General features: G+C 37.9%; 88 protein-coding genes (1 of these 88 running past the window's edge). 51 read left to right on the top strand and 37 right to left on the bottom strand.

Translation table 11 applies throughout. The annotated features are described in order from the left end of the window. Positions 1–852: 852 nt before the first annotated feature. Entirely contained in the window at positions 853–1,533 is a 681-nt protein-coding gene (locus LPB89_RS17985) for a DUF4294 domain-containing protein (protein ID WP_230703071.1), read from the bottom strand. Positions 1,534–1,614: 81 nt separating this feature from the next. Here LPB89_RS17985 and LPB89_RS17980 point away from each other — a divergent pair, with 81 nt between their 5' ends. From LPB89_RS17980 to LPB89_RS17955, 6 genes are all read left to right on the top strand, one after another. After that, the gene (locus tag LPB89_RS17980) at positions 1,615–2,703 is read left to right on the top strand and encodes a M42 family metallopeptidase (RefSeq protein WP_127336348.1); all 1,089 of its coding nucleotides are present in this window, start codon (positions 1,615–1,617) and stop codon (positions 2,701–2,703) included. A gap of 74 nt (positions 2,704–2,777) precedes the next feature. Then, complete coding sequence (locus LPB89_RS17975; RefSeq protein WP_230703070.1) at positions 2,778–3,458, top strand: response regulator transcription factor; 681 nt, start codon at positions 2,778–2,780, stop codon at positions 3,456–3,458. Continuing rightward, positions 3,455–4,816, top strand: coding sequence for a HAMP domain-containing sensor histidine kinase (locus tag LPB89_RS17970; protein ID WP_230703069.1), 1,362 nt, complete (start codon positions 3,455–3,457; stop codon positions 4,814–4,816). The genes LPB89_RS17975 and LPB89_RS17970 overlap by 4 nt, the downstream gene beginning before the upstream one ends. A gap of 84 nt (positions 4,817–4,900) precedes the next feature. After that, positions 4,901–6,148: a TolC family protein gene (locus tag LPB89_RS17965; protein ID WP_230703068.1), complete on the top strand. Its 1,248-nt coding sequence runs from the start codon at positions 4,901–4,903 to the stop codon at positions 6,146–6,148. Positions 6,149–6,160: 12 nt separating this feature from the next. Continuing rightward, positions 6,161–7,246 carry an efflux RND transporter periplasmic adaptor subunit gene (locus LPB89_RS17960; RefSeq protein ID WP_230703067.1) on the top strand — a complete coding sequence of 362 codons (1,086 nt, stop codon included), beginning with the start codon at positions 6,161–6,163 and terminating at the stop codon, positions 7,244–7,246. Between the two features lie 3 nt (positions 7,247–7,249). Beyond that, entirely contained in the window at positions 7,250–10,348 is a 3,099-nt protein-coding gene (locus LPB89_RS17955; protein WP_230703066.1) for an efflux RND transporter permease subunit, read from the top strand. 204 nt (positions 10,349–10,552) lie between these two features. Here LPB89_RS17955 and LPB89_RS17950 read toward each other — a convergent pair whose 3' ends face one another. From LPB89_RS17950 to LPB89_RS17910, 9 genes are all read right to left on the bottom strand, one after another. Beyond that, entirely contained in the window at positions 10,553–10,933 is a 381-nt protein-coding gene (locus tag LPB89_RS17950; protein WP_230703065.1) for an ankyrin repeat domain-containing protein, read from the bottom strand. Between the two features lie 619 nt (positions 10,934–11,552). Further along, positions 11,553–11,933, bottom strand: a complete 381-nt coding sequence (locus tag LPB89_RS17945; protein ID WP_230703064.1) for an ankyrin repeat domain-containing protein — start codon at positions 11,931–11,933, stop codon at positions 11,553–11,555. A 184-nt stretch (positions 11,934–12,117) separates the two neighbouring features. Next, positions 12,118–13,257, bottom strand: a complete 1,140-nt coding sequence (locus tag LPB89_RS17940; RefSeq protein WP_230703063.1) for a glycoside hydrolase family 26 protein — start codon at positions 13,255–13,257, stop codon at positions 12,118–12,120. A 29-nt stretch (positions 13,258–13,286) separates the two neighbouring features. Continuing rightward, complete coding sequence (locus tag LPB89_RS17935; protein ID WP_230703062.1) at positions 13,287–14,243, bottom strand: phosphoribosylaminoimidazolesuccinocarboxamide synthase; 957 nt, start codon at positions 14,241–14,243, stop codon at positions 13,287–13,289. Positions 14,244–14,382: 139 nt separating this feature from the next. Beyond that, entirely contained in the window at positions 14,383–16,728 is a 2,346-nt protein-coding gene (locus LPB89_RS17930) for a prolyl oligopeptidase family serine peptidase (RefSeq protein ID WP_230703061.1), read from the bottom strand. 251 nt (positions 16,729–16,979) lie between these two features. Then, a complete protein-coding gene (locus LPB89_RS17925) occupies positions 16,980–17,810 on the bottom strand; it encodes a Cof-type HAD-IIB family hydrolase (protein ID WP_230703060.1) in 831 nt (276 codons plus the stop codon). 277 nt (positions 17,811–18,087) lie between these two features. Beyond that, on the bottom strand, positions 18,088–18,312 hold the full coding sequence (locus tag LPB89_RS17920) for a DUF1801 domain-containing protein (RefSeq protein WP_230703059.1): 225 nt from the start codon (positions 18,310–18,312) through the stop codon (positions 18,088–18,090). 15 nt (positions 18,313–18,327) lie between these two features. After that, entirely contained in the window at positions 18,328–19,029 is a 702-nt protein-coding gene (locus LPB89_RS17915; protein ID WP_230703058.1) for a hypothetical protein, read from the bottom strand. Positions 19,030–19,186: 157 nt separating this feature from the next. Beyond that, positions 19,187–20,137: a PhoH family protein gene (locus LPB89_RS17910; protein WP_127336356.1), complete on the bottom strand. Its 951-nt coding sequence runs from the start codon at positions 20,135–20,137 to the stop codon at positions 19,187–19,189. Positions 20,138–20,321: 184 nt separating this feature from the next. Between LPB89_RS17910 and LPB89_RS17905 the strand changes: the two genes are divergently transcribed. The 6 genes from LPB89_RS17905 (at position 20,322) to LPB89_RS17880 (ending at position 26,533) form a co-directional block, all read left to right on the top strand. Further along, positions 20,322–21,149 carry an S-adenosyl-l-methionine hydroxide adenosyltransferase family protein gene (locus LPB89_RS17905; protein WP_127336815.1) on the top strand — a complete coding sequence of 276 codons (828 nt, stop codon included), beginning with the start codon at positions 20,322–20,324 and terminating at the stop codon, positions 21,147–21,149. 166 nt (positions 21,150–21,315) lie between these two features. After that, positions 21,316–21,612 carry a putative quinol monooxygenase gene (locus LPB89_RS17900; RefSeq protein ID WP_127336357.1) on the top strand — a complete coding sequence of 99 codons (297 nt, stop codon included), beginning with the start codon at positions 21,316–21,318 and terminating at the stop codon, positions 21,610–21,612. Between the two features lie 104 nt (positions 21,613–21,716). Next, positions 21,717–22,442, top strand: a complete 726-nt coding sequence (gldF, locus tag LPB89_RS17895) for a gliding motility-associated ABC transporter permease subunit GldF (RefSeq protein ID WP_230703057.1) — start codon at positions 21,717–21,719, stop codon at positions 22,440–22,442. Beyond that, positions 22,442–24,127, top strand: a complete 1,686-nt coding sequence (gene gldG / locus LPB89_RS17890; RefSeq protein WP_230703056.1) for a gliding motility-associated ABC transporter substrate-binding protein GldG — start codon at positions 22,442–22,444, stop codon at positions 24,125–24,127. The genes gldF and gldG overlap by 1 nt, the downstream gene beginning before the upstream one ends. A gap of 107 nt (positions 24,128–24,234) precedes the next feature. After that, positions 24,235–25,353, top strand: coding sequence for a DNA polymerase III subunit beta (gene dnaN / locus LPB89_RS17885; protein ID WP_230703055.1), 1,119 nt, complete (start codon positions 24,235–24,237; stop codon positions 25,351–25,353). Positions 25,354–25,903: 550 nt separating this feature from the next. Beyond that, positions 25,904–26,533 carry a DsbA family oxidoreductase gene (locus tag LPB89_RS17880; protein WP_230703054.1) on the top strand — a complete coding sequence of 210 codons (630 nt, stop codon included), beginning with the start codon at positions 25,904–25,906 and terminating at the stop codon, positions 26,531–26,533. A 184-nt stretch (positions 26,534–26,717) separates the two neighbouring features. Here LPB89_RS17880 and LPB89_RS17875 read toward each other — a convergent pair whose 3' ends face one another. Together LPB89_RS17875 and LPB89_RS17870 are read right to left on the bottom strand one after the other, a co-directional pair. Next, a complete protein-coding gene (locus LPB89_RS17875) occupies positions 26,718–28,490 on the bottom strand; it encodes a DNA mismatch repair protein (protein ID WP_230703053.1) in 1,773 nt (590 codons plus the stop codon). A 68-nt stretch (positions 28,491–28,558) separates the two neighbouring features. Next, positions 28,559–29,392 carry a universal stress protein gene (locus tag LPB89_RS17870; protein ID WP_230703052.1) on the bottom strand — a complete coding sequence of 278 codons (834 nt, stop codon included), beginning with the start codon at positions 29,390–29,392 and terminating at the stop codon, positions 28,559–28,561. 195 nt (positions 29,393–29,587) lie between these two features. Here LPB89_RS17870 and mnmE point away from each other — a divergent pair, with 195 nt between their 5' ends. After that, a complete protein-coding gene (mnmE, locus tag LPB89_RS17865; protein WP_230703051.1) occupies positions 29,588–30,988 on the top strand; it encodes a tRNA uridine-5-carboxymethylaminomethyl(34) synthesis GTPase MnmE in 1,401 nt (466 codons plus the stop codon). A gap of 229 nt (positions 30,989–31,217) precedes the next feature. Beyond that, complete coding sequence (locus LPB89_RS17860) at positions 31,218–32,087, top strand: Wzz/FepE/Etk N-terminal domain-containing protein (RefSeq protein ID WP_230703050.1); 870 nt, start codon at positions 31,218–31,220, stop codon at positions 32,085–32,087. A 26-nt stretch (positions 32,088–32,113) separates the two neighbouring features. Here LPB89_RS17860 and LPB89_RS17855 read toward each other — a convergent pair whose 3' ends face one another. From LPB89_RS17855 to LPB89_RS17825, 7 genes are all read right to left on the bottom strand, one after another. Next, entirely contained in the window at positions 32,114–32,794 is a 681-nt protein-coding gene (locus LPB89_RS17855; RefSeq protein ID WP_230703049.1) for a hypothetical protein, read from the bottom strand. After that, positions 32,791–33,780 (bottom strand): UbiA family prenyltransferase, encoded by a 990-nt coding sequence (locus tag LPB89_RS17850; RefSeq protein WP_230703048.1) that lies wholly within the window; start codon positions 33,778–33,780, stop codon positions 32,791–32,793. The genes LPB89_RS17855 and LPB89_RS17850 overlap by 4 nt, the downstream gene beginning before the upstream one ends. Beyond that, the gene (locus LPB89_RS17845; protein ID WP_230703047.1) at positions 33,780–34,745 is read right to left on the bottom strand and encodes a glycosyltransferase family 2 protein; all 966 of its coding nucleotides are present in this window, start codon (positions 34,743–34,745) and stop codon (positions 33,780–33,782) included. The genes LPB89_RS17850 and LPB89_RS17845 overlap by 1 nt, the downstream gene beginning before the upstream one ends. Positions 34,746–35,005: 260 nt before the next feature. Continuing rightward, positions 35,006–35,290, bottom strand: coding sequence for a hypothetical protein (locus LPB89_RS17840; protein WP_230703046.1), 285 nt, complete (start codon positions 35,288–35,290; stop codon positions 35,006–35,008). Between the two features lie 159 nt (positions 35,291–35,449). Further along, positions 35,450–37,639 (bottom strand): hypothetical protein, encoded by a 2,190-nt coding sequence (locus tag LPB89_RS17835; protein ID WP_230703045.1) that lies wholly within the window; start codon positions 37,637–37,639, stop codon positions 35,450–35,452. 55 nt (positions 37,640–37,694) lie between these two features. After that, a complete protein-coding gene (locus LPB89_RS17830) occupies positions 37,695–39,218 on the bottom strand; it encodes a DEAD/DEAH box helicase (RefSeq protein WP_230703044.1) in 1,524 nt (507 codons plus the stop codon). Positions 39,219–39,278: 60 nt separating this feature from the next. Then, positions 39,279–39,449, bottom strand: coding sequence for a hypothetical protein (locus tag LPB89_RS17825; protein ID WP_230703043.1), 171 nt, complete (start codon positions 39,447–39,449; stop codon positions 39,279–39,281). Positions 39,450–39,798: 349 nt separating this feature from the next. Between LPB89_RS17825 and LPB89_RS17820 the strand changes: the two genes are divergently transcribed. Beyond that, positions 39,799–40,845, top strand: coding sequence for a glycoside hydrolase family 130 protein (locus LPB89_RS17820; protein WP_230703042.1), 1,047 nt, complete (start codon positions 39,799–39,801; stop codon positions 40,843–40,845). A gap of 32 nt (positions 40,846–40,877) precedes the next feature. After that, positions 40,878–41,039 (top strand): hypothetical protein, encoded by a 162-nt coding sequence (locus LPB89_RS17815; RefSeq protein WP_230703041.1) that lies wholly within the window; start codon positions 40,878–40,880, stop codon positions 41,037–41,039. A gap of 94 nt (positions 41,040–41,133) precedes the next feature. On the opposite strand, the gene LPB89_RS17810 is transcribed toward LPB89_RS17815, so the two are convergent. Further along, on the bottom strand, positions 41,134–42,303 hold the full coding sequence (locus LPB89_RS17810) for a zinc-dependent alcohol dehydrogenase (protein WP_230703040.1): 1,170 nt from the start codon (positions 42,301–42,303) through the stop codon (positions 41,134–41,136). A gap of 203 nt (positions 42,304–42,506) precedes the next feature. Between LPB89_RS17810 and LPB89_RS17805 the strand changes: the two genes are divergently transcribed. The 3 genes from LPB89_RS17805 to LPB89_RS17795 are packed head-to-tail and all read left to right on the top strand — an operon-like array spanning position 42,507 to position 45,006. After that, on the top strand, positions 42,507–44,087 hold the full coding sequence (locus LPB89_RS17805; RefSeq protein ID WP_230703039.1) for an FAD-dependent oxidoreductase: 1,581 nt from the start codon (positions 42,507–42,509) through the stop codon (positions 44,085–44,087). Between the two features lie 59 nt (positions 44,088–44,146). Next, a complete protein-coding gene (locus LPB89_RS17800) occupies positions 44,147–44,521 on the top strand; it encodes an STAS/SEC14 domain-containing protein (protein WP_230703038.1) in 375 nt (124 codons plus the stop codon). A 38-nt stretch (positions 44,522–44,559) separates the two neighbouring features. Next, the gene (locus LPB89_RS17795; protein WP_230703037.1) at positions 44,560–45,006 is read left to right on the top strand and encodes a hypothetical protein; all 447 of its coding nucleotides are present in this window, start codon (positions 44,560–44,562) and stop codon (positions 45,004–45,006) included. A gap of 76 nt (positions 45,007–45,082) precedes the next feature. Here the strand turns inward: LPB89_RS17795 and LPB89_RS17790 are convergent, their stop codons facing one another. Continuing rightward, a complete protein-coding gene (locus LPB89_RS17790; RefSeq protein WP_230703036.1) occupies positions 45,083–48,256 on the bottom strand; it encodes a PAS domain-containing protein in 3,174 nt (1,057 codons plus the stop codon). A gap of 365 nt (positions 48,257–48,621) precedes the next feature. Between LPB89_RS17790 and LPB89_RS17785 the strand changes: the two genes are divergently transcribed. From LPB89_RS17785 to LPB89_RS17755, 7 genes are all read left to right on the top strand, one after another. Beyond that, complete coding sequence (locus LPB89_RS17785; protein ID WP_230703035.1) at positions 48,622–49,401, top strand: hypothetical protein; 780 nt, start codon at positions 48,622–48,624, stop codon at positions 49,399–49,401. 534 nt (positions 49,402–49,935) lie between these two features. Beyond that, a complete protein-coding gene (locus LPB89_RS17780; RefSeq protein ID WP_230703034.1) occupies positions 49,936–50,148 on the top strand; it encodes a hypothetical protein in 213 nt (70 codons plus the stop codon). 73 nt (positions 50,149–50,221) lie between these two features. Then, positions 50,222–52,033, top strand: coding sequence for a T9SS type A sorting domain-containing protein (locus LPB89_RS17775; RefSeq protein ID WP_230703033.1), 1,812 nt, complete (start codon positions 50,222–50,224; stop codon positions 52,031–52,033). A gap of 60 nt (positions 52,034–52,093) precedes the next feature. Continuing rightward, positions 52,094–53,614 (top strand): hypothetical protein, encoded by a 1,521-nt coding sequence (locus LPB89_RS17770; protein ID WP_230703032.1) that lies wholly within the window; start codon positions 52,094–52,096, stop codon positions 53,612–53,614. A 429-nt stretch (positions 53,615–54,043) separates the two neighbouring features. Next, positions 54,044–56,062, top strand: coding sequence for an ATP-binding protein (locus tag LPB89_RS17765; RefSeq protein ID WP_230703031.1), 2,019 nt, complete (start codon positions 54,044–54,046; stop codon positions 56,060–56,062). A 10-nt stretch (positions 56,063–56,072) separates the two neighbouring features. Then, a complete protein-coding gene (locus tag LPB89_RS17760; protein WP_230703030.1) occupies positions 56,073–56,513 on the top strand; it encodes a response regulator in 441 nt (146 codons plus the stop codon). 36 nt (positions 56,514–56,549) lie between these two features. After that, positions 56,550–57,842, top strand: coding sequence for a hybrid sensor histidine kinase/response regulator (locus tag LPB89_RS17755; protein ID WP_230703029.1), 1,293 nt, complete (start codon positions 56,550–56,552; stop codon positions 57,840–57,842). A gap of 183 nt (positions 57,843–58,025) precedes the next feature. On the opposite strand, the gene LPB89_RS17750 is transcribed toward LPB89_RS17755, so the two are convergent. Continuing rightward, positions 58,026–62,246, bottom strand: a complete 4,221-nt coding sequence (locus LPB89_RS17750) for a T9SS type A sorting domain-containing protein (protein ID WP_230703028.1) — start codon at positions 62,244–62,246, stop codon at positions 58,026–58,028. Between the two features lie 133 nt (positions 62,247–62,379). On the opposite strand from LPB89_RS17750, the gene LPB89_RS17745 reads away from it, so the two are divergent. Both LPB89_RS17745 and LPB89_RS17740 read left to right on the top strand, forming a co-directional pair. Next, entirely contained in the window at positions 62,380–64,389 is a 2,010-nt protein-coding gene (locus LPB89_RS17745; RefSeq protein ID WP_230703027.1) for a sensor histidine kinase, read from the top strand. Next, the gene (locus LPB89_RS17740; protein WP_230703026.1) at positions 64,386–65,006 is read left to right on the top strand and encodes a response regulator transcription factor; all 621 of its coding nucleotides are present in this window, start codon (positions 64,386–64,388) and stop codon (positions 65,004–65,006) included. Before LPB89_RS17745 ends, LPB89_RS17740 begins: the two co-directional genes overlap by 4 nt. A 37-nt stretch (positions 65,007–65,043) precedes the next feature. Here the strand turns inward: LPB89_RS17740 and LPB89_RS17735 are convergent, their stop codons facing one another. The 8 genes from LPB89_RS17735 to LPB89_RS17700 all read right to left on the bottom strand — a co-directional run bounded on the left by LPB89_RS17735 (position 65,044) and on the right by LPB89_RS17700 (position 73,615). After that, positions 65,044–66,477, bottom strand: coding sequence for a glycosyltransferase (locus LPB89_RS17735; protein WP_230703025.1), 1,434 nt, complete (start codon positions 66,475–66,477; stop codon positions 65,044–65,046). A 4-nt stretch (positions 66,478–66,481) separates the two neighbouring features. Beyond that, on the bottom strand, positions 66,482–67,303 hold the full coding sequence (locus LPB89_RS17730) for a hypothetical protein (protein WP_230703024.1): 822 nt from the start codon (positions 67,301–67,303) through the stop codon (positions 66,482–66,484). 1 nt (position 67,304) lies between these two features. Then, complete coding sequence (locus LPB89_RS17725; RefSeq protein ID WP_230703023.1) at positions 67,305–68,519, bottom strand: YaiO family outer membrane beta-barrel protein; 1,215 nt, start codon at positions 68,517–68,519, stop codon at positions 67,305–67,307. After that, positions 68,519–68,884, bottom strand: coding sequence for a response regulator transcription factor (locus LPB89_RS17720; RefSeq protein WP_230703022.1), 366 nt, complete (start codon positions 68,882–68,884; stop codon positions 68,519–68,521). The genes LPB89_RS17725 and LPB89_RS17720 overlap by 1 nt, the downstream gene beginning before the upstream one ends. A 79-nt stretch (positions 68,885–68,963) precedes the next feature. Next, positions 68,964–70,952, bottom strand: a complete 1,989-nt coding sequence (locus tag LPB89_RS17715; protein ID WP_230703021.1) for a GAF domain-containing hybrid sensor histidine kinase/response regulator — start codon at positions 70,950–70,952, stop codon at positions 68,964–68,966. A gap of 137 nt (positions 70,953–71,089) precedes the next feature. Further along, the gene (locus LPB89_RS17710; RefSeq protein WP_230703020.1) at positions 71,090–71,995 is read right to left on the bottom strand and encodes a cyclase family protein; all 906 of its coding nucleotides are present in this window, start codon (positions 71,993–71,995) and stop codon (positions 71,090–71,092) included. A gap of 18 nt (positions 71,996–72,013) precedes the next feature. After that, positions 72,014–72,580, bottom strand: coding sequence for a cysteine hydrolase family protein (locus LPB89_RS17705; RefSeq protein ID WP_230703019.1), 567 nt, complete (start codon positions 72,578–72,580; stop codon positions 72,014–72,016). A gap of 75 nt (positions 72,581–72,655) precedes the next feature. Then, complete coding sequence (locus LPB89_RS17700) at positions 72,656–73,615, bottom strand: GlxA family transcriptional regulator (RefSeq protein ID WP_230703018.1); 960 nt, start codon at positions 73,613–73,615, stop codon at positions 72,656–72,658. A 464-nt stretch (positions 73,616–74,079) separates the two neighbouring features. On the opposite strand from LPB89_RS17700, the gene LPB89_RS17695 reads away from it, so the two are divergent. The 15 genes from LPB89_RS17695 to LPB89_RS17625 all read left to right on the top strand — a co-directional run bounded on the left by LPB89_RS17695 (position 74,080) and on the right by LPB89_RS17625 (position 92,954). After that, a complete protein-coding gene (locus LPB89_RS17695) occupies positions 74,080–75,525 on the top strand; it encodes a hypothetical protein (RefSeq protein WP_230703017.1) in 1,446 nt (481 codons plus the stop codon). A 2-nt stretch (positions 75,526–75,527) separates the two neighbouring features. After that, on the top strand, positions 75,528–76,574 hold the full coding sequence (locus LPB89_RS17690; RefSeq protein ID WP_230703016.1) for a caspase family protein: 1,047 nt from the start codon (positions 75,528–75,530) through the stop codon (positions 76,572–76,574). Further along, on the top strand, positions 76,561–77,982 hold the full coding sequence (locus LPB89_RS17685; RefSeq protein ID WP_230703015.1) for a hypothetical protein: 1,422 nt from the start codon (positions 76,561–76,563) through the stop codon (positions 77,980–77,982). The genes LPB89_RS17690 and LPB89_RS17685 overlap by 14 nt, the downstream gene beginning before the upstream one ends. 1,015 nt (positions 77,983–78,997) lie before the next feature. Next, positions 78,998–79,759 carry a LytTR family DNA-binding domain-containing protein gene (locus LPB89_RS17680; protein ID WP_230703014.1) on the top strand — a complete coding sequence of 254 codons (762 nt, stop codon included), beginning with the start codon at positions 78,998–79,000 and terminating at the stop codon, positions 79,757–79,759. Between the two features lie 51 nt (positions 79,760–79,810). Further along, positions 79,811–82,213, top strand: a complete 2,403-nt coding sequence (locus LPB89_RS17675; RefSeq protein WP_230703013.1) for a PAS domain S-box protein — start codon at positions 79,811–79,813, stop codon at positions 82,211–82,213. Beyond that, positions 82,210–82,614, top strand: coding sequence for a response regulator (locus LPB89_RS17670; RefSeq protein ID WP_230703012.1), 405 nt, complete (start codon positions 82,210–82,212; stop codon positions 82,612–82,614). Before LPB89_RS17675 ends, LPB89_RS17670 begins: the two co-directional genes overlap by 4 nt. Before the next feature lie 756 nt (positions 82,615–83,370). Continuing rightward, the gene (locus LPB89_RS17665) at positions 83,371–85,185 is read left to right on the top strand and encodes a T9SS type A sorting domain-containing protein (protein ID WP_230703011.1); all 1,815 of its coding nucleotides are present in this window, start codon (positions 83,371–83,373) and stop codon (positions 85,183–85,185) included. 68 nt (positions 85,186–85,253) lie between these two features. Further along, positions 85,254–86,750 carry a hypothetical protein gene (locus LPB89_RS17660; protein ID WP_230703010.1) on the top strand — a complete coding sequence of 499 codons (1,497 nt, stop codon included), beginning with the start codon at positions 85,254–85,256 and terminating at the stop codon, positions 86,748–86,750. A 204-nt stretch (positions 86,751–86,954) separates the two neighbouring features. Next, positions 86,955–87,938, top strand: a complete 984-nt coding sequence (locus tag LPB89_RS17655) for an SDR family NAD(P)-dependent oxidoreductase (RefSeq protein ID WP_230703009.1) — start codon at positions 86,955–86,957, stop codon at positions 87,936–87,938. Between the two features lie 354 nt (positions 87,939–88,292). Next, positions 88,293–88,832: a hypothetical protein gene (locus LPB89_RS17650; RefSeq protein WP_230703008.1), complete on the top strand. Its 540-nt coding sequence runs from the start codon at positions 88,293–88,295 to the stop codon at positions 88,830–88,832. 461 nt (positions 88,833–89,293) lie between these two features. After that, a complete protein-coding gene (locus LPB89_RS17645) occupies positions 89,294–89,473 on the top strand; it encodes a DUF3606 domain-containing protein (RefSeq protein WP_230703007.1) in 180 nt (59 codons plus the stop codon). A 4-nt stretch (positions 89,474–89,477) separates the two neighbouring features. Next, a complete protein-coding gene (locus LPB89_RS17640) occupies positions 89,478–89,657 on the top strand; it encodes a hypothetical protein (RefSeq protein WP_230703006.1) in 180 nt (59 codons plus the stop codon). A 5-nt stretch (positions 89,658–89,662) separates the two neighbouring features. Further along, positions 89,663–89,887: a hypothetical protein gene (locus tag LPB89_RS17635; protein ID WP_230703005.1), complete on the top strand. Its 225-nt coding sequence runs from the start codon at positions 89,663–89,665 to the stop codon at positions 89,885–89,887. A gap of 78 nt (positions 89,888–89,965) precedes the next feature. Next, positions 89,966–90,214 (top strand): hypothetical protein, encoded by a 249-nt coding sequence (locus tag LPB89_RS17630; protein ID WP_230703004.1) that lies wholly within the window; start codon positions 89,966–89,968, stop codon positions 90,212–90,214. A 397-nt stretch (positions 90,215–90,611) separates the two neighbouring features. Beyond that, positions 90,612–92,954: an ATP-dependent helicase gene (locus LPB89_RS17625; protein WP_230703003.1), complete on the top strand. Its 2,343-nt coding sequence runs from the start codon at positions 90,612–90,614 to the stop codon at positions 92,952–92,954. Positions 92,955–93,119: 165 nt separating this feature from the next. Here LPB89_RS17625 and LPB89_RS17620 read toward each other — a convergent pair whose 3' ends face one another. Continuing rightward, complete coding sequence (locus tag LPB89_RS17620; RefSeq protein WP_230703002.1) at positions 93,120–93,368, bottom strand: hypothetical protein; 249 nt, start codon at positions 93,366–93,368, stop codon at positions 93,120–93,122. A gap of 202 nt (positions 93,369–93,570) precedes the next feature. Between LPB89_RS17620 and LPB89_RS17615 the strand changes: the two genes are divergently transcribed. From LPB89_RS17615 to LPB89_RS17605, 3 genes are all read left to right on the top strand, one after another. Then, a complete protein-coding gene (locus tag LPB89_RS17615; protein WP_230703001.1) occupies positions 93,571–93,723 on the top strand; it encodes a hypothetical protein in 153 nt (50 codons plus the stop codon). Between the two features lie 31 nt (positions 93,724–93,754). Continuing rightward, positions 93,755–95,809 carry a DNA ligase D gene (ligD, locus tag LPB89_RS17610; RefSeq protein ID WP_230703000.1) on the top strand — a complete coding sequence of 685 codons (2,055 nt, stop codon included), beginning with the start codon at positions 93,755–93,757 and terminating at the stop codon, positions 95,807–95,809. A gap of 149 nt (positions 95,810–95,958) precedes the next feature. Next, positions 95,959–96,183, top strand: a complete 225-nt coding sequence (locus tag LPB89_RS17605) for a hypothetical protein (protein WP_230702999.1) — start codon at positions 95,959–95,961, stop codon at positions 96,181–96,183. Between the two features lie 175 nt (positions 96,184–96,358). Here the strand turns inward: LPB89_RS17605 and LPB89_RS17600 are convergent, their stop codons facing one another. The 3 genes from LPB89_RS17600 to LPB89_RS17590 form a co-directional block, all read right to left on the bottom strand. Then, a complete protein-coding gene (locus tag LPB89_RS17600; protein ID WP_230702998.1) occupies positions 96,359–96,997 on the bottom strand; it encodes an NAD(P)H-binding protein in 639 nt (212 codons plus the stop codon). Between the two features lie 82 nt (positions 96,998–97,079). Continuing rightward, positions 97,080–98,039 (bottom strand): gluconolaconase, encoded by a 960-nt coding sequence (locus LPB89_RS17595; RefSeq protein ID WP_230702997.1) that lies wholly within the window; start codon positions 98,037–98,039, stop codon positions 97,080–97,082. Positions 98,040–98,041: 2 nt separating this feature from the next. Further along, on the bottom strand, positions 98,042–99,187 hold the full coding sequence (locus LPB89_RS17590) for a sorbosone dehydrogenase family protein (protein ID WP_230702996.1): 1,146 nt from the start codon (positions 99,185–99,187) through the stop codon (positions 98,042–98,044). Between the two features lie 728 nt (positions 99,188–99,915). Between LPB89_RS17590 and LPB89_RS17585 the strand changes: the two genes are divergently transcribed. Beyond that, positions 99,916–101,436 carry a hypothetical protein gene (locus LPB89_RS17585; protein WP_230702995.1) on the top strand — a complete coding sequence of 507 codons (1,521 nt, stop codon included), beginning with the start codon at positions 99,916–99,918 and terminating at the stop codon, positions 101,434–101,436. 169 nt (positions 101,437–101,605) lie between these two features. On the opposite strand, the gene LPB89_RS17580 is transcribed toward LPB89_RS17585, so the two are convergent. Further along, positions 101,606–102,073 carry a hypothetical protein gene (locus tag LPB89_RS17580; protein ID WP_230702994.1) on the bottom strand — a complete coding sequence of 156 codons (468 nt, stop codon included), beginning with the start codon at positions 102,071–102,073 and terminating at the stop codon, positions 101,606–101,608. 283 nt (positions 102,074–102,356) lie between these two features. Between LPB89_RS17580 and LPB89_RS17575 the strand changes: the two genes are divergently transcribed. Genes LPB89_RS17575 through LPB89_RS17565 form a run of 3 tightly spaced genes read left to right on the top strand, consistent with a single transcriptional unit; the run spans position 102,357 to position 110,150 of the window. Further along, the gene (locus tag LPB89_RS17575) at positions 102,357–102,812 is read left to right on the top strand and encodes a T9SS type A sorting domain-containing protein (protein ID WP_230702993.1); all 456 of its coding nucleotides are present in this window, start codon (positions 102,357–102,359) and stop codon (positions 102,810–102,812) included. A gap of 4 nt (positions 102,813–102,816) precedes the next feature. Further along, positions 102,817–109,470, top strand: a complete 6,654-nt coding sequence (locus LPB89_RS17570; protein ID WP_230702992.1) for an RHS repeat-associated core domain-containing protein — start codon at positions 102,817–102,819, stop codon at positions 109,468–109,470. Between the two features lie 38 nt (positions 109,471–109,508). Further along, positions 109,509–110,150, top strand: a complete 642-nt coding sequence (locus tag LPB89_RS17565) for a hypothetical protein (RefSeq protein WP_230702991.1) — start codon at positions 109,509–109,511, stop codon at positions 110,148–110,150. Between the two features lie 77 nt (positions 110,151–110,227). Here the strand turns inward: LPB89_RS17565 and LPB89_RS22045 are convergent, their stop codons facing one another. Both LPB89_RS22045 and LPB89_RS17560 read right to left on the bottom strand, forming a co-directional pair. After that, the gene (locus LPB89_RS22045) at positions 110,228–110,314 is read right to left on the bottom strand and encodes a hypothetical protein (protein WP_370635568.1); all 87 of its coding nucleotides are present in this window, start codon (positions 110,312–110,314) and stop codon (positions 110,228–110,230) included. 60 nt (positions 110,315–110,374) lie between these two features. After that, entirely contained in the window at positions 110,375–110,899 is a 525-nt protein-coding gene (locus LPB89_RS17560) for a hypothetical protein (RefSeq protein WP_230702990.1), read from the bottom strand. 336 nt (positions 110,900–111,235) lie between these two features. Between LPB89_RS17560 and hsdR the strand changes: the two genes are divergently transcribed. Beyond that, positions 111,236–113,116: the 5' portion of a type I restriction-modification system endonuclease gene (hsdR, locus tag LPB89_RS17555; RefSeq protein ID WP_255667770.1), read on the top strand. It continues 1,338 nt past the right edge of the window; the window shows 1,881 of its 3,219 coding nt (coding positions 1–1,881); it begins with the start codon at positions 111,236–111,238; its stop codon lies beyond the right edge, outside the window.

The following is a 113,116-nucleotide window of genomic DNA, read 5'->3' as shown; positions in this document are numbered from 1 at the left end:
CCTCATCTCTTTATACTTTCTTACCAATCTTTCAATGAACTTCCCATGTTTTGCGGGGTGCAAATGTAACATCCGTTTTCAAATCTCACAAGCTTTTTGGAATCTTTTTTTGAAAATAAATTTTCTCTTCGATTCGTATGCCTGTCAGTATTTCCTGGAACGTTTGTCGCTGTTGCGGGTGCAAAAGTAGGCTCTTTATTTACATTTCCAAGCCTTTTTATTATATAATTTCAACCTTTTTTAAAACTTTTTCTTAACTCTCTGATAACAGAGTTTTTACAAATTAAACAATTTTTTATTTTGTAGGAAAATTCAGGAGGCTATTGCGCTTTTCTTATTTTAAGCTTTTAACAAGGTGCCATTTTTAAGGATTTCACTAAATGATACTTTTAAATTCAGCATCTTCATTGGTTCACGCAAAGGCGCAAAGTTTTTCTTCTTACGGAATATCCTTTTTAAAAACTACCGCCCTAACCCCGATGGAAGTGGAAATCTTTTTGCTTGTGGGTGGTTTGCAGAAAAGACACCTTTAAATTCGGCACTATCATTGGTTCACGCAAAGGCGCAGAGGCGCTAAGTTTCTCTCCTTACGGAATATCTCTTTTGAAAACTACTGCCCTAGCCCCGATGGAAGTGGAAATCCTTTTGCTTTTTGCAGACAAAAAGCAAAAGATTGCAACGGACAGCGGGAAATAGCTCCTAATTAAATTCCAAATTCCAAAGGCTTCGAATTCTTTGAGACGGACACGATAATTGCTGTATACCTTATATATAATGTATAAAAAAGAACCCGACAGGTTTGGAAAACTGTCGGGTTGTAAAAATGAAATCATTCCTTATATATAGGAGATACTATTTTTTGTTTACTGCTTTGGCTTTTGATTCCCAGTAGTTCATAAGATCATCGTAGTTTACGGGATTGGCCGGTTTCTGATTCACCAGTCGGCCGGATTCGAATCCTCTTAGAAGAATTGTTTCTATGAGGTAGTCTTCGTTGGATTCATAGGGTTTGTATTCGGCTTTTAAACTGATGTCAAATAAATTGGCAGTGGTATTTGATACAAAGGCTTTGAAACCACTTTTTAATGTGCGAATGAGCTCATAGGTGGTAATACCGGTCTGTCGATGGACGAGCTTTACCAGAATTTGTCCTTGTTTTCGGGAAAGCTTCTTTAGCCTTGCTTCAAACTCATTATTAAGGTAGTCTTCTACAATCTTAAAATACTTTTTCTTTTCACGATTGGTTTTTAGTCGTGCCATTCCCTGATTTAATGCCGTCAGTCTGTCGGCAGCTAATTTCGCGTACGGATACACTTTGTAAACCCGGTTTTGAAGAATCAGAAACTGCTTTTGTGCTTCGGGATCTAATTTCTCTTTGGAAATAATAATCTCAGGCAATTCAATTGTATCGTTTAGAATTGAATCCTGTTCGGTTAGTGTATAACCCATTTCCTGATTTTGTTTAGGCGTAACTTGTGCCTGACTGGTAAACGAAATCATTATAAAGAATAAAATGCAGTAGGTAAATCTCATTGAATCATAATTTAAGTGTAAAATTATATATTTATATACAACTCTGATACCAAATTTATAAATTAGCAAAAAAATATTTTTATGAGTACAGCATCTATCTTAAAAGATACCTCAATTGCTTTCCTGGAAAGCTACCTAAATAACGCCTCCCCTACCGGCTACGAAAGCGAAGGGCAAAAACTCTGGATGAATTATTTGAAACCTTATGTAGACACTTTTATTACGGACACTTACGGAACGGCCGTGGGAGTTATCAACCCGGATGCCCCTTTTAAAGTGGTTATTGAAGGTCATGCCGATGAAATTTCATGGTATGTGAATTACATTACTGACGATGGTTTATTATATGTAATACGAAATGGTGGTTCTGATCATCAGATTGCACCATCGAAAAGGGTTCACATTCATACCAAAAAAGGGATTGTAAAAGGTGTTTTCGGCTGGCCGGCAATTCATACGCGTCTGCGTGATAAGGAAGAGTCACCGAAAATCAGCAATATTTTTATTGATTTAGGTTGTGAAACGAAAGAACAGGTGGAAGCAATGGGTGTTCACGTGGGTTGTGTGATTACATATCCGGACGAATTTATGATTCTGAACGAAAATAAATTTGTTTGTCGTGCCATTGATAACAGAATGGGTGGTTTTATGATTGCTGAAGTGGCCCGTTTACTTCATGAAAATAAGAAAAAATTACCTTTTGGTTTGTATATCGTAAATTCAGTTCAGGAAGAAATTGGTTTACGTGGTGCTGAAATGATCGCACATACCATTAAACCAAACGTTGCCATCGTAACGGATGTATGCCACGACACGACAACCCCTATGATTGATAAAAAAGTGGAAGGCGATCTTAAAATGGGGAAAGGCCCTGTTATTGCTTACGCTCCGGCAGTACAAAACAAATTGCGTGATTTAATTGTGGATACTGCCGTGGAAAATAAAATACCTTTCCAGCGTCATGCCACTTCGCGTGCAACAGGAACTGATACGGATGCTTTTGCTTACAGTAACGGTGGTGTAGCTTCGGCATTGATTTCTCTTCCGCTGCGCTATATGCATACTACTGTTGAAATGGTTCACAGAGAAGATGTGGAAAATGTGATTCAGTTGATTTATGAATCATTGCTGAAAATTGAAAACAATGAAACTTTTTCTTATTTCAAATAATAAAAAAATAAAAAACGTTACTTCGGTTATTTGATTATCGTATTGAATAACCGAATTGACCAATACAAAACGGCATGAAGATTTTATTACTCGAAGACGATTTTACCTTATCTAAAGAAATCTCAGCGTTCTTTACTTCAAAGGAATTCGAGTGTTTTCCTTTTTACGATGGTTCTTTATTATTGAAAAAATATAGTCCCCACGATTATGATTTAATAATCCTGGATATTAATGTTCCGGGAATAAACGGCATCGAGGTGTGCAAAGGTATCCGGGCAACAGATAAAAAAACTCCCATCATTATGCTGACCGCTTTTAGCGAAATTGAAGATAAATTAGCTTCTTTTGACAATGGTGCAGATGATTATCTGGTCAAGCCTTTTCATTTTGAAGAGCTGTACGCAAGAATATCCTCTTTATTAAGGCGAAAGGAAATTCCGCAACACGTTGAAAGTAAAATCATGATTCAGGATTTGGAAATTCTGGAAGAAGAGATGAAAGTGTTTCGCTCGGGAGAAGAAATCAAACTGACACCAAAAGAGTTTAAGCTGATTCTAATTCTGGCACATGCCAAAGGAAAGGTTTTATCGAAACAGTTTATTGCAGAAAAACTCTGGGATTATCACATCGAAACCAATCAGAATACGATTGAAGTTTATATTAATTTTTTGCGAAAGAAAATTGATAAAGACCATGAAACAAAACTGATCCGAACCAAAATTGGTTACGGTTATTATTTAAGCGATCAGGAATGACATTAAAAAACAGGATATCACTTTTAGTCAGTTTATTGTTTACAATCCTTTTTGGGTTGGCTTCTACCGTGATATTCATTTTATATTCCAATTACAGAAAAGAAGAATTCCGTGACCGATTGGAAATTAAGGCGCTTTCCAACATTAAGCTTTTGGTAAATGTGAAGCAGATCGACAATCAGCTTTTGAAAATCATTGATCAGAACTCTATCAATAAACTATACGATGAAAAGACGTTAGTTTTCGATTCTAACTATAAACTTATCTATAGCAGTATTGACGATGCAAAGATCAACTGGTCCGTTGCCGATCTGAAATATTTAAAGAAAAACAAAACCTTCTTTAAGCAACAGGGAGATTATGAAGTTTATGGCGTCTTTTATGATACAAATGATAAAGATTTTTATGCCCTGATCTCCGCAACAGATGATTATGGAAAAAAGAAATTACTATTTCTACGCTATACCTTAATTATATCCTATATCTTTTTCACCTGTGTATGTTGGATAGCGACTTCTTTTGCTGTCAGAAAAATAATGAATCCGCTTAATGCTTTTCATCAGAAGATAAAAAACATAAACGAAAATAATCTCGATACCCGTGTCGAAACAAAAAGCAGTAAAAATGAAATTGACCTGATTGCAAATGAATTTAATTTCATGATGGACCGCATTGAGGTTTCGTATCAGAAACAAAAAGAATTTACAGCGCATGCTTCTCACGAACTTAGGACTCCCCTGTCCCGAATTACTTCCCAAATAGAGAATGTAGCCGCAGACCGTAAAACAAGCCCTGACAGTAAATCATTCTTAAAAACTATCTTATCGGATGTCAACCAATTAACGGAACTGATTAATTCTTTACTGATTTTATCGAAAATCGACACTCAGAACCACGAAAACAATGAAGTACATCGCATGGATGAAATTCTGTTTGCTGCGATCGAAAATCTGAACAAAAGCTTTCCTGAATTCGTCATTTTATTTGAAATAGAAGAAAGTGAAAACCTCGATACTGCATTAGAAATAAAAGGCAATAAAAACTTGCTTGAAATCGCTTTGGGCAATGTTCTAAAAAATGCCTGTGTTTATTCCGATAACAAACAGGCAAAGGTGAAAATAAGCTCAGATGACAAAAACCTGATTATCTCGATTTCCAATACAGGAACTACCTTAAGTGAAGAAGAGCAAAAAAACCTTTTTCAGCCGTTTATGCGCGGCAAAAATTCAAAAGGAACGACGGGATTTGGCCTGGGTTTAAGAATTGTTCAGCGTATATTAACATTGCACAAAGCAACAATAAACTATTCTGTATCAGATATTAACACGAATTTATTTCAGTTGTTTTTTAATTTGTAAGTATTTTTAAGCTAATTTTAAGGTAGATTTTAAGCCCTCTTAAAGCTTGCCGATAGCATATTTGTACAAATTAAAAATGATACAATGAGAAAACTATGTGCATTATTACTACTTGTATTGTTCAATCAGGTAGTATTGGCTCAAAATACAGTTACACTTCAGGACTGTGAAAGCCAATTTCTAAAAAAAAATCTCTTTTTGTTAGCGTCTCAATACAATATTGATGCGTCGAAAGCACTGACCATTCAGGCGCGTATCTGGGATAATCCGACTATTACAGCAGAACTAAATGCTTATAACCCCGAAAGAAATCAATACTTTGATATTGGGAAAGAAGGTCAGAAAGCATTTGGTATCGAGCAATTGATTTATTTGGGCGGAAAAAAACGCAATGAAATAAAATTAGCACAGACCAATGAAAAACTGGCAGAATTACAATTTAATGACCTGTTACGAACACTAAAATTGCAATTGCGTAAAAGTTTTTTCACCGTTTATTACAATACGAAAAGTCTTGAAACTACCGACAGGCAGCTTGCTCACATTGAAGATTTAATTAATTCCTATTCGATTCAGGCGCAAAAAGGAAATGTTCCTTTGCGGGATGTTGTTCGTCTGCAATCCTTGTTTTTAAACTTCAAAAATGAACGTATGGAAGTCGTTAACAGCAATATCGAGGAGCAGGCAAACCTGAAACTGTTATTAAATACCACTGAAAATGTTGTTCCAAATGTTTCGGGTGATGAATTTAACAAATACACAAAAACAATTCCTTTTGATCTTCAAAGTTTTGAAGCTGACGCTATTGCCAATCGTCCTGATTATTTAGTCAAACAAAAAGATATTGAAGCAAACGAACTGAATGTGAAATGGCAAAAATCGCTCTCAATTCCTGATATAACTGTGGGAGCAACTTATGATCAGCGAAGCGGCGCTTTTAACAAAGAGGCGAATCTTACGCTCGGAATTCCATTGCCTTTATGGAACAAAAACAAAGGAAATATCAAATATGCACAAACGATTTTAGAGCAGTCAAAAATAGAAAAGCAAAATTTTGACCTGCAATTGCAGACTGAAATCACTGCTGCCTGGAACAAATGGGACGAGTCACGAAAAAATTACATTGTGATAAAACCAACGGTGAACTCTGATTTTGAAGCGGTTTACAACGGTATCCTGACCAATTTCCAAAAGCGAAACATTAGCTTACTTGAATTTACTGATTTTATGGAAAGCTATAATCAAGCCGCTGTTCAGGTAAATGAACTGAAGAAAAAAGTGGTGCTTTCCGGCGAAGAATTAAATAGTACAATCAACAAAGACTTATTCTAAAATCAAATAAAGATGAAATATAAACTAATTATAGGAATTGCTCTTGTGAGTTTATCAATCGTAAGCTGCAAAAAGGAAGTTGAAAATCCGGAAACCAGTACCACTTTTGCACTAAGTGATGCCATGCTAAAAACGACCACAACCGCCGAAGCCCAGACCCAACCGGTAAAAAATGAACTGAGTTTTTACGGAAAGATTACAGCAGACAACAATAAAATGATTGATGTTTATCCACTAGTCGGAGGTAATGTGGTAAAAGTAAATGTAGAACTTGGAGATTATGTCCGCAAAGGCCAGGTTCTCGCTACTATAAAAAGTACTGACATCGCTGATTTCGAAAAACAATCTATTGATGCGAAAAGCGATTTACTGGTAGCCAAAAATGGTTTGAAAGTCGCTCAGGAACTATTTGACGGAAAACTAAATTCTGAAAGTGATGTACTTCAGGCCAAATCGGAAGTAAATAAAGCGCAATCCCAGTTGAACAAAATTCAGGAAACCTATAAAATCTACAACATAAAAGCAGGTTCAATTTACGAAGTAACCGCGCCAATTAGTGGTTTTATTATTCAAAAAAGTATCAATCAGGATATGCTTTTGCGAAATGACCGTTCAGAAAACATTTTTGACATTGCTGAAATCAGTGAAGTGTGGGCGTTGGCCAATATTAATGAAATTGATATCAATAAAGTAAAATTAGGCATCGATGCTGATGTAACGACTTTAAGTTATCCTGATAAAATATTCAAAGGAAAAGTAGATAAGATTTTCAATGTAATTGATCCGGAAACCAAAGCCATGCAGGCCCGGATAAAACTAAAAAACACTGATTATTTACTGAAACCCGATATGAATGCAAACATAAAATTATCTTTTAGCGAAGGCACCAATATGATTGCCATTCCAAGCAAAGCGATTGTTTTTGATAAAAGTAAAAACTTCGTAATGATTTTTAAAGACCGCAACAATATCGAAACGAGACAGGTTGAAGTTTACAGACAGGTTGGTGACATTACCTATATTTCAAGTGGTTTAAAAGACAACGAAAAAGTCATCACCAACAATCAGTTATTTATTTATCGCGCTTTAAACGAATAAGACATGAACAAATTCATACGAAATATTATTGCTTTTTCGCTAAAGAATAAAGCGTTTACCTTTTTTTGGGTTGGATTACTGGCAGTGGCAGGGTTTATTTCTTTTAAGACTATGCCAATTGATGCTTTTCCGGATGTTACCAATACCCAAATTATCATTATCACACAATGGAACGGAAAAAGTGCTGAAGAAGTAGAGCGTTTTGTTACTTCTCCTATTGAAATTTCCATGAACTCGGTACAAAAAAAGACCAGCGTCCGCAGTATCACGATGTTTGGTTTATCAGTAATCAAAATCATTTTTGACGATGGTGTAGACGATACTTTTGCCCGTTTTCAGGTAAATAACTTACTTAAAAATGTCTCTCTTCCCGATGATGTTGAGCCGGATGTACAGCCTCCATACGGTCCGACGGGTGAAATATTCCGATATATTGTAAAAAGTGACAGCAGGGACAGCCGGGAATTACTGACGTATCAGAACTGGGTAATCGACAAACAGCTTCGCGCGCTTCCGGGTGTTGCCGATCTGAATGTATTTGGCGGTCAGACCAAAACGTATGAAGTGGGTGTTGATCCAATAAAACTGGCAAAATACAACATTACACCGCTGCAGGTTTACAATGCAGTCAATGCAGGAAATCTAAATGTGGGCGGTGATGTTATCGAAAAGAACGGTCAGGCGTTTGTGGTCAGAGGTGTTGGTTTGTTAAAATCAATTTCCGACATCGAAAATATTATTGTGGATGATGCTCACGGAAATCCGATCCTGGTTAAGAATTTAGCCAACGTTTACGAAAGCGCCATGCCAAGGGTGGGACAAACAGGCATAGGGAAAAATGATGATGCTGTTGAAGGTATAGTCGTAATGCGCAAGGGAGAAAATCCGCAGGAAACCCTGGCATTGATTAAAGACAAAATAAAAGACCTGAATGAAAATATCCTTCCAAAAGATATCAAAATAGAAACCTTTTACGATCGTGACAATCTGATGAATTTCACGACGGAAACGGTAATGCATAATTTATTAGAAGGTATTATTCTGGTTACCTGTATGGTTTTTCTTTTTATGGCCGACTGGAGAACCACTTTTACGGTTTCTATTGTAATTCCGTTGTCCTTATTATTTGCCTTTTTGTGCCTGAAAATGATGGGAATGAGCGCCAACCTACTGAGTTTAGGAGCAGTCGATTTCGGAATTATCATTGATGGCGCCGTGGTGATGGTGGAAGGATTGTTTGTGGTGCTGGACCACAGGGCGCATCAACTGGGGATGACGGCTTATAATAAAATTGCCAAAGGCAGCCTGATTAAAAAAACAGGAGCTGAAATGGGTAAAGCCATCTTTTTTTCAAAACTGATCATTATTACGGCTTTGCTTCCCATTTTCTCGTTTCAGAAAGTAGAAGGAAAAATGTTCTCTCCCCTCGCCTATACATTAGGATTTGCCTTAATGGGAGCGTTACTTTTCACGCTGACACTGGTGCCTGTTCTATCACACCTTCTTTTAAATAAAAATGTAAAAGAAAAGAACAATCCTTTTGTTAATTTCTGGAACAGAATTGTAGACAAAGGCTTTGCGTGGACATTCAAACACAAAGTAAAAACGCTTATCGCTTCCATCGCAATTCTGGCAACGGTCTTTTTCTCAGCTTCCTTTTTAGGAACAGAATTTTTACCTCAGTTAAATGAAGGAGCTTTATGGGTTACCGCAGAACTTCCGATGAGTACTTCCCTGCCCGAAAGTGTCGAAACTGCTGCCGTGATCCGAAAAGATCTGGAAACATTTCCGGAAGTAAAAAATGTCTTATCCCAAACAGGAAGAAGTAACGACGGAACGGATCCGAATGGCTTTGGTTTCATACAGCTTCAGGTTGATTTAAAACCCAAATCAGAATGGAAAAGAAAAATTTCTATGGATGACCTAATTAACGAAATGGATAAAAAGCTAAAAGTGCATCAGGGAATCACGTATAACTATTCACAACCAGTAATTGATAATGTTGCGGAATCCGTAGCAGGATTCAAGGCCTCCAATGCAGTGAAAATTTACGGAGATGATCTGGACAAACTTGACGAATTATCGAATGAGGTTTTAAAACAGATAAAAGATATTCCGGGGATTAAAGATGTTGGTATCCTTAGAAATGTGGGGCAGCCGGAGATAAGCGTAATTCTGGACCGGGATAAAATGGCTGCTTACGGCGTAACACTAAGTGATGCTCAGGCCGTTCTGGAACTTGCTTTTGGAGGAAAAACAGCCACTCAGAAATATGAAGATGAGAAAAAATTTGATGTAAGGGTTCGTTTTTCGAAAGAGTACCGTAAAGATGAAAATGATATCAGTGAACTTAAAGTTCCTACGATCAGCGGCATAAAAATTCCTTTGAAAGAGATCTGCGATATCAAGACGATTACCGGCCCTGCTTTTATTTACAGAGATAATACCAAACGTTTTATCGGGGTTAAATTTTCAGTTCGCGACAGGGATTTGGGAAGTACCATTGCAGAAGCACAGGCAAAAGTAGCCAAAATGAAACTCCCATCCGGATATACAGTAGGCTGGACAGGAGAATTCGAAAATCAGGTTCGTGCCAGTGCGCGTCTGGCACAGGTGGTTCCAATCAGTTTAATCGGGATTTTTGTATTGCTGTTTATCCTTTTCGGAAACATTAAAGATTCATTACTGGTTTTAGCCAATGTTCCCTTTGCAATCATCGGTGGAATTATTGCTTTGCACCTTACCCGTATGAATTTCGGAATCTCAGCCGGGGTTGGTTTTATTGCCTTACTTGGAATCTGTATCCAGAACGGGGTAATTCTGATATCGGAATTTCATCACAATCTGAAATCCAAATTAACACTTGAGGAATCAATATTTCTAGGCGTTAAGGCCAGAACAAGAGCGGTAGTGATGACGGCCCTTATGGCCTCAATAGGTTTGATGCCGGCGGCCATTTCGACAGGAATTGGTTCTGAGTCACAAAAACCATTGGCGATTGTTATTATTGGAGGTTTAATTACAGCAACGATTCTGACTCTATTGGTTTTCCCAATTATTTTCTGGGTATTCAACCGCAAAAAAGATGTCCCTATTGAATAGCGGACTTTAAAATAAATATGTTGGCTAAATTAATCTGGTTTGGTTTAAAAAGAAAAGCATCATTAGTCATAATGGTGCTTTTTTGATTTTGTGAACTCTTCATAGCTGTGTTATAGTCCAGAAACATTTTCAAACAAAAAAACGGCCTTCTGCTCAGGGAAGGCCGTTTAATTATACTAACTCAAACTCTTTTTAAACTGTTTCTTATTTTAAGTCTTTTAAAATAGCAATAGCGTCTGTAGCGTTTGATAACTGTGCATATTTCAAAGCTGTATATCCTTGCTCATTTTTATCAGAAGGACGAGCGCCACTAGCTAATAAAAGTTTAATAATCTCAACTCTATTGTAACGGGCTGCAGTCATTAAAGGAGACATATCGCCTGATTTTTCGTTTACATTAGCTCCGTATTCAATAAATTTTTTCACTACTTCAACATCTCCTTTGCTAACAGCAACATTCAACGGAGTTGAATCGTATAAAGAGATTACAACTTGTTCGTTAACAACTGCTTTTTGATTTGAAGCCATTGCAACATTTGCAAATGTTACTAAAGCTAGTCCTAAATAAATAACTGAATTTTTCATAATGGTTTTGTTTGTTAAAATTGATTGATAAAATATGATTGATGATCTTAAATACTTGTACAAATGTAAATTAAAAATCAGTATATTGTATTACAAGGTACCGTGTTTTAACTAATTCTTAACCTTTTGTTAATGATTCTTAATTAATGGTCTGTAATTTTTGACTAATTCTATGTAATAGACGCTGCAAAGGTAGAAATGTTACACATATTCGAATATTTTTAAAAAATAATCATCGAATATTTTCAAATTTGAAAAAGCAAAACATTACTTTTTTAACTTTACTTTAATTTTATGTATAAAAAAGATCTCACTTTTTAATTAAAATCATTTTTTTGGCTTATAATTCATACTAAAATCATGTAAATTAATTATTTTCAAAAAAAATTAAAAAATACGAAAATACTTAAATTTATCGTAATTAGCCTAAAAAAAGAGGTTGATAAAATTGGCAAACAATCATCTTCTAAACGCTGATGAAATCTCAAATGACCGGAAAGATTTAAAAACGGAACTTGATAGTCTCTGAACAAAAATGGGGCAATACTTTAGCTTATAAAAAAAAGCGCAATTCAGTTTAAATTGCGCTTTTGTGTTACTATGCGATGAAGGTTATATTTTATTTCAGCCCTTTCAAAATAGCGATACATTCTGTTGATTTTGAATATTCGGCATATTTTAAAGCGGTAAGTCCTTTGTCATTCTCTACAGAAGGTTTAGCGCCGTTTTCCAGCAAAATTTTAATGATTTCCGGATTATTGTAGCGTGCAGCAAGCATCAAAGGCGACATGTCCCTTACGATTTTATTTACATCTGCACCGTACTCGATACATTTTTTAACGCCTTCAATATCACCTTTGCTGATAGCAAAATGTAATGGTGAACCGTTGGAAACTCTTAATTCGATTTGACCTTCTACTGAAGATTTTTGACTGGAAGCCATTGCTACATTTGCAAATGCTAATAAAGCTACTCCTAAAATAATTACTGATTTTTTCATGACGATTGTTTGTTAAATGATTGATGATTATGATGATTTAAATATAGACCTGTAATTAAATACCGGTTACAATACAATAGACTACTAAAGAGCTAAAATGTTACAGTTAAATGAAAAAAAATACAAATAAAAAAAATGCAACTCATTTCAATCTGAATTGCATTTTCTTTTTTCATGCCATTAACTAATTAATTATAAGTCTATTATCATAAACATGCATCAGATTTTTTTCAAATAAAGTAAAAGCGTCATTATAAAAATTTATAAAATCAGGAACACTGGCCTGACCGGGAAATGGTGCATAAAAATGAGTTGGGCTGGTGGCATCATTTCTCCAAACCAAAACATAAGCCAATTGCAGGTTATTGGATTTTAAGGTTTTTAATAGCGTTTCTGTCCACCAATTTGCATTCGGAATTGATTCTAATCCCGTCTCGGTAAAAGCAGCCAGCTTATTCTTTTTGATCGCCAAATCTGAAATTATCGTAAGTTGCTGCAGTCCGGCTTCTAAATTATATTTTCCGTCCCTTCCAAAATCGCCGTAATCATCAAGACCGAACAGATCTACAAAAGCATCACCGGGATAACGTTCTAAATATTCTGTTTCAGAATTGAATCTGGTGTCCGGTGAAAAGGCGTAAATAAAATTATGAACCTTTAATGTGTCTCTTAAATAAGCAACTGTAAATTGCCAGACCGCCATAAAATCTTCCCGTGAGGTATACTTTTTTCCCCACCAGAACCGATCTCCGTCAAACTCATGAAAAGGCCTGAAAATCATTGGGGCTAGTGTTCCGTCTTTTCCTTTAACAGAATGTGCAAAATCAGCAATAGTTTTTAAAATCGTTTTGTATTCTTCGTGATGCGACCCTCCGGGTTTAATCAATGCCATCGCAGCCACCGAAGAAGAATCTTTCCAGTAAAAACCTTCATTGGAAACCGGATTTCTGAAATGCCAGGAAACGGTTGTAATTCCGCCACGCTCATAAGTTGCGATTACATTCTTTTTCAGAAGGGCAGCAGTCTTTTCAATTTCTTCTTTCGAATGGCCTGAAAATCCGCTAAAATCAATGCCAACAACAGCCGGATGTGAACCCGTCACGGACTTCACATCCGACCGGTCTTCTTCATCTGACCATCCATGACCGTATTCCAGCGCATGCTGATGTCCGAAAAGAATATGCTTTTTTGATATTAGTTTGAGATTCCTATACAAAGCCTTTGTTTCCTTAGTGGCTTGCTTATCAAGCTGTGCAAAAAGAAAATGCCCTGCTATCATACATAGAAATAGCAAGGCATTTTTTTTATTGGGTATACATTTCATGGTTTAAATAGTTAGTTTAAACCCGAAAATTACGCTTTAGTCGAAAGGTAATCTAATACGTTTTTATCAATACGTTGATCAATATTAGCAATATCGGCTTTTACGAATTTTTCTCCTAAGATATTCTCGTATAACTCAATATATCTTTCTGAAACCGATTCGATATAAGCATCTGTCATCTCCGGAATCTGCTGTCCATCCTGACCCTGAAAACCATTTTCGATTAACCAGCGGCGTACAAATTCTTTTGATAATTGTTTTTGCTCCTCCCCTTTGTCCTGTCTTTCCTGATATCCGTCAGCATAAAAATAACGGGAAGAATCCGGCGTATGGATTTCATCAATTAAAACAATAACACCATCTTTTGTTTTTCCGAACTCGTATTTGGTATCTACTAAAATCAAACCGCGATCAGCAGCGATTTCAGTTCCTCTCTGAAATAAATCTCTTGTAAATTTTTCTAAAACAATATAATCTTCTTCCGAAACAATTCCTTTCGATAAAATAGCTTCACGGGAAATATCTTCGTCATGAGAACCGTTATCCGCTTTTGTTGTTGGCGTAATAATCGGTTCCGGGAATTTATCATTTTCCTTTAAACCTTCTGGCATTGTTACCCCGCAGATTTGTCTTCTTCCTGCAGCATACTCGCGTGCGGCATGACCTGAAAGATAACCACGAATGACCATTTCCACTTTAAAAGGCTCGCATAAATGTCCTACCGCCACGTTTGGATCCGGAGTAGCAATCAGCCAGTTTGGTACAATATCTTCCGTCAATTCCATGAATCTTGTAGCAATCTGATTCAAAATCTGGCCTTTGTACGGAATTCCCTTTGGTAAAACTACATCAAAAGCAGATAATCTGTCGGTTGCTACCATTACCAAAAGTTCGTCGTTGATGTTATAAACTTCTCTGACCTTTCCGCGGTATACTGATTTCTGATCTGGAAAATTAAAATTTGTAGTTGTGATTGTATTGCTCATTATGCTTTGTTTGTGTTGTTTTATGAATGCAAATTTAAAACTAATTAAAAGAGGAAGCAAAAAAAGTATTCAGTTTTCAGTCGCAGTTTTCAGTCTGGAAACTGTGACTGCGACTGCGACTGAAAACTGCGACTGAAGACTACTTCAAAAGTGTGGTGTTAAACAAATCCAGGATTCTGCTGTATTCGTCAATCCAGGAATATGTTTCTTTGAAGCCATGTGATTCTACAGGAAAAGAAGCAAGTGTCCAGTTTTTTTTCTGTAATTCGATAAAACGCTGTGATAAGCGTACAATATCTTTGTATTCCACATTATCGTCAACCATTCCGTGGAGCATTACTAAATTGCCTTTCAAATTATCTGCATAATAAATTGGTGAACTTTTTTTGAAGGCCTCCGGATCTGTTTCCGGAAAATTCAAAATATTTCCGGTGTAGCCGTGATTGTAATGTGCCCAGTCCGTAACGGAACGCAAAGCTGCGCCCGAAGCAAATTCTCCGGGAGTAGTCAGCATTCCCATCAAAGTAATAAATCCTCCGTAAGAACCTCCGTAAATCCCTACTCTATTAGGATCGATGCCTAAATTATTCACTAAATATTTTTTACCATCCAGATGATCAGACAGGTCTTTTCCACCCATAAAGCGATAAATTCCGGTTCTGAAATCGCGCCCGTAACCATCACTTCCTCTGTAATCAATGTCCAAAACGGTATAACCCAAATCCGTCAACAAATTATGGAACATGTATTCCCTGTAATAATTGCTCCAATAATTATGTGCATTTTGTAAATAACCTGCTCCGTGCACAAAAATAATTGCTGCCTTATTTGCATTTTCTGTCTTTGGTGTATACAACCTTGCATTTACAGGAGTTCCGTCTTCTGCTTTGAAGGTAATAACCTGAGGTTCTCTCCATTGGTACTTTCTAAAACTTTCCGATGTTGAAGAAGAAATTTGCTGTAATACGGTATTCTTTTTGTTGTCGGCTACATAATAATCCCAGGGCTTATTTTTATAGGAATAGCGTACCAGAAGTGTTTTTTCGTCCGGAGATACTATTACTTCATGAGCTCCGTCTTTTGTTAAAATGGGCTGCAGAATACCATCTGCAGTATTTAATTTATAAAAATTCCTGTTTCCGGGATGCGTGGTATTGGTCGTTAAATAAAATGTTTTTTTATCTTTCGATAACGTCAGATCACGAACTTCCCAATTTCCTTTTGTAAGCTGATTTTTTACTTTCGATTTCAAATTGTACGTATACAAATGTGAGTATCCTGTCGCTTCTGACTGAAAATAAACGGTTTCATTATCGGCTAAAAAACCAAGGTTTCCCGGCTCAAAAGAGTACGATGGAATTCCCGGTCCGCCAATCCAGGCTTCGTCGTGCTGATGATCAATTTCTGTAAAAGAGCCATTTTCCAGGTTTAGGCTCACAATCCATCGGTCTTTATTGTCCTGACTTCTTATTTCTGTAATGGCAAATGATCCGTCTTCGTTATAAACAGGGGAAAGTGCAACAATTAGCTTGTCTTCTTTCTCTTTGTTCTTTAGATTATCATACGTTTTATAATATTCCGGAACATCCTGAATATGACTCAGTTTTGAAAAATTCACAAAATAAACAGAATCTTTGGTCACGGAATAAATTCCAAATTGCGTTTTTACCAGATTAGCCGTCGATACTTTTTCTTTAGTGTCAGGAGTTTGATTATAACCGTCATCAGTGATAAAAACTTCCATTTTTTCCTGTCTGACCTCACTATTTTCTATTAAACTGAACGTAGCATAATTTCCTTTCGGGCTTGCTTTAATACTAACTAAATTATCTTTCCCGTAAAAGTATTCTTTTGCAAAATCGGACTTAACCGCTTTGTTTTTAGCTAAATTCCATTGTTTTTTGGCTTCCTTATCTTTTATAAACTGAAATAATTCCTTTTGCTGGTTTTTCAGGAAACTATCTTTTTCCGGCGTTTTTTCTTTTTTAATTCCTTTGGTGAAATTAGTAATTTGAAGTACGGTACCTTCTTTACTATTGTATTTGAAGATATTTCCGTTTTGTTCAAAAAATACAATTCCGGGTTCGCTTCCTAATGCAAGATCAGAAATCGGGTTGTTTTGCTGGTATAACTTTTTTACTGATTTCGAGCTAATGGTATAGGAATACAATCCTCCTTTATCTGTATAATAAGCAATGTCTGATCCTGATTTTCTTTTAAAATCAAACTTGGAAAAAACTGCCTCTTTTGGTTCAACGAGTACGGGATTTGAAAAACCTTTTTGCCATGCATAAGTACTGGCACCCAGTTCATCTTTCGGATTCCATTCGAAATAAACTTTTTTTCCATCCGGGGACCATCTTCCATTTGTGGGCTGATTACCAATAAAAGATTCTCCTTTCATGATCTCTTCTAACTTTAAAGTCTGACTGTTGCATGTTATGGAAAGAATTAAAAAAGCAAGGATAAAGGTATTTTTAATCATAATTGTTATTTTTTAGTAAAGCAAAAATACACTTTGAAAAGAATTAAAAAAATGTTTTTATCCATTGCTTCCCAATTCAATTGAATTCAATCACTAAAAATCAAACGGTTTAAAATTTAGAGCTCCTTTTTCAGAAAAACAATTGTAGCTCTCTTTCCTGTCCTAATTAAAAAAACTGCTAATAATTGATAGACAATTGATTAGCAGTTTATAAAATAAAACCATCAGTCTGGTTTCTATATCATTTAAAATTAGCTTGTTGCAAATTCCTTATCGAGAATTCTTGACGCAATATATCTGGCCACACCATCTTCAGCATTCGTCTTAATGACTTCTAAGTTCGGTAACGTTTCTTTTAACAAAGCCGGTGCATTCCCCATGATCAGACCTTTACCGGTCGCAGATAACATCTGAACATCATTAAATCCGTCTCCAAACGAAACTGCCTGATCCATCGTAAAACCTTCTTTTTCTAAAACCGTAGCAATCGCCACAGCTTTATCGATAGATTTATCCATAAATTCCAGACAGGTCGGTAAACTGAAAGCATGATGCAATTCACTGGACGATTTTTCTAAAATCGCATCTTTCAATGCTACCAGTTTTTCATGATCGTCATGGGAAAAGAATATTTTTATGGCACCAAAATCTTCCAGCGTTTTATAATCAACCAATTCGGGAAGGTATTTTAAATCTGCCTGAAAACTGTTTAGTTTTTCACTTAATTTATTCGTCTGCCAAACATTTTCCTTGAATAAAACTACGGTAATTTCAGGGTCTATCTCTACATTTAAGGCTGCTTTCACCACATCACTGCTCAGGTTAAAGGCGAAAAGCGGTTCTTTTTCGGGTGAATGGATTCTTGCTCCGTTGGAACTTACCAGATAAACCGGGACTTCAAGCGTTTGTATAATCGCCATTGCATCGAGATGATGACGGCCGGTTGCAACAACTATAAGGTAATTTTGATTGTGAAGTTCCTGAAAAATGGATTTTGTATATTCTGATATTCTGTGTTGTGGATTGAGTAAAGTTCCGTCAAGGTCACTTATAACAACTTTTATATTTTTTAATTTTGTCATATTAAGGGTCAGGTATTTATGATGTGCAAATTTAAGGTTTTGCCGCCAGTTGAGCAAAGATTAGAAGCCCTGAAAGCCTAAAATGACGCAAGTTTATTATATATTTAACTATTTCTTCAAAAAGTAAATTATTGCTAATTTATACTTTAATAATTCCCGTTTTATATAAATTCAAGGCTTTCTGCAAAATAATTTCGATCGTTTCCAAAGGTAAATCCTCTGAAAAATCAAGCATCATGATTTTCATTCTCGATCGGCTTTCCTGAATTAAAAAAGGTTAATCAAAATGTTTTCCTTCTACAATTCCGATATAAGGCTGTTGGAGTTTTTTGTGAATCCATAAATAGCAAAACATTTTTCCTTTGTAACAAAAAAAGGGCATTCCGTATTTCAGCACATTGGTAATGTCTTTGTCCTGACGCAGGATAATTTCTTTTAAAGAAAGCAGCACCTCTTTAAAAGGCTGTTCCTGCTTTTCGTAAAAATCATCTGTTTCTTTCATCTTTCAAAAAATAATTCACAAAAGAAACTTTTTTTTCCAGTCATTAATATTTTTAGGATTATTTTTATCGCTTGGATAGTTGACCATTACAAACTCAAATTGTTCTTTTGTTAGTAGCACTATTCGCCCATCGTTTCCAGAACTAATTGGATAAAATTGATTATCACTATTTTGAAGTTTAAGCTGATCATTTAGCATTTCTATAAAATTAATGTAAGCTATTCCCCAATCCAATTCTCCAAAATCACTATCGTAAGCAGAATATTCTTTGCCGTTTAATTTGATTTTATGTGTCCAATGTTTTTCTGTCTGAATATTAACTTCATCAGAAATTACAAGTTTCAAATTAAGCTTATCGAATAATTGTTTTATTATTTCTAGGTATTGAATTAAACCACCTCCTTCAAATAAAGTTTCAGAATCAATAAAATAAAATCTGTTATCTGTAAAAGTTAAATCTTCATTCATTACTCCTTCAAAAAAACTCAATTCATTATAAGACTTTTCAAATTCTATTTTTGCTGTTTTTAAATCTGATTTATTAGTTAAATTAAAAAAATTAAGATTTTCTAAATTAGATATCACTTGCTTTCCTGTCATTTTAGTTTTATTTTTTATGACAAGATTCTCAATATCATTTATTTTGGAATTATTTTGAGCTTTTGAATTACATCCAAAAAATAAAAAACTAAATACTACAATTATTACTTTATTCATTTTTTTATTAAATTATCAAAAAAAATATTCGTTTTACACATTTCTAAAAAGAATGAATAAAACGAATATTTATTTTTTTGCCACAGCTTAAAAGATTAAAATGATTTTATAATCCGTGAGAATCATTCTAATTTGTGGCAAAAATCATTTCACAAACTTAATCGTGATTTTCTATTTGTTTATAAGCATCAATTACCTTTTTCACTAATCTGTGACGTACGATATCTTTATCATCGAGATAAATAATTCCGATTCCGTCAACGTCTTTCAGAACCAGAATTGCTTCTTTAAGACCAGAAATAGTTCTTCGTGGCAAATCGACCTGTCCCGGATCGCCCGTAATCATAAACTTGGCGTTTTTTCCCATACGGGTCAAAAACATTTTCATTTGTGAGTGGGTTGTGTTTTGCGCTTCATCAAGAATTACAAAAGCGTTATCTAGTGTTCGACCACGCATAAATGCCAGTGGCGCAATCTGAATAATTCCTTTTAAAATGTAATCTTCAAGTTTTTCGTTCGGAAGCATATCGCGTAATGCATCATAAAGCGGCTGCATATAAGGATCCAGTTTTTCTTTCATATCACCGGGTAAAAAACCAAGGTTTTCTCCCGCTTCTACTGCCGGTCTGGTTAATATAATCCTTTTTACTTCTTTATCTTTAAGTGCTTTAACAGCCATTGCAACACCTGTGTACGTTTTTCCCGTTCCGGCCGGACCTACTGCAAATACCATATCATTTTTTTTAATGGTATCTACCAGCAGCTGCTGGTTGGGCGTCATTGCTTTTATAATTTTACCCCCAACGCCATGAACCAGAATTTTGTCATGATCATACAATCTTTTTTCATCCTGACCATCACTCATGATTACGCGTTCAATTACATTGTCGTCAATGTTATTGTATCGGGTAAAGTGCAACATTAATCTTTGAAATCTTTTTTCGAATTCGTCTAAAACTTCTTTTTCGCCAAATGCTTTCAAAGTCGTTCCTCTCGCTACTATTTTAAGCTTTGGATAGTACTTTTTAATGATTTCCAGATGGCTGTCCTGAGCGCCCCAAAACTCTTTTGGCGCAATGTCTATTAGCTCGATTATTCTTTCGTTCAAATGAGATAGTTTTAAATTAAAATTAAATCTTTTTTTTTAATCAATTGGCTGTCGGGTAATTTATATCGTTAAATGCAAATTGTCTTTTCTTTCTTGCATTTATGACTTTACTATTCTTAGCTTTGCATTTCTCAAATTTAATGAAAATTAGATTTAAAAACTACCAATAGTTATAAACAAAATGATGTCAATAATTACCCTTACTACCGATTACGGCTTAAAAGACCACTTTGTTGGTTCGCTAAAGGGTAAAATATTATCAGAGTTTGCCGAAGCTGTAATTATTGACATTTCACATGACGTTGACCCATTTAACACTGCTGAAGCAAGTTACATTATTGGAGCGTCTTATCTGAGTTTCCCGAAAGGAACCGTGCACTTAATCGGAGTCGATATTGAACGCAATAAAGAGAACCAGCATATTGCCATGCAGTGGAACGATCATTACTTTATTTGTGCCGACAACGGTATCCTGAGTATGCTCACGCAAAAAATAGTCCCGCAAAAAATTGTTGCCATAAATATTCACGATCGTTTCCCGTCAGAATCTACGGATTTGGATATTTTTATACAAGTCGCCTGCCACATCGCAAAAGGCGGATTACTGAATGTGATTGGAAAAGAAATTCCCGGAATCAAAGAAATAAACGAATTACAGGCAGTGGTGTCAAACGATGGAAATTCGCTAAAAGGATATGTCATCTATATTGATCACTTTGGGAACATTGTCACCAATATCTCCAAACAGCAGTTTCTGGAAGTTGCAAAAGGCCGTAAGTATGAGATTGTGATGAAACCAAAAAATATCAAAACAATACTGCCCGCTTATTCGGCTATCGCTACCTCTGAAAAATATCCGATAAAAACATATGAGGGAGAAAAACTGGCCATCTTTAACGAAGCCGGTTTTCTGGAAATCGCTATTTTCAGAAGCAATCCTTCTAAAGTGGGTTCTGCCAATAGTTTGCTTGGATTGAACTACAGGGATGTGATTACCGTTCAGTTTTCTTAGGGAAATTTTAGATTAAAAAATGCGTGAAATTTGGAATTTGGAATTTCATTATTGGATTTTAATTTTTTTACTAAAAAGAACAATCAATTTTGGTATTTTTGCGCACCTGTAAATCTTTAGAGATTAAAAATCTAAAATCAGCAATCTAAAATCTAAAATTATAAAGATGTTTGTTCGAATTGTAAAAATGAGTTTTCACGAAGACCGGATTCCGGATTTCCTGGAAAATTTCGAAACCGTCAAAGACAAAATACGAAAAGCAAATGGAAACCGTTTTTTAGAATTGTACCAGGACAAAAATGACAAATGCATCTTTTTTACCTATAGTTATTGGGAAACAGAAGCTGATTTAGAAAATTACAGGCAATCGGAACTTTTTAATTCCGTCTGGAGTTTTACCAAACAATTATTCAACGCGAAACCGGAAGCTTGGAGCGTGGATAAGCTGGTGAGCCTGGAATAGTTGGCAGTCGCGGTTTTCAGTCTGAGTTGCAAACCTGAAACATGAAACCTGAAACAATTAAACAAATCAACGATTAAACAAATAAAAACGAATAAACGTTATACATGAAATCAATCATTTTACGGGAAATAAAATCCTTTTTCGGCTCTCCTATTGGCTATTTGGTCATTGCCGTCTTCCTGATCAGCAACGGACTATTTTTATGGGTTTTTGAAGGAGACTATAACATTCTGAATACGGGATATGCGGATTTGACTCCGTTTTTCACCTTAGCGCCGTGGATTTTGATTTTCCTCGTTCCCGCCGTTACGATGAGAAGTTTCTCTGACGAAAAAAAACAAGGAACTTTGGAATTGCTTTTAACCAAACCTTTATCAATCTGGGAAATTGTAAACGGAAAGTTTTTAGGATCTTTATTTTTAATCGTCCTGGCAATTGTTCCGACTTTTATTTACGTAAAAGTAATTTCGAATTTAGGTTTTCCGGAAGGCAATATCGATATGGGAAGTACGATAGGCTCTTATTTTGGATTGTTGTTTTTAATCGCCGCTTATTCGGCAATAGGAATATTCACTTCTACCCTGTCCGAAAACCAGATTGTGGCTTTTATCATTGCGGTTTTTTTATGTTTTATCTTTTATTTCGGATTTGAAGCTGTGGCCTCATTAGTACCGGGATTTTCAGGTTTTATTTCAGTATTTGGAATGCAGGATCATTTTAAAAGTATGAGCAGGGGTGTAATCGACACACGCGATATTATTTATTTCCTGAGCATTACCGTTTTGTTCCTGTCTTTTACCGTTTATAAATTAAAATCTTTTAAAGCCTAATGAAAACAGCAACGCAACAAAATATCCGAACATTAGGTATTACGGTTTTCGTTTTAATTGTTTTAAATGTACTGGGAAGCTTATATTTCCACCGATTTGATTTAACGAAAGACAAACGATATACTCTGTCTGAAACCTCTTTAAATATTGTAAAACAAGTCAAAAACCCGTTATCCATCAAGATTTATATGCAGGGGGATCTTCCTGCTGATTTCAGACGTTTACAACAAGAAACCAGACAATTACTGGAAGAATTCCAGGCCTACAACAACAATATTGTTTTTGAATTCGTAAATCCGATGGAGAATGAAGAAGAAAGCATGAGTGTTGTAAAATCATTGTACCAAAAAGGCCTTACGCCAATCAACATAACAGTAGACGACAAAGGAAAACAATCGCAGGCAATGGTATTTCCATGGGCTATTGCAGTGTACAACAATAAAGAAGTAAATATTCCTTTATTGAAAAACAGAATGGGTGCTTCGACCACACAAAAAGTAATTGGGTCTATTCAGCACTTAGAATATTCGATTGCCGATGCCATCAATAAGATCACCAAAGACAAACAGAAAAAGGTTGCGATTATAAAAGGAAACGGTGAAATAAATGAAATCCACATCGCCAAAATGCTTATGCAGATTCGCGAAAGCTATTATATCGGCCCTTTTACACTGGACTCTGTTGCCAAAAATCCAACAGGAAGTTTAGAAGCTTTGGAAAAATACGATTTAGCGATTATTTCAAAACCAACCGAAACTTTTTCTGATGAAGAAAAGCAGGTTTTGGACCAGTTTATCATGAATGGCGGAAAAACACTCTGGCTCATTGATCAGGTGGCAGCTGACATGGACAGTTTATACAATCAGTCCGGCGCTACGTTGGCCTACCCGAGAGATTTAAACCTGAACGATATGTTCTTCAAATACGGGTTCAGAATCAATCCGGATTTGGTAAAAGACGAAAACGGAAGCCCTATAAAACTGGCTACCGGAGAACAGGGAAGCGCGACACAATATCAGGATTTTCTATGGAAATTCGCACCACTGGTTTACCCGGACAGCCAAAACCCTATTGTTAAAAATTTAGGCGGAATTAAATTCGATTTTGCGAGTCCGATAGATACTTTGAAAAACGGGATTAAAAAAACGGTTTTACTAAAATCATCACAGTATTCAAAATTCATCGGAACGCCGGCAGAAATCAGTTTGAATGTTGTTTCCGAAAAAACTTCGCCTCAGGATTATGCAGGCAAAGGAAATTTACCGCTTTCGGTTTTACTGGAAGGATCTTTTCATTCTGCTTTTGAAAACCGTATTTTACCTTTCAAGGAAAACAACTTTCTGGCAAAAGGAAAACCAACCAAAATGATTGTGATATCGGATGGCGACTTAGCAAGGAATCAATTGGACAAAAACAGGATGCCGGTAGAATTGGGCTATGATCAGCGTACAGGGAATCTTTATGACAACAAAGATTTTATGATGAATTGTATCAATTATTTACTGGATGATACCGGACTTATTAACATTAGAAGCAAGGATCTGGATTTGCCATTACTGGATAAGGAAAAAGTTTATGAAAATTACAGCCTTACGCAATTCATAACTATCGGGCTTCCAATTCTTATTTTATTGGTTTTCGGACTTGCATTTACCTACTTCCGTAAAAGGAAATACAGCAAATAGATGTTAATAAAAAAATTACGAAACTAAGATTGTTTACGATATATTTGTAAAATCTATCTTAGTTTTTAAAAGAACTAAAGTATTTTCAAAAAAATAAAACAAAACAGATGAAATTTATAGTATCGAGTTCGTACTTATTAAAACAATTACAAGTTTTAGGTAGTGTAATCAACAGTAACAATACGTTACCCATTTTAGACAACTTTTTATTTGAACTAAACAATAATGAGTTAACAGTTTCTTCTTCAGACCTTGAAACTACCATGTCGGCTACCTTATCTATCGATTCTACAAGCAAAGGAAGCGTAGCTGTACCTGCAAAGCTTTTGCTTGAAATTTTAAAAACATTCCCGGAACAGCCTTTAACTTTTACAGTTGAAGATAACAATACAGTAGAAATTAGTTCAAACTCAGGAAAATATGCTTTGGCCTATGCTGCCGGAGAAGAATTTCCGAAAGCTGTAAACCTGGAAGACCCGTCTGTAACAGTAGTTCCTGCTGAAGTTTTAGCAACTGCAGTAAGTAAAACCATTTTTGCTGCCGGAAATGATGATCTTCGTCCTGTAATGTCAGGCGTTTTCTTTCAGTTCTCACCGGAAGGATTGATTTTCGTTGCTACCGATGCCCATAAATTAGTAAAATATGCCCGTACCGATGTAAAAGCATCTCAGGTGGCTGATTTTATTATGCCAAAAAAACCTCTGAATATCCTGAAAAGTATTTTGGGAAGTTCAGATGCTGAAGTAAAAATTGAATATAACGACTCCAATGCGACGTTCTCATTTGACAATTACATCCTGATGTGTCGTCTTATTGATGGAAAATACCCAAATTATGAAGCGGTAATTCCAAAAGAAAATCCAAATAAATTAATGATTGACCGTTCTTTATTTTTAAGTTCTGTACGTCGTGTGGCGATTTTCTCGAACAAAACAACACACCAGATCCGATTAAAAATTGCAGGAGCAGAATTGAATGTTTCCGCTGAAGATATCGATTACTCGAACAAAGCTGAAGAAAGACTGACTTGTGATTATCAGGGAGATGACTTACAAATTGGCTTTAATTCCCGTTTCTTAACTGAAATGTTAACCAACCTGCAGTCCGATATGATTATGCTGGAAATGTCATTACCAAACAGAGCCGGGATTTTGACTCCGGTGGATGGTTTGGAAGAAGGAGAAACAGTTACCATGCTGGTAATGCCTGTTATGTTAAATAGTTAACATCAAAACTTCTTTTTGTTACAGGGATCTTTTTTAGTTTCGAATTAAAGACATATCATTGTAAAAAAAAATATCGCTATTAACCAACCATTTTTTATACCTAGAAACCGCAATTCTTTTTTTAAGATTTGCGGTTTTTTATTTGGGGGGTGTTTTTTGTTTCAGGTTTCAAAGTTTCAAGTTTCAGGTTTCAAGTTTCAAAGTTTCAAAGTTTCAAAGTTTCAAAGTTTCAAGTTTCAAAGTTTCAGGTTGAAATGCGATTAGGTTTGTGCGGGTTTTTACCGCAAAGTTCGCAAAGTTTTTTTGTATAGGACTGCAAGGTTAAGAACGCAAAGCTTTGCGCTCTTGACCTGCAAACACAAACCTGAAAAAAATTTGCGAACTTTGCGATTAATAATATCACCACTAGCAACCTGAAACTTGAAACCTGAAACAATTAAACCCGACAGGTTTTTAAACCTGTCGGGTTTATTATTCAATAAAACCTGAAACTTGAAACTTTGAAAAGCTAAAACTTGAAACCTGAAACATTTTTTTTTAACTTCGTTATATGAAAATAGAAATTTGGTCGGACATCATGTGTCCGTTTTGTTATATCGGAAAAAGACAACTGGAAACAGCTTTAGCTGAATTTCCAAATGATGAATTTGAAATTGAATGGAAAAGTTTTCAACTGGACCCCACTATTTCTCCCCAGCCCGGAAAAGATGTTTTTACATACCTGGCGGAACGAAAAGGCATGTCAGTGGAACAATCTGTAGAAATGCATAAAAGTGTCGCAGAACGCGCAAAAAGCGTTGGTTTGGATTATCATTTTGACAAAGTTGTGATCTCCAATTCCTTCACAGCGCATCGAATCATTCAGTTGGCTAAAACTAAAAAATTAGGCGACGAAATGGAAGAGATTTTCTTTAAGGCGTATTTCACTGATGGGAAAGACTTAAATGACGGACCAACTTTACTTGAATTAGCTGAGAGAGCCGGACTGGATAAAGCGGAAACCTTAAAAGTCCTTGAAAATGAAAATCTGTTTTTAAGCGACGTTCACACCGATATCATGGAAGCACAGCAATTCGGAGTACAAGGGGTTCCTTTCTTCGCTTTTGAACGAAAATTTGCCGTTTCGGGAGCGCAGCCCGTGGAAACTTTTGTACAAACGATTAGAGAAGTACTGAAGTGATAAATCTGGATTTTTAGATATTTGGATTTTTAGAATTTTAGATTATTTCCTTTGTGTTGTAAGTTCTCTAAACAAAAGCAGGTGAAAAACTTACTTAAGCATTGCCTGATGGACTGTTTTCCAAAATTACATCCGTATATGAGCATCCAAAAATCTAAAAATCCAAAAATCTAAAAATCTAAAATCAAATCACTCCCATTTTCTGCATTAAGAAAGTGGCGCTTTTATTTTTACAAATTCCGCTGCGGAGTTTATAGTCAAAATGTAAGTCGTTATTCTGAATTTCGACTTCAAAACACTGGTTGGTTAAAGTCTCAGGATATTCGTTAGTCGTCAGGCAAACTTCAATATCGTGCGTTGCAATTGCTCCGATTGCTTTTCTGGCAATTATCTTTTTTACTACTTCAATAGTCCCGTTTCGCTTATCATCAGAATTGGTTCCTCTTAAAATTTCATCCAGCAAAACAAATGCGGGCTGATTTTCCAGCGCGTCCATAATTTGTTTTAAACGCTTGATTTCAGCAAAGAAATACGATTCACTATCCGCCAGAGAATCCGACAATCGCATCGATACCAATACGGGCAGTGGATGAATAGTAGCCTCTGAAGCACAGACTACAGAACCTATGCCGCCTAAAACCATATTAACACCTAGGCTTCTCAAAAAAGTACTTTTACCGGACATATTCGAGCCGGTTAAAATCATAAAGGATTGCGGATAAAAATGGGTATCATTCCCTATCCTGTTTACCGGATTCAATAAAGGGTGCGCTAAATTTTTAAAACTGATCTTATATTCGGAATTGATTGCAGGGAAAACGAAATCAGCATTATTATAAGCCAGATTGGCCAGACTGTTTAATGCTTCCACTTCTCCAATAATTGCAATCCATTTTTCGAGTTCGGCAGCATAATTATCTTTCCATTTCAAAAGTGCTTTGAGAACATGGAGATTAAATAAAAAAGTTCCGTTAAAAACAATTGCCGTTACAAAATTGTTAATGGTATCCATTCGGGAAAACAATTCAGATAACTGCTTTAAATGAACACTTGCCGTTGCATTTCTAAAAATTAATTGTTGTTGCAGGTCAACTAACTTTTTGGACCGGAACGTTTCTTTTTCAATTTTTTCAACAAGCAGGCTATACTGCTTAATAACTTTATCAACATTATCTGCTTTTGCAATCTCAGACTGAATTCTCTTAAACGACTGTCCTAAAACAATCATATTCGCTATAAAAACATAAGTCAGATAAGACAACAATAACGTATTTGAAGTAAAAAAGTAAGCTGCTAAAATTCCAAAAAACAATATTGGCAACAAAAAAGAGAATGCAACTAATACTTTAGGTAAGGAATTATTTTTAAATGAATTCCAATGTATTATTGAATCATAAGAACTTTTTGAGTCATTGCTAATAATGGCTAAAGCCAAAAAATCCTGTCTCCAGTCGATTTTGGTTTTTAATTCATTTATGGCGTCCTGATTTTCTAAAATAGTTTCGTCTGGCAGCGTATGCAACAATTGATTTGCAAGCGTTTTTTTTCCGATAAAGGTTGCGGTTCTGTTTAGGTTCTGAAATAAAGAATGTTCCCCAAAAATATCGAGATCATAAGCATAAGGATGATGAAAATCATTAAACTCAATACCATCTTCAAAAGGCAGTTTCTCTCTTTTTAAAAAAGCAATTTCATTTTCATTAATTTTTAAAACAGCCGTTGTAAGCTGTTTTTGGAAAGATAACCCGGAATGTATTTTCATTAAAAAAATAAAACCAACAAAAGACAGAAAAGCAAAAACTACATAGAGTATTTCATTTGTTTTGATATAATAAAACAGGAATAGCAAACAAAGAAAAACACTTATCAGGCGTAAAATACTAATGCTGTTGTATCTTTTATTGATCTTTTTTAAAAGTTCTGAATACTGGGCAAGCTTATTTTTGTAGAAATCCATTTTTTTGATTTGATGAAATACAAATATAGCTTTTACACCCCATAATCAGCTTTCAAAATGTACAGAAATTAATCCTCGTGCATAATCAAAACAGGGACAGGAACTTGCTTTGAAATCTTTTTGGTAAAGCTGGAATCAAATAAGCTTTCAAAGAAAGAACGTTTATGTGTAATCATGGCTAAAACATCGATATCTTTATAAAGCACAAAATCCAGAATTGTTTCTTTTACTTCATCGCCTGGCAAAACCAGGAACTCCACATTTTCACCTGCAAACTCTCTCTCCCATTCTTTAACGGTACTTTCAGAGACATCAGAGTCAGAGGTTTTAACGTAGAGGCTTTTTACTTTGGCATTGGTTTTTTTAGCGATATTTAATACTTTCCTCAATTCTTTTTTATCTTTTTCACGATAACGGGTGGTAAATCCGATTACTTTGATTTTTTTAAATTTAGCATCAGCGGGAACGCATAAAACAGGCACTTCTACCCCGGAAATTACGGAACTGGTATTCGATCCAAGGAAAAACTTGGTCCAGTCAGAAACACCGGTTGTTCCCATAATTACAAAATCAATTTTATCTTCTTCAACGGCATTTTTTAAATTGTAAAGTAAATCTCCGTCCATCAGACGATGTTTTATGACGATATTTTCTAAATTCCGTTCCATGGCGATGGTTCTTAGTTTTGGTATTTCATCTTTGAACATCTCAAATTTCGCCAATTCAATTGAACTGTAAATCGAAGCATAATTTTCCGGAAAGAACTGGCTGTCATAAACCGGAATCTCAAAGGTGTGCAGCAAAATAAGTTCGGCGTTGACAATTTTAGCAAATTCCAAAGCATGAACAAAGGCATTCGTTGCGGCTTCGGAAAAATCGGTTGGAAATAATATCTTTTTCATTTTGTTTCAGTTTTATAAGTTGTTCTCTCAAATTTAATCATTCTAAAATCAAACTAACCTGACAATTATCAGTAATTTAACATTTAATATTTTAATTCAAAAAGGATTTCAAATGCAAAAAACCAGTTTGTAAATACAACAAAGCACACCAACCAGGAGTTCGTAATTTCGAGCCTTTTTTTATACCTTTGCCTCATGATAAATCAAGATTCTATAGTTGCTCTGGCCACACCTTCGGGAGCCGGTGCCATTGCCATCATTCGAATTTCAGGCTCCGATGCGATTAGTATCGGAAACGCTGTTTTTAAATCTGTTAAAGACAAAGATTTAACGAAGCAGAAAACTCATACACTGCATTTAGGCCATATCGTTGACGGCACTAAAACGCTTGATGAAGTTTTGATTTCTGTATTTAAAGGGCCTAACTCTTATACAGGCGAAAATACCGTAGAAATCTCCTGTCACGGATCCACTTATATCCAACAGCAAATTATTCAGCTGTTATTGAGAAAAGGCTGCCGAATGGCTGATGCCGGAGAATTTACCCTGAGAGCGTTCCTAAACGGAAAACTGGATCTGTCTCAGGCGGAAGCTGTTGCCGATTTAATTTCATCAGACAATGAAGCTTCTCACCAGATTGCCATGCAGCAAATGCGTGGCGGCTTTAGTAATGAAATTGCAAAACTAAGAGAAGAACTTTTGAATTTCGCTTCCCTAATTGAACTGGAACTGGATTTTGCGGAGGAAGATGTAGAATTTGCCGACAGAAGTCAGTTTCATGAACTGCTAAACCGAATTGAATTTGTCCTGAAACGTTTAATTGATTCGTTTGCGGTTGGTAACGTTATTAAAAACGGAATTCCGGTCGCAATCGTAGGAGAACCGAATGTCGGAAAATCGACTTTACTTAATGCTTTACTTAATGAAGAACGCGCTATTGTATCTGATATTGCGGGAACTACACGTGATACAATAGAAGATGAATTAGTCATTGGCGGAATCGGTTTCAGGTTTATCGATACAGCCGGAATTAGGGAAACAAAGGATATTGTAGAAAGCATCGGAATTAAAAAGACTTTCGAAAAAATAGAACAGGCACAGGTAGTGATTTATCTATTTGATGGTTTGAAGTTTCAGGTTTCGAGTTCTGAATTTGTTTCTGAAATTGAACAAATTAAGAATAAATATCCTTTAAAACCTTTGTTAATTGTTGTTAATAAAAAAGATATTTTATCTGTTGATGAAGTTTCAAATATTACAGATAAACTGGAGAATTTAAATGCAAAACTTTTACTGATATCAGCCAAAGAGAAAATTGGTGTTGAGGATTTGAAAAATGAATTGCTTTCTTTTGTAAATACTGGAGCTCTTCGAAATAATGAAACAATTGTTACAAATACAAGACATTATGATTCGCTACTAAAAGCATTAGATGAAATACAAAAAGTAAAGTTTGGTCTTGAAACGAATCTATCGAGCGACCTTATGGCTCTTGATATTCGCGAAGCTTTATACCAATTTGGACTTATTACCGGCCAGGTTTCCAATGATGAATTACTGGGGAATATCTTTGCTAATTTCTGTATTGGAAAATAGAATTTAGACATCCAAAAGGCCTTAATAAATCATACTTTAATGCTTTTCTCTATATTATTTTTTTAGGTATAAATCTATAAGCAGAGCTATAATTAAGCAAAGAGAAAAAAAATAATATTATTATAGAATAGAAGTTTTTTTTTATCATCTTTGGCTTATATATACTTAGTTGTTAATAACAGTATTACTAACATTTATAATATTCCAGATATATAAAATTTACTTTAAAATGACGCAAACAGACCAAAAAAACAATGAATTTATATTAGTTAATCTAAATTCACTAATCGTTGTTTTGAAGAGGGAATATAAAATAATTTTAGCATTTACAGCCCTATTTCCAATTATTGGGCTTTTTTATATCTTAAGTATTCCCAACGAATATACTGCTACCAGTAAAATAATGCCTGAAGTTTCCTATAAAGCACCAAATGGGATGGCTGGAATCTATCAATTATTAAAAAAATATAATAGCAATATTGATCTGTACAATACCGAGATAACCAGCCCGGATCTTTACGCCGAAATACTTCACACAAATGACTTTTACCAATATGTCTTAAGCAGGAAGGTAAAAACAAAAAACAATAGAGAAATAAGTTTAAAATCGTATTGCGATGACAATTTGGGAAATAATAACCTTTTTCTTCAAAAAAGAATTGCGGTAAGTACTAATAAAAAGAATAATATTACTTTAGTCACAGTAAACATGCCGGACCCTTCGGTTGCAGCGGATATGGCCAACTTTACAACAACATACCTAATCAATTACATCACAAGATATCGTACTGAAAAAGCCCGGAAAAAATTACATTTTATTGAAAATTTGCAAAAAGAATTTTCTACAGATTCAACAAAAAGCAAAGATTTGACAAAGGAAATTCAGGATAATCTGCAAGCCTCAACTATACAAATGAAACTACAAATACAAGAGGACACACCAATTTTTCAAATATTAGAGAAAGCGCAACCTCCTCTAAACAGCAACAAACCTTCAATACCAGAAATTCTTGCCTTATTTGTTGCCGGTTTCCTGATTGGAATTATTATCGCTTTTTTAAGGAATCATAATTACAAAATACTCCTTACTTCAAATTAAATCATTACCAAAAGTGAAAAGATAAATTAGAATCTTTTCCAGGGGTTTATACCTTCTTTAAGTAATTGTTTGTATAGTAATTTTGCGTAATAAAGTTCAATAATTACACTAACGGTAACAATTAGTACCAGAAAAGGATTACTCCATTTGTAATAAAAGGGATGAAGAAAAAACTGCAGGATAAAGAAAAAATTACCGATTATCATGCTCGCAATGATTATAAACGACTGACCTTGTGAATTTTTTCTCTGAAGAAACATAGCCAACATACATACGGGAGTAATCAAAAGTATCATCCATGCTAAAAAAACAGGTATTTCTGCAGAAGGAAATTGACTTAAATACTGAGAAAAAAAATTATACCCCAGAAAATTAAATAAAAAACCAATCAAAAAAGCAAATCCACTTATCAAATACCACTGTCTCTTTTCTAAGCCGTAAAAGGCATTAAAAGAACTGTACCCGTATTTAAAATACGTATAGACAATACCCAGGTCACAGAAAAACCAGAGTGCATTTGTAACCTGCGCATATACATTGAACGGAAAGCAGAAAGAGAAAACAAATTCCCATCCTAAATTAAAAGCAAGTGGTATGAGAGGGATGCCATAGGTTTTATCCTTTACTCCCCTGTAAGCGATAAGCATATAGGCAAAAATCCAGCACAATACACCCGATAATCCTAGCAATGCATTAATATATTTCATTTTATTGCTTTTACCTTTAAAAAATTCATTGCATTCAACAAAGTAGGCACATTAAATAAAAAAATTGAAACGATCAATAGTATTCCATTTTGATGATTTTTAAAAGTAAGAAATACCAAAAGTGCAAGAGGAAGAATTGTGATATAAAAATCAAAAAATAAACTTCTCGCCCTCTGACTCTGCAGAGGTTTAAAAAAATAAAAATTCATTTTAAACATGATTTTAAAAACAAGGAGCAGCAAAACATACATTAAAATCGGAAACACAAAAATTTGCCAGTCTATTGCCCACATAAATATTATGAACGCTATAATTTCCACAAACAAAACAAATCCCTGAAATAAACTTTTTGACAATTGAGGCGTGCTGTTTACAAAAGTAGAAACACCTGCTTTTATATCATTATCACAATCATCATATTGATGAATAATTAACGAACGCATCCCGAACGAAAATGTCATCCAAAGACTTCCGCTAATTATCAATACTAAATGATTGCCGATGTCCCCGTTGTATAAAAAAGAAAAAATAAAAAGAGTGGGGAAAAACTGAGATCCCAATCCGTCAAAAATAACACCAAGGTATGTTTTTTCCTTTAACCGAAATTGTTTGGCAGAATACATATAAAAACAAAACCAGCTTAACCAGTAAAAAACCAAAGCATAAAAATTAGGAAACAGGAAAACAGAGTATATAATTCCGGTAAAAAAAGCACTTCCTAAAACTATATACTTATAATTCTGGCTAAGATTAATCATTTTATTTTCTTTTCCGGCTATAAGATCATCTTCCTGATCATAATAATTATTAATTAAGCTGGCAAATACAGCAATAGTTATTATTCCCAGTATAAGAAATAAGACCAGAAAAATTTCCTGACCGAAATCATTTATATTCTCTTTTATAAAATACAAATAAATCAACACCAGGAAAGGTGGTAATTTAAACCACCAGGTGCCTATTCTAATATGTTTAAAAAAAGTCATTAATTCTTAGGAGTAAATTGGATATTTCTGGAAATTTCTTTATGAACCCCCTTTGTAAGTGCTTTAAGGAACAATTGCGGTTCTTTAACACTATCAATAAAAAGTTCCTTAAGTTCTAAGCCAAAATTACCTTTCAACAGCAACATGTACGATATTAAAATTTTATTTTGAAAAACTTTCAGATTGATCATCTTACGTTCCTGATTGTCCAGATACGAACTAAAGTTATAAAGAATCAGATCTAAATCTTCAATATGTAATTTTCTGAATGCAACTCCTTTTCGACCATCACTGATATTGCTGGCATCCCTGTTTTTTTTCCAAAAAACTTCTTTAGTAAAACCAACACGGCAGTTTAGATTTTTAAAAATTATTTCAAGTTGTAATACCCAGTCATCCCCTATATTCACTTTAGAATTCCACCCAAAAGGTATCGAGGATTTTTTCAAGATTAAGCCAGAGCTTGGAGCAATAGAATCAATTAATAAAACTTTTCTAAATTCTCTGTAATCAAAAACATAACAACCTATATTGGGAATACTTTTATTTTTCAGAAAAGCGGTAAAAACGTTTGCATGGTATTTTTCGATAGTATTATGCTCCCAATTTGAAAAAAAAAAGTCTAAATTATTTTCCAGCATATAGGCAACACTTTTCTCGAGATATTGATCCTGCCAGATATCATCCGAATCAAGAGGAGCGATAATTTCTCCTTTGGCATACCTCAGACCTACATTTCTTGTATCAGCCTGCCCCGTATGTTCCTTTTCAATAAACAGAATCTTATCCCCATAACCTGAAACTAAATCTTTTGTATCGTCGGTTGAACCATCATCGACTATAATAATTTCAATGTTTTTATAGGTTTGGCTTAAAACTGCCGTAATGGTGGCTTGTAAAGAATAAGAACGGTTATAAGTAGGAATAATAACCGAAACAAGAGGAGAATAACTAGTATTGATCAATGGTTAAATGTTTTTTTGTTTGGAAATGCCTTTGGTTTACGGAAAGCAAATCTAATCAATTATTTAGATATCCAAATAAAAATTAATTTTATGTAGAATTAGCTTCTAAACTTTGAGATTGCATCACCCATTTCATCTTTACCGCCTGCTTATAAATTGGTTTTTATCATTAAACTTTTCGATCCTTAAAAACAAAATAGACCTGCAGCAATTGCTTACTGCAGGTCTAAAAACATTAATAATCAACCAGGGCAGCACCTTTATCTGCCTTTCTTAGTACTTGTAGAATCTGTGTTTATATTGGTAGTTCCTTTTTGCTGTGTTCCGGCAGATCCTGAACCGGTTGAACCTTCTCCGGTCGCACCTGTAGTTCCCGCTCCGTTTACAGTTGTTGTATCTGAATTGGGTCCAATGGTATCGATAATGGTTTCTGTAGAATCGGTACTTGTTGCATAAGGATCTTCTGTAACAGGCTGATTTTTTTTACAGGATAGTGCGGTTCCCAAAACAATAAGAAGCAATGTGGTTTTAATTAGCGTTTTCATAATTTCTTTTTTAAGTTAGGTTACTATCAAAGATACAGCTGCAGCTGTCCAAAAAGTTATATAATTTTAGTTCAATATTTACAATTTTAAAAACATAACTATCTACATATCAACACTAAAACTCTTAATATTTCAAATATTCAAGCATCGCAGGGAATACTACTGCCATATCATTTTTACAGTGCTTCCTCCGGGAATTTTATAAGAAACCAGTTCAGCTGTTTTTTCAATAGGAAGAATTTTATTTTTTTGTACGGAAACTTCCATTTTTAAAGTTATTTTTTTCGGAATTAAAATTCTTAGATTGCACTCAAAACCATCAGTTCCTAAAACAGTAAAAGTTAGGGTCTGTTTTGATTTTCTGACGTTCGTTACAGGGTAATCGGAGAATAATAAAAATTCTTCCTTTTTAATCTTATGATATTGCCTTGTCAATACTCCAAAACCTACTCCTGCGCCATAGACCTCCTGCCCTACCTGACCGCTTTTTTCCCATCCGCTGTATAAGTCTTCGAGCGGAATCCAAAGATCTTTTACAATTTCACCCGTTTTTACCTCATCAGATATCATTTCCTGAGATAACTTTGTCGGATAATAATAAGGAAACCGGCTTATGGCATATTTTAAAAATTCCGGTATTAAAATTTTTAAAGAGAGCAGCACATCTGTTGATTCCGACTGTATCAGGTATTCCGAAAGCCCTGCGTAGACTTCCATTTCTTCATATGCAGCCGTGTAGGGAGCGTCATTGAGGGGAAATACAGAAAAATAATTGGGATAATTTTTACCATATCCGTATTGGCAGTCCCAAATCTGCATGTTTTTAAAAAGACAGGCAAGACAGGCATAACTCAAATCAAGATACTCTTGTTTATTGGTAATTTTATGCAATTCTAACAGCGCTCCGGCGGCAAAAGCTGTATTATTGGCCTGATACAGAATATCAAAACCACAGCCAACAAGCTTTTTTACTGCTTTTTCAGCTTCACGCAGATAACGTTTGTCCTCTGTCAGTCGAAATAACAGCAGCATTAAATGTGCATAAGATCCCGGTACATCTTTTTCACCGCCCTTTCCCGGTACGGTTTCTTTTTTGACGATCTCCAGGGTATCCATTTTATAAAATACCGGCCATTGATAATCAAAATGATGAGCCACTTTTATGGCAAAATCTATGGATTTCAAAAGAAGTTCCTCTGCCTTTTTTTCGCCATTCAGTGCAAGTCTTGCAAGATTCATAAGCGGATGGTGCAGGTACCACGAATCCATAACCATTTCCTTCTTTTGCTCCTCCGATTTATCAAGCTGCTCCACAAGTTCCGGAAGCCAGCGGTTGATGGTTTTGATCTTAGGATCGTAAAAAGAATCTATTGCATTCAGCAGATCAGGGTAAACAGGAGGCGTTTCTCCATACCAGTCTTTCAATTCATTGAGAGGCATCAGTACTGCCAGCTGTACCATAACTTCTGCAGGGGTATCATAGTCGCATAAGTACGCATTCAGGTATGACATGCCTTTCGTCTGCGTCCAGCATCCTTTACTTTGGTGCAGATCCGTAAGACAGTTTTGTGTAATCTCAGGCCAGTGATGATAAATAATTTCCGGATGAGGAAGTACCTTATAAACCTGAGCCAGATTATTTAAAAATTGCTGCGTTTCGGTTATTTCGTTATCAATAATTGTATCGGAAAACAACACATAGGCATCAGAGATAATATAAGCTTTATCTGAAGGCAGGGGTTTTTCGTTAGTCACAGGAAGCTGAAAACCGATCTCCGGCCACGTTCCGCCAACTGTTTCAGCCAGGGAAGTCTGCGTGACTTCACAATACGGACTAATGGACGTAAGGTTCTGAAAATAGAAAACAGAACCGGTTTTGGGTTTGGTCACACTTGCAAAAAGGATTCCTGATCTCGAACCCGTCTGATTCATGTGTATTTTTCCATTGGTGTTTTCTACATCTCCCTGTTGTGTCACGGCAATAATATCGCGTGGCCAAAAAGGAATTAAAAGCGGCATCGCTGCCGTAAAGGAGGTTGTATAATGTAATAAGGGCGCTTCACTATCAGGAAAAGTAACACAGACCTCGTATTTCCCCAGCCTCGTTTCTAAATTGATCACCAGCAATTCTCCGTCGTCCAGTAAATTGGTCACCTCAAAATAGCTGTTCATCCCGAATGCCGCCCGAAAAGCCATTTTACCACGGTCAGGCCAATGGGCAACAATCCATATCGAATCACCGGTATTAAAAGCCTGAAAAGTATACTCTTTACATTTCTTTTCCCAAATTACGGTGTTGTTTTCCAGATCGGCATGCACAGTAGCAGCCCAGGGCGAAATAGTATGCATAAGTTAGTTGTTTTAATAAATTACTATAAATTTTAGATATCTGTGATTGTCTGAATTATATTATTCCGGCTAAAGGGGATTTTACCTTTGAAAACAATTTAATAATAAGTCCCTTTAGACGGTTCTGATAGTCTTCGATGAGCCAGTCCTTATAATTTTTGCTGGCATGGTCAAGGCATTTTACATATTCTTTTACCCTCCACTGTATCTCTGGCTGTAATGCTTCGGCAAGGGCGATGGCTTCCGATAGTGTTTCAGCATTATCCATACACATTTTTGCCTGTTGTCTTATGGATTCCTGTATGACTGTTTTAGGTTTCTTCTCCGTATCTATAACTTCCTGATAGGTTGCTTCAACATCAAAAGCCATTTCAAGTGTATTCGGAAATTTAGCGCGTAATTCAGGTGACATAGCATGAGACTGAACAGACGAATTTCCAACGGCATGATATTGCAGCTGTTTGGCAAATGCATCCGGTTTTTCAAAAACAAATTGCCAGTCTATTGGTGTTTCCCATTCTCCAAAACGCTGAATATTATTTCCGAGATCTGTAATTCCAAAGGTTTTCTTTAACGGAAGCCTGCGCGCACCACGGCCAATCATCTGGTGATACAGCGTGATGGATGTCGTAGCCCTGTTGAGTATTACATGCTGAACGGTTGGCTCATCGAAACCTGTAGTGAGAATTGAAACTGAAGTAAGTACCGCATCTTTTGTTTTCTTAAACCACTTAAGGATTTCCTTCCGCTCCACGTCAGTTGTTTTGTTATCCAGATGCCGGATCGGAATCCCGGCTGCCTCAAAAGTTTCCATTACTTTTAATGAGGTTGCGATTCCATTATTAAAAATGAGTGTCTTTTTTCCAAAGGCATTTTCTCTGTAGGCCTTTAGCAATAATTCCTGCATGGCAGGTGAGCTGTACAGTGCATTCGATGAACTTACCGTAAAATCACCATGTATTCCTGTTTTTAATGAATTGATCTCGACCTCAGCAACAAAAGAATGCGGTTCTGCGAGAAAACCTTCGTGGATCAGCGAACCAATACTTTCACCTGTAATAAGCGTATCATAGTGCTGTTTCATGGGTTTGGAAATATCAGAACTGAATGGTGTGGCGGTCACACCTATGACAATCGCTTTTTTAAAACTTCCCAATAGCTTCCGGAAAGAATTATGATGTGCCTCATCAATAATGACAAGACCTACATCGCGGGGATTTATTCTTTTTGATTTTATCCTGTTGCGAAGTGTTTCAACCATTGCAACATAACATTCATAATCCGGTTTAAAATTGCCGCTTGTACTGGTAATGGTCGCATTTTGTACTCCGAGCTTTTTTAATACACCCGAAGTCTGGGTACATAATTCCTTGCGATGAGTTAGAATTACTACGGTTTTGCCATATTGCTCTATAAATCTTCTGGCTATTTCTGAAAAGACAACCGTTTTACCTCCGCCCGTAGGCAACTGGTATAAAAGCTTACTTTTGGAGTTTTGTTCTACTTTTTCAAAAATGCAGTCAATATCTCTTTCCTGATACGTATAAATAGAGGTATACGTTTGTGGATTGTTTTTCATTTGTGCTTTGATTTATATAGTGATTTGGACAAACACCTTTAATTAATTGATTTTTTTATTTTACTGCTCTGCCAGTACGAGTTGCGATTCCATAAATTTTCCCGTCACGATAGTCCCTTCCTCATCCTCCCATTGGGTAATTATATTTTCTATGAATTCAGGCTCAAATCCAATAATTTTCATGACCTGATTGCCAAATTCCTGCTGGACATACTGACCTTTCTTAAACATATGATTTTAGTTTTAGGGTTATTAATTGGTATTACTTCGTATCGTTGCTGACAATACTTTTTCATAATACTAAATTAGAATAACCTATATGCCAACACTTTATATGATTCCATTCTGTTTTTTATATTATATTAAGTCGTTTTAATTGTTTTCCGCCTTCATTGAATGTGAAAGTAAGGCCATTAAAATTTGTATGGATGAAAATATTATAATCCTTATAAAATATTCTATAAGAAAATAATTGTATAAAATAGCTTTCTTTATAGTATTACATTTTGCCCGGAAGAATTTCAATAGTTATTCTTCCTGAAGGCAATCGGTTATTGTACGAACAAAATCTCTTAACACTATGAGTGACATTGCCCGCAGGTTTCCCGAAAATCCACTTCTGATGCCAAAGGATCTGCAATCCAGCAGTACGGAACTTCAGATTATCAGTCTTTTAAATCCGGGCGTATTTCGCTTCGAAGGTAAAATATGGCTTTTGGTGCGAGTTGCAGAATCTATCGCACAAAAAGAAGGTGTAATTTTCTTTCCGGTAGTTAACGCATTGGGCAAAATAGAAATTATCGAAATTCCGCTTAATGATCCCGATCTGGTTGCCAATGATGCACGGGTGATTCAATATAAAGGCCTGGACTATTTAACGACACTTTCGCATTTGCGTCTGCTCTCCAGCGATGACGGAATTCATTTTTCTGAACCAAAGGAACATTCCCTTTTAATGGGCGACGGCAGACTTGAGCAATTTGGGATTGAAGACGCCAGGGTCAGTCAATTAGACGACACGTATTATATCACGTATACCGCCGTGTCAACAAGCGGTGTGGGTGTAGGTTTACGCACCACCAAAGACTGGAAAAACTTTGATAACAAGCAAATGATTTTCCCTCCTCATAATAAGGACTGCGCCATTTTTGAAGAACTTATCAATGGAAAATACTACGCCCTGCACCGACCGTCGAGTCCACAGATCGGAGGCAATTTTATCTGGCTGGCAGAATCCCCGGACGGTATTCACTGGGGCAATCACCAATTTCTGGTCGGAACACGCCAGGGTTTATGGGACAGTGCCAGAGTTGGCGCCGGTGCAGCACCCATTAAAACAGAAAAAGGATGGCTCGAAATATACCACGGTGCCAATGCCGAACATCAGTATTGTCTTGGTGCTTTTTTAATGGATCTCGAAGATCCTTCAAAAATACTGGGCCGGACACTTGAGCCGATAATGGTACCCACAGAAAATTATGAGCTTAGCGGCTTTTTTGGCTTTGTGGTTTTTACCAACGGACATGTAGTAGACGGAGATCAGCTTACCATTTATTACGGCGCAGCCGATGAATTTGTATGCGGTGCCCATTTCTCCCTTACAGAGATTTTAGCCGCACTGGAATAATTTTAAAAAAAATACAACTAAAAATTGAAATCATGGAAACAGCACCTTATAATCCAAGTGAAATTCATGTTGACCTTTGGGCTTCTTATTGGAATTTAACGACCGAACAACTGCAATGCGTCATCGTTAGAATTGGCAGTACTGACTTTTTAAAAATTCAGCATTACATTCAGGCTAAACTCACGAGAAATTGAATCGGTATTTTCCAATTATTTGAAATGTAAAAGCAATAAAAAAATCTGCAGTTGATGTAGATTTTTTTATTGCTTAACTTTTTTTGTTCCAATCTTAATTCCACGGATCAAGCACCACTTTTACGCAGCCATCTTCTTTCTTTTTAAAAATGTCATAAGCGTGTGAGATCTCTGATAATGGAAGTCGGTGCGTTATGATATCATCGAGCTGTACTTTTCCCTGCACGACATATTCCAGAAGTTTGTCTATATGTTTGTGTGCGGGTGCCTGACCGCCTTTAAGTACGATTCCCTTGTCAAAAAACTGCCCAAGTGGAAAATTATCATAATTAACGGGATAAACGCCTAAGACCGAAACAATACCACTTCTCCTTACAGCGCTCATACAGGCTTCGAGTACTTTTATGGAGCCTTTTTCAAAATTAACGGTCGCTTTTATACGGTCCGCAAGATTACGATCGGGTTCAAAACCTACCGCATCAATACAAACATCCGCCCCGCGTCCCTGTGTTAAGGCACGTATCTGTTCCACAACATCTTTGGGACCATCTTCCCATAAAATAGTGGTACTTCCGGTTGTGGCTTTTGCCTTATCCAGCCTGTATTGCAGGGTATCCACTATAATTACCTGTGCTGCTCCCCTAAGCCAGGCACTTTTGGCAGCCATAAGACCCACCGGCCCTGAGCCAAATATAGCGACTGTCTCACCTCCTTTTACCTCTCCCCAATCCACTCCTGTGTATCCCGTTGGAAAAATATCAGTTAAAAAAAGTGCCTGCTCATCGGTAAGGCTATCCGGCACTACCCTGGGACCATAATTGGCATAAGGTACACGTACATATTGTGCCTGACCACCATCGTAACCGCCATAAAGATCCGTATATCCAAAAAGGGCACCTCCTTTTTCGGTCAGGATTCCGCCTTCTGGTCCATAGTGTTCGGGATTACTGTGCTCACAGTTACCCGGTACGTCATGATTGCAGAAAAAACAATTTCCACAGGCAATAGGAAAAGGTACTACGACACGGTCACCTCTTTTAAGATGGGTAACGGCCGATCCGGTCTCTTCCACTATACCCATAAATTCATGCCCCAAAACCATGGGTCTGGGTTGCGGAAAACCTCCTGAATAAATATGGAGATCCGAGCCGCAAATCGCTGTTGAGGTCACTTTAAGAATAATATCATCATTGGCTTTCAATCCCGGATCATCTACTGTGTCATATTTTACGGAACCCGGTCCGTGTATTACTGCTGCTTTCATATTATTTTATTTTAAATTAATAGAATGCTAAGTAACTCCTATTTAGACCATTATATTTACAATTTATCTTATAATTCTTATATAAAAAACAACTGGAAATCATATAAAACTCAGAAAATATCTTATAACCGTTAGGTGACATCATTTTATAATTTTGACAAGATTGGCATTTTCTTTTGCCGTATAAATTAAAAACATTTCAGATGGCACCACTACATGATAAATTCAACAGCAGTAATATAACATCAGGCGAAAATGTATCCTTTTGGATCGATTCTACTTCCATTATAGCCTTTGATAAACCGGACCGCGATATACAGACTGAAATTCTTGTTATCGGCGGCGGAATTTCAGGTCTCACTACAGCTTACCAATTGGCAAAGGCAGGTAAAAAGGTAACTGTTGTTGAAGATGGTTTTATAGGCAGCGGGGAAACAGGACGTACTACGGCACATTTGACAGCAGCACTGGATGACCGTTATTATTTTCTTGAAGAAACCTTTGGAAAAGAAGCTGCAAAACTGGCAGCAGAAAGCCATAGAGCAGCTATTGATGAAATCGAAAAAAATGTAACGGATCTGCAGATTGACTGTTCTTTCAAAAGAGTAAATGGTTATTTATTCCTGCATCCAACTGACAAAGAAAAAAATTTACATAAAGAATTGGAAGCCACAAAGAATGCAGGTTTACATACAGAACTTCTGGCAACTACTCCTGCTATACAAGGTGGAGAAACTATGGAATGTCTTGCGTTTTACAATCAGGCCCAATTTCATGTCCTGCACTATTTAAAAGCCTTAGCCGATGCATTTGTTTCCCTTGGAGGCCAGATATTTACAGAAGCAAGGGCGGAAGAAATTACAAAAGAAGGCGCTAAAATCAATGGTTTTACATTTTCGGCAAAAGATATTGTGGTAGCTACCAACTCGCCGGTGAATGACACACTGACAATGCATACCAAACAGGCCGCCTACAGAACTTATGTGATTGCAGGTAAAATTCCGAAAGGCAAATTACCTCACTCGCTCTGGTGGGATACCGGTGACGCCGATTCCAAATGGGTTTCACAGCCTTATCATTATGTACGCATAGAAGATTTTGACGAGCAGTACGATTTATTGATCTCCGGAGGTGAAGATCACAAAACAGGTCAGGCCGATGAGGAAGGCATTTCCGAATCCCAACGATATGAAAGACTGGAATCCTGGACGAGAAATTATTTTCCAATGCTGGAGGAAATTAGCTATACCTGGTCAGGTCAGGTGATGGAGCCTGTTGACTCTTTAGGCTTTATGGGAAAAAATCCCGGCGATGAAAATATCTACATCATCACAGGAGATTCCGGAAATGGAATGACACATGGTACCATAGGTGCCATGATTATAAGCGATGCGATACTTGGCATTAAAAATAAATGGGAAGACCTCTACAGTCCGTCGAGAATAACACTCAAAACTACCGGTGATTTTGTCAGGGAAGCCGGTAACATGGCCGCACAGTATCTGGACTGGATCTCCGCATCAGATCTGGAAAATACTTCCGACCTGGGAGCTGGCGAAGGTGGTGTCCTGTCTTCCGGATTGAAGAAAATTGCAGTGTACAGGGATTACGACAACAGCCTTCGGGCTTTCTCCGCCGTCTGTCCTCATTTGGGCTGTATTGTGCAATGGAACAATGATGAAAAATCCTTTGACTGTCCCTGCCACGGCTCACGATTCTCCTGTGACGGGACTCTTACTAATGGTCCGGCAAAAACAGACCTGAGCAAAATTCATATCAAATAAAAATTCCAAAAAATTAAGTATACCGTTTAATTTTCAGCAACATCTTTTATAATAAAACTATGATACAAACAATTCCGGCACCCGATAATGTAGTCGCCTTCAGGGCATTGGGAGAAGTAACGGCAAACGATTATAAAACTATTATAGCGCCGGCAGTAAAACGCCTGGTGGAACAGATCAACGAAATTAATTTCCTTTTTCTGATCGATACTGAAATTGAAAATTTTACCGCAAGTGCCTGGCTGGAAGATGCTTTTATCGGACTAAAAAATTTTGGTAAATGGAACAGGGCAGCCATTGTTACAGACTCCGACCATGCCATTTCCTTTACGAATGCCTTCAGTTACGTAGTGCCCGGAAATTTTAAAGGTTTCAAAAAAGATGCATTTGAGCAGGCAGTCCAATGGGTTCAGGGCAATAGCCAAAAAGAGTAACTGATTTTTTTCCAATAAAAAAACTTAAAAAACTTCTTATGAATCTATACATACTCCTTCAGATTATCATCTCCTCCATTGTCGCGACTTCTGTCATGACTCTTTTTAGTTATGCTGTCTCGGCTGCCGCAAGGGAAATATACAAAGAGCCGGTACTGCTTACTTATGTACTGCATAAGGCTAATATCGACATCTCTTCTAAAACAAAAATAATCTTAGGATGGTTTCTGCATTACCTGATAGGGTTTTTATTTGTCTTAGTGTATCATTTGTTATGGTACTACGAATTTTTAGAAATATCGTGGACAGTGAGTATTCTTTTTGGTGTCATTAGCGGCATTATCGGAATAGTCAGCTGGATTATTCTTTTTGAAATAATTCCACAAAAACCTAATATTGACTACAAAGGATATTACATTCAATTATTGCTGGCACATGTTATTTTTGCCGTTTCTTCTTTTATGGTTTATAAAGTCTTTCTATAGTAAAGGAAGTTTCTGTAACCGAACGACACCTTTGTCAGGAATAAAAAATCCCGGCGGTATAAATAGAAACCGGAACTTACTCTTTTGAATTGGGTAACAGAATGGTAAAAACAGCTCCCTCGCCAAATACACTTTCGGCAAATATATCACCGCCATGGTTCTGCACAATCTTTTTACACATTGCCAGTCCTATTCCGGTTCCCTCATAAATAGTCTTACTGTGCAGACGCTGGAATATATTAAAAATACGCTCGAAATATTCCGGCTCGAAGCCTATTCCGTTGTCCCTGATCTGAATCTTGCAAAATTCTGTTTCTGCACTGCCGGTTTGTATTTTGTGAATTCCACACAGCAAAATTGTTTCAGCGGTTACTGAAATTACGGGATCCCTGTCTTTTTGTGTAAATTTCAGAGCGTTACCGATGAGGTTTCTAAACAATTGTGTCATTTGTACCTCATTAGCTTTTATTATGGGTAAGCCTTCAATATAAACTTTAGCTCTTTTCTGCTCGATGAGAAGGTCATAATCCATCACTAAATGAGTAACAATATCATTCAGATTTACTTCTATAAACTGCTCGTCGGATTTAGCGAGCTGTGAATAATTGAGGACATCGCTAATAAGGCTTCTCATTCGCATGGAGGCATGTACAATCTTATCCATATAATTCTGCACCCCGGCGGTTTTGTTTTCTCCCAGGCTCGTGTCGAGAAGACCGGAAAAAGTAATTATTTTTCGAAGCGGTTCCTGAAGATCGTGTGAAGCAATATAAGCGAACTGAGCAAGTTCTTCATTCGACTGAAGCAATCGCATGTTGGATTTTTCCAGATTGTTGTTGGTATGTCCTAACTCATCAACCGCGGCTGCAAGTTGTTCTGTACGCACAAGAACCTGCTGTTCCAAAGCTGTTTGTACTTCATGCTGCAAAGTAACATCCTGTGCGGTACCATTCATTCGAACTGGATTTCCCATACGGTCAAATACGGTCTTTCCCTGCGCATGCAGGATTCTTCTGAAGCCTGTTTTAGGATGAATAACCGTATAGGTTTCATCGTAGATCCCTCCTGATTCCGGTTTAAATGCCCAGGCCAAAGCTTTGGTTACTCTTTGCTGATCTCCCTCTGCCAATATGGGTATTACTTCGTTATAATCTTTATTGTTAGGATCAAATCCAAACCATTCTATAAGGCGGTCCGAATAGACAAGTCCATTGGTCGCAACGTCAATACTCCAGGTACCCAGCTGTGCTAACTCAACAGCTCCTCTTAATCCTGATTCTGCTTCCTGCTGCTTTTGTCTGGCATATACCTGATCGGTTACCTCGATAACAATACAGATAACACCATAGGCTTTATCATTATCATCACAAAGCGGTTTATAGGTATAATCGTAATAGCCAAAATAGGATGTGCCATTCTTTATAAATTCAATATACTGGGCAAATGCCTGATAGGTTTCCCCGCTCTCTAAAACATAACTGTACTTTTCAAATAAATCTGTTTTGTTTAATTCAGGAATCGTTTCCATTACAGGTTTTCCAATAATGGAAGCATCGCGCCCAAAAATTTCAAGCATTTTCTCATTTGCCTCCCGTAAAATCATTTCTTCCCCTACATACACCAGATTGGCAACCGGTGAGCTGTAAAATATTTTACGTATAAACTCCTGGTTTTCTTCCAGCAACCGGTTCGCTTTCACCTGGGAGGTAACATCTATGACTACATCTAAAATTGCATATACACTTCCCGTTTCATCAAACAGCGGTTTATAGGTAAAGTCCACATAAAATGTGGTGAGTACGCCGTTTATATTTATATCTGCCCTTGCCCCTTTTTCTTCATATTGTTTCCCGGTTCTGTAAACTTCTTTAAGAATTTCCGGAAAAGGCTGGCTTTTTGCTTCCGGAAAAACATCTAACATGTTTTTGCCAATTATTTCAGGGCCTCTTCCCCATTGGTCCATTATAATTTTATTGGCAATTTCAATGCGCATATCAGGTCCAACATAAAGACACGTACCTACCGGTGCTTCTTCAATTAAAGAACGGAACCGTTTTTCATTGTCTTCAATCTTTCTTCTGGATAAGAGCTGTTCCGTTACATCTACAGCCATATGCAGCACGGCTGAACTTTCTCCCGATTCAGTGATGCGATCATATGAAAAGTTAAAATAGCGTCGCTCGAGCTTACCGTTAATTATTAAATCAACAGGCTGGTCATCACCTCTAAAAGGAACTCCTGTCTTTTGAACTTGAATAACGTTCTGCAATGCCTGCTGGTCCGCAAGTTCCGGCAGCGTTTCAACCATTTTTTTACCAAGCACCTCCTCTTGAGATTTTTTGTTCATAAACTCAAGCATCGGTTTATTGATGCTTTCTATGACTACATCCTCACCTCTGGAGAGCAATAGGGCCACCGGTGCCTGTTCGATCATATTTCGGAAACGGGTTTCACTTTGCTGAAGTAATTCTTCTGCACGCTTTATTTCTGTAATATCGCGCGTTGTTCCGGCAATAGCCTCTACGTCTCCCTGCTCGTTCACAACCGGGACAAGAATGTAATCATAAATCCGCCTCCCTAATTCAGCGTGTGGAAAAGAGACTGTTCCCCTGACGATTTTTTTTGTAGCAACTACCTCATCAATTTCCTGTTCGTGCATTTTAGCATGCCATTCCTCGTAGCCATTTTCCCTTAGTCCCCTGCCAATAGCATCCTGCTCCGATTTGCCCCACATGGTAAGCAAAGCCTTATTGGCATAAATAAATTTATACGACAGACTGAATACATATACCAGATCGGGTGTATTGTTTGTAATGGAATCGTAAAGCCGTTTTTGTTTCTGCGCATCGTCCAGTGCATTTTTCAAATTGATTTCTGTTTGTTTTGCTTCTGTGATGTCTTCGGTGGTGACTACAAGTAATTCAGCCTGCTTTACGGCCGTAAAACGGAACCAGTGCTGCAGGCCTTCGCCGGTATACCATTTTTCAAAAGTGGCCGTAACACCCGTTTCGGCGACCTCAATAAACTTGTCGAGAATCCCGGTTTCTTTTACCATTGGAAACAGCTCGCTGTACCGCTTGCCTTTATAGTCAATAGCACCAATCCACTTAAAGGTATAGGCATTAAACAACAAAATTGAAAAATCTTCTGTTTTACCCTGCTCATTGTAAAGTGCCTGCAATAGGGCAATACCATTTGAGGAAGAGTTAAAAACGGTTTGAAAAAGGTCTTTATTTTCTATTAGCTCCATTGTTACATCTAAAGTCTTTTAAAGCATAGCTGCTTTTTGTACTTTTTTAGTTATCAAAAATAGTTTCAAATTTTACGTCATACGCACTAAAAGTAAGCCTCTCGGTTTTTTTTCTCCTTTTTACTTCAAAACAAGAAGTGGCTCACCACCAAATTATAGCCTGTATGTCTTAAAGAAGACAAAACCAGTAAAACGTAATTACTATAAAAATAAAAAAAAAGTACTAAACTTTGATTACCTGCCGCTAAATAAAAATTCTGAATAACAGTCGAAAATAAATGGTAAGGTAATTTAGTAAGATTTTACTCTTTTTTGTTTAAATTGGTGTCCTATTTCCAAAACGTCTTTGTAAAAAATAAAATGATATGGATGCAAATACACTAAATCAGACGGAAGCCTGGGTAATCGCTTTGCTGCTGTTTACCTTAATGCTGATTTCAAGCTTTATTGGAAAACTTTTGGGCAATTACATTCGTGATAAAAAAAGCACTCAGGAAAAATCCACTGAAACTTCGGCCCTGACTGCATTGCTTTTCTTTTTGCTGGCATTTACCTTTGGTATGAGCGGGGACCGTTACGATTCGCGAAGAAAAATCGTGGTAGAAGAAGCCAACAGTATTGGTACGGCCCTATTGCGAAGTGATTTATATCCGGATTCAACCCGAAACTTATTCCGGAAGGATTTTAAACAATATGTAGAAGCCAGAATATCATATTATCAGGCAGGTGCTGACATAAAAGGAATTATGAAGGCCGATAGTTTGTCTCAGCTCATTTCTTCCAGCTTGTGGAAACGTGCCGCCACGCTGGCCAAAGACCCGGCTAATCTGGCAGCAACACAGCAGATGATTCCGGCGCTAAATGACATGATCGATGCCACTACCTCCCGTCTTGCAGGCGAGAAAGCAAAGGTTCCGCAAAGTATCATCATTATGTTAATTTTTCTGGCCATTATTAGTGCCTTCTACGGCGGTTATTCTGAAGGCCGCAAAGACAGGGCCGACTGGCTAATTCAGATCGGGTTTTGTCTTATTGTTTCTTTAGTGGTTTTATTTACACTGGATCTTGACAGGCCAAGAAGGGGCTTTGTAAATTTGGACGTCCCTAATCAAACCATAATAGATTTGAGAAAGAACTTCGAGTGATTCCATTTGTGCTGTTACCTTAAGTAAAATCAGTTACAGATTTATCTTTTAGATTTTGCAACTACGTGCTTTTTTGTTGAAATGCTAAAATTCATCCGGATTTCAGCGGCTTACCTTTTTTAAAATTTTCCTTACACTATTCCCAATAAAAGCGCATTTTATTGGAATGCATTTTATTATGCTCAAAAACTAAAAAATGAAGTATTATGATTTATTCATATTAAATAATATTGATGCTTTAAAAAGCAATTCTATTTATTATGCTTGCATACAAAATAAAATTCTCATTAACTAACAAAGTGGGAATTATATAACTTTTTGTACAAAATTATATAAGAATAATATGAATGAAAGTGTCAAATTTGAATACAGGAAAAGCTGTTATTGTAATAGAAAATTTACAAGGTTTTTTTTGAATTTACCTTTTTCAATCTAATAATCAGCAATTTAACAAATAACCTCAATTAGAAACGAAAAATTCAAATTTTACTGTTGAATGGATAACAATTATCATACTTAATCCCCAAATCAAATATGAAAAAATCACCTTTATCCACTATGTTATATTGTCTTGTTGTGCTGTTTATTCACAACATTGCCTTATCTCAGGATCTCCCCCCTCCGGGTTTACCGGATGAGCCGGTTATAGTACCCATAAATTCGATGATTTATGTATTGTTACCTATAGGAATTGTGTTTGGTATTTATATTATCGCTACGAGAATTAACAAGATACACAAACCATAACTTCCTGAATTATTAAATCGTCCTGCAAGTTATCCTTGACAGCATTCGATTATAAAATTAAAAGAAAGAAAATATGAAAAATACTTTACTATTGCTTTTGGTTTTCATTTCTATTCCTGCCTTTTCGCAACTTCACATTGGTGCCAGCACTCCTGTTTATGTAAAGAATCAGGTTTTGTATGTAACCCAGAATATAAATCTGGCTGCAAGCTCCAATCTTTACTTACGCAATAACTCTCAGTTATTGCAAGGCACCACGGGAACTTCTACAAATACCGGAACAGGAATTTTGTCTGTGTATCAGGAAGGAACCTCAGATAACTTTGAATACAATTACTGGTGCTCGCCCGTTGGAAATCCAACGATTGCAACTGGTAATACAAGTTTTGGAATCTCATTGCTTAATCGTCCTACCTCTTCAACCGCGGTAGTTCCTGCAACTGCACTTCCACTGTCAAATTATAACGGAACTTCAAATCCACTGGCAATAGCCTCTTACTGGATTTACAAATTAACAAACGCCAACAACTACTCACAATGGGTTCAGGTTGGTAATGCCACTACAATTGCACCTGGAGAAGGTTTCACCATGAAAGGCACCAGTGGCACTGATACTACGGATCCTGAAACTACAGGAGTTTCTAATAATCCGGGATCCGCTCAGCGATATGATTTCAGGGGAAAACCTAATGACGGCAATATTAGTGTGGCCGTCGGGTCCGGGAATGCATCAACATTAACCGGAAATCCTTATCCGTCAGCAATAGACCTGAATGCTTTTTTAATGGATCCTACAAATTCTGCCTGTACCCGTATCGCATATTTTTGGGAGCAGGATAAAACAACCAATTCTCATTATTTATCCGCTTACAGAGGGGGGTATGGAACGTATTCACCCGGGGTTTTAGGATCAAACGGGGTATATGTCGCCGCTACTTTTAACAGTTACAAAAGTGACGGTACCTTAAATACAACCGGTACAACTTCCGGATTGGTAATACAGCGCAAATACTCTCCTATTGGACAAGGTTTTGTGATAAAGGGCAACAGCAACAGTACGGTAACTTTTAAAAATTCGCATCGCTTCTTTTATAAAGAAGGTTCTCCCTTATCACAATTTGCAAAGTCTTCACCAGATAAAACAGCTGTTAACAAGGAAGAACAAGAAAAAGAAAAAGAAGAAGAAATTATCATAATCCCACATATTAAAATAAATACCATAATCAATAACCAGTTTACCAGACAACTTGCTTTGGCATTTTTGCCCGAAGCAACAGATGGCGTAGATCCGGGTATCGATGCCTTAAATATGGATCAGACCCTTCCGGGTGATGTTTCGTTTTGGTTAGATAATGGTAATTACGTGATAGAAGGTGTTAATTTTGAACTGACCAAAAAAATCCCTTTAGCCGCAAAGGCAGCAACAAATACTACCTTAAAATTTTATATTCCCGAAGTTATAAATTTCGATCCTTCGCAAAATATTTATATATATGACGAATTAGATTCCTCGTATCACGATATTAAAACAGGAACTTATGAAGTTACCATTGAACCGGGTACTTATACGGATCGCTTTAAAATTGCTTTTACTAATGTAACACTTGGTGTTAACGACGAGACTAAAAAGAACCTTTTTATAAGCCAGGATAATAGCAATAAGATCTTAACTGCCTCAAATCCCAATAACATGGTTTTTAAATCATTCGCTCTTTACGATATTCTCGGTAAAGCCGTCATAACTAAAAACAATTTAAAAGAAGAACAAAATTATAGTTTTTCAACTTCAGGCTTAAGCTCAGGAGTTTACATCGCCGCTTTTATAACAGCTGATAATGAAAAAATAACGCAAAAAGTTATTATATCAAATTCAGGAAAGCAATAATCCGATTCTAACTGTCATCTTAAATATTTAATCTTCAGTACTAAACTAACAATAATGATTATGATCCATAAATATACCCTTCAAAATTATAAGAGCATTTTCTTGTTTCTTTTTTTCTTATCATCGTTTTTAGGAAATGCACAAATCGGAATCGGCACGACAACTCCAAACGCGAGCTCTGTTTTAGATATAACTTCTACCACCCAGGGTCTGCTCCCCCCACGTATGACTACTTTACAGAGAAATGCTATTGCTACACCGGCTGACGGACTGCTTGTTTACGACACCGATTTAAAATTGGTTTACAGCTATGTATCCAGCTCGTCATCATGGATACCTGTTGGCGGTGCACTGCCAAGATTAAATTTTAAACGAATAAGATCGACTGACAATCTGGCTACTGTACTGGCAACCGAACTGGCGGCTGGTGGTGGTGCCAAATACGTTTTAACATCTAATACCTTATATGAAATTAATGGACAGGTAGTATTTAATTTTCCAATAGACCTGAATAATGCCTATCTGGATGGTCTGGACGCTAATGAAGATATAATTGTTAAAACATCCGGAAACCTTTTTGACGGAACTACGGGCGGAAGTGTCAGAAATCTTACTATTACCGCGCCAGGTGCTACGGTTTTCAATCTAAGTGCTGCAGCTTCAACTTCTACTTTTTTGCTTAGGGATTGTATTATTGCCAATTCCGCAAGTGTCGGTACAATAGCAGGTTATGGTTTAGTTTTTATGAGTATTGTCAATTTTTCGGGAAATACAACCGGTATCACTTATTCGAACATAGGTCAGTTATTGTTAAGCAACCAGGCTTGGTTCAGCAATAATGCAGGTACTTATGAAAAATTTACAGGAACATTCAATCTGATTGAGAAACAAGGAGGCTTTTCTAACGTCAGTTCCGGAGCATATGGTCTAGATGTTTCCACAGCAGGTCTTACGATTACGGGCGATGCCGTTTTAGAATCTGTTGTTTTTACAGGCCCTACTCCTGCTAACTATGTCAGACCTTATGCAACTCCGTCGGCAACTACCTTCACAGGCTATAATTTTAATACCAGCTGGACCGTCAGGGCTGCAGGAATACCAACTGAAGCAGATGCAAATGCTGTAGCGGATTTTTCAATGGATTATCCTGTAAATAGTGGTCTTGGAGTAACTTTAAACGGTTCAACGCCAAGTGATATCGTAAAAGTCGGGGTGAGTACCGGTTCTGCTCCATCAACAGTGTATTCCAATTTGTTCAGATTTGCAACAGACGCGGGTACTGCCGGTTACAACAGGCTAAAATATGTTGGAAAAAAGAAACGGATTTTTCAGGTAGCAGGGTCTATTTCTTTTCAGGTGCCCGGCACAGGAGTTTTTATAGCCTATATTATGAAAAATGGAACTCCCTTAACGCAATACAAAATCTACGGAAGAGGCGCTGCCGTTAATGATATTATCGTTCTTCCGTTAAATGCAACTACCGAACTAACTACTAACGATTATATCGAAGTGGCTTTACAGCGTAATTCCGGAGCGACAGGCCAACTTGTAGTTCCCAATATTACGATAACCATAAAATAAGCTCTAATATTAAACGCTGTTTAGATATCCTGTTTGGTACTGATTTTATATTTTTCAAGTTAAACTCAGTACCAAACATAAAAAAACCATACCAGGAACTTTCTCATAGAAGTTTGTATTCCAATTGATTGTACTTACCCTCATCATAAGCTTTAAAGCAAAGTATATTCGGAAAACGCCACCTGAAGCTTATCAATCCTGATGATACCCCTTTATTTTATTTCATTCTGATTATTTCATTGAAAACAAGCAAAATTATCCCGCTTTATTCACTACATTCGTACAATCGCAATATCGTGTACGGCCTCATTTTATTTTTGGGTAACTGCTAAAGGATTATTGTATACTTAATACTCCATTCAAATTATAAAATATCGGTGCTTTTCCAGCAAATTACTGCCATTATTTTTTAAATAATATTACGCATATATGGGCAGCACAGCAAAAAAAGGCAAAGAACCGATTACTTCCAGCGAAAAAACTTCACTCTACAATAAAGAAGCCAGAGCTGAAAATTTACAGTTAAGCATCGCCAAAAAAGAAATCATTTATCAGAATACAGAAAAGGAAAAGCGAGCTTCCGAACTGGTCATTGCCAATGAAGAACTGGCCTTCCAGAGTGACGAAAAAGAAAAACGAGCCGCCGAACTTATTATAGCCAATAAAGAGCTTGCTTTTCAAAACAAAGAGAAGCAAAAACGTGCTGATGAATTGTATTTGCTAAATGAACAGCTAAGAGCCAAGGAGCAGCAGTTACAGAACCATATCAATGCAATTGCCGTTTCTAATGCGGCAATAGAGTTCGATCTTGAAGGCAATATCCTTACAGCCAATCAAAATTTCCTCAAAATCATGGGCTATGCCAAAAAAGACCTTATAGGAAAGCATCATAGCCTGTTTGTCGATAAAGAATATGCAAAATCAGATGCTTATAAACAGTTCTGGAATACTTTGAAGAAAGGAGTTTACCAAAAAGACGAGTTTAAAAGGGTCACCAAAAAGGGTAAAAGTGTATGGTTACTGGGCAGTTATAATCCAATTTTGGATATTTCCGGTAATCCTTATAAAATATTAAAACTCGCCACTGATGTTACACTTGCCAAAAAGCAATTCCTGCAATTGGCAACAGAGGCCGTAGAAAAAGAAAAGCGTGCTTCAGAACTGGTCATCGCCGTTAAAGAACTTGCTTTCCAGAACAAAGAAAAGGAAAAACGTGCGGCAGAATTAATTATTGCCAATAAGGAACTGGAGTTTCAGAATCAACAAAAAGAAAAACGGGCTTCAGAGCTGGTCATCGCCGTGAAGGAACTTGCTTTTCAGAATGAAGAAAAAGAAAAGCGCGCAGCAGAATTAATTATTGCCAATAAGGAACTGGAGTTCCAGAACAATCAGAAAGAAGATCGTGCTTCAGAGCTGGTTATTGCTGTTAAGGAACTTGCTTTCCAGAATGAAGAAAAGGAAAAACGCGCAGCAGAATTAATCATTGCCAATAAGGAACTGGAATTTCAAAATGAGCAAAAGGAAAAAAGAGCCATAGAACTGGTTACTGCCCATAAACAACTTGCCCTTCAGAGCAGGGAAAGAGAAAAACGTGCTGCAGAACTGATTATTGCCAATAAAAAACTGGCGCTGGAAAACATACAGAAAGAAAAAAGAAAAGCAGAAAAAGAAAAAATTGCCGCAGCGTTAATTGTAACCAACCGGGAGCTGGCCTATCAGGAAAAAAGGGGAAAAGAACTTACGCTGGCCAATAATGAACTGAAAAAAGCGCAGGAAGAACTGGGTGCATTTTCATACTCAGTCTCTCACGATTTACGGGCTCCGATACGGGCCATCAATGGCTACACGCAAATTTTGATTGAAGACCATGCCGACTCGATTGACGAAGATGGCAAAAAAGTACTGCAGGCCGTGATACACAATTCGAGGAAAATGGGGATGCTCATTGATGATTTGCTCGCTTTTAGTAAACTGGGACGTAAACAAGTCAGTGCCACTGCCATAAATATGGATGCCCTGGTAAATGGTGTCATTAATGATATTCTTTTTGACAATGGTGCTAAAATACCGCTGTTTGATTTACAAGCACTTGCCCCTTCCAACGGTGATCCTTCACTCATCAAGCAGGTCTGGATCAATCTTATTTCCAATGCCATTAAATACTCCCAATACAAACCGGAAATCCGCATTAAAATTACCTCCACTATCCAAAAAGACAAGATTGTATACTGCGTACAGGATTACGGCGCAGGCTTCGATATGCAATATTACGATAAACTATTTGGCGTTTTCCAGCGCCTGCATTCCCAGGAGGAATTTGACGGTACGGGCATTGGCCTGGCTATTGTTCAAAAAATAGTAAGCCGCCATCACGGAGCGGTTTGGGCAGAATCAAAATTAGACACAGGCTCCAGTTTTTACTTTAGCCTTCCCAATATTCACCATTAAAACATACAAAATGAATTACGATAACATTGAAATATTATTTGCCGAAGACAGTGCTGATGACGCAATGCTAACCATTCGTGCACTCACCAAAAGTGGTTTTACCAATAAATTGCTGCATGTAAAAGATGGCGCTGAAGCCCTTGATTTTATTTATTGCCGCGGTTTGTATGCCGGGAGAAATCCCAATTCACATCCGAAGTTATTTCTTCTGGACCTTAAAATGCCAAAGGTTTCGGGAATGCAGGTGCTCGAAAAAATCAAAGGTGATCCTGACTTTAAATCAATTCCGGTCGTGATCCTTACCTCTTCCCAGGAAGATCCGGATATCGCCAAATGTTATGACCTCGGGGCGAACAGTTATATTGTAAAACCTGTAGACAGTAACAACTTTTTCAATGCTATTAAAGAAATGGGAATGTACTGGATGATATTAAGTCAGCCTTCCTTATAAAACAGCAGCTACTCTTTATAAACATTTTAAAGTAAAATGAAAAAAGAAATAAAAATATTAATACTGGAAGACAATGTTACGGATGCCGACTTAATAATAAGGCAGCTGCACAAATCTGGAATCAGCTTTGTGCAAAAAACCGTTGAAACCCGGAAAATGTTTGAGGAATCTCTTGATGTTTTCGCTCCGGATATTATTTTATCCGATTACTCCATGCCTTCATTTGATGCCGCTTCGGCATTTCGCATGCTGAAAAGTAAGAACCTTAATATCCCTTTTATTATCGTTTCAGGCACTATTGGCGAAGAGAATGCGGTTCTGCTTTTAAAAGAAGGCGTAACTGATTTTGTTTCAAAAAACAACCTGCTTACTTTGTCTCAAAAAGTAATCAGGGGATTAAAAGAAGCGGAAGAAAGTCAGGAAAAAAAAGAAATCCTTGAAAAATTAAAAATACAGACCGCAGCACTTCTTATTGCAAACAAAGAACTGGTGTTTCAAAATGCTGAAAAAGAAAAACGGGCTATCGAATTAATTAATGCCAACAAAGAGCTCCTTGCCTTTAATTTTATCTCCAGTCATGACCTCCAGGAACCCCTGCGTAAAATTCAGACGTTCATCTCCATCATTATGGAGAATGAAATGCAGGGCATGACGCAGGCCGGAAAAAACAATATGGAACGCATACATGTTTCGGCAACCAGAATGAGACAGCTTATAGAGGATTTACTGGCTTTTTCCCGTGTAAACAGCATTGAACGTGAATACGAAATAAGTGATCTGAAAATGATCATCGAAGATGTAAAATCAGACCTGAAAGATACCATTCAGGAAAAGAAAGCCACCATCGCTATCGTCGGCCAGCTTTTACCGGTAAATGTGGTCATCTTTCAGTTCCGTCAGCTTATTTATAACCTGATCAGCAATGCCCTTAAATTTTCACATCCTGATTTGCCGCCGCACATTACCATAGAAACCACTATTATTGCACATGATGATTCAAAACTTCGCGACCAGAATTTTCAGCCCCAAAAATGCGATTACTGGAACCTTACTTTTAAAGACAACGGAATTGGTTTTGAAGCTGAATTTAACGAACTTATTTTTGTAATGTTCCAAAGGCTGCATCACAGTCACGAATATTCAGGTACCGGAATAGGTCTTGCCATTGTAAAGAAAATCGTTGATAACCATAACGGGATTATCCATGCGAAAGGTATTCTGAACAAAGGAACCACTTTTGAAATTTTCCTTCCCGTTGAGCAGAATTCAGAGACCGCACTATCAGAGGCGGTATTAATAGATTTGCAGTACGATTCATTGAAAATATAATAAGGCAGTTGTATTTTTGATTTGCAGAAAAAAATACTTATTATTTTCAAAATCGAAAAAAACAAACCAATCCTTATCTAATACCTGGAAAACAAACAATAAAAAAAGCCAGTGAAACTAGGTTCACTGGCGTTTTAATAATTCTCAAAAAAAAGTCCGTTTTAAAAATGACTCAGGCAGCGTCTAATTCTTAAGCACTTTAACTGTTTTTACCTCATTGTTTTCATTCGTTATTTTTAGAAAATACATTCCTGTTGGGTATTCACTCAGATCCAGTTTTGAAGTTCCCTCGCTAACGTTTTCACTTCTTATTTGTTTTCCTAAATTGTCATACACGTCAACTTTGGCAGTACTTCCAATTTGGATGTTAAAGACATCATGAGAAGGATTTGGATAGATTCTTAAGTCAGAAATCGCCTCAAAATCAGGTCTTCCTAATGTAGTAACCTTTATACAATCCGAAGTTGCGGAACAGCTTCCTGACGTAACAACAACACTGTACGTACCGGATGTTGCAGGAGTATAGGTTTGATTTACCGCTCCCGGAATTATAGCATTATTATTCGCACAGTCGATCCACTGATAGGCTGCATTTGGCATATTCGATGATAAAATTCCGTTGCTATAGTCAACTGATGCATCAATCGCAGGGTTAATCACAATTTCCAAAGTAGTTTGCACAGCACAAGCATTCAGTTCCGGTACAAAAGTATAGGTTGTGGTAGCCTGATTGTTTAGTGCCGGAGACCAGGTTCCTGTAATTCCGTTATTAGAAACAGACGGCAGAGCTTCTAAAACAGCTCCCTGGCAAATAGCAGCTATGGCTGTGAAAGTTGGTACTGCCAGTGGTGTAATCGTTAAGTTCAGGGTAGCAGACTCACAAGCTGTTGCACCTGCAACTGAATAAGTACCTGATTCCGTATACTTCAGTCCATTATAATCCCAAACATAACTTCCGCAGGCAGTAATAGTTTTACTGATCACTACGGCCGGAGTAACTACAATTTCCAAAGTAGTTTGTGTAGCACAAGCATTCAGTTCCGGTACAAAAGTGTACGTTGTTGTAGCCTGATTGTTTAGTGCCGGAGACCAGGTTCCTGTAATTCCGTTATTTGAAATCGTTGGTAGATCAGCTAAAACGGTTCCCTGGCAAATAGCGGCTATGGTTGTGAAAGTTGGTACTACCAATGGCGTAATCGTTAAGTCTAATGTTCCTGATTCACATGCTGTCGCTCCTGAAACGGTATAAAAACCCGTTTCGGTATACGTCTGACCGTTATAATCCCAAACATAACTTCCGCAGGCAGTAACCGTTTTACTGGTGGTTACGACCGGAGTAACTACAATTTCCAAAGTGGTTTGTGTTGCACAAGCGTTCAATTCCGGTACAAAAGTATAGGTAGTTGTCGCCTGATTGTTTAGTGCCGGAGACCAGGTTCCTGTAATTCCGTTATTCGAAACCGTTGGCAGATCTGCTAAAACGGTTCCCTGGCAAATAGCATCAACGGCTGTAAAGGCAGGCACTACAGATGGCGTAATCGTTAAGTTCAGCGTAGCCGATTCACAGGGTGTTGCCCCTTGAGGTATATAAATACCCGATTCCGTATAGGTTTGTCCGTTATAATCCCAGGTGTAACTTCCACAGGCAGTAATCGTTTTATCAATCACAACCGTTGGATGAACAGTCAAATTCAGTTCTTCCGTAAGACATTCACTTACCACCCTGTATGTTCCTGATTTTGTGTAGGTAACATTATTAAGAGCCCAGGTATAACTGTCACAAACAGCTGCTGTAGTAACATTGGCAGTCCCTTCTGAATAATTGGCTCCCGCATCTTTTGACCAGTTGGTATTGGCATTAGCAGCGGCAACATCATCTACGGTAATACACGTCAGGTTATCGATCTGTGTAGCATTCAAATAAAGCAGATTCGGTTTGTTTTTTAAATTCAAACCGGTAATTTTAGTGTATCGGCAATTTAAATCAATTAAATTAACCTGATCGCTTAAATCCAGATTGGTCAGTGGTCCGCTTACTTCTATTTTTTCCAAAGCAGTCAATCCGGACAGATCTAAAGCTTTTAAGGATGAATTACCAAAATTGATTTCTTTCAGACTCACCAATCCGTTCAGATTTACCGTACTCAAATAATTTCCGTATGCACCAATATTTTCTAAAGCCGTCATCCCGCTTACATCCAGATTGGTAATAGAATTATAAATTAAATCCACAGTCTTTAAACTTTTAAACCCTTTGATCCCTGTTAAGTCCTTAATAGAAAGAGCCACCAGATTTAAATCGGTAACCGTATCAATATTAGCCGTAAGCACCTTATTATCGATCACATCATCATAGCCCAGATTGATTAATTTTTGTTCAAAACGTTCGTCTGCAATAAACGTATACCCTTCCGGCATCGTACCCAATGTAATGTCTACGGCAATTCTGTCGCTTTCGCACTGTGAATTGGTATCGTAAAAAGTTTGTTTTTGAGAAGCGTAATACGTTTTGTTTTCCAAAACCGTAGTGCCTGCCAGAGGCGCTCCGCCTGCAGCATCGGCATAAAACTGAACCTCTTGTCCCTGAATAACGGTAATATCGGCAATAGTAGCACCGGTAAGTCTAAATTGCGAATGTATAACAGGAACATCAACCGGAGCTATCGTCAGGTACAAGTAATGAATCGTACAACCATCATCATAAGTTACCTCCTCTGATTCTGTATACGTTTCACCATTTAAAGGCCAGGTATAACTTCCGCAGGTATAGATATAACTTTCTTCATCCTGACTTAAAGTTACATGAACTTTTTTCCTCGGACTTTCCCCGCAAGGATAAGCCGTCTGCGTCACGTAATAATCACGCGTGGCTAACGCTCTTGTGCTTAGCAAAGGCGTAACACTCGCCGGAGACAGGTACCATTTAATGTTGCTGCCGCCACCCGTAGGAGTTACTACCAGATTGGCAATTGTTGGCAAAGTTCTGGCACAAAAGGTCTGATCTGTTACCGTAGGCTCATAATTTGGATTTACAAAGGTTTGAGAATCTGTTAATCGGGCACTTTCACAACCGTTAATCGTTTGTGTGATGTACAGCGTTAAAAAACTGCCCGCTGTAATTTCAAGTGAACTATCAAGCGGAGTGGTACTTGTAGCGGATGCATAAATTTTTATCGCACCAGGATTATTAAACTTTGAGGCCAGTATTCCATAAGTCGAAGGCCGGCACAAAGTACCATTGACATTCATATCTCTTGAAGGCAGCGGTGTTGTGTTTACAATCACGGCAACTGAAGTTCTGTCACTTTCGGTTCCGTTCGTAATTTGGGAAGCATAATAATTTCCGGACACCAAAGCCGTAGCGGGATCCAGTGCAGCTCCGCCTGTTGCGTCCGCGTACCATTTAACCGCAGTACCTGAAGCAGCAAGATTCGCTACCGTAGCACCCGCACAAAAAGACTGGTTCGCGGCTGCGTAAGGACTGCAGGTCAGCGAATAATTTGCCGTTGCATCTTTACCCCAATTATCATTGGCTGTATTTGTAGCAGCATTGGCAACATCATTGACTATAATACACGTCAGGGAAGGATTTTCGGTGCAAAAAAAGTATTGCAAAGCAGGTGCCTGGGTAACATCCAGTACCGTTAAATTATTCCCCGAACAATTTAGATTTGTCAAAGCGGTTAAGCCACCTACATTCAAATTGGTCAGCTGATTTTGATAACAGGCCAAATCGGTTACTTTCGTTAAGGCCGATACGTCCAGTGTCGTCAATTTATTCACGCCAACATTTAAACTCGTCAGATTGGTCAGCCCGCTTACATCCAGGCTCGTTATTTTGTTTTCATTACATTGAAACGTTTCTAATTTAGTCAATCCGTTTACATCCAGTGAAGTCAGTTGATTTTGTCCACAGGAAAGAACGTTCAGGTTAGTTAATCCGGTCAGGTCCAAAGTGGTTAATTGATTCGATCCGCAGTAAAGGATCTCCAGATTAGACAAGCCATTCAGATTAAGACTGGTAAGAACATTGCCGTAGAGTTGCACGACATGCAGATTTGTCATTCCTGACAGATCCAGCGTAGTAAGCTTCTGGTAATTCAGGATAAGTTCCTGAAGGTTTGTGAAATCCTTAATTCCTGTCAGGTCTTTAATGTTTCCGCCCTGCATGTTTAAACTCGTAATATTGGCAATAACTTCTGTTGCTATTTGTCCGTCAATGGCGCCGGAATCAAAACCCATATCAATCAGTTTCTGTTCAAAAGCGACATCCGGTATCGCAGTGTATTGTGCTTTAGCCGAAGTAAAACCAATCATTATAAAGAAAAAAAGACCGGCAATTTTTGTCCGGTAATTTTTATCCCTGGAAAATGGAAGTGGATTTTCGAGTAATTTTAGTTTCATACAATTTGTTTTTGGATTAAGTAACAAAGGTGAATTAATACCAGCAACTATCATATAAGGGGTAACCCCCGATTTTCTTTTAATCTTCTTTTTATCAAATTAAAAAAGATACTTTTGTTAAAAATCCATACCCATGATTCCATACAAAAAAGGAGCTCTTCTGCTTATGACGATTCTTATAATAGGGTCTTTTTTAGCTTGTAATGAAAAAAAGGAAAGCAATACTCTTTATAAAAAACCCGCTGTCGAAAAAATAGATAAAACTTTCGACTGGATCAAAGTCGACACCAACTTTGTTAATCCAAAATACCAGACTACTTTATATACCTATTACAACCAAAAAATAAAAGAAAAAAACTATCTAACCGCTGCCAAAACGTTACAGGCTGCAGCCTGGAATACGGCAAGTTATGGTTCTTACGATCAACGCCTTTTCCAGACCATTACTGCATTTTTAGAAAAATATAAAAATGAAATTCCGGAGCAAAATACCTGGTTTGTCAATATGTATTATGGCGATTATTATACAGACAAAGGAGATTTTAAAAAAGCAATCGAATGGTACACCAAAAATACGACAATTGAAACAGTCGATTATACAAGTTGTTTTTTAAAGGCAGACGGTTATCGCACTATTGCCTGGTGCTATCACCTGTCAGGCAATCTGAACCTGGCACTGGAAAGTGAATTCAAAGCATTGGAATATTTCAGAAAAATGGATATTGCATCCGGGGAAGGTAGTGTATATGTGGGTATCGCCCAAATTTATCAGGCTTCGAAAGACTATGATAAAGCAGAAGAATTTTTCAATAAATCAATCCGGTATTATGCTAAACACAGAGAGAAAAACTTAGCCAATATCTTCATTAGTTTATACGGTAAAATTAATTTGTACGACCGAAGCATGAATTATACCAAGATGAAACCGTTAATAGATTCGGTTTACCTGGCTTTCAAAAAAAGCAAAATCAATGATCCTTCTATTAAAGTTTCCATCAATATTTATTATTCCCACAAATTAACCGATGAGAATAAAGTTGAAGCAGCCAAAATCATACTGGATGAACTGAAACCGGATGTAGCATTTCTAAATTCTACCGTTACCAATCAGGAATACAGGGTAGCGTTAGCCGAACTGGAATCCAAGCAAAACAAAGGGATCCGGAATACCAAAATGATTCATCAGGCCATTAAGGATCTAAAGGCAAATCAAAACTTTACAAGGGTCAGGGACCTGTATGCGGTGCTTTACAATGATGCCATGAATAAAAAGGATTACGAAAAATCGATGCTGTATCAGGATAGTATGTATGAAGCGACAGATAGTCTGGGCAGCAAAGAAATGGCCAATATTGTGGCCCAGCTTGATAAAAAATACCAGACCCGGGCCAAAGAACAACAAATCGCTTTACAGAAAAAAACGATTGTTAACAACAATACCACCATTGCCTTATTGGTTTCCGGCTTGATTGGCTTTATTTTATTAACCTTTGCATTGACTTTGATAAGAAAACAAAGAATTTTAAAACAGGAAAAGCAAAATTCGCAGCTGTACACCAAACAATTGCTGGAGAAAACCGAGGAAGAAAGAAAACGAATTGCCAGTGACCTGCACGATAGCGTAAGCCATGAATTACTGAGCCTGAAAAATTCATTTGAACAAAAATCGGAAACTACCGATAAAAAAATTGATACGATTATAAACGACATCAGGATTATAAGCCGGAATCTTCATCCTGTAATGTTCGACAAGATAGGTTTAAAAGCCAGTATCGAACAATTGACAGAAAGAGCACAGTCGGTCAATAATTTTATGGTCACTTCAGAAATTGAATACCAAAATTCATTGCCCGCTGCCGATGAACTGCAGGTATACCGTATTATTCAGGAAACCTTGTCCAATATTATAAAACATGCCAATGCTGTTGCCGCAAAAATTACGGTAAGAGAAAACGATAACCAGCTCCTCATTGAAATTAAGGACAACGGAACCGGATTTAATGTGGGTGAAAAACTGGCCGGAAGTACTGCCTTTGGTCTTCATAACATCATAGCACGCAGCAGGGCCATAAACGGGGAAGCAAAAATTGTATCGGATAAAAACGGAACTATTGTTACTGTTGAAATAAAAAAAACAAAATGAGAATACTAATCGCAGACGACCATCCTTTTACACTCCAGGGAACCAAAAGTTTTGTCGAATCTTACGGGCATAAGGTAATTGATACTTGTTCGAATGGTACTTCGGCATTAAATTTAATCACGCTTCACACACCTGATGTTGCCATTTTAGACATCAATATGCCCGGACTTGACGGATTGGATGTATCGAAAAAAATACAGGAAAGCAGGCTGAAAACCAAAGTCATCCTGCTGACCATGCACAAGGAAATCACCATTTACAGAAAGGCAAGCGAGTACGGAATTTTTGGTTACATCCTGAAAGAGCATGCCCAGAAAGAACTCGAAATCTGTCTGGAAGAAGTGCAGAAAGGCAATCGTTATGTAAGTGCCTATCTGGAAGAGGACCTGATATCGGATTCGTTAGACAGTGATGATAAGCTGGCCCGCCTGACTTTATCCGAAAGGAAAATCATAGAACTGGTCGCCCAGCTCAAAACCAGCAAACAAATTGCCGAATTGCTTTTTTTATCCGAAAAAACCGTAGAAGGCCATCGCGGCAATATCATCGAAAAACTCGGACTTGTCAAAGAAAAAAACACTTTGCTCAAATGGGCCATTCAGAATATTAAAGCATAAGCGTTACCATCCGGAATCCAAAAGCAAATAGAAAAAATCAGGGCTGTTTGGTAAATCCCTTTCGGGTCATATCGCCCCAGCCTTTTGTTCCCTTTATTTTTTCCTTATACCCAATCAGGGCCGCATAAACTGCTAAGGGATGAAAATACAAAGGTTCTATAAAAGCCGCTAAAAGCAGTTTGAAAAAATCCGTTTGTTTGGGATATTTATGGTACGTTCGTTCTTCACTGTATAAGGCGATGACCGAAAACATTACTGCAAAAAAGTACACAAACAGGGCCAGTAAAAGGAAGAAATGCCAATTGAGCAGTCCTGAAATAATAAAGACAATTGTGATCACAATACCGGCAAATTCTATTCCGGGAGCAAGGAATTCAAACAGCGCCCAGTACGGCACACTAAGCATACCCAGCACTTTGTATTTTGGATTCAGGAACATTCTTTTGTGAAAGCTCAGTGTCTCAATCGTTCCCCTCATCCAGCGGCTGCGCTGTTTCCTGAATATTTTAAAATCTTCCGGTGCTTCGGTCCAGCATAAGGGGTCCGGTATATAACAAACGGAATACGGCATTTTGTTTTCCAGCATGTAACGGCGCATACGAACGACCAGTTCCATGTCTTCGCCTACCGTTTTGGTGTTGTAACCGCCTGCCAGTAAGGCTATTTCTTTATCAAAGGCGCCAAAAGCTCCGCTGATCAGCAAGAGACCATCAAGTCTTCCCCAGGCCATCCTTCCCAGCAGAAAAGCCCGCAGGTATTCTAAAACCTGTATTCTGGGCAGCATAAGATCGGGAATGTTTACTTCCACCAGACGGCCGTTTTTTATGATGCACTGGTTGGCGATACGCACTACCCCTCCGGTAGCAATAACCCGTTTGCCGTGTGATTCCAGAAAAGGTTTAGCCAGTTTCAGCAGCGAATCCTTATCCAGTATACAGTCCACATCAATGCAGACCACGTACGGATTCTGCGCGATGTTCAGACCAACATTCAGGGCATCAGCCTTGCCGCCGTTTTCTTTGTCCACCACGATCAGCTTTCTGTAGGCCGCATTCCGGGAGACATATAGCCCTTTAATTTTTTTGGTTTCAATTTGGGGGTGAATGTGAAGTTCCGTCAGTACCAAATCGTAGGTTTTGATCAGTATTTCCATCGAATCATCCTTGCTGCCATCATTTACGACAATCACCTCATAATTATTGTAATTTAAGGAGAGTAACGATTTTACATTTTCTTGAATGGTAAAGCTCTCATTATACGCCGGGGCAATTAACGAAAGTCCGGGTGCAAATTCACTGGTAAGAAGCACATTATAATCGACAAAACTGTTTTTTTTCAGATATTCCCGTAGTTCCCTCACAGACAGATGCGCCAATATCAGGTACGATGACATCAGCAGTATAGCATACCCCAGAATGAGGATCAGATATACATGCGAGAACAGGGCTATTTCATTATTAAAAAAATCCATTGGCTTAAGCGGTTAAAGTCTTCAGTACGTTTTGCGCTTCATATTGTATAACGGTATTGTGCGTCCGGGCGGCCAGTTCTGCCACATACGGAATCTTTTGTGTCAGCTTCAGTTCTCTGATCAGTTTCAAACCAAGTGTCACTACGCTTGTGTTTTGTGATTCCAGCAGGAATTCGACTCCTTCGCTGTCGCCTATATCATGTTTTTTAAAAGCGCTTATAATATTCACCTGCGTCCAGTCATCAATGGGGTAAGGATGTTCGGTAAGGTGTGTGATGCCTTTTACGCCACCCAGTTTGATACAGGCATTCAGCGCTGTAATTTTCAGGGTTTTGTTCTGGGCTTTTGACAGGGTAATGATACTGCCAAAAACCCTCGTAATATTCATTTCCGCCACCTCGGTAATTCCTTTGCACTTGATTTCCCAGTTCGGGTTCCTGAGCTTTTTAAACGAGTCCTGTATCAGTCCCGATTCCTTATAAAATTGTTCCAGCTTCCGGGCATAGATACCTTCATAGTTTTTATGCAGGTTGATCACCGATTCCGTCAGCACTTCCCTAAAGAAAACATCCTCAATAAGCCTGCTGAAATCCTGATTTTCTTTTACCACGGCTAGTGAAGTATCCTCAAAAATAAGGGCGAATAGTATTTTTTCAATCAGGATCGTATATTCGATGGTAAGCTTTTCCTTCCTGATGTTTCGGTTGCGGCTTCTGATGATCAGCAGGTACAATATAAAAGCTACTGCTATAAACAGTACCGTCGACACAATCAGGAAATATTCTACCCATGCCCCGCTTTTATAAAATTCCCAAACCTTTTCCATATCAGAAGCGTTTCGTAATAATGAGCTGTGCACTAAACCTGTTTCTGTATGCGTCCGGTAAATATTCATCATACTCGTAAAGGAAAACAGGCCGCACCAGAAATGAACTTCCGATACGATGCTGATATTGTATTCCGGCCCTGTAGGCTTTCAGCGGTGTCACAAAATTATTGTACAAATACAGGTACGGGACATTGCCGTACTGCAGTTCCAGCCGTATTAAACTTTCTTTTTCTTCATTGGCTTTCTGCAGGCTGACTACATGCGAAAATAATTCATTTGAGGTATCATAAAAAGGCCTGTAGGCAATCGTGTAGGTACCGGTGCGATAGCCCAACTGTCCCGTAAGCAGGGTTACATCGTCTGTTTCAAAATGCAGGTACTTAAAACCAAGCGAATAATCAAATCTTTTTCCGGGGGCAAAAAAATATTCGGCACCAGCTTTAGCTACCGGAAATACCGTCTGCCCTGTTGAAGCCCCTGCGTTTACATACAGATAATTTCTTTTGGAGAACGTCTGATAATAATCGGCTTCAAAAAGCAGCTGCGTGTCGGCATTGACATAGCCTATATTGGCACGCCCCACCAAAGCCGATTTGGTAAACTTATGCGAATATTCGGCATAGCCGTAATGAAGCGGGGACTGTCCGGGATTCGAAGTCGATACATTCAGGTACGAAAACGCCAGGGCATTTTTTGCCTTACGGCCAATAAGGGCACGTACTCCGGTAATGGCCTGGGTACTGTTATCGGTAACGGGTAATTTGTCGGCAAGCTCCAGTGCTTCTTTGTCGCGGTTCAGTTTTTCAAGACATTGTATCTTAATCAGGAGCACATCAGCAGCATTTGGATCTAGTAGCAGGTATTTATCGCAATAAATACTACAGGTCTCAAACTGTTCTGACCAGAAATAAGTATTAATGATGGCCAACAAAGCATCCGGATGCGGTTTTGTCCTGTCGGTCAGGGGAACCAGTACTTTTATAGCCGAAGGATAGTCTTTTTTCCAGCTGTAGATACGTCCCTGATAGACTTTGAGATCTTCATTTTCAGGAAATTTCAGCTGTAAAGACTGCAGCATGGTCAGGGCATTGTCATAGTTGCCTTTTTCAGCCTCGAGCTTTACCTGAGCCAAAGCTTCATCAAAATTCACTTCCTGCGCAGCGGCAGTAAAAGAGAGCAACAGAAATAAAACGGAAGAATAGATCAATTTCATTAGGTGCGTGTTTTTAGCAGTTTGTTAATTCGAACTAAAAGCACAGCCGGACTTACAGGCTTAGCCATAAATTCGTTGGCACCCATATCAAAAGAATCCAGTTCGGTCTGCTCTATTCCTGAAGAGGTAAATATAATAATCGGGATATCAGAGCCTATAGTTTGTCGTACGTATTGTGTAATTTCCATGCCGCTTTTTCCCGGCATATTGATGTCCGTCAGGATGAGGTCATAAGCAGTTGCTTCAATAGCATCCAGCGCCTCCCTTCCATCAGAAAACTGATCAACGGTAAATCCTTTGGACTCTAAAAAAAAAGATAATGACTTACGCAGGATATCATTATCTTCTGATAAAATAATTCTCATGGCGTATCTATTTGTCTTGAAGCGGCTTAAGCTTACAACATTTGTAAGAATTACAAATGTAAGGGATACTTGCCTTCTATCATAATTCCTTTAAAACTTTAACTACTTCAATGATTTCACAATTCAAGATACTCATTTTTTCTCTGGTTTTAACAGTAAAGTTTCCCTTTTTAGCTTCTTCCTCTATCACAGCCACACAATCACTAAGATCTGACAACAGGAAAATATCAAAACTCGATTTCATGTTATGAGCCAGTTTCCGTACGCTTTCAGTATCCTTAGTTTTATAGGCTTCATTGATCAGCGTTATTTCATTGGGAATTTTTGCTGTAAAAAGATGCACCATTTCGTGTACAAAATCAGTATCACCGCAGGCCATTTCCGTTACTAAGGACAAATCAATCTTTCTTTTCGGCAGTTGCTTATGCTCCTTGTTCAGGACGGTTTTTATAGTTTCCAGCAGCGCAGCCTGTTTAAAAGGTTTGGGTACATAAGCATCCATTCCCATATTATAACAAAGTTCCTGTTCGCCTACCAGCGAGTGTGCCGTCATGGCAATAATCGGAATGGTGAGTTTCATTTCATCCCTGATATACTGTGTCGTCTGGTAACCATCCTTAACCGGCATCTGAAGATCCATTAAGATCAGGTCGTATTCATTGCTGGACAGCAATTCGATTCCGGCCTCACCGTTTTCAGCAATGTCCAGTTCAAAACCAAAGTTGTAAATAACACTCTTTACCAGTTTCTGGTTCAGAACATTGTCTTCGCACAACAGTATTTTAAGTTTTCCCAGATTCGAACCTGTGAAGGATTCCGGTACGATTTCAATATCCGAAGCTTTTTTATACGCAAGCGTAAAGAAAAATTCCGAACCGCGTCCTTCCCTGCTTTTTACCTTAATTTCAGAATTGTGCAGTTCTACCAGCTGTTTTACAATATTCAGTCCTAGTCCCGTGCCGCCAAACCTTCGTGTAGTACTTTGTTCGGCCTGGGTAAAACGGTCAAAAATAGTTTTCAGTTTCGCTTCCTTTATGCCGATTCCGGTATCTTTCACCGAGAATCGAAGCAAATAATGTTCGTCGGTTTCCTCCACCTTTTTTACCGAAACCGTTACGTCGCCTTCCTGTGTAAACTTAAGCGCATTCCCGGTAAGGTTCACCAGGATCTGGTTTAACCTTCCCTGATCCCCAATGACAATTTCGGGCATATCCGCATCCAGAAAGAGATTGAATTCTACATTTTCGGGCACCTTTACTTTTAGCAGGTCATAAATATGTTTCAGGGTTTTCTTTAAATCAAAAGGCTGGTCGTCAATAGCCAGATTACCGGATTCTATTTTGGAAAGATCCAGAATATCATTCACGATCAACAGCAGGTTTTCGCCCGCTATTTGTACACTGTCAATATAATCACGCTGAATAATATCCAGCTTGGTTTGTGCGAGAAGATCCGTAAATCCGATGATGGCATTGAGCGGGGTGCGGATCTCATGGCTCATATTGGCCAGAAAACTATCTTTTGCCAGTACGGCGCGTTCCGCTATTTTTTTCTGGGCATTGAGTTCGTTATTTTTTGTCCTCAGTTCCAATTGGTTGATTACGTGCTTTGCCACGATATTGAGGGCATTGCGCTGGCTTTCATCCAGTTTTTTGGTCACATGGTCTACGACACAGAGGGTTCCGATATTATAGCCATCGGGCGTGGTCAGCGGAACTCCGGCATAAAACCGCACTTTAAAACCGCCGGTAACATTTGGATCGTCTTTAAATGTTTCGTTGGCATGTGTATCCGGTATTTCAAGCATTTCCGACTCCATCAGGGTATAACGGCAGAATGTAATTTCACGGGGCACTTCTGATACACCTATACCAATTTCAGATTTAAACCATTGTCTGTTCTCATCTATAAACGAAATATGGGCAATGGGTACACTACAAATGTAAGAAACCAGCCTTGTGGCATCGTCAAAGGCATCCTCAGGAAGTGAATCTAATATATTGTAGCGCCTTAAAGCCGCCAGACGTTCTGTCTCGTTATGCGGAATGGGTTGTTGCGGATTATCCATGAGGTAAAAAAGTAAGGTGTAAAGGTAAAAAAATAAAACCGTTTACAAGGTATTTTATAAACAGGGCTATACCATACAGTATTTATCCTCAGTCAATTGCTATTCATTTTCGGTTCAGGCTAAAAAAAAAACCATCTCTAGCGAAATGGTTTTTTGGAAGGAATTTTGGCCATTGCCCGGACCGGAAATGTGCCGACTCCCTTAAATTTTGGCGGAACCGCACTAAACGTAAAATCTTCCTGCGGCAAAAGATACAGATTGCAGAGATGTTCCACGATCAGTATTTCGGCCTGCAGCAGCGTCGTATGTACAGGCCTGGATGTGCCTGCTGTGCTGTCGATATTATGAGAATCGATGCCTACCAGTTTTACCTGACAGTCTTTTAAATAAGACGCAGCTCCTGCGGTCAGGTACGGATGGTTTTCATAATAGTCCTCCGTATTCCAGTAGCTGTCCCAACCCGTATGAATCAAAACGGCTTTATTTCTAATTTCACGGTTTTTCAAATGCGCTTCGGTGATTTCCAGCGCTTCCGAAAAAGGAATAGTAATCACCACAGCATCAAGATCTGCAAAACATTCCAGTCCTACTTCCGAAAGGTCTTTTCCGTCTTCAAACCGATGAAACGGACAGTCAATATACGTTCCGGTATTGGTGACCATCTCAATTTTGCCGATTTGAAACTGGGTGCCTTCCTCATAAAACTGTTTTGAATTTTCCCTGCTTAGGTAGTCACATACAATAGGTGCCGGCAAACCTTTATAGGTCACAAGTCCATTTTCGATCGTATGGCTTAAGTCAATAAACACATCCGCTTCTGTCCGGGTCTGAATCGGTTTTCTTTTGTGTGTTTCCGTGAAAATTTCCTTGTTCAAAATCCGGACTTCACCCACCATCAGCAATCTTAAATCCTTTACAATATAATCCGCGAGCTCTTTATCGGAAATACTTTCGCCTTCGATATCCAGACGAAAGTCCTCGCCTTTGATGCTTCCACCATTGGTAAAATAGATTTCAAAATCGAATTTTACTCTTTTATCCATAGGTCCCGTTTTAAAAGTTTAAACTAACTCCAATACTTTTTCGGTCGTAATGACCTGCGCAAATTCATTGTGCAGACTCGCTAAAGAAATCTGATGAATCAATTCCGAATCGAACTTCTCGCCATTGATTCCTATCCTGTCAAACGTAGCCGTGGCATCCGAAATGACAAAAGCGTCAAACCCTAAATTACCCGCCATTCGTGCGGTGGTCGAAACACAATGATTCGAGGTTAATCCCACCAAAACCAATTTGTTGATTCCCTGCTGATCCAGCCTTTCTTTCAGATCAGTTCCTATAAAAGCACTGTTGACGTTTTTGACAATGACCGGTTCGCCGTCAATCGGTTGTACTCCCTCCTTAATTTCAAATCCCGGATTCGATTCGTGCAGTTTGGAGTCCGGATGTACCGAGCTGTGCACGATATGAAATACAGGGAGCTTAAGCGCACGCCATTTTTCAAGAAGCTGCGCTATTTTCAGTTCCGCATTCGGATTGTTCCGGTTACCGCCCCAGTAGTTTTCGTCATTAAAACCCTTTTGTACATCGATAATAATCAAAGCTGTATGCTGTTCCCTAAGTTTCATGTTTCTGTGAATTAGATTAGTACTACAAAAATAACAGCTGTTTCCCCATGCAAACAAGGACAAAAGATAGTCGTTTTAAGACAGCCTGTTTTTTTTAATTTCCATGGGCAGTTCCTGCAAATGGGTTTCCAGCACCACACGCAATTGCTTCGATGTTTTGTAGCCGCAGAGATGAGCAATGCTTTCTACTTTATAATCCGAATGCGCCAAAAGGCTTTTTGCTTTTTCGATTCTCAGTTTGGTGCGGTATTCGGCAATGGTGATTCCGGTTTGTTTCTTAAAAATCCGCGTCAGGTTTCGTGGACCAATATGAACAAGGTCGGCCAAAAAATCAATGGTAGAGGTCTTCTCGAGATTGTAAATAATCCAGTCCTGGACGGTATGGATTTTTTCGTCGCGATGGTTTCGGTTTTGCAGATAGACACTTTCCTGCTGGTCGCTTCCCTGTCTTCTCTTGTAGACCACCAGTTCTTTGGCAATGGTGGTCGCAACTTCTTTTCCATGTCGGTCTTCGATCAGGAACAAGGCCAGATCAATTCCCGTCACAATCCCCGCACTGGTATACAAATTGTCTGCTTTGGTAAACAATACATTGCTTTGCACCTTTAAAAGCGGAAAATCTTTTGTGAATTTTTCAATTAATTTCCAGTGCGTCGTACATTCCTTAAAATCCAAAAGCCCTGATTTCGCCAGAATAAAAGCCCCGTTACAAATACTTGCTATGGTGGTCTGTTGTGCATTTGCGAAAGCAAGCCAGTCGAAAAATGCACTATCTTCTTCTATTTTCGGAATATGACCGGAACTGAATCCGGATATAAAAACCATATCATTTTCTTTCGGATTTGTTTTCGAAAAATGCATCACCGACGAAAGTGCTAATCCCGATGAAGAAATAATGGTTGGTGTACTGCTGATAAATTCCAATTGGTAGGGAAGCCCTAAACTTTTAGCTTCCTTAAAAACTTCCAGAACGCCGGCCAAATCCAACAGGGTCACCTGTTTGGGAATATAAAAATAAATTGTTGTTACTTCCATATGGGGATGTTCTCTTATTAATGGGGAAATGTCTTTCAAATTTAGAATAAAATAATGATTCTGAACTTTATAAGCGTACTGAAAAATGTGGCGATATAAAATAAAAAGTATTTTTTTGCATAAAAAATAAGGCGATTTTCCCCTAAAATAATCAGGTGTTTTTACCCGTTACTACTCCCCTTTTTATTTTTAAATTTACTTTTTATTTTATTATCCAAAATAAAACGCTGATTACTAAACTGTTGAGATAAAACTTTTAAAACAGCTATCCGATAATAAAATCTGACCTGCTATTATCCAAAATAAGGGTAAGACGGAACACCTTTATTCTCTAAGAAAACAGGTGTAAAAATTAAAGTAAACAGGTGCCGCTTTTTCATGATGTTCAGACTGGAAGTACATCCTTTTCTCGCCATACCCTAAGCACCTCTATTCGATTAACAACCAAAAACAACCATAATCCAATGACAAATCTTGCAAAAATCTATTACATCAACGTCGGAGAGGGCGGAACATTTAAAAAATCCGGGCACTATGACAGTTCTCCTTCCGATGTAGAGAACCTGTTCCAATACCTGGAGGAAAACGACATCGAAAGATTGCTCGTTTATTTTCACGGCGGACTTGTCAGTGAAACCAGCGGAATGGGATCTGCCGAGGTGATGCGTACCAGTTTCGCAGATGCTCCTTCGAAAACACATGCGGTAACTTTCGTCTGGGAAACAGGACTTTGGGAAACCATAGTCGAAAACCTCAGTTCAAAGAGCACAGAGGGCCAATTCCAGAAAGTACTGAACTTTGTCATCAAACTTGTCGGCAAAAAATTAGGTATCGATTCCCGCGGTGGCGGCGAAACACTGGACACTGCCACTATAGAAACCGAAAAGCTAAAAGAATATCCGTTTGCCGAATTAAATGATCAGCTTAAAGATAGCGCAGACCAGGGCAGCAGAGGCGGAAGCATTCTATTTGATGAAGAAGATGAAATAGGCTTTTTTGCCGATCTTAAAAAAGATAGCGATGATATGATCCGGGCAGAAGGTGAAATGGCAGCAGAAGAAATCGAAGTAGCAGCTGATCCTGATGCCGGCGATTCAAGGGGATTGTTACTGACGATCGGAACGCTTGTAGCCAAAATTGCATTTGCCGTTCTTAAACGTTACGCAAAGGAGACCCATCATGATTTCTACCCTACCGTTGTAGAAGAAACTTTCAGGAAGCTATATATCGACCGCATCGGCAAATGGGGCTGGTCTGAAATGAAAGAAAAGGCCCAACAAATGTTTGCAGATAACGAAGGACTGTCCGGTGATGATTTACATGCCGGAACCTATTTTCTTAAGCTCCTGGAAGCTCATTACCAAAAAAGACAAACTGCCGGTAAAAAATTCACGATCGAACTGGTGGGACACAGTGCGGGCTCTATCGCAATCTGTAATATGCTTGCCGCAACCTCCGAAAACTTCAAAGAGCTAAAATACAACAATGTCGTTTTTCTGGCGCCTGCCTGCAGGACTGACCTGTTTATCGAAAAAGGGATTCCTGCAAAAGAAAACGGGGTCTTTAAAAAGTTCAAGATGTTTACGATGCAGGAACAGTATGAGAAAAAAGATTTCTGTGTAAAATACCTCTACACCTACTCCCTGCTCTATCTTGTATCCGGCTTGTTTGAGGACGAAACAGATGCCAAAATAATGGGCTTGCACGAACAGTTTAAAGCCGAAGGGCGTTATGCTAAATTTGAAGAACTGGAAATCATCAATAGCTTTATTACAAGCAACAAACTGGCACTTTCAAAGGATATTGAAAATGCAGACAACAGCATGTGGACCGATTCGCTCCGTCATGGCGATTTTGACAACAACAGTGCCACGTTAAAATCCATACTTTCCACTATCAATATTGTGTAATCATGAATTATGCTATCGTAATAGGAATCGACCACTATGAGAAAAAACCGCTTTCGGGTGCCGTAGCAGATGCTAAGGCTTTTGCAGACTGGCTGGAAACAAAGGGAGGTGTGCAAAAGGACAACCTCAAACTGTTTGTATCCAACAGTGAAGACATGCTGGTGAGTGGTCCCGAAATTGACATAGCCATCGATAAGATCAACCGGGTTGCCAGAAACAACAACGAAACAAACAGGCTGTATTTTTATTTCTCCGGACATGGTATAGGCGTCACTTTCGACAATACGGCACTTTGTCTTCGCCTTTGGCCGGCACTGATCAACCATTGCATTTCAGGCCTGGACTACCGCACCTGGTTTACCAATGCAGGTGCGTTTGACGAGGTACTGATTTTCTTCGATTGCTGCCGCGAACATGATACCCTCATTAAAGGCAATTCTCCCGCCGGCTCCTGGAACCTTCCCATTGGCAACAGGAACCCCAGAGTACTCATTTGTAATTCTACTGCTTACGGCAAACTGAGCTATGAGGTGATACTGGATCCGGTAACTGAAAACAATTCACCTGACGCAGAAACTGCCGGACTTCCTAAAGAATCAGAGTCTGACAAAAAAAGGGGGGCCTTTACCACCTTTCTTATTGACAGCCTGAACGGTGATGCAGACAGTGACGGCACCGGGCAAATTACCGCACTGGCACTTAAAGACCATATCCGCAACAATTTTAAAAGCCATGCCGAAAAATTCAAAAAAACACAGGACGCTGCAGCCGATACATTAAATGGCGGAGATCAGATCCTGATCTGTACTGTTCCCGTGATATTACCGGAATTTAATTGTGAAATTACTTTTGAACGCAATTCCAATATCACGCTCTACGGTCCGGATTTCGAAAGTGTCTGGCAGGGTGACGTGGTCGTCGGACAGGTTTTGAAACTACCCCAGCTGGCCAAAGGTTTCCACCAGTTAAAGGACAACCTCGATACAACGGTACCGCCTAAAACATTTATCAATTATTCTCCAAAAACAATCAGTTATGAACGATTCTGATACTAAATATACCATCCGTATTTCTTTCAGACAGTGCCTGGACGGATTGCAGCTCGTACTCGTGGACGGCAGCCTGAATAAAATAGTGGAGCAGGAAACGCAGGACCTTGAACTTACATTGTACAAAGGAATTTACCAGCTCAAAGCTTCTTTTATCGACTACTTCGAGGAATACTTCCTTACGGTCACTCAGGACGAACATTTTGTTCTGGATTACCATTACCCGATGACCTCACCGAGTATGGATTTTGCGACCACCCATGAATATTTTTCAGTGCCTGCCGAAATATGGAGCCGAAAATGTACCTCAGGCGATCCGGATAAGATTCCAAATTTCTTTTTTTTTGCAGCTGCCTTTGACAAAGATGCCCCGTATAAAGAGGAAATAATTACCGATCTTGTTGAAAATTTTTCCCTGTTCGATCCAAAAGGAAAATTAAATATCCGTTTCGACGACGACAATTCCTTTGTAGATCCCGAAGCTGCAGTTGTTATTTTTTCTGCCCGGCTCAAAAAGGGCCTGTATTTTCTTAAGTACAGAAAAAAAGGAAAACGCAGGATTTTTCCCTTTTACATTTATAACGAGTATCAAACCCAGTTTTTATTGCGTTACAAGCAGGAACCTGATTTTTGCAACAGTTTTTTCTACTATGACAACAAATTCGGATTTACCAGAGGTGAAAACCAATACCTGCTGCTCGACAAAATCCAGTATGCCTACAAAGACTACAATAACTATAAATTGCTGACCCCTTCAGACCGATCTGCTATAAAAAACCATCCCTATCTGGTGGCCCTTATACAGATCCTTCACCTGGTTACGGGAAATGAGCAGGACGACATTGAATTTGCGAATGCACCCCTGCTGGAACTGCCCGATATCGCCATGCTGAAAGCCCTGACAGATAATGAGAAGCAGATCAATTCAGACGAATTACCCATCATCTCGGCTATCATGGCCAAGTGTATGGTAACGATCGGAAAAAAAATGGAGTTCAAACCCGGTTCCATCATGGACCGTGTCGTAGACAGCCTGAATTTTGATATCTTCTGGAATAATTTCACAAAAGTAGAAGATCTTTCGCGTATGGCAGACTTGTATAAGGACCTGTTGCAAAAATCAAAATATTATGGGACAAGCCTGAAAGACAATGCAATCGCCAAAGTAAAAAAACTGATTGTCAATTCAGTCCGTACCACACCCGAAACGTTCAAGGAAGAACGCCTAAATATCCTTTTGGGAAATAACCTGACGGATACCCCGGAAGATAGTTCACGGTTTACCGAGGCCGTAAACAGTGTCGGCAACGTATCTGAGATCGCCAATAAATTTAATCTCCCGCCTACCACTATTCTTCGAAACTATCAAAAATACGATGACATCTACAAAAAAATGAATCTCAAATAACATCAAAACCTTTTGTGGCCTGTTATCGGGAAACGTTACCCCAGAATTCATCTGTCACTTTCTTCATTGCAAATATTTATAGACAGTCAAATAAAAAAACACAATAAAAGGGTTGTCCCAATCAGAACAACCCTTTTACTTACTTTTACCAAAAACGAATCATTTATAAAATCGCTTGATGTTCCGTTTTTCTGCCAAAATATTTTCAGTGCATTTTTAATATTTGGTTCCTAATAACCCAATTACGAAAATTAACTTTCCTTTCTTCCCGTTATTGTATATAATAGCGACGTTATTACTAATGGTAATTATATAAGTAAAAAACTACGCCAGTGTAAGGATTTACAGCCTCAAAGGTTCACCTTTACATGCGGCATTAGAACGCTCTGTTCAAATTTAAGCTTATACCCCTTTACTCTGAATATTGCAATTCGCTGCAGTATCTTAAAATGATTAGTATTGTAAAAAAATAGAAGTGGTGCTGTCCCCGGAATGCCCCGCTGTTAAGGATTTTTAGTAGACATAAAATGGAAGATTATGTTTATGGACGCCCGTCTCGTACTGCAAAGTACAGACGGGTTTTCCATTTTAATTTTTTAATGTCCTAATATTAGGCTCCCCGGCAAATTGTTACTACAACCAGCTTACCTGCTTTCATTCGGTCTGATTCGGGAAAATTGAAAACTTAAGCCCTAAAAACACAAGATAAACAACTAATTTTCAATTCCTTATAACCTTAAATTTATAACAATTAAAGTGAATTATATAAATGGATCTGTATGTAGAATCCTATATTTGAATGCACGACTACAGCCATTTTAGTACCACTTATACCCATTTAAGCACATTTATTACTTTCCGTCGGATTTTGCCTGTCAAAATAAAAGTATTGCTGTAATTTAAATTTTGTGATTTATAATTTATAAATACATTAAAACCATACAAATCAACCGTTTAAAAAGTATCCTACATTAGTAGTATACCGTTTGAATTTCGAAATCTTCAAAACAAGCTTATGAATCCTATTAATGCCATAATCATATCCGGGGAAAAAGAGACGCTGCAGGTTCTGAAAAAATTTGAAGAGGAGAATGCTATGATTATAGAAATAATCGGTGAGGCAGAGGGTATACGTAATGGAACCATGCTCATTAAATCAAAAAAACCGGATCTTATTTTCCTGGATATTGTACTGGAAGACAATTCTTTTTTTGAAATGCTGGAGCAGTTAGAATTCAGTATACCCAAACTCGTATTTTTATCAGCGCATAAAGAGTGCGCCATGCTGGCATTCAAGCACAATGCCATTGATTTTTTACTGAAACCTATTGATTTTAACGCGATTATTTTAGCCATTTACAAAGTAATCAAAAGAAGAGAAATGGAACGCTCTTATCAGAATCACAAAATCAACAGCATCAATATCCTGAATTCTGCCAGTCAATCCAATGATTATGTAGCCGTTGCGTTCTTAGAAAAAATAGAGTTAATACGTACCTCAGATATTATTTTTTGCAAAGCAGATGGAAAATATACTGTTTTTGTCCTTCTTAACGGCACCCGGATCATGTCCAGCAGGAATCTGGGCGAATACAGTACGGTATTAGACCACAACTATTTTTTCAGAATACATCATTCCTATATCATCAATCTTCGTCACATCGTTAAAATTTCAAAAAAAGACGGCTATTTCTGTGAATTTTCCAACGGCGCAATTTTGCCGGTGGCCAAAAGACGACAAGAGGATTTTAACAAATTTATTAAACTAAAAGAATAACAAACAGCTTCCTGTTTTGAGTAAATTTCAATTACTAACAGACTAATCGCTATGAAAACAAAAATAGAAACTGCTGAGCAGAACCCTGCCGATAGTACGGCGATTCAACGTGAGCTGAAGACCGGCAACATCAATTGTACCGCAGAAACTGTTCGTTCCGGAAAAGAATATGAAGCAGGCCGACAGGCAAAAGAAAAAACAGATACTACAGTCAATTCATCACAGGAGTCCTTAGAGGATCTTCGCAAAATCCTGGATTTTTCAATGGATCTGATTTGCTCCTGCGACGAAGAAGGAAAGTTTGTATGGGTGAATAAAGCCTCTGAACGTATTTTAGGAATTCAGCGCGAAGCATTAATCGGCAAAAAATACATCGATCTCCTGTTTCATGAAGATAAAGAAAGTAGCACACAGGAAGATTTCAGTGGAAAAAACGGACCGCAGTTACCTATATTTGAAAAAAGGTTTCTGCACAGCAACGGCACTATTGTTTACCTGCAATGGTCGGCGGTATGGGATGGTACAAAAAACCGATGCTACTTTATCGGCCGGGATACCACCAATGAAAAAAAAATAGAAAAAGCTTATAAAATTGAAAGGCAGCGATTCTATAATTTATTCTCTCAGGCACCTTCCTGTATGGGAATTTTAAAAGGTCCCGATTATATCTTCGAATTGGCCAATGAACTCTATTTGCAATTAATCGACAAAAGAGATATTATAGGCAAAACAGTCAAAGAAGTATTGCCGGAACTGGAATCGCAGGGAATTTTTGAAATTTTGGACACCGTCTATAAAACAGGCGAAACTTTTTCAGCCAACGAGATGCTCATAAAACTGGATCGCGACGGAAACGGAAAATTAACAGACGCTTACTTAAATTTCATCTATCAGGCCAACAGGGATATCAACAACAATATTGATGGTATTCTTGTCTTTGCCAACGACGTGACAGAGCAGGTAGTATCCCGCAAAAAAATTGAGGAACGGGAGAAAATGTACCGGGACCTAATCCACAAATTACCGGTTGCCACCTATTCCTGTGATGGGGAAGGACAAATAACCATCTATAATAAAGCTGCAGTAGCATTATGGGGAAAAGAACCACAGATCGGAAAAGACATGTGGTCGGATTCGTGGAATATGAACGCTGCTAAAAAAAATCATGAGCCCGGGAGTTTATGCTCGCTTGCGGCAGCACTTACCGAAGAGGAGGCAAACTTCAGAAAAGAAATCATCATCCAGCGCCCCAATGGAGAAAAACGCAATGTCCTGCCCTACCCTGTTCCTTTTCGCAATGCAAAAGGTCAGATCACAGGTGCCGTAATTGTACTAGTTGACATTACTGAAATGAAACTCGCACAAAAACAGCTGAAGAAAAGCGAAAAAAAATACAGGTATCTCTTTGATAACAATCCAATGCCCATGTGGATTATTGATTTGGTTACTTTTAAATTTCTCGATGTCAATAAAATGGCGGTGGCACATTATGGCTATAGCCGTGAGGAATTTCTTTCTATGACTGCTTTAGACATACGTCCAAATAATGATAAAAAGAATTTCCTTAAATGCAGTGATACTTCAGAAATTAACCAATCGAATTACAACAGGGGAAAATGGAATCACATCAGAAAAGATGGCTCTGTTTTTCCCGTTGAAATCATTGCGCACGATATTATGTATGAAGGATCCCGGGCACGATTAATACTTTCTAATGATATCACTGATCGCACCAAAGCCGAAATAAATCTGGAAAAAAGAAATAAGGAACTGCTCAAAACCAATTCAGAACTGGATAAATTTGTATACAGTGTTTCCCATGATTTACGTTCCCCCCTCACTTCTATTCTGGGGCTGCTCTCCTTTATTGAGACCGAAAGCCGGGAGGCTGATACCGTTATACATGCTGAAATGATACGCTCCAGCATCAATCGTCTGGATGACTTTATTAAAAATATTTTAAGTTATTCCCGAAACAAGCGCACCGGACTTCGGGTGGAAAAAATTTCACTTAACGAAACCCTGCTGGAGGTCGTCAATTCACTTCAAAGCACAAGAGATGCAAAAGGAATTCAGTATGATATTAAGGTCACACAACAGCGGTCGTTTTATACAGACCGGCTGCGCTTTAATACCATACTCGAAAATCTGATCTCAAATGCCATCAAATACCAGAAGAAAGAAGAGTCCGGCAGATACATAAAAATAGCCGGTCATGCTGATAATGAAAGTCTTCATCTGACCATAGCCGATAACGGAATAGGTATCGCGCCGGCCTATCATGAAAAAATTTATGACATGTTTTTTCGGCTTTCAGGCAAAAAAGAAGGTTCGGGTATCGGCTTGTATATCGTAAAGGATGCCATCGAAATATTGCAGGGTTCCATCGCAATAGAGTCGGAAGAAGAAATAGGGACTATATTTACTATCACATTAAAAAATCTGAAACCATGATTGAAGCCTTAGTACCGAAATTTGAGACCGTAATGATTATTGATGATAACATCATCGATCTTTATATTGCATCCCGTATGATCACTCAGAATAATTTTGGAAAAAAAGTATTACTCTATACTTCCCCGGAAGAGGCCATCAAATACCTGCAGGACAATCAGGACAATATTGCGGAGTTGCCCCAGGTCCTTTTTGTAGATATCTATATGCCTTTAATGTCGGGATTTGAATTTCTGGAGGTGTATGATAAGCTGTCCCCCGTCTTAAAAAAGTATTGCAAAGCCTATGTGATATCATCTACAATAGACAATCAGGACATTTCGCGATCCAACAGTAATAGTAACGTCGTTTCCTTTCACGTCAAACCCATTACCAAAGAATTTCTGGACCGGATTTCCTGAGAATCCCTGTTATTTTAAAATTAAATCGTGGTAATTATAATTCAATATAAATTACCGGAATTTTTATGCCATTCCGTAAGCCGGTAAAGTCCATTTTGCTAAGAAGAGCTGCATCGTCATCGCTCCTCCTGTACTACTTCAATTTATCCTCTTAGTCTCCGGCGCAGCAACAAACTCCCCGGCTGCTGTTCCGATACGCTTACTTCCGGAAATTCCGTCTTCTTTTTTGCTGAAGTTCGCTAGTACGCTGTACACTTATTCTTCCTTTATACTCGTCATATCCTGTTAGGGTTTAGAATGTCAATTCTTTTAGCGGCACACAGCTGCACTAGACGTACCCCTAAAGTCATTTGGTTTTCCTGCGAATGTGCCGCCTTTCAAAAAACAGTTATGCGGTATAAAACACACTTATTACTTCTGCCTTTTAATTCAGGAGACATTCCGTTTAATTTGCCTTACTGTTAAAGCAGCAATCCCTTATCATTTTTATGAATTCTTTATTACTTAAATACTATGCTCTCCCAAATAATGAAAAAATTCGCCGCCTTTTTACTTTTTTTTATCCCTGTACTGGCCTTTTCCACCAATCCCCCGCCACCCGGTTTACCGGATCCACCCGCAGTACCTGTTGACTCCATGCTATTTATACTAGTCACAGCAGCTGTTGCATGGGGAGGCTATATTGTTATGAAAAGAAAGAGAAGCTCACTTTAAATTCAAAATACATTTTATCATCATCATTAAACCAAAAGCAATATGAAAAAAACTTTACTCTTAGTAGCTGTTTTTATTTCTTACCAGACCTTTTCCCAGATATCCATTGGGGCCAACACACCGGTCTATGTAAAAAATCAGGTATTGTATGTAGGTCAGAATATAAATTTAGCAGCCAATTCCAATCTGTATTTACGAAACAATTCTCAATTGCTGCAGGGTACAACAGGGCTTTCGGCCAATACCGGAACCGGAAACGTATCCGTTTACCAGGAGGGCACTTCCGATAATTTCGATTACAATTACTGGTGTTCTCCGGTAGGAAATACGGCCGCCTCTGCGGTCAATAACAATTTTGGAATTACACAGCTGTATCAGCCGCTGACGGCAACGGCATCGGCTGCTGCTGTCCTCTTGCCTGCCGGCAGTTACAACGGATCAGCCAATCCGCTAACCATCGCCTCACACTGGATTTATAAACTGACCAACGCCAATAATTATTCGCAGTGGATACAAGTGGGAAGTACCACTGCACTTGCACCGGGAGAAGGATTTACAATGAAAGGAACCAGCGGCTCTGATACCACAGATCCTGAGGGCACAGGAATTGTAAATAACCCGGGCACAGGCCTGCAGCGCTATGATTTCAGGGGAAAACCAAACGATGGCACTATTACAGTTGCGGTTGGTGCCAATAACGCGGCCACGCTAACAGGGAACCCCTATCCGTCTGCATTGCACCTCAATGCTTTTCTTTTAGATCCCGCCAATACTGCCGCAACCGGTGTTGCCTATTTCTGGCAGCAGGACAAAAATGTAAACTCTCATTTTCTGTCCGCTTACAGAGGCGGTTATGCCGCCTACGCACCGGTTAGTATCGAATCCAACGGTATCTATACCGCTGCCACATTTCGATCGTACAACAGCAACGGAACCGTAAATAATAATCCTCCAACAGGAACAAGTCCCGCCATAGCCAGAAAATACCTTCCCATCGGTCAGGGGTTTCTGATCAACGGTGCTGCCAACGGAACCGTATCTTTCAAAAATGCCCACCGCATTTTTTACAAAGAGGACAACAGCACCTCACAATTCGAAAAACCGGCCAGAAATGTAAGTACCAAAACAGCGGGAACTGATAAAGACCTGCCGCCGGTACCACCGTCACCCATTCCTTATTTTAAGCTGAATACCATCATCAACGCCGAATATACCAGACAGCTGGCCCTGGCCTTCGTTTCAGAAGCAACCGAAGGGGTGGACAAAGGAATAGATGCCAAAAATATGGATGAAGACCTTCCGAGTGATATTTCTTTCTGGGTTGAAAACGGAAATTATGTGATTGAGGGCGTTCCTTTCGATTTATCAAAAAAAATTCCGCTGTCGGTAAAAGCCACCGCAGCTACCACCTTTAAGTTTTATATCTCAGAAATGGTTGATTTTTATTATGAGCAGGTCATCTATCTCTACGATTCCTCCGATAACTCGTATCATGATATTAGTAAGGACAGCTACGAAGTTACCGTTGCACCCGGAACCTATACAGAGCGTTTTAAAATCAGTTTTACCAACGGAACCCTTGGAACAACTGAGCAGATCAAAACTAATTTTGTAATTATCCAGGACAATACCAACCAGGTTTTAAAAGCGATAAATCAGGATAACAGCCCGATAAAATCATTTGTGCTTTATGATATGGCCGGAAGGGCAGTGCTTTCTAAAGATCATTTAGAAGCCGAACAAGAGTACGGTTTTTCAACTTCCGGACTGAGTTCCGGCGTGTACATCGCCACCTTCAGAACAGTTGATAATGCCGCTGTTTCCCAAAAAGTAATCATCTCCAATTCCGGAAAATAACCCTGAATCGCTGTGCCAACAGAACAGGGTCACTTTCAAAATATTCACATTAATTAATACTCAACACTATGGTAACGAACTTTACTCCGCAAAATACTAAAAACCTGCTGCTGCTCTTTTTCCTTTTCCTGACGATTTCTGGGAACGCACAAATTGGTATCGGTACGGTTACACCCAATGCAAGTTCCGTTTTAGATATAACTTCTACAACACAAGGCATGCTGGCGCCACGTATGACCACTGCCCAGCGCACCGCTATCGCCACACCCGCTGAGGGACTTCTTGTGTATGATACCGATTTAAAATCCTTTTATTACTATAGTGCCTCTGCCTGGGCAGCGATGAGCAGCACTACCAATGGAAGAGCCAATTTTAAGCGTATAAAATCAACTGATAATTTAGCCGTTGTGCTGGCAACAGAGCTTGCTGCCGGTGGCGGGGCCAAATACGTACTCACCGCCAATACGCTGTATGAAATAAATGGGATGGTGACTTTCAATTTTCCTATCGAGCTCAATAATGCCTACATAGAGGGTTTGGATGCCAACGAAGATATTATTTATAAAACATCCGGAGTGCTGTTCGACGGGACCGCCGGCGGCAGTATCAGGAGTGTAACCATTTTGGCGCCGGGTGCCACTGTATTTAATTTAAATGCTGCAGCATCAACAGCAACATTTTTAATGCGCGATACTATCATTGCCAATGCGTCCAGTATCGGAACCATATCCGGTTACGGGTTGGTTTTCCTGAGTATTGTCAATTTTTCAGGAAATACAACCGGGATTACTTACAACAATATCGGACAGTTGTTATTAAGCAATCAGGCCTGGTTTGTCAACAATGGTGGTACTTACGAAAAATTTACGGGAACCTTTACCCTAATAGAAAAACAGGGAGGTTTCTCTAATGTGGGTCCGGGAGCCTATGGTATCGATGTTTCTACAGCTGGCCTGACTATAACGGGTGATGCTGTTTTAGAATCGGTTGTTTTTACCGGTGCCACCCCTGCCAATTATGTAAAACCTTATGCAGCCGCAGCTACCTACACGGGCTATAATTTTAGTAATGCCTGGAGCGTCAGGGCAGCCGGGATTCCCAATGAAGCCGATAACAATGCAACAGGAGATTTCTCTATGGATGCCGAAACCGGAGGTGCCATACCGCTTAATTTAAGCGCCGCGACTCCGAGCACGAATTTAAGAATCTATTCGGCCTCGATTCCTACGGTCTCAAGCAATTTATTCCGATTTTCAACAGATGCCACGTACAACAGGTTAAAATACGTGGGTAAAAAGAAAAGGATTTTTCAGGTATCCGGGGCGATCAATTTTCAGGTACCCTCTGCAGGAACGTATATTGTACATTTGTACAAAAACGGCGTGGCAGTGCCGCAATTTAAATTTTATGGCAGGGGAAATGCCGCAAATGATATTATCACCCTTCCCATCAATGCTTCTATCGAATTAAACACCGGTGATTATATCGATTTTTACCTGCAGCGTTACAGCGGCAATGACGGAGCCGATGTTCTGGTTTCGAATATGACAATTATTATAAAATAAGGGGTTTGTAGAAGGCGAATTCTGATAAATAGCATTTAAACAGCAGTACATTCTTTAAGATAGTGTACTCAAAAGGCTCCGGGGAAAAAACCGGAGCCTTTTTATTGTGCTGATCTAAAGGTATTTAATATTAAAATTTTCTTAAACGGCCGTGCATCAAAAATTATTTTTAGTAACTTAAATTAATTTTATAATTATAAGAAAATGGAAAATAGTAATATGCTAAAAAATAGCCTTAAAGGAAAGAATGTTGTTATCACCGGCGCAAGCAGTGGTGTTGGCCGGGCAGCAGCCGAAGCTTTCGCAAGTCAGGGATGCAATATGGTGGTAGTAGCCAGAGGTCAAAAGGGCATTAATGAAGTTGTAGAATATTGCCACGGTTTGAATGTTTTGGCTCTTGGCGTAAGTGCCGATATGTCCATCGCTGAAGATGTCGATAAAGTCGCTACCGAAGCACTTTCCTGGTTTGGAAAAATTGATATTTGGGTCAATAATGCCGGGGTGATGGCAAGCGGAAAATTTGAAGAAATTCCGATGGAAATTCACCAACAGGTAATCAAAACCAATTTGTTTGGATACATGCACGGGGCTTATAATGCCATCAAAATTTTTAAAGAACAAGGCGAAGGCATTTTAATTAATAATATATCTATCGGAGGATTTATGCCTGCACCATACAGCGCCGTTTACTCTGCTTCCAAGTTTGGAATTAGAGGTATGATGGAATGCCTGCAGGGTGAAATATCCAATCACACGCATATTCATATCTGTAATATATTTCCTCAGTTGCAAAATTCTACTGGTAATTTGCATTCTGCCAAGTACTCTGGATTTGACATGACAATTCCCTTCATTGCTTCTGATCCGCGTGATACTGCTGCTAAAATAGTAGCTCTGGCAAAACATCCCCAAAAAGAGATGTTCCCCGATTTAAGAGCGGCAGCAATTACAAACACGTACAGATTATTTCCAAAACTGGTAATTAATTCAGCATCTGCAGCCGTACGACTGAAAATGAAACTTAATCAGGATAAGCCGAATGACGCTGGAAATGTTTTGACAAAATCTAAAGAGCCATTACGGGTTTATGGAAATCCGCCGTCAAAAACAAAGCAAAACCTAAGCTTAGCATTGTTTGCAGGATTTGGTTTTGGTATTGCTTTGCTGTTAATGGGTAAAAAATCGTAGTACTCCTCTTTATTTTTACCTGCTTTCTTTAAAACTACTTTGAAGCGATGCTTCCTATTTTTGTACATTAAACCTATAGCGGTTTGGCACCCAGCAGGTATCGGCTGGAATTGACGATGCAAATCATCCCGATTAGATTCTGTTAACAAATTCCTACTACCCGATTCATTCTACCTGCCTGATTATCTGATAGCTATTTTATAAATGCAAATCATTATTCTGTAAAAAAAAATATTGCTATCCTTTTTACATTTGACAAAGGACAAAGTAAAAGCCGAGACAAGTCGGCAATACCGGCAAACCTGCGTAGGACACTCCTTTAAAAAAACGATAGTAAAATTTAATTTAAAAAAAATGATGAATTCAGATACACTGGAAAATTACAGTCAGGATGACAAGAATTTTCAAAACGCAAACACAGGCAATCAGGGACAACAAAAAGCTTCTTCCCCTACAGACCACCCCTTTACAGAGAATGCCGAACCCGATTACGGAAATGATCTGAGTACCGAAGAAATCAGCAGGGAATCCGATCACAAAAATCCTGGAGCCCACGGTGAGCAGGATCGTAAGATTTCCGATTCAGACCCACAAAACAGCGATCCAAACAGCAATCCTTATGATTCAGAGAATCTCGACAATGAATCAGACAGCGACCGTAAAGATATAACCGAACAGGACATTGAAGAGGATCTGAGAGACCGTGATCCATCTGAGGGGTTTGAAACTGAAATTGATACCCAAAAAAGCGATGAATCCGATCACGATAATCCCCTGAACAAGGAATTCGAAATTGGGGAACTTGGCAATGAAGAGCTTAAAAACGATGAACGCAGCAGGGATGAAACAGGTTATGGTGCCTTCCACAATAAACCTTCTCAGCGAAAATTTTAATGTAACCAGATTCGATGCTCATAAAAAAACCGTTACTGATAACGGTTTTTTTATTGGATCCTGGGATTAATCTGCTTCTTTAAACTACAATCAATAGGAGAGATAAAACACACAACGCTTCAAAGCCCCGCTAACTTAGCACGAAAGCATGTGGCAATAAAATAAAAACCTCAAATATGTATAGGGAACATCAGGTGCCAAAAACAGCCAGGGATGTCTTTCCAGGTACTAGTCTAAGCTTTCGGCAGCTTAAGAACATTAACAAAAAAGAACCCGACAAATTTTTATGAGCATTGATTTTGGACGATTGCATTATGATTGTCATTATATAAACGGAAGTATATCAGTACGATTTATTTATGATTTCAGCATTATTGCAATCCTGTAAAAATGAGCTGTTATATTGTAACTATCTCTCTGTCAAATATGGTAACTTTATATAAACGCTAAAATACAAAATCATGGACGATAAATTGAAAACAGGAAAAGCCGATGATTCACAAATTAATATCAATGAATCATATGAAGTGCAGTATTGGTCTGAAAAGTTCAATGTGCCGCAGGAAATATTAAAAACTGCAGTAAGAGCCGCAGGTACCAGAGTGGATGACGTTAGGGAATACCTGGCAGAAAACAATTGATAGTATGCCTTGGTATAACGGGGACTATCCCCCATCTTATAAGAACCAGCCGACCGAACTTCGGGAAAAAGCAGTCGAGATAGCCAATGCGCTGCTTCAGGACGGCGTGGAAGAAGGAATTGCAATTGCCACGGGACTTAAACAAGCCCGGGAACTTTTAAAGAATCATAGCAAGAAAAACTGAAAATCATGGAAAACAATAAGTATAAAGAAACTCATAGGGAGTTCGAAGATCAAAATACCCGAAATGCTCCTGACAGTTCACATCAAAATTCTTCAGGGGAAAGTGCTGCAGAAACCGTACATGTAAAAGACGGACCATGGCACGATACCGAAAAAGAAAATAAACATCATAATCCCGAAGGAAAGACCGTAGAAGAGGCAACAGATCCTTCAAAACTATCAAAATTGTAAACCTTTTAAAGTACAGTAAAATACTGCATACTATGTAAGTAACGATTGAAAATAATAAAACACTAAAATTATACAATTATGTCAAGAGAAAACTACGATAACTACGATCAGGATGAACGTATTTATCACGCAGCAGATGATTCCATAAACTCAGAACTTATGGAGACAAAAGATCCGGCCATCAACCAGCATGAAAGTGATACAACCGGTATTCACAATGATGCGCATGAAAATCATAACCATCACGATGATGATTTTGATAATGATGCGAACAGAAGAACCCTTGATGAGGAAAAAGCAGTTGAAGATGATGATCAGGACAATTAACCGATTTCCTTTTTTCGTCTTATATCCTATTTAAAATCATTACAGGGAATTATGCTACTCTAATTTAAATACAGAAGTACTTAAAAACTGCCATATGAAGGCATGAAAAGAGATTAAAATCTCATAAAAAGATCTTGAGGAGAATTCTTTAACTGAACTGATTAAGAATTCTCCTCAGGATTTTATTTTTGATTTTGAGTCCGTCCTTGAAAACCACTAATCAACTGATAAATTTAGTATACTGCCATGGTTTACATTCTGCATTTTTTGATTGTCCGATATCCCTTATATATCCCCAGCTTCAAATTAATTGCATAAATTTGTATGACAGCTTTTTTGATCTGTTTCTCTAAAGTAAAGAGTAAATACAGATTAAAAATAATTACCGCTCTAAAAAATGAATGATCCGATTCTAGATAATCTTAATCCAAACCAGCTGCAGGCCGTTAAAACCACGGAGGGCTACGTGCGTGTTATTGCCGGCGCAGGATCAGGAAAAACAAAAGCACTGACCTCCCGATTTGCTTACATTGTTGACAGATTAGGCATCAATTCCTCCAATATACTCTGCGTGACTTTTACCAATAAAGCCGCTCAGGAAATGAAAAAACGTGTTAAGGCACTTATCGGGGATACCTACGATATGAGTTTTATCACCACCTATCATGGTTTCTGTGTGAGGTTCCTGCGCGAGGAAATTAACAAAATACATTACCCGAAGAATTTTATCATACTGGATGCCGAAGACCAGAAAAGCATACTCAGGGATGTCTTCACCGAGCTGCAGATCAATTCCAGGCACCTGACTTTCAAACAGGTTTTACGCTTTATTTCCAAACAGAAAAGTACTTCAGATTACCTTGGCTACATCCTTGAAAACAAAAGCTTTGAGCCCGATGAAAGTGATTCATTATCAAGCCGCGTTTTCCAGATTTACCTTGATAAACAAAAACGCAATTATGCGCTTGATTTTGATGACCTCATACATTTCACTGCCTTCATTCTGGACAACAACAATGATGTACTTTTAAAGTGGCAGGAAAACCTGCACTACATTCAGGTCGATGAGGCGCAGGACAGTTCAGAGAATCAGTTTCATCTTGTGGAAATGTTATCACGCGTGCATCAGAATCTTTTCCTTGTCGGGGATCCCGATCAGACCATTTATGAGTGGCGGGGCGCCAAGCCGGAGTATCTCGTGGAATTTGACACCATCTTCCCCGATACCCAGACTATCATCATGAACCGAAACTACCGATCTACTCCCAACATATTGAAAATCGGAAACCATATCATCAAAAACAATACAATAAGGGTAGACAAGGATATGATCACCGATAAGCCTGAAGGTTTTGAAGTAGTTCATTTCCATGGAAAAAATGATTTTGAGGAAAGCCGTTGGATAGCTTCTGAGATCAAAGAAATACTACAATCTGAAGAGGCTTCGTACTCGGATATTTCTATACTGTACCGCGCTAACCACCTTTCAAGAAATATTGAACAGGCACTTATAAAAGATAATATTCCCTATACGATTTTTGGAGGCATCCGCTTTTTTGAGAGAAAAGAAATTAAGGATGTTCTTTCCATGCTAAGGCTCATTATTCAGGGAGATAACTTTTCATTCCTGCGAATGCATAACCAGCCCGCGCGCGGTCTTGGCAAGAAGTTTCTCGAAAGGCTCAGCCTTCTGGCCGGGGAGCAGAATCTCTCTCTGCTGCAGGCATTGGAAAAAAATGCAGCCGATAAGGAACTCGCTAAAAAAGGTGCCCGGGATTTTGCGGCACTGATTAGCGAACTTCGGGAAATTGCTAAAACCAAATCCATATCGGACCTCGTAAAAATTATACTGGACAAGAGCGGACTCTCGGAACTCTACCGAAAAGACGGTGACGAGGACAGGATTGAAAATATCAAGGAACTTGTAAATTCAATGCTGCTGCTGGAAAAGGAAAACAATGCTCCGGTAAACATAGTAGAATACCTGCAGGAAATTGCATTGTATACCGATTTGGATGCTGATACCGGGCAACAGGATAAGGTAAGGCTGATGACCATCCATATTTCCAAAGGACTTGAATTTCCTTATGTATTTCTCTGCGGCTTTACCGAAGGCGTACTGCCAAGTGCTCTATCGATCAAAGAAAGAAGAAAGCGTGCCATCGAGGAAGAACGAAGACTGATGTATGTAGCGGTTACCCGAGCCGAGAAAAGGTTTTACATGACCGATTCAGAAGGTTTTAACTTTACTACAGGCCTTAACAAATACCCTTCCAGGTTTCTATTTGAAATCAGTGAAGAGTTCTACATCCGTAAGGGAGAACTCTCCCGGGAAATTATTCAAAGCGGTAAAACAGGGCAAAACAACATTCAGGGAGATAATGATACAGCCTTCAAAGAAGGCGATATGGTGATGCATCCGGTTTGGAACAAAGGGAAAGTAAAAGCGGTAAATATCGAAAAGAGCCAGTATGTGGTGGATTTTTTTGAAATAGGAAAAGAAAAGCCAATTGATTTTAGCTTCCGGCACCTGACACCTGCAGAAGATAATACTGCTGAACAAAGTACTGATTTTTCTGTAATGGATCTGCAGGAGCAATTAAAATCCGCCCCAAATCCTTTTAAAGATTTAGATAATGATGTAGTGGCTGACGGAAATCAGAATATTTTTGAGGATAAACCGGAATCCGGCACAGATGATATAAACAACAACGACCAGGAAGAAAAAAAATGGTGGTAATTTTGGAATTGAATATAATTGCGATTTGCCGTACCCCTCCCGTAACCTTTATGAAATAAACTACAGCCTAAATTTAATTGCTGTGCTCAAAAAAAATAAAGCGCCTTATTTAAGGAAAAGGAGCTTTATTTTTCCAGGTTAATTTTCAAATTTTTCTCCTGGTGCTTACTTAAAAATTGATATGCTTTCTGCCAGGTTTTCTCTGGCAATAAATGCTGTTATAAATTCTTGTACTTCACTAGCCGTTCCCATTCCAATTTCAAAAGAATTAATATGGAATTCATCATCCTGATCCAAAATATGTATAATCTCTGTGTAGCCCTTTGAGATTAAGCTTCCTTTTAATTTAATAATATTCGACTGCTGCCTTGCGTCCAGCTCTTTTCGAACCTTCAGTTTCATCCCCTTTTCCATTGCAATTAATTTAAAAATATTGACGTTGTTCCTGATCAAATATAAAAATTATTTAAAGATATCGAGCTGGAAAAATGATAAAATAACTGCTTTTTTTTTATACTATTCAAATGTAAATTAGATAAGAATCACCTATTTCCCTATAAGAAAAACTGACTATATATATTTAATTTTAAGCAAATTAACTCTTAGTACAGCTATCATGAAAAATATACATCCCTTCAGCAGCGAAGACTTTCAGAAAAGTCCTTTTCACCGTCAGCAGAACGATGTGTATGCGGATAAGCCAGGAAATGAAAACTCCGGTGGGGAAGGCAGTACTGAAGGTACTGCTAAACAGCCGGACAACTTATAATCTGTACCGTTATAAATAAAATGAAACGCAGATGAAAACAAAAAAAGAAACATCCACAAGTACCACAGCTAAAAGCATTGCGCTTTTAAAAAATGGTAAAGACTCAAAAATACCTGTTACTGTCAAACCAATGCTGGCTACACTGGTCAGTGAGCCATTTGATGACCCGGACTGGACATATGAAGTCAAATGGGACGGATACCGTGCACTTGCCTATCTCAATAAAGGATCCGTTTCTGTCTCTTCACGCAACAATAAATCTTTCGAAGAGAAATATTATCCTGTTACTGCTGCCCTTTCCAAATGGTCTTTTGATGCCGTTTTGGATGGTGAAATAGTGGTTTTAGGCGAAGACGGCAAAGCCCGTTTCAGTGCCCTGCAAAACTGGCGAAGCGAGGCCGACGGCAATCTGGTCTACTACGTTTTTGATCTGCTATGGTACAATGGCAAAGATATCATGGGGCTTGCCCTTTCCGAGAGACAGGCCATCTTAAAGGCAGTACTTCCCACAGGCGATGATACAATACGATTAAGCCCGATTTTTACCTCCGGCGGACTTGATTTTTTTGCAGCTGCAAAAAAAATGGGACTCGAAGGGATTATGGCCAAACGGGCAAGCTCCGAATACAGTCCCGACAGCCGCAATAAACAGTGGCTGAAGATTAAGGTAAACCAGCGCCAGGAAGTAGTAATCGGAGGCTTTACAAAAAACGAGGGTTCTTCAAAACTATTCAGTTCGTTATTACTGGGAGTTTACGAAAATGGCAGTTTCCAGTACGTTGGCAAAGTTGGGACAGGTTTCGGGGATAAGCTGCAGAAAGAAATGATGCAGGAATTCACCCCGCTGATCACCGACAAAATCCCCTTTGCATCAGAGCCTGATATTAATAAACCTTCACGCTTCCGCCCCAACCCGCCCCATGCCACCGCAACCTGGCTCAAACCATCGCTGGTTTGTGAAGTGAGTTTTGCAGAGGTCACCTCTGACGGTGTTTTCCGTCATCCCTCCTTTGAAGGGATGCGCTCCGATAAAAAAGCCAGAGAGGTAGTACGTGAAACAGCAGCTCCGACAAGTCAGGCTGTTTCAGATGCAGAAGTAGATTCAGGTACCGGCAAAAGTGCTTTGGTATCCGCCCCATTAGAGAGCGGCAGAAAAACACTGCTGAACCCTACTGAGGAATCTCAGGTAAAAAAAATCAAAGGCCACAGTCTCAAATTCAGTAATCTCAGCAAAATCTACTGGCCTGAAGACGGTTATACCAAGCGGGATATGTTCAATTATTACTATAAGGCAGCCGAATACATCCTGCCCTATCTCAAAGACCGCCCTTTGTCGCTTAACCGGTTTCCCGGCGGGATTCACGGACCAGGTTTCTACCAGAAAGACGTCAAAGGCAAAGCCCCTGACTGGGCCAAAACTTTTCCCTACACCACAAGTGACGGTGAAGACAAGGAGTTCCTGGTTGGAGGCGACGAGGCGACACTCTTATATATGGCATCTTTGGGCTGTATTGAAATGAATCCCTGGTTCAGTACGATAAAACACCCTGATAATCCCGATTATTGCGTGATTGATCTTGACCCTGACAAAAATACTTTTGATCAGGTAATTCAGGCGGCACAGGAAGTAAAAAAAGTACTGGATGCCATTGAAATACCAGGTTTTGTCAAAACATCCGGATCTACCGGAATTCATATCTACATTCCCCTTGGGGCAAAGTATTCCTATGATCAGTCACAAATGTTTGGAAAGCTCATTGTATCGATTGTACACGATCAGCTTGCGGAGTTTACAACTATGGAGCGCCAGATTAAAAACCGCAATGGTAAAATGTATCTGGACTTTCTGCAGAACCGCCCCGGGGCCACCATTGCGTGTCCTTATTCATTGCGTCCGAAAATAGGCGCTACTGTTTCCATGCCCCTGCATTGGGACGAGGTAAAAAAGGGACTTGCCATGACGGATTTTACCATATCAAATGCCATTGCGCGAATTAAAAGTGAAGGTGATATCTTCAGGGGATCCCTGCAAAAAGGAATCGATATGACAATGGCCCTTAGCAAAGCCCAAAGCATTTTTTTCTAATCACTTTAAGACTTTATTTTATACAGGTCCGAATAGTAGTTGATTATAAAATAAGCAAACAAGGGGTGCAGCCGGTAATTTTTTATTTGAACTCCTCAGTGCCATAATAAATTTAGAGATTTATTTAATAATTTTAAAACTTAGCCAAAATGGAAGATGTAATACAACAATTTGAAAATGATTTTAAAGCCTGGCTTGAAAATAAATACAGGGTTTCTGATGAGCAGGACGAGGTCAAAAAACTCAATGGTATTGAGAAATCTGCCGATGGCTTTGTGGATCGTTACATACTGGAAACCGATCTGATAGCCGGGGATCTTTCGCTTTCAGTCCAGCATGTACTGGATGAATTTATAAAATCAAAAATTGGATAAATCGAAATCCTTCTATTTAAGAATTACTGAAGTAACTCTATTTTAAGAACTGACATCACTAATGCTGCGGAAGGCCTCCCTTCCTGTTTTTCGAATATTAACCTGCTTCATGGAAAACCATCCGGCAAATAAAATCTGGGATGGCTGAAACAGGATTTGTCTTTTTATCAGCAACTTAAAACGCCGAAATTTCCTGAAGTTTTACAATGGAAGTTCCCTGTGGCAGTTTCCAGGGTGCCTTGGCCAGCTTCATTGCAAGTAATTCGGTCGGCAGGGGTTTATAATTTTTCAGCAGACCAATTCCGTTGAAAAAGTCAAGGGTTTTGACCATTATTTTCTCTCCAGCCCTGTCACTGCCTTCCCGCAGAAGAGGTCCTGGTCTAAATATTATATACTGTCCAAAATCAAGTTCTGTAATGGCTGTTTCAAGCTCCCCTTTCATTCTTGAATAGAAGATTCTGCTTTTTGGCGATGCATCAGCAGACGAAACCAAAACAAGTGAATTGACCCTGTTCTGTCTTGCAATTGCGGCAAATGTAGCGGGAATTTCAAAATCGATCTTCCATTGATTTTCCTGCGAGCCGGCTTCTTTCAGAGTAGTTCCTAAACACGAAAATAAAACATCACCCGTGATATGTTCACTGTACTGATTCAGATTGGAAAAATCAATAACATGCTCAGATAACTTGGGATGGGATCTTCCTGTTGGGCGTCTGACAAAAATAGTTACCGAAGTATAATCGTCATCCTGTATCAGCTCATTTAAGAGAAATTTTCCGGTGGAGCCCGTGGCTCCTATCAATAGTGCTTTCATAGCTTTTATTTTAGTGGTGAATCTAATTTGGTTTCGTAAACGCATAAGAAGTTTAAAGTCATACTAGTCATTGCACTCTGTTTTATTTTTTTACAGGAATAAATATAGCCTTCTGCAGCGAGAATTTTTTCGATGGCACATTATTGCCTTCAGCAAATTCGCTGAAATTTGCATTCATAATCCAGGTTTCATCGCCGGATATAGCTGCAGTTGACGGAAAGGCAAAACGGTCCTCCATTGAGGTTGATTCCGCTACCTGGGCCGTAGTCCAGTTGTCGGAGCTCTTGATTTTAAAAATTTTGTTTACTCCTCCGTTTTGTACTACTGTCAAAGTAGCATTATCATTTAAAAGCAAACCGTCTGCGCCGGGAAAAAACTGGTCAATTTTTACCTTTGACCCGGTATTAGGATTCAAAATTGGTAATTTTATAAGTGCGCCTGTGCCATTGTTTGCTACAAGCAGAAATCCTTCCGGATGAAATACAAGGCCGTTTGGCCCCACTCCTGCGGTTTTAAGCAGCGTGCTTGTACTAAAAAGAGTTGCCTTACCTGCCTTATCTACTTTGTATATGGCATCAGCAAAGCTGTCTGTAATATAAACGTTTCCCTCTTTGTCAAAAGTCAGGTCGTTAGGAAAATGTTCTCCCGGAACCAGTCCGGCTAAATCTATATCATTTAATTTTTTACCTGTTTTCAGGTCAATGATAACAAGCCTTGCCATTTTCTTTTTGGTGTCTGGTGTACTGAATTTGCTGTAGTTGGCATCACCGGCGCAGACAAAAAGCCTTTTCCCGTCAGGGTGCACTTTAAGTCCATAGGTTGATTTAAGCATTTTATCGGTATATAATTCCGAGTACTTTCCATCCCTGGTCACTTTTCCTACAGTACCCAATCGTGCAGAGGATACATAAAATAGAGCAGCAGCCTTATCGAAAGCCACTCCTTCCGGATAACTTTCAGGCGCTTCAAATTCAATACGTTTGGTCGGTTCCTGAGCCCAGGCCAATTGAGCTATCAGCAGGAATACAATATACTTTTTCATCTTTATTTTTGTTTAAGGGCGTAAATAATACCATTTGCATCATCCGATACATAAACCACATCAGAACCGATAGCCAATCCTGCCGGTCTTCCAAATCGTTCATTGCCAATGAGAAATCCTGTTAAGAAATCTTCAGATCCCGTAGCATTTCCTTTACTGTCAAATTTAATGCGTTCCACTTTATAACCGCTCGGATTTTGTCTGTTCCATGAGCCGTGCCAGCATACAAGAGCATCTCCCTTATTTTTTCCGGTATCAAAAAAAGCAAAAGCAATCGGTGCGCTGTGTGCCGGGAATTCCAGTACTGAAGCCTGAGTTGGTTTTACCCATCCTTCTTTGGTATTGCCCACAGGATCTTCCCTGCTTTGATCTACAACCTTTTTGCCGTAAGCAAACGGAAATCCGTAATTGCCTCCCATAATGATCTTATTTAATTCTTCAGGCGGCCAGTCGTCGCCCTTAGTATCTCCCCCATTGTCCACACCCCACATTTCTTTGGTCTGTGGCTGCCAGTCAAAACCAATAGTGTTACGAAGGCCTGAGGCATACAGGGTTCTTTTCCAGGTTTGCGGATCTACCTGCAGCATCGTGGCGGTTTCCTTATCACTTTCCTTGCAGTCGTTACAAACACTTCCTACCGAAATATATAATTTCCCATCGGGTCCAAAATCCATGGTGCGGTTCGCATGCTGGCCACCGCTCGGCAGATCCTTAATAAGGGTATCGGCCACTTTTCCCAGAGTTCCGTCTGTGTTCAGGGAATATCTCAGTACCTTGTTGTTATTGCACAGGTACATATAATCATCTTTCGAAGTAATTCCGTGCACACCGGGAAAATCCGCTACACGGGTCATGTCATCAAACTTGCCATCACTATTGGTATCGGTCAGCATCAGCACATCACCTGCATCACGTCTGGTAACGTATAGTTGTCCTTTCTTGCCAATATACAGCATTCTGGGCTTTCCAAGTCCCACTGCTACAGGGGTTACCTGCCAGTCCTTTGCGATTCTGAGGCTTGACGCCAATGTAGTACTGTACTCCAGATGAGTTGGAAAATTAGTGATGGTTACTTTTTTTGTATCTTCCGCAGGCGGAATACCTTTTTGGCTGTAAGACAGCATTCCTATTAAACAGAGAAATGCCATAAGTATGTATTTAGTTTTCATATATGTAAATTGACAGTTGAAATAAGTGTTACGCAATAACATTAAAATGAGAGCTTTACGCTAAATATGCGTTACGTAAAATTATAAACAAGAATTATCAATATTTTACAATATATTTTCCGACTTTTATAGGATTAACATTTAGCGATAGAGGCTGAATCACTATTTTGAACTATTTAGCTATTGTAAAAGCCGCTGCAAAGTTCTCCAGATAATGCCCTGCAACCGACACTTTGTTCAGATCTGAAGGGGAACTTGACCCTATAATCTGATCCTGCTTTCTCCGCGAAGGCCTAAATTATCAATTTCTCTAAAATATTAAATATTATGTATGAATAATTGTATTTATTATTAATACAATACTTTATCTAACAAATTAAAAAATAATAAGGAAATAGCTAGATATATAAAAATCTGTAAACTAGTAAAATTAATTTTCACTCTATCATTAATTAAATAGACTAACTACTGCCATAAAAAATACTTCGTAAAATCAGTAGACTCCGAACATTTTCTGCTTAAAAATTCGGTTGCTATTATGCAAAATATAGTACGTGCCGAAGCATCGAATATACATCTTAAAATCAGGTATTTATACTTATAAGATTAAAAAAAGGATTTAATAGGTTTGTGATTATAAATCTTACTTTTTAAAACTATAAGTGGATAATCCATTTGAGTAATTAATTATTAATCTCAAAAATATCATGAAGAAAATTCTAAATTATCTTGTATTGTTTGGTTGTATTACAATGTTTATTCAATGCGCTCCTAAAGCATTTATTTACACAAAAGATGATGGTACATCTACTACTTATGGTAAGAACTACACTAAAATTACAGATCCTGACAAAATACAAGATAATGACGTAAAAAACAATGTACAGGTAACTGTTTTTACACTTAATTTAGAAGACCCTACCAACAGATCATTACAAATAACGAGTGGATATTTGAATCAAAGACTTGTTTTAAAATCTAAAAGTCCAATTTCATTTCGTGTTATTAATGCAAATCCATTAAAATACAAGTATGTTATCAACCATGAGTATGTAGATTTTTTTAAAGATGCCAATTACGATCCAGCTGACAGTGTATCAGCATTTATAGCATTGCAAAATGGTAGGCACAGTATTATGGACACTATTGCTGCACAAGACAGCATCCATGGAGCTACTTATAATATTAAAGCTATAAGATCATACAATTTAATTTGGGATGAACCAGCAATTGCAAATGAATTGGGAATACGTAGATTAGATCCTTACGACACTCAGAGTGATTTTAAAAATGTAGAGAATGCACTAAAAATAGTAGGGAAAAAAGCTGAAAATTTGCATAAAACACTTGCGAATGGAATTGCTCAGTTTGGTTCCGAAGAGTTTCTAAATAAACAAGATATTGCCCAATTAAGAAATTACTCTAATGAGCAAAACATACAAATTTTAGCATACATAAGATTAATTGATTCAGATGTACAGGATTTTAATGACTCTGCTTTTACAGCAAAATACGACATTTTGAAGCAGACTTTAAAATTTGATCTAGACTTCATTAAAGAAAGTATTACCCGACTTTTTAGTTTACAGTTTGAATATCGATTAGAACCTCAGGATATTAATGGGAAAAATATAGATGTGGTCAAAATTAATGTAAAAAAATACCCATTGACAGGGGATCCTACTCCAATAATCACACCTTATAATATTTGGATTAGCGGAGGTCTAAAATTAGACGTTAGTGCAGGTATTTATATGACCTCGCTAAACGATTATGAATATAGTACTGAAGATGTTACCATACAACAAGGAACAACTACAGTTACGCAACAAAAGATATATCTAAATAATAAAAATCAGCTTGATTTTGGTGTGGGAGGAATGTTAAATATTTCTCCAAGAGGTGGTACCTGGGTAAAACCCGCATTAAATATAGGAACGCTTATTACCACATCCCAAAAACTACAGATCTTAGCAGGTGGAGGGGTAATATTTGGTAAAGAAGAAAGAGTTATTTTTCATGGTGGTCTTGCATTAGGTTTTAGGAATAAAATAGAGAGCAGATATAAAATTGACGGACAAGAATCTTATGATTTGGGAGCAAATAAAAATGTACCAACAACCAATAGTTTTGGCACAGGTTACTTTTTTGGTATAACTTACAACTTTAATAAAATTAAGGCAGCTATTCCAGAAAAGAAGAATACAAAAGATGAAGTTGCAGAGTAGCTAATCTTTGTTCTTATTCAGTTAATTACAACAAAGAGCACTGCTTTTTATTTGGTCAGCTTCATACTTTTTTTTACATCTTCATTTTTAAACATAATCATCTATTTTAAATTTGTTAACAACGGATAGAAATAAACAATTGAAGCTGAATCACCCTCAATAAAATACATCACAAAAAAGGGCTGTCCAACCAGGACAACCCTCTTTTTTCTACAAACAAATAGCCTACAAAGTCGCTTTTATGAGCCGTTAGTGTGGCTATGAAACCGTCTACTTCTTCTATTTCGTTTTCAATACGCTGAACGTCCAGCTCTTTTTGCAGTAAAGCTACAAGGCCGTAGCTCTCTTTACGGTTTTCGAGTAAGAATTTTTTGTATTCTAACTTTACTTTCTTTTTAGCCGCGTCTACTTTAGATGGCCCTTCCAGCAGTACGACCAATACGACATCCAAAGCCGATAGTTCGGCTAGTACACCCTGTAAGATCGCTTGTACTTCTATGGATGAAGTCTCAAACTTATTGGTTAAACGACCTTCAGAAAGCATTTGAAAATCTAAATCTGCTTTCTCTTTTGCTGCCCATGTCAATAAGACATCACAGTCTGCTGCTTGTGTAATTCTCTTAATGGAATAACTCATAATGATTCGGTATTTAAATTAATGGTGCAATACGATTAAAAATTAATATAGCTTATTAAATATCAGAAATAATTTACAACAATTTTAATAAATTGTAATAAAAAAGATATTTATAGTAAATTTTAGAAAGCATAAATATACAATTGATATATCGTAGATAAGGGCTAATATTATCATTTTGTTAAATCTGAATAAAATTTTATATCCGGTAAAAATCCTGTTAAAAAAAAATACAATATTTACAAAAATTTTTATGTCTTTTTTTTACTTAATATTTTAATCTATGAAAAAATTTCTATCAATTATTTTATTCTGCACTTGCTTTCTGGCTAAGGCTCAGGAACCAACACTAACATTTACTTACGATCCATTGACAGGAAATCAGACGGTCAGGGAATTTTGTCAAAGCTGCGGGATTGCCAAACCGGCAAGAGAAAGCAAAGAAACGGAGATCTTAACAGATGAAGATCTGACTAAAATTTCATCAGATAATACCATCTCCTATTATCCAAATCCTGTTAAAGAGGAACTTTTTCTTAAATGGGAACTTATTGATGAAAATCAGGTGGTTTCAATACAGGTGATTGAAATGAGTGGACAAGCAGTCGCTTCCTATAGGAACCTGAATGCTATAAACACTCAGACTATATCATTTAGAACCTTTCCTACCGGAGTATATCTTGTTACGCTATCCTATAGAAATGGCCAACAAAAAACAATAAAAATTATTAAACAATAATAATATGAAACAATTCTACTTTTCAGTTTTATTTTTTAGTTTAAGTCTTTTTACTTTTGCACAAGTAAATCCTACGGGAGTACAACGGGATCCCGGCATCACTGATGGTGATTTGTCTGTAAGTTTATCAGGAGGAGCTTCTTACTCTATTCCTATTGCAGCACCTCCCGGCATTAATGGGGTTGTGCCTGAAATCAGTTTGTCCTACAATAGCCAGGGAGGAAACGGTCCTGCAGGATATGGCTGGAATATCTCCGGGATATCCACAATCTCAAGGATTCCGGCCACTAAATTTCACGACGAGAAAATCGATGCCGTCGATTTTAATATACTGGATCGTTTTGCAATAGACGGTCAGCGACTGATCATAAAAAACGGGCCTCCCGAAACGTACGGACTAAATGGAACTGTATATGAAACGGAGAACTTTTCGAATTTAAAAGTGACGTCATACGGTGTTCATCCCAATGGAGCTAATTTTGGCCCTGCCTATTTTCTTGTAGAATACCCTGATGGTTCTAAAGCATATTATGGCAATTCAACAGATTCCCGATCCATTACGGAATGGTCCGTTACCTATTGGGAAAATGCCCAAGGTATCCGCATCAGCTACAATTACAGCCTGTCAAATAACCTTTTAGAGATCGCTTCCATAAAATATGGAACAAAAACAACTACTACACCAATCAATGAAATTCAATTTACCTATGAAGCAAAAAACAGATTTGAAGACTACTATGTAGGGGGTCTGCTTGTTAAAAGGGTAAATCGGTTAAAGGAAATCAAATCAAAAAGTAATAATGTAGGTTACAGAAGTTATGTGCTGGAATATGCAATGGCACAAACTTCGGAAAAATACGACCGAATATTTTCAATTACAGAAAAAAGCGGTGACAACACCAAAAGTTATAATCCTACGGTGTTTTCATATAACAATACAGATACGGCTATTTCTTATGTCACTAATCCAAATGTGTTAAATGTTGAAAATGCATCTTCAACAAATGCTTCCGCTGTATCCGGAGATTTTGATGGCGATGGAAATATGGATTTTATTCTTTATCCTACTACAGGATCAAGTGCAAAAGCGAAATACTGGCTCTTTTCAGGTATTAGTGCCAATACCGGAGCTCAGACCATTCCAAATATGGGTCTTGCTATTCAGGAGGGACTTTTCGAAGAAATATTGCCTGTTACCTGGTTAAGCTGGAATAACAAATTAATGTATAATCAAGGATGGACCGTTGTAAAAACTAATACTACAACCAATGTTACATCCTTAAAAACATACTCTACGGACCCCTCCACTTTTATATATCCGCAAGACGAAAAATTATACACTTTTCCTAAATTTACGTATTATTCTGAGCATCCGCTTAGCTGCACGCAAAACAGGCCTCCTACTGTGCATACGGTGTCCGTTCCAAAACGCTATATTACTGGTGATTTTAATGGTGATGGTTTAAGTGACGTTATCGCTATAGAAGTAAATTTCACCTATTCGTATTTAGCTCCGTGTGATTCAAACAATCAGCCCCTTAGTGTCACAGATACTTACTTTGGAAATTCTTATTTTATTAATTTAGACAGAAGAATAACTTCAAACTTTGCAAACATTGCCGGAAATTTAAATGTTTTTCCTACCAGCAAAGTATATGTCGCAGATTTTAACGGAGACGGAAAATCCGACATCTACATTTTTGATGCCGGAAAAGTAAGGGTTTATTCTGTTAATGACAATAAGTTGTTTGTGCTGTTGTATCAGTCCCCGGCTTCAGATTCGACCATTATAGTAAATAAACCCATTGTTATGGGAGATTACAATGGTGACGGAAAATATGATTTTATGATACCGCAGGATTCCAATGTTGGCTGGTACCGTTATATGTCAACAGGCGTTTCTTTCGTTAAGGAGGCGCGAAATATAACTTCCGTAATGGGTAACGACTCCAACAATAGCTATAATTATATTGCTACTGACTACGATAATGACGGTAAGAATGATTTAACAATTATAAAAAACAGCGTAAACAGCTCTACCGGCTTAGGAACTATTCAGGTTACGGCAATCACAGAAATGGGTCCAACTTCTTTTAATGTACCCACAGCTACTACAGCTGCAAGAGCTGACATCAATATATATGCACTGCCAATTGCATTGCCTACTGGCGACAAACAGCGTCCCCGCTTTGAGATAGCATTTATAAATAATAATAAATTACATTTTTTTAATTCGAAAAAAGATGCAAATAAAGACCGTTTACTTACCTCTATTACAACAGGTAACGGTGTCCAGCAATTTATATCCTATCAGCCTCTGGATCAAATTTATGAGATGTATAATAATTCCATTTACACACCAAGTCAGGGTACAGAACTCTATCCTTATTTTGACATAGTAGCATTTCCTGATTTTCAAATTGTAACTAAACTCGAGAAAAAGAGTGCTACTGTTTCTAAAATGAAACTGTATGGCTACTATGGTGCTGTGACCAATTATGAAGGTTTAGGATTTATGGGCTTCAGATCCATAATGGAATCAAACTGGCATGACACTAACAATCCGGCTTTATGTACGGTAACCAATCGGGACTTTAAGAAAAGAGGCGCTGTAACCGAAAGCTATTTTCTGCCCTATTTAACTTATCCCTATAGTGTTAGTCCATCCAGTTACACTACAAAATCTGTTTTTTCTTATACTCCTGTAAACGAGCAGGATGCCTTACAGTCCAATAAGGTATTTAAACTGCAGAATACAGGTATTGTTCAGTATAATGATTTAGAAAATACTACTACTGAGACAACAACTTCATATAATGAAAATAATAACCCACTGCTTACTCAAAAAATCACTAAGGAAGGTTCTACTGTAATCGAGACCGAAATGGAAGGTATTGAGTATGAAAATCCGAATCCGACAACTCCATATATAATTGACAGGCCATACTCCAAAGGTGTATCAAAACAAAGAGGCAGTACTATATCCGGCTATGCTGAGATGTATCAATATAACGCTTCTAATCTCCTTGAGTTTAGCGAAAATTATACTTATGGAACTCAGGCATCTGATAATGACACATTTTCAGAAATTTTTAATTATGATACTTTTGGAAATCTAACAAAAAAAACAATTACCGGGCCTTACAGCAGCCCTAGAGAAACGAGTTATGAATATGATTTATCAGGTCGCTTCATGACAAAAGTGACAGATAATGATAATCTATCCACGACATATGAATATGACATAAATAACGGAATGTTAAAAAAAGAAACAAATAAGTACGGCTTATCTAAATCTTATACCTATGACGTTTGGTTTAAACCCCTTACAGTAAAAGATGATCAGTTAAATAAAACTATATCCTACGCCTACACAAATACATATTCAGGAGCTGCAGGTTCAGAAACCACCGTTACAGCTACCACTGATGCTGTTGATGGTAGTGCTACGGAGGAAAAATTTGACGATTTAGGCAGAAGAACAAAATTCGGGGTAAAAGATGTTAATGGTACATACTCTTACGTCTCTTACTTGTATGACATATATGATCGAATTTACAAAACCAGCGAACCTTACTTCGGTTCTTCACCATCACAATGGAATGAAACTAAATTTGATATTTACAGCAGACCTACACAAAATATATTATTTAACAACAGATCTGTTTTGGCATCCTACAATGGACTGACAAGTACTATTACAGATGGTCAAATAGTTAAAAGCATAACCAAAAATGCTGTCGGAGACGTTGTTTCAACTAATGAAACAACTGGAGGAAATATAAATATGGAATATTTCCCGGGAGGAAACTTAAAAAAAACATCTTATAATGGTATCAGTATTAATGTAGAGCAGAACAGTTGGGGGAAAAAAACAAAACAAATAGATCCTTCAGCAGGCATATTTACTTATAAATACAATGACTTTGGTGAGCTAATTGAAGATACTTCTCAAAATGGCAATGTAAAAACAACTATTGTGCGTGACAACAGCGGCAGACCCATTCAAAAAACTGTAGTAGGCGGCGGAACGAATAACGAGACTTTCTATACCTACAATAGTGACAAACTGCCCGCTACTATTTCGTTTGAAGATAAAAATGAACCTGTCGGAACCAATAAAATCATAACTACAATTGCCTATGACAATACTAAAAGAGTCATAAGTGTTGAAGAAAATAAAATTGGGGTTTCGAAATTTACTAAGTCATTTACTTATGATGCTATAGGCCGAGTTGCAACAGAAACAAAACTCGCGGAAATAGCAGGTAAAAGTAGCTCTGTAACAACAAAAAATGCATATAAATTTGGTAGTTTATACCAAATTTTAGATTCAAATAACAGAGTGATATGGCAGGCTAATACAGTTAATGCTAAAGGACAGCTCCTGGAAAGTATTACCGGCAACGGAGTAAAAACAACCAATGCTTACAATACAGATGGATACTTAACTAGTAAACAGTTTGATAAAACAACTGGCTCATTAGCAAATTTATTGACCTTAACTACTGCTTTTGACAAGAATACTGATAATTTAGACAGCAGGACTAACAGCGGTTTTAATAATTTTATAGAATCTTTTAAATACGATGAGATAAAAAGACTTACAGAATATACAAATAAACAAGGTCTGCAGCAGGCACAAACATACGCGGCGTCAGGAAATATTTTACAAAATAATCTGGGAAGTTTCAAATATGATCCTGTCTTAAAATACCAGAATACCAGTATTGATCCTAGTTCAGAAACACGAGCTTATTTTATCAGCAGAGATGGTATATTTTATGATGATATGAGATTTACAACGGGCTGGAACTTAAACCCGCATAATCCCCAGTGTATTTCAACTGATGGAATCGGTGTTAAATTTAGCATGAATCTCGCAGCTGATGGCGTTTGCTATGTACAATCTGACGCAGCAGTACAAATAGACAATGCCGTTGATACAGAATATACCTTTGAAGGCTATGTTACGGCAGAAAATACTACCGGGCAGCTGACACTTTTTCAATACAATGCAAATGAAACCGGATATTATTCATACGTCAGCAGCGCAAGTTCTGCAGTCCAAAACGGTTCGAGTAAAATTCAAATGACTGTTTTAGTTCCTGCCAGCGTTAAATCTCTGAGACTGCGATTAGACGGAATAGGCTCAGGAACACTGCGGTTTTCAAATGTCAAAATAAAGAAAACGGGCGAGCCTTCAGAAGTGAGTGTTAAAAAACTCACCGTTACCTATAATGGTCTTAAGACACCAAACCAAATTGAAGAAATTGGTCTTGATAAAATCAGCTTTACTTATAATAATGATAATCAAAGAAGCACCATGTACTATGGGGGCTTTCAGCAAAATAAAATATTAAGACCACTACGAAAACACTATTCGGCAGATGGCACAATGGAAATCAAAGAAAACATTGCTACAGGTTCAGTAGAATTTGTAACTTATGTTGGAGGTGATGGTTATGATGCTCCTATCGCTGTTAAAAGCAATGGTACCAGCACCAACCAATTTTTATATCTTCACAGAGATTATCAGGGAAGCATAGTTGCTATCAGTGATGACACAGGTTCAGTAGTAGAAAAACGTTTATTTGATGCCTGGGGAAGTATCTTAAAAGTAACTGATGGAGCTGGAAATGCGTTATATGGATTAACGGTTTTAGACAGAGGCTATACCGGACATGAACATTTGCAGAGTGTAGGACTTATAAATATGAATGCAAGATTGTATGATCCTAAACTTCACAGATTCCTTCAGGCCGACAACTATATACAAGATGTTACTAATTCCCAAAATTACAATCAGTATGGTTACGTATATAATAACCCCTTGACAAATACCGATTTAAGCGGAGATACCTGCGATTGTCCAGGCGGCGGCGGGGGCGGGGGCAGCATCGGTGTTGGTCCCGGAACAGAGACAGGTTCCAGTTTTGATTGGAAGCAATTTGATAAAGATTACAGAATAAGCGAATGGTTCAAAAAAAATATTAATGGAGATCAATGGAGTGATGCTTTTAAAGACGCCGGCAATTTTTTAAGCAATAATTTTAAATCGGTAGGAAATTCTATAAGTAATGCATTTAAATCTGTATTCGGTCATAAAAGTAAAAGTACGGGACCGCCACCAAATATGAGCAAAATGGTGGAGCTCACAAAAGGCATCAATATAAGAAAAGAAGACTTTTCATATACTTCTACTCATCAAACCGGACAAAAGGGTCAATTTAATTCAGGTGTCGGAGATCAGCTTAAAATTAAAACCTACATCGGGCTTAGGATTGGACAGCAGAGCATGTTTGAAGTAAATGATACTTTCTTTAACCGCATTGATGAAGGAAGAAATTACCAATTTAATCTCGGACGATACAGTTTGAATTTCAGACCAAAAGATTATCGTGTGAGGTACATGTATCCGGATAGCAAGAATGTTTCACAAGGCTTTAGCCTTGGAAATGATGGAGTAGGATGGCACTATAATGTACGAAACGGTAATGGTCGAAACGGTGGTTATGATGTTGCTTTTAAACCGGGAGGATACACAATGATGCTTGTAGGTGGAATTATTTTATCTATATTGCAGCCCGAAGCAGCTCCCGCCGTTACAAGAGCTACAGAAGAAATAATAGCGCACTCCTATCAACTTGCCTATTAATTGACGAAATGATACACCCATTACTAATAAATACTATTATGAAAATAATCTGTGTGATATTGCTAATAGTTTTGGCTATAAGCTGTAAAAAATATGTCATCAATGATGATCTTACTTTTGTACCGGAAAAAAGCATGACTATAAAAAACATTACTTTATTAAAAAAAGATGCTGTTTGTATTGGAAGTTATACACTAGGGAGCGACACTGTTGTCTCACAATTTAAGATTCAGTCAAAATACTCTTTAATTACTATTAAGCTGCGGAATGTATCATCTGCCTTTACTTTTAAAAATCATGAAAAAGCGGACTGCCCTACCCCCGGTTATTTTTCAATAGTAGATGAAGGGCTTTTTGAGGTTAAGATGAGTCCGAAAATTTTTGATGTAAAAGAAAAAATAAATTCAATTGATTTTTTCTCCGATACAAAAATAAACTATCAGATAAATAATGACAGCATAAAAAACTTTACTGTCAACTTTAAAAAATTCGTACTTAAGATTAACAATGATGACAATAAAATACTATATAGTACTATTGAATATTACGGATTAAAAAATTTAGACGCTGAAATTGTTTCATTCAAGTATGAAAATCAGATTTATCTCTTTATTATGACTCCTGTAAAAGAAAATATAATTTTAGAAAAAGACTTTTTACGTAACTATCTTTTTAATTAAGATCATTATACACTTGGATGTAAGAAATAAAAAGACAGCATTTTAGACTGTACCCAAAAGTTTAGACAAATTTATAATTAAGTTTGATAATAATGAGCCCGATAAAATATCGGGCTCATTCCTTTTAGATTAAGTTTTATTCTGTCATTAGTATCATAATTAATATATCCGCAACTACACCAAATTATCCGGAATGCTGCATCGATTTTTATATTTTATGTTTTTTATTTAGCGTTTACTTTGTCTTTCAGCAACACTTCCTCGTGCTGCAATAACCGAAGTTTAAATTCGTACTGCTCCTGCAATTCCAGGACATTTTTCTGCATAACCCCTTCTGCCATGTTTTTAATGTGCTGCAAAAGTTCTTGCTCCCATTTGGTTTCCTGTTCTTTAGTGGCCAGAAAATTACTGAGCTGCCAGGCTACCATTGCCTGCTCATATTTATTCTTATGCTTTTTGAGTATCGCCGCTACACGGGCCTGATTGAGCTGGTTATCAATCAGCTTGCCTTCCCAGAAATTGTTTTTCTTTGATCCTTGGTGCTTTGCCGACGGTAATTCAACTTTCTCTTTTTTATCTAATTGAGCTATAAAAGCGAACATTTCAGCCAGTTTTAGTTGCGCCTCCGTTGGAAGACCGCGCTGTCCTGATACATACATCGCCCATTGGCTGCGCGTAACCCGCAACAGCATGGCCATTTCTTCTTGTTGTATACCCAATAATGCACCAATATTTTTATCTTTTTTCATCCCGTTGCTTATTTGATTTTACAATTCATTCTTGTGACAAATTTAATTACAATTTATACTTTGTCACAAAAACTGTGACAAAAAAAATTTCAATTATTAATTTGTCACAAAAAAAACGTGACAAATTTGATTTTGTTTTTTATTTTGTCACAATTACAAATTTACTATCCAATATTGATAATAATAAATAGGTAATGGTGAAAAATTAAGAAAGATATTTCTTAATACAATATGGTTTCCCGTATCTAGTTTTAAATCATTTTCTGTATGTTTGTACATTGACCTTATTTATATTACACAATTAATTACTTTCAGGTCAAAAACAGAAAAAATCAGATGACATCAAAATTTTCATTTTTACAAACCAACTATCCAGAGCTATTCACAATCAGTGAATTATCTGAAAAGTTATATTACATTGATCCAAGCTCATCCTTGGCTAAATCTCGTTTGTTTTCTGAAAAAATGGCAAATTTAATTTGGCAATTTGAAAGTCTGGGACCCTTTGATGGAAATCAGCTAGAGCGAATTAATCAATTGTTTTACAATAATTGCATTCCGGAAGTTGTAAAAGACTTATTTCATGCTGTTAGAAAATCTGGAAACAGGGCAACTCATGATGGAAATAGTACGGATTCAGAAGCTTTATTTGTTTTAAAAAAATGTTATCAGTTAGCCAGATGGTTCCACGGAACCTATGAGAACACTCTTTTAGAAACAGAAGATTACTTACTTCCTGAAAATGACCATAAAATAACAATTGACGCCCTTAATAATGAATTAAGTAAACTGTCAAAAGAGGTTATCGATTACCAGTCCAAAATAGCTTCTTTTAATGCTACCCCGGATATCATCTCCAGGAGAAAAGAAAAATCAAATCAAAATGCAAATAATATTAATCTTGACGAAGCAGATACAAGATTATTACTAATAGACAAACAATTAGTTGATGCTGGCTGGGACTGTGATTCAATTTTAATAAATTACAAAAACAATAGAACACTTCCTGAAAAAGGCAAAAATAAAGCTATTGCCGAATGGCCTTGTAATGGTAAATGGGCTGATTACGCTCTTTTTGTCGGAACTGAACTATATGGTATTGTCGAAGCAAAAAAATATTCAACTGATATTTCAACAGATTTACGCCAGTCCAAAATTTATGCGGAGCGATTAGAACTTTCATCAGACTTTAAAACTCTGGGAGAATGGAACGCATTTAAAGCTCCATTTTTATTTTCTACAAATGGCAGAACATACCTGGAGCAGATTAAAACCAAAAGTGGAATCTGGTTTTTGGATATCAGAAAAGATCGTAATAAAGCTTATCCTTTAAGAGGCTGGTTTTCACCGGAGGGAATTGTAGAACAATTTTCCAGGGATGTTGAAAAAGCAAACGCCCGATTAGAAGAAAGTGATTATGATTATTTACAAAATAAAAACGGATTAGGCTTACGTTATTACCAGATAGATGCTATAAAAGCGGTTGAAAATAAGATCATCAATAATCCGGATGATAAACGTTCTCTTCTGGTCATGGCCACCGGAACAGGAAAAACAAGAACCACTATTGGTTTTGCCTACAGAATGATAAAATCAGATCGTTTTAAACGAATTCTTTTTTTAACGGATCGAAGATTATTGGCCAGTCAGGCACTGGGGAATTTTAAGGATAATAAAGTAGAAGACATCAATACATTCTCTAACATTTATAAAATGGAAGAAATGAAAAATGTTATTCCTGAATCTGAAACCCGTTTGCAATTTGCAACTGTGCAAAGTATGGTCAAACGATTATTCTATTCTGAAAAAGAACTACTGCCCATTGACACTTATGACTGTATTATTATTGATGAAGCACACAGGGGCTATAATTTAGATAAAGAAATCAATGAAGAGGATTTAACTTTTAAAGATGAGAACGATTATGTTGGGCAATACAAAAGAGTAATCGAATATTTTAATGCTTACATACTTGGCTTAACGGCAACTCCTGCGTTACATACAACTGAAATTTTTGGAAAACCTGTACATAATTATTCGTATCGTGAAGCTGTAATTGACGGATTTCTGACAGATCATGAACCTCCCTATATCATTAAAACAAAATTAAGTGAAGAAGGTATACTTTGGGAAAAAGGAGAAAAACCAAAAATATTAAATTCTGAAACCAATCAAATTGAAGAGCTTGCAGAATTGGAAGATGAACTACATATTGAA

It is taken from the genome of Flavobacterium sp. ENC, from assembly GCF_020991415.1.
GTDB lineage: Bacteria > Bacteroidota > Bacteroidia > Flavobacteriales > Flavobacteriaceae > Flavobacterium.
This window is presented reverse-complemented; position numbering and strand designations above follow the sequence as displayed.

Bases quoted from the DNA above. Each gene is read 5' to 3' on its own strand.
- LPB89_RS17740 (WP_230703026.1), top strand. From the start codon at position 64,386: ATGAGAATACTAATCGCAGACGACCATCCTTTTACACTCCAGGGAACC.
- LPB89_RS17870 (WP_230703052.1), bottom strand. From the start codon at position 29,392: ATGAAAAAGATATTATTTCCAACCGATTTTTCCGAAGCCGCAACGAAT.
- ligD (WP_230703000.1), top strand. From the start codon at position 93,755: ATGAAAACAAAAAAAGAAACATCCACAAGTACCACAGCTAAAAGCATT.
- LPB89_RS17830 (WP_230703044.1), bottom strand. From the start codon at position 39,218: ATGAAAAACAATCCACAAACGTATACCTCTATTTATACGTATCAGGAA.
- LPB89_RS17800 (WP_230703038.1), top strand. From the start codon at position 44,147: ATGATACAAACAATTCCGGCACCCGATAATGTAGTCGCCTTCAGGGCA.
- LPB89_RS17645 (WP_230703007.1), top strand. From the start codon at position 89,294: ATGGACGATAAATTGAAAACAGGAAAAGCCGATGATTCACAAATTAAT.
- LPB89_RS17710 (WP_230703020.1), bottom strand. From the start codon at position 71,995: ATGGATAAAAGAGTAAAATTCGATTTTGAAATCTATTTTACCAATGGT.
- LPB89_RS17615 (WP_230703001.1), top strand. From the start codon at position 93,571: ATGAAAAATATACATCCCTTCAGCAGCGAAGACTTTCAGAAAAGTCCT.
- LPB89_RS17785 (WP_230703035.1), top strand. From the start codon at position 48,622: ATGGATGCAAATACACTAAATCAGACGGAAGCCTGGGTAATCGCTTTG.
- LPB89_RS17805 (WP_230703039.1), top strand. From the start codon at position 42,507: ATGGCACCACTACATGATAAATTCAACAGCAGTAATATAACATCAGGC.
- LPB89_RS17570 (WP_230702992.1), top strand. From the start codon at position 102,817: ATGAAACAATTCTACTTTTCAGTTTTATTTTTTAGTTTAAGTCTTTTT.
- LPB89_RS17970 (WP_230703069.1), top strand. From the start codon at position 3,455: ATGACATTAAAAAACAGGATATCACTTTTAGTCAGTTTATTGTTTACA.
- LPB89_RS17840 (WP_230703046.1), bottom strand. From the start codon at position 35,290: ATGAAAACGCTAATTAAAACCACATTGCTTCTTATTGTTTTGGGAACC.
- LPB89_RS17680 (WP_230703014.1), top strand. From the start codon at position 78,998: ATGAATCCTATTAATGCCATAATCATATCCGGGGAAAAAGAGACGCTG.
- LPB89_RS17620 (WP_230703002.1), bottom strand. From the start codon at position 93,368: ATGGAAAAGGGGATGAAACTGAAGGTTCGAAAAGAGCTGGACGCAAGG.
- LPB89_RS17585 (WP_230702995.1), top strand. From the start codon at position 99,916: ATGAAGAAAATTCTAAATTATCTTGTATTGTTTGGTTGTATTACAATG.
- LPB89_RS17700 (WP_230703018.1), bottom strand. From the start codon at position 73,615: ATGGAAGTAACAACAATTTATTTTTATATTCCCAAACAGGTGACCCTG.
- LPB89_RS17860 (WP_230703050.1), top strand. From the start codon at position 31,218: ATGACGCAAACAGACCAAAAAAACAATGAATTTATATTAGTTAATCTA.
- LPB89_RS17855 (WP_230703049.1), bottom strand. From the start codon at position 32,794: ATGAAATATATTAATGCATTGCTAGGATTATCGGGTGTATTGTGCTGG.
- LPB89_RS17725 (WP_230703023.1), bottom strand. From the start codon at position 68,519: ATGAAATTGATCTATTCTTCCGTTTTATTTCTGTTGCTCTCTTTTACT.
- gldF (WP_230703057.1), top strand. From the start codon at position 21,717: ATGAAATCAATCATTTTACGGGAAATAAAATCCTTTTTCGGCTCTCCT.
- LPB89_RS17580 (WP_230702994.1), bottom strand. From the start codon at position 102,073: ATGAGTTATTCCATTAAGAGAATTACACAAGCAGCAGACTGTGATGTC.
- LPB89_RS17950 (WP_230703065.1), bottom strand. From the start codon at position 10,933: ATGAAAAATTCAGTTATTTATTTAGGACTAGCTTTAGTAACATTTGCA.
- LPB89_RS17625 (WP_230703003.1), top strand. From the start codon at position 90,612: ATGAATGATCCGATTCTAGATAATCTTAATCCAAACCAGCTGCAGGCC.
- LPB89_RS17595 (WP_230702997.1), bottom strand. From the start codon at position 98,039: ATGAAAAAGTATATTGTATTCCTGCTGATAGCTCAATTGGCCTGGGCT.
- LPB89_RS17765 (WP_230703031.1), top strand. From the start codon at position 54,044: ATGGGCAGCACAGCAAAAAAAGGCAAAGAACCGATTACTTCCAGCGAA.
- LPB89_RS17825 (WP_230703043.1), bottom strand. From the start codon at position 39,449: ATGTTTAAGAAAGGTCAGTATGTCCAGCAGGAATTTGGCAATCAGGTC.
- dnaN (WP_230703055.1), top strand. From the start codon at position 24,235: ATGAAATTTATAGTATCGAGTTCGTACTTATTAAAACAATTACAAGTT.
- LPB89_RS17875 (WP_230703053.1), bottom strand. From the start codon at position 28,490: ATGGATTTCTACAAAAATAAGCTTGCCCAGTATTCAGAACTTTTAAAA.
- LPB89_RS17945 (WP_230703064.1), bottom strand. From the start codon at position 11,933: ATGAAAAAATCAGTAATTATTTTAGGAGTAGCTTTATTAGCATTTGCA.
- LPB89_RS17665 (WP_230703011.1), top strand. From the start codon at position 83,371: ATGAAAAAAACTTTACTCTTAGTAGCTGTTTTTATTTCTTACCAGACC.
- LPB89_RS17960 (WP_230703067.1), top strand. From the start codon at position 6,161: ATGAAATATAAACTAATTATAGGAATTGCTCTTGTGAGTTTATCAATC.
- LPB89_RS17835 (WP_230703045.1), bottom strand. From the start codon at position 37,639: ATGCATACTATTTCGCCCTGGGCTGCTACTGTGCATGCCGATCTGGAA.
- LPB89_RS17965 (WP_230703068.1), top strand. From the start codon at position 4,901: ATGAGAAAACTATGTGCATTATTACTACTTGTATTGTTCAATCAGGTA.
- LPB89_RS17900 (WP_127336357.1), top strand. From the start codon at position 21,316: ATGTTTGTTCGAATTGTAAAAATGAGTTTTCACGAAGACCGGATTCCG.
- LPB89_RS17715 (WP_230703021.1), bottom strand. From the start codon at position 70,952: ATGGATAATCCGCAACAACCCATTCCGCATAACGAGACAGAACGTCTG.
- LPB89_RS17940 (WP_230703063.1), bottom strand. From the start codon at position 13,257: ATGAAATGTATACCCAATAAAAAAAATGCCTTGCTATTTCTATGTATG.
- mnmE (WP_230703051.1), top strand. From the start codon at position 29,588: ATGATAAATCAAGATTCTATAGTTGCTCTGGCCACACCTTCGGGAGCC.
- LPB89_RS17635 (WP_230703005.1), top strand. From the start codon at position 89,663: ATGGAAAACAATAAGTATAAAGAAACTCATAGGGAGTTCGAAGATCAA.
- LPB89_RS17605 (WP_230702999.1), top strand. From the start codon at position 95,959: ATGGAAGATGTAATACAACAATTTGAAAATGATTTTAAAGCCTGGCTT.
- gldG (WP_230703056.1), top strand. From the start codon at position 22,442: ATGAAAACAGCAACGCAACAAAATATCCGAACATTAGGTATTACGGTT.
- LPB89_RS17755 (WP_230703029.1), top strand. From the start codon at position 56,550: ATGAAAAAAGAAATAAAAATATTAATACTGGAAGACAATGTTACGGAT.
- LPB89_RS17735 (WP_230703025.1), bottom strand. From the start codon at position 66,477: ATGGATTTTTTTAATAATGAAATAGCCCTGTTCTCGCATGTATATCTG.
- LPB89_RS17630 (WP_230703004.1), top strand. From the start codon at position 89,966: ATGTCAAGAGAAAACTACGATAACTACGATCAGGATGAACGTATTTAT.
- LPB89_RS17770 (WP_230703032.1), top strand. From the start codon at position 52,094: ATGATCCATAAATATACCCTTCAAAATTATAAGAGCATTTTCTTGTTT.
- LPB89_RS17815 (WP_230703041.1), top strand. From the start codon at position 40,878: ATGGAAACAGCACCTTATAATCCAAGTGAAATTCATGTTGACCTTTGG.
- LPB89_RS17575 (WP_230702993.1), top strand. From the start codon at position 102,357: ATGAAAAAATTTCTATCAATTATTTTATTCTGCACTTGCTTTCTGGCT.
- LPB89_RS17655 (WP_230703009.1), top strand. From the start codon at position 86,955: ATGGAAAATAGTAATATGCTAAAAAATAGCCTTAAAGGAAAGAATGTT.
- LPB89_RS17685 (WP_230703015.1), top strand. From the start codon at position 76,561: ATGAACGATTCTGATACTAAATATACCATCCGTATTTCTTTCAGACAG.
- LPB89_RS17720 (WP_230703022.1), bottom strand. From the start codon at position 68,884: ATGAGAATTATTTTATCAGAAGATAATGATATCCTGCGTAAGTCATTA.
- LPB89_RS17780 (WP_230703034.1), top strand. From the start codon at position 49,936: ATGAAAAAATCACCTTTATCCACTATGTTATATTGTCTTGTTGTGCTG.
- LPB89_RS17880 (WP_230703054.1), top strand. From the start codon at position 25,904: ATGAAAATAGAAATTTGGTCGGACATCATGTGTCCGTTTTGTTATATC.
- LPB89_RS17730 (WP_230703024.1), bottom strand. From the start codon at position 67,303: ATGGAAAAGGTTTGGGAATTTTATAAAAGCGGGGCATGGGTAGAATAT.
- LPB89_RS17985 (WP_230703071.1), bottom strand. From the start codon at position 1,533: ATGAGATTTACCTACTGCATTTTATTCTTTATAATGATTTCGTTTACC.
- LPB89_RS17930 (WP_230703061.1), bottom strand. From the start codon at position 16,728: ATGATTAAAAATACCTTTATCCTTGCTTTTTTAATTCTTTCCATAACA.
- LPB89_RS17670 (WP_230703012.1), top strand. From the start codon at position 82,210: ATGATTGAAGCCTTAGTACCGAAATTTGAGACCGTAATGATTATTGAT.
- LPB89_RS17935 (WP_230703062.1), bottom strand. From the start codon at position 14,243: ATGAGCAATACAATCACAACTACAAATTTTAATTTTCCAGATCAGAAA.
- LPB89_RS17920 (WP_230703059.1), bottom strand. From the start codon at position 18,312: ATGAAAGAAACAGATGATTTTTACGAAAAGCAGGAACAGCCTTTTAAA.
- LPB89_RS17565 (WP_230702991.1), top strand. From the start codon at position 109,509: ATGAAAATAATCTGTGTGATATTGCTAATAGTTTTGGCTATAAGCTGT.
- LPB89_RS17705 (WP_230703019.1), bottom strand. From the start codon at position 72,580: ATGAAACTTAGGGAACAGCATACAGCTTTGATTATTATCGATGTACAA.
- LPB89_RS17975 (WP_230703070.1), top strand. From the start codon at position 2,778: ATGAAGATTTTATTACTCGAAGACGATTTTACCTTATCTAAAGAAATC.
- LPB89_RS17790 (WP_230703036.1), bottom strand. From the start codon at position 48,256: ATGGAGCTAATAGAAAATAAAGACCTTTTTCAAACCGTTTTTAACTCT.
- LPB89_RS17980 (WP_127336348.1), top strand. From the start codon at position 1,615: ATGAGTACAGCATCTATCTTAAAAGATACCTCAATTGCTTTCCTGGAA.
- LPB89_RS17650 (WP_230703008.1), top strand. From the start codon at position 88,293: ATGATGAATTCAGATACACTGGAAAATTACAGTCAGGATGACAAGAAT.
- LPB89_RS17775 (WP_230703033.1), top strand. From the start codon at position 50,222: ATGAAAAATACTTTACTATTGCTTTTGGTTTTCATTTCTATTCCTGCC.
- LPB89_RS17850 (WP_230703048.1), bottom strand. From the start codon at position 33,780: ATGACTTTTTTTAAACATATTAGAATAGGCACCTGGTGGTTTAAATTA.
- LPB89_RS17760 (WP_230703030.1), top strand. From the start codon at position 56,073: ATGAATTACGATAACATTGAAATATTATTTGCCGAAGACAGTGCTGAT.
- LPB89_RS17795 (WP_230703037.1), top strand. From the start codon at position 44,560: ATGAATCTATACATACTCCTTCAGATTATCATCTCCTCCATTGTCGCG.
- LPB89_RS17905 (WP_127336815.1), top strand. From the start codon at position 20,322: ATGTCAATAATTACCCTTACTACCGATTACGGCTTAAAAGACCACTTT.
- LPB89_RS17690 (WP_230703016.1), top strand. From the start codon at position 75,528: ATGAATTATGCTATCGTAATAGGAATCGACCACTATGAGAAAAAACCG.
- LPB89_RS17820 (WP_230703042.1), top strand. From the start codon at position 39,799: ATGAGTGACATTGCCCGCAGGTTTCCCGAAAATCCACTTCTGATGCCA.
- LPB89_RS17640 (WP_230703006.1), top strand. From the start codon at position 89,478: ATGCCTTGGTATAACGGGGACTATCCCCCATCTTATAAGAACCAGCCG.
- LPB89_RS17925 (WP_230703060.1), bottom strand. From the start codon at position 17,810: ATGACAAAATTAAAAAATATAAAAGTTGTTATAAGTGACCTTGACGGA.
- LPB89_RS17745 (WP_230703027.1), top strand. From the start codon at position 62,380: ATGATTCCATACAAAAAAGGAGCTCTTCTGCTTATGACGATTCTTATA.
- LPB89_RS17560 (WP_230702990.1), bottom strand. From the start codon at position 110,899: ATGAAAAAAGATAAAAATATTGGTGCATTATTGGGTATACAACAAGAA.
- LPB89_RS17660 (WP_230703010.1), top strand. From the start codon at position 85,254: ATGGTAACGAACTTTACTCCGCAAAATACTAAAAACCTGCTGCTGCTC.
- LPB89_RS17810 (WP_230703040.1), bottom strand. From the start codon at position 42,303: ATGAAAGCAGCAGTAATACACGGACCGGGTTCCGTAAAATATGACACA.
- LPB89_RS17590 (WP_230702996.1), bottom strand. From the start codon at position 99,187: ATGGCATTTCTCTGTTTAATAGGAATGCTGTCTTACAGCCAAAAAGGT.
- LPB89_RS17695 (WP_230703017.1), top strand. From the start codon at position 74,080: ATGACAAATCTTGCAAAAATCTATTACATCAACGTCGGAGAGGGCGGA.
- LPB89_RS17955 (WP_230703066.1), top strand. From the start codon at position 7,250: ATGAACAAATTCATACGAAATATTATTGCTTTTTCGCTAAAGAATAAA.
- LPB89_RS17675 (WP_230703013.1), top strand. From the start codon at position 79,811: ATGAAAACAAAAATAGAAACTGCTGAGCAGAACCCTGCCGATAGTACG.
- LPB89_RS17750 (WP_230703028.1), bottom strand. From the start codon at position 62,246: ATGAAACTAAAATTACTCGAAAATCCACTTCCATTTTCCAGGGATAAA.
- LPB89_RS17600 (WP_230702998.1), bottom strand. From the start codon at position 96,997: ATGAAAGCACTATTGATAGGAGCCACGGGCTCCACCGGAAAATTTCTC.
- LPB89_RS17915 (WP_230703058.1), bottom strand. From the start codon at position 19,029: ATGAATAAAGTAATAATTGTAGTATTTAGTTTTTTATTTTTTGGATGT.